This is a genomic window from Amycolatopsis sp. WAC 01376 (assembly GCF_003947415.1).
In the GTDB taxonomy this organism is placed as follows: domain Bacteria; phylum Actinomycetota; class Actinomycetes; order Mycobacteriales; family Pseudonocardiaceae; genus Amycolatopsis.
The window spans coordinates 399,870-512,195 of sequence record NZ_QHKL01000006.1 but is presented as its reverse complement, the minus strand read 5'-3'; the positions used below and the strand labels follow the sequence as shown (position 1 = coordinate 512,195).

109 protein-coding genes, 1 tRNA gene and 2 pseudogenes (2 of these 112 running past the window's edge) are annotated in these 112,326 nt (G+C 68.7%); 56 read left to right on the top strand and 56 right to left on the bottom strand.

What is annotated here, in order from left to right; translation table 11 throughout:
- The 6 genes from DMH03_RS29355 to DMH03_RS29330 all read right to left on the bottom strand — a co-directional run.
- Positions 1-1,232, bottom strand: the 5' portion of a protein-coding gene (locus DMH03_RS29355) for an alpha/beta hydrolase (RefSeq protein ID WP_233611706.1). The gene continues 217 nt to the left of window position 1, outside the view; the window shows 1,232 of its 1,449 coding nt (coding positions 1-1,232); it begins with the start codon at positions 1,230-1,232; the stop codon falls past the left edge of the window.
- A gap of 370 nt (positions 1,233-1,602) precedes the next feature.
- Positions 1,603-2,856, bottom strand: a complete 1,254-nt coding sequence (locus DMH03_RS29350; protein ID WP_125795202.1) for an HNH endonuclease signature motif containing protein — start codon at positions 2,854-2,856, stop codon at positions 1,603-1,605.
- A 194-nt stretch (positions 2,857-3,050) separates the two neighbouring features.
- On the bottom strand, positions 3,051-3,839 hold the full coding sequence (locus DMH03_RS29345; protein WP_125795201.1) for an ABC transporter permease: 789 nt from the start codon (positions 3,837-3,839) through the stop codon (positions 3,051-3,053).
- Positions 3,836-4,786: an ATP-binding cassette domain-containing protein gene (locus tag DMH03_RS29340; protein ID WP_125795200.1), complete on the bottom strand. Its 951-nt coding sequence runs from the start codon at positions 4,784-4,786 to the stop codon at positions 3,836-3,838. Before DMH03_RS29340 ends, DMH03_RS29345 begins: the two co-directional genes overlap by 4 nt.
- A 33-nt stretch (positions 4,787-4,819) precedes the next feature.
- Complete coding sequence (locus DMH03_RS29335; protein ID WP_125795199.1) at positions 4,820-5,665, bottom strand: DUF4097 family beta strand repeat-containing protein; 846 nt, start codon at positions 5,663-5,665, stop codon at positions 4,820-4,822.
- A gap of 51 nt (positions 5,666-5,716) precedes the next feature.
- On the bottom strand, positions 5,717-6,244 hold the full coding sequence (locus DMH03_RS29330; RefSeq protein ID WP_233611705.1) for a toxin-antitoxin system HicB family antitoxin: 528 nt from the start codon (positions 6,242-6,244) through the stop codon (positions 5,717-5,719).
- A 453-nt stretch (positions 6,245-6,697) separates the two neighbouring features.
- Between DMH03_RS29330 and DMH03_RS29325 the strand changes: the two genes are divergently transcribed.
- A complete protein-coding gene (locus DMH03_RS29325; protein WP_125795466.1) occupies positions 6,698-7,267 on the top strand; it encodes a LuxR C-terminal-related transcriptional regulator in 570 nt (189 codons plus the stop codon).
- Positions 7,268-7,276: 9 nt separating this feature from the next.
- On the opposite strand, the gene DMH03_RS29320 is transcribed toward DMH03_RS29325, so the two are convergent.
- Positions 7,277-7,921 carry a response regulator transcription factor gene (locus tag DMH03_RS29320; protein WP_125795198.1) on the bottom strand — a complete coding sequence of 215 codons (645 nt, stop codon included), beginning with the start codon at positions 7,919-7,921 and terminating at the stop codon, positions 7,277-7,279.
- A 93-nt stretch (positions 7,922-8,014) separates the two neighbouring features.
- Here DMH03_RS29320 and DMH03_RS29315 point away from each other — a divergent pair, with 93 nt between their 5' ends.
- From DMH03_RS29315 to DMH03_RS29305, 3 genes are all read left to right on the top strand, one after another.
- Positions 8,015-10,252: an NB-ARC domain-containing protein gene (locus DMH03_RS29315; protein ID WP_199749060.1), complete on the top strand. Its 2,238-nt coding sequence runs from the start codon at positions 8,015-8,017 to the stop codon at positions 10,250-10,252.
- A 53-nt stretch (positions 10,253-10,305) separates the two neighbouring features.
- A complete protein-coding gene (locus tag DMH03_RS29310; protein ID WP_125795197.1) occupies positions 10,306-10,953 on the top strand; it encodes a TetR/AcrR family transcriptional regulator in 648 nt (215 codons plus the stop codon).
- A 122-nt stretch (positions 10,954-11,075) separates the two neighbouring features.
- Complete coding sequence (locus tag DMH03_RS29305; protein WP_125795196.1) at positions 11,076-11,741, top strand: response regulator transcription factor; 666 nt, start codon at positions 11,076-11,078, stop codon at positions 11,739-11,741.
- Positions 11,742-11,772: 31 nt separating this feature from the next.
- On the opposite strand, the gene DMH03_RS29300 is transcribed toward DMH03_RS29305, so the two are convergent.
- Positions 11,773-12,354, bottom strand: a complete 582-nt coding sequence (locus DMH03_RS29300; protein ID WP_125795195.1) for a TetR/AcrR family transcriptional regulator — start codon at positions 12,352-12,354, stop codon at positions 11,773-11,775.
- An 81-nt stretch (positions 12,355-12,435) separates the two neighbouring features.
- On the opposite strand from DMH03_RS29300, the gene DMH03_RS29295 reads away from it, so the two are divergent.
- Positions 12,436-13,995 (top strand): MDR family MFS transporter, encoded by a 1,560-nt coding sequence (locus tag DMH03_RS29295; protein ID WP_125795194.1) that lies wholly within the window; start codon positions 12,436-12,438, stop codon positions 13,993-13,995.
- A gap of 412 nt (positions 13,996-14,407) precedes the next feature.
- On the opposite strand, the gene DMH03_RS29290 is transcribed toward DMH03_RS29295, so the two are convergent.
- Positions 14,408-15,376, bottom strand: coding sequence for a DMT family transporter (locus DMH03_RS29290; RefSeq protein ID WP_125795193.1), 969 nt, complete (start codon positions 15,374-15,376; stop codon positions 14,408-14,410).
- A gap of 72 nt (positions 15,377-15,448) precedes the next feature.
- Here DMH03_RS29290 and DMH03_RS29285 point away from each other — a divergent pair, with 72 nt between their 5' ends.
- Entirely contained in the window at positions 15,449-16,363 is a 915-nt protein-coding gene (locus DMH03_RS29285) for a LysR family transcriptional regulator (RefSeq protein WP_125795192.1), read from the top strand.
- A 44-nt stretch (positions 16,364-16,407) separates the two neighbouring features.
- On the opposite strand, the gene DMH03_RS29280 is transcribed toward DMH03_RS29285, so the two are convergent.
- Together DMH03_RS29280 and DMH03_RS29275 are read right to left on the bottom strand one after the other, a co-directional pair.
- Complete coding sequence (locus DMH03_RS29280; protein ID WP_233611704.1) at positions 16,408-17,565, bottom strand: serine hydrolase; 1,158 nt, start codon at positions 17,563-17,565, stop codon at positions 16,408-16,410.
- Between the two features lie 92 nt (positions 17,566-17,657).
- On the bottom strand, positions 17,658-18,017 hold the full coding sequence (locus DMH03_RS29275) for a nitroreductase/quinone reductase family protein (RefSeq protein WP_125795191.1): 360 nt from the start codon (positions 18,015-18,017) through the stop codon (positions 17,658-17,660).
- 62 nt (positions 18,018-18,079) lie between these two features.
- On the opposite strand from DMH03_RS29275, the gene DMH03_RS29270 reads away from it, so the two are divergent.
- On the top strand, positions 18,080-18,721 hold the full coding sequence (locus tag DMH03_RS29270; protein WP_125795190.1) for a TetR/AcrR family transcriptional regulator: 642 nt from the start codon (positions 18,080-18,082) through the stop codon (positions 18,719-18,721).
- Position 18,722: 1 nt separating this feature from the next.
- On the opposite strand, the gene DMH03_RS29265 is transcribed toward DMH03_RS29270, so the two are convergent.
- Positions 18,723-19,358, bottom strand: coding sequence for a TetR/AcrR family transcriptional regulator (locus DMH03_RS29265; RefSeq protein ID WP_125795189.1), 636 nt, complete (start codon positions 19,356-19,358; stop codon positions 18,723-18,725).
- A 76-nt stretch (positions 19,359-19,434) separates the two neighbouring features.
- On the opposite strand from DMH03_RS29265, the gene DMH03_RS29260 reads away from it, so the two are divergent.
- Together DMH03_RS29260 and DMH03_RS29255 are read left to right on the top strand one after the other, a co-directional pair.
- A complete protein-coding gene (locus DMH03_RS29260) occupies positions 19,435-20,391 on the top strand; it encodes a zinc-dependent alcohol dehydrogenase family protein (protein WP_125795188.1) in 957 nt (318 codons plus the stop codon).
- 81 nt (positions 20,392-20,472) lie between these two features.
- Positions 20,473-21,534, top strand: a complete 1,062-nt coding sequence (locus tag DMH03_RS29255) for a hypothetical protein (RefSeq protein WP_233611703.1) — start codon at positions 20,473-20,475, stop codon at positions 21,532-21,534.
- A 12-nt stretch (positions 21,535-21,546) separates the two neighbouring features.
- Here DMH03_RS29255 and DMH03_RS29250 read toward each other — a convergent pair whose 3' ends face one another.
- The gene (locus DMH03_RS29250; protein ID WP_125795187.1) at positions 21,547-22,140 is read right to left on the bottom strand and encodes a TetR/AcrR family transcriptional regulator; all 594 of its coding nucleotides are present in this window, start codon (positions 22,138-22,140) and stop codon (positions 21,547-21,549) included.
- A gap of 79 nt (positions 22,141-22,219) precedes the next feature.
- Between DMH03_RS29250 and DMH03_RS29245 the strand changes: the two genes are divergently transcribed.
- A complete protein-coding gene (locus DMH03_RS29245; protein ID WP_125795186.1) occupies positions 22,220-23,044 on the top strand; it encodes an arylamine N-acetyltransferase in 825 nt (274 codons plus the stop codon).
- A gap of 67 nt (positions 23,045-23,111) precedes the next feature.
- Here the strand turns inward: DMH03_RS29245 and DMH03_RS29240 are convergent, their stop codons facing one another.
- Genes DMH03_RS29240 through DMH03_RS29220 form a run of 5 tightly spaced genes read right to left on the bottom strand, consistent with a single transcriptional unit; the run spans position 23,112 to position 28,794 of the window.
- Positions 23,112-23,516 carry a hypothetical protein gene (locus DMH03_RS29240; RefSeq protein ID WP_125795185.1) on the bottom strand — a complete coding sequence of 135 codons (405 nt, stop codon included), beginning with the start codon at positions 23,514-23,516 and terminating at the stop codon, positions 23,112-23,114.
- A gap of 20 nt (positions 23,517-23,536) precedes the next feature.
- Positions 23,537-26,572 carry a WXG100 family type VII secretion target gene (locus DMH03_RS29235; protein ID WP_125795184.1) on the bottom strand — a complete coding sequence of 1,012 codons (3,036 nt, stop codon included), beginning with the start codon at positions 26,570-26,572 and terminating at the stop codon, positions 23,537-23,539.
- The gene (locus DMH03_RS29230; protein WP_034311561.1) at positions 26,572-26,883 is read right to left on the bottom strand and encodes a hypothetical protein; all 312 of its coding nucleotides are present in this window, start codon (positions 26,881-26,883) and stop codon (positions 26,572-26,574) included. The genes DMH03_RS29235 and DMH03_RS29230 overlap by 1 nt, the downstream gene beginning before the upstream one ends.
- Before the next feature lie 5 nt (positions 26,884-26,888).
- Positions 26,889-27,152 carry an acyl carrier protein gene (locus DMH03_RS29225; RefSeq protein ID WP_199746585.1) on the bottom strand — a complete coding sequence of 88 codons (264 nt, stop codon included), beginning with the start codon at positions 27,150-27,152 and terminating at the stop codon, positions 26,889-26,891.
- Positions 27,145-28,794 carry a fatty acyl-AMP ligase gene (locus tag DMH03_RS29220; protein WP_199749059.1) on the bottom strand — a complete coding sequence of 550 codons (1,650 nt, stop codon included), beginning with the start codon at positions 28,792-28,794 and terminating at the stop codon, positions 27,145-27,147. Before DMH03_RS29220 ends, DMH03_RS29225 begins: the two co-directional genes overlap by 8 nt.
- Positions 28,795-29,003: 209 nt before the next feature.
- On the opposite strand from DMH03_RS29220, the gene DMH03_RS29215 reads away from it, so the two are divergent.
- A complete protein-coding gene (locus DMH03_RS29215; protein ID WP_125795182.1) occupies positions 29,004-30,128 on the top strand; it encodes a S1 family peptidase in 1,125 nt (374 codons plus the stop codon).
- 57 nt (positions 30,129-30,185) lie between these two features.
- Here DMH03_RS29215 and DMH03_RS29210 read toward each other — a convergent pair whose 3' ends face one another.
- The gene (locus DMH03_RS29210) at positions 30,186-30,974 is read right to left on the bottom strand and encodes a helix-turn-helix transcriptional regulator (protein ID WP_125795181.1); all 789 of its coding nucleotides are present in this window, start codon (positions 30,972-30,974) and stop codon (positions 30,186-30,188) included.
- A 117-nt stretch (positions 30,975-31,091) separates the two neighbouring features.
- On the opposite strand from DMH03_RS29210, the gene DMH03_RS29205 reads away from it, so the two are divergent.
- From DMH03_RS29205 to DMH03_RS29185, 5 genes are all read left to right on the top strand, one after another.
- Positions 31,092-32,144 carry an aldo/keto reductase gene (locus DMH03_RS29205; RefSeq protein ID WP_125795180.1) on the top strand — a complete coding sequence of 351 codons (1,053 nt, stop codon included), beginning with the start codon at positions 31,092-31,094 and terminating at the stop codon, positions 32,142-32,144.
- Between the two features lie 441 nt (positions 32,145-32,585).
- The gene (locus DMH03_RS29200; protein ID WP_125795179.1) at positions 32,586-33,845 is read left to right on the top strand and encodes an MFS transporter; all 1,260 of its coding nucleotides are present in this window, start codon (positions 32,586-32,588) and stop codon (positions 33,843-33,845) included.
- Positions 33,842-35,158, top strand: coding sequence for an acetyl-CoA carboxylase biotin carboxylase subunit family protein (locus tag DMH03_RS29195; protein ID WP_125795178.1), 1,317 nt, complete (start codon positions 33,842-33,844; stop codon positions 35,156-35,158). Before DMH03_RS29200 ends, DMH03_RS29195 begins: the two co-directional genes overlap by 4 nt.
- A complete protein-coding gene (locus DMH03_RS29190) occupies positions 35,155-36,414 on the top strand; it encodes an acyl-CoA dehydrogenase family protein (RefSeq protein ID WP_125795177.1) in 1,260 nt (419 codons plus the stop codon). The genes DMH03_RS29195 and DMH03_RS29190 overlap by 4 nt, the downstream gene beginning before the upstream one ends.
- Complete coding sequence (locus tag DMH03_RS29185; protein ID WP_125795176.1) at positions 36,407-37,663, top strand: ATP-grasp domain-containing protein; 1,257 nt, start codon at positions 36,407-36,409, stop codon at positions 37,661-37,663. Before DMH03_RS29190 ends, DMH03_RS29185 begins: the two co-directional genes overlap by 8 nt.
- Positions 37,664-37,735: 72 nt before the next feature.
- On the opposite strand, the gene DMH03_RS29180 is transcribed toward DMH03_RS29185, so the two are convergent.
- The 4 genes from DMH03_RS29180 to DMH03_RS29165 are packed head-to-tail and all read right to left on the bottom strand — an operon-like array spanning position 37,736 to position 42,894.
- Positions 37,736-39,040 carry an NAD(P)/FAD-dependent oxidoreductase gene (locus tag DMH03_RS29180; protein WP_125795175.1) on the bottom strand — a complete coding sequence of 435 codons (1,305 nt, stop codon included), beginning with the start codon at positions 39,038-39,040 and terminating at the stop codon, positions 37,736-37,738.
- A 16-nt stretch (positions 39,041-39,056) separates the two neighbouring features.
- A complete protein-coding gene (locus DMH03_RS29175; RefSeq protein ID WP_125795174.1) occupies positions 39,057-40,091 on the bottom strand; it encodes an FAD-binding oxidoreductase in 1,035 nt (344 codons plus the stop codon).
- Positions 40,091-41,617: a class I tRNA ligase family protein gene (locus DMH03_RS29170; protein ID WP_125795173.1), complete on the bottom strand. Its 1,527-nt coding sequence runs from the start codon at positions 41,615-41,617 to the stop codon at positions 40,091-40,093. The genes DMH03_RS29175 and DMH03_RS29170 overlap by 1 nt, the downstream gene beginning before the upstream one ends.
- On the bottom strand, positions 41,617-42,894 hold the full coding sequence (locus DMH03_RS29165; protein WP_125795172.1) for a SidA/IucD/PvdA family monooxygenase: 1,278 nt from the start codon (positions 42,892-42,894) through the stop codon (positions 41,617-41,619). Before DMH03_RS29165 ends, DMH03_RS29170 begins: the two co-directional genes overlap by 1 nt.
- Before the next feature lie 605 nt (positions 42,895-43,499).
- On the opposite strand from DMH03_RS29165, the gene DMH03_RS29160 reads away from it, so the two are divergent.
- The 6 genes from DMH03_RS29160 to ddaH all read left to right on the top strand — a co-directional run bounded on the left by DMH03_RS29160 (position 43,500) and on the right by ddaH (position 47,824).
- Positions 43,500-44,138: a response regulator transcription factor gene (locus DMH03_RS29160; protein WP_233611702.1), complete on the top strand. Its 639-nt coding sequence runs from the start codon at positions 43,500-43,502 to the stop codon at positions 44,136-44,138.
- 186 nt (positions 44,139-44,324) lie between these two features.
- Positions 44,325-44,648, top strand: a complete 324-nt coding sequence (locus DMH03_RS42665; protein WP_255431260.1) for a cupin domain-containing protein — start codon at positions 44,325-44,327, stop codon at positions 44,646-44,648.
- Positions 44,641-44,964: a hypothetical protein gene (locus DMH03_RS29150; RefSeq protein WP_125795170.1), complete on the top strand. Its 324-nt coding sequence runs from the start codon at positions 44,641-44,643 to the stop codon at positions 44,962-44,964. The genes DMH03_RS42665 and DMH03_RS29150 overlap by 8 nt, the downstream gene beginning before the upstream one ends.
- Positions 44,964-46,343, top strand: a complete 1,380-nt coding sequence (locus tag DMH03_RS29145) for an FAD-binding oxidoreductase (RefSeq protein WP_125795169.1) — start codon at positions 44,964-44,966, stop codon at positions 46,341-46,343. Before DMH03_RS29150 ends, DMH03_RS29145 begins: the two co-directional genes overlap by 1 nt.
- Positions 46,340-47,002, top strand: coding sequence for a DUF6875 domain-containing protein (locus DMH03_RS29140; RefSeq protein ID WP_125795168.1), 663 nt, complete (start codon positions 46,340-46,342; stop codon positions 47,000-47,002). The genes DMH03_RS29145 and DMH03_RS29140 overlap by 4 nt, the downstream gene beginning before the upstream one ends.
- Positions 47,003-47,023: 21 nt before the next feature.
- Positions 47,024-47,824, top strand: coding sequence for a dimethylargininase (ddaH, locus tag DMH03_RS29135; RefSeq protein WP_125795167.1), 801 nt, complete (start codon positions 47,024-47,026; stop codon positions 47,822-47,824).
- Positions 47,825-47,839: 15 nt separating this feature from the next.
- Here the strand turns inward: ddaH and DMH03_RS29130 are convergent, their stop codons facing one another.
- From DMH03_RS29130 to DMH03_RS29120, 3 genes are read right to left on the bottom strand one after another with little or no spacing between them, the layout of a single operon-like run.
- Positions 47,840-48,715, bottom strand: coding sequence for an alpha/beta fold hydrolase (locus DMH03_RS29130; protein ID WP_125795166.1), 876 nt, complete (start codon positions 48,713-48,715; stop codon positions 47,840-47,842).
- Between the two features lie 10 nt (positions 48,716-48,725).
- Positions 48,726-49,352 (bottom strand): response regulator transcription factor, encoded by a 627-nt coding sequence (locus tag DMH03_RS29125; RefSeq protein WP_125795165.1) that lies wholly within the window; start codon positions 49,350-49,352, stop codon positions 48,726-48,728.
- Positions 49,349-50,536, bottom strand: a complete 1,188-nt coding sequence (locus tag DMH03_RS29120) for a sensor histidine kinase (protein WP_125795164.1) — start codon at positions 50,534-50,536, stop codon at positions 49,349-49,351. Before DMH03_RS29120 ends, DMH03_RS29125 begins: the two co-directional genes overlap by 4 nt.
- A gap of 185 nt (positions 50,537-50,721) precedes the next feature.
- Between DMH03_RS29120 and DMH03_RS29115 the strand changes: the two genes are divergently transcribed.
- The 4 genes from DMH03_RS29115 (at position 50,722) to sigJ (ending at position 54,053) form a co-directional block, all read left to right on the top strand.
- Positions 50,722-51,267, top strand: a complete 546-nt coding sequence (locus tag DMH03_RS29115; RefSeq protein ID WP_125795163.1) for a heme-binding protein — start codon at positions 50,722-50,724, stop codon at positions 51,265-51,267.
- A gap of 137 nt (positions 51,268-51,404) precedes the next feature.
- Positions 51,405-51,980 carry an ankyrin repeat domain-containing protein gene (locus DMH03_RS29110; RefSeq protein WP_125795162.1) on the top strand — a complete coding sequence of 192 codons (576 nt, stop codon included), beginning with the start codon at positions 51,405-51,407 and terminating at the stop codon, positions 51,978-51,980.
- Between the two features lie 243 nt (positions 51,981-52,223).
- A complete protein-coding gene (locus DMH03_RS29105) occupies positions 52,224-53,042 on the top strand; it encodes a hypothetical protein (RefSeq protein ID WP_233611700.1) in 819 nt (272 codons plus the stop codon).
- Positions 53,043-53,126: 84 nt separating this feature from the next.
- Positions 53,127-54,053, top strand: coding sequence for an RNA polymerase sigma factor SigJ (gene sigJ / locus DMH03_RS29100; protein ID WP_125795161.1), 927 nt, complete (start codon positions 53,127-53,129; stop codon positions 54,051-54,053).
- A gap of 3 nt (positions 54,054-54,056) precedes the next feature.
- Here sigJ and DMH03_RS29095 read toward each other — a convergent pair whose 3' ends face one another.
- From DMH03_RS29095 to DMH03_RS29070, 6 genes are all read right to left on the bottom strand, one after another.
- The gene (locus tag DMH03_RS29095; RefSeq protein WP_125795160.1) at positions 54,057-54,491 is read right to left on the bottom strand and encodes an ester cyclase; all 435 of its coding nucleotides are present in this window, start codon (positions 54,489-54,491) and stop codon (positions 54,057-54,059) included.
- 14 nt (positions 54,492-54,505) lie between these two features.
- Complete coding sequence (locus DMH03_RS29090; protein WP_125795159.1) at positions 54,506-54,976, bottom strand: carboxymuconolactone decarboxylase family protein; 471 nt, start codon at positions 54,974-54,976, stop codon at positions 54,506-54,508.
- Positions 54,977-55,265: 289 nt separating this feature from the next.
- On the bottom strand, positions 55,266-56,585 hold the full coding sequence (locus DMH03_RS29085; protein ID WP_199749057.1) for an MFS transporter: 1,320 nt from the start codon (positions 56,583-56,585) through the stop codon (positions 55,266-55,268).
- A gap of 5 nt (positions 56,586-56,590) precedes the next feature.
- Positions 56,591-57,739 carry a galactonate dehydratase gene (dgoD, locus tag DMH03_RS29080; protein WP_125795158.1) on the bottom strand — a complete coding sequence of 383 codons (1,149 nt, stop codon included), beginning with the start codon at positions 57,737-57,739 and terminating at the stop codon, positions 56,591-56,593.
- A gap of 11 nt (positions 57,740-57,750) precedes the next feature.
- Positions 57,751-58,347, bottom strand: a complete 597-nt coding sequence (locus tag DMH03_RS29075; protein WP_125795157.1) for a 2-dehydro-3-deoxy-6-phosphogalactonate aldolase — start codon at positions 58,345-58,347, stop codon at positions 57,751-57,753.
- Entirely contained in the window at positions 58,344-59,324 is a 981-nt protein-coding gene (locus tag DMH03_RS29070; protein ID WP_125795156.1) for a 2-dehydro-3-deoxygalactonokinase, read from the bottom strand. Before DMH03_RS29070 ends, DMH03_RS29075 begins: the two co-directional genes overlap by 4 nt.
- 55 nt (positions 59,325-59,379) lie before the next feature.
- On the opposite strand from DMH03_RS29070, the gene DMH03_RS29065 reads away from it, so the two are divergent.
- Positions 59,380-60,141, top strand: coding sequence for an IclR family transcriptional regulator (locus DMH03_RS29065; RefSeq protein WP_125795155.1), 762 nt, complete (start codon positions 59,380-59,382; stop codon positions 60,139-60,141).
- Positions 60,142-60,151: 10 nt separating this feature from the next.
- On the opposite strand, the gene DMH03_RS29060 is transcribed toward DMH03_RS29065, so the two are convergent.
- Positions 60,152-61,315 carry a TetR/AcrR family transcriptional regulator gene (locus DMH03_RS29060; RefSeq protein ID WP_125795154.1) on the bottom strand — a complete coding sequence of 388 codons (1,164 nt, stop codon included), beginning with the start codon at positions 61,313-61,315 and terminating at the stop codon, positions 60,152-60,154.
- Between the two features lie 196 nt (positions 61,316-61,511).
- On the opposite strand from DMH03_RS29060, the gene DMH03_RS29055 reads away from it, so the two are divergent.
- The 3 genes from DMH03_RS29055 to DMH03_RS29045 all read left to right on the top strand — a co-directional run bounded on the left by DMH03_RS29055 (position 61,512) and on the right by DMH03_RS29045 (position 65,435).
- Positions 61,512-63,068, top strand: a complete 1,557-nt coding sequence (locus DMH03_RS29055; protein WP_125795153.1) for a long-chain-fatty-acid--CoA ligase — start codon at positions 61,512-61,514, stop codon at positions 63,066-63,068.
- 134 nt (positions 63,069-63,202) lie between these two features.
- Positions 63,203-64,393: an oxygenase MpaB family protein gene (locus tag DMH03_RS29050; protein ID WP_125795152.1), complete on the top strand. Its 1,191-nt coding sequence runs from the start codon at positions 63,203-63,205 to the stop codon at positions 64,391-64,393.
- 184 nt (positions 64,394-64,577) lie between these two features.
- The gene (locus tag DMH03_RS29045) at positions 64,578-65,435 is read left to right on the top strand and encodes a dienelactone hydrolase family protein (RefSeq protein ID WP_125795151.1); all 858 of its coding nucleotides are present in this window, start codon (positions 64,578-64,580) and stop codon (positions 65,433-65,435) included.
- On the opposite strand, the gene DMH03_RS42985 is transcribed toward DMH03_RS29045, so the two are convergent.
- Positions 65,436-67,721 carry a LuxR C-terminal-related transcriptional regulator gene (locus DMH03_RS42985; protein WP_125795150.1) on the bottom strand — a complete coding sequence of 762 codons (2,286 nt, stop codon included), beginning with the start codon at positions 67,719-67,721 and terminating at the stop codon, positions 65,436-65,438.
- 152 nt (positions 67,722-67,873) lie between these two features.
- On the opposite strand from DMH03_RS42985, the gene DMH03_RS29035 reads away from it, so the two are divergent.
- On the top strand, positions 67,874-68,407 hold the full coding sequence (locus DMH03_RS29035) for a hypothetical protein (protein WP_125795149.1): 534 nt from the start codon (positions 67,874-67,876) through the stop codon (positions 68,405-68,407).
- Between the two features lie 4 nt (positions 68,408-68,411).
- Here DMH03_RS29035 and DMH03_RS29030 read toward each other — a convergent pair whose 3' ends face one another.
- The gene (locus DMH03_RS29030) at positions 68,412-68,882 is read right to left on the bottom strand and encodes a cupin domain-containing protein (RefSeq protein WP_233611699.1); all 471 of its coding nucleotides are present in this window, start codon (positions 68,880-68,882) and stop codon (positions 68,412-68,414) included.
- 78 nt (positions 68,883-68,960) lie between these two features.
- Here DMH03_RS29030 and DMH03_RS29025 point away from each other — a divergent pair, with 78 nt between their 5' ends.
- Positions 68,961-69,410 carry a MarR family winged helix-turn-helix transcriptional regulator gene (locus DMH03_RS29025; protein ID WP_125795147.1) on the top strand — a complete coding sequence of 150 codons (450 nt, stop codon included), beginning with the start codon at positions 68,961-68,963 and terminating at the stop codon, positions 69,408-69,410.
- 83 nt (positions 69,411-69,493) lie between these two features.
- Positions 69,494-70,138 (top strand): carbonic anhydrase, encoded by a 645-nt coding sequence (locus DMH03_RS29020; RefSeq protein ID WP_125795146.1) that lies wholly within the window; start codon positions 69,494-69,496, stop codon positions 70,136-70,138.
- Here DMH03_RS29020 and DMH03_RS29015 read toward each other — a convergent pair.
- Complete coding sequence (locus DMH03_RS29015; protein WP_125795145.1) at positions 70,089-70,448, bottom strand: DUF6223 family protein; 360 nt, start codon at positions 70,446-70,448, stop codon at positions 70,089-70,091. The two genes, DMH03_RS29020 and DMH03_RS29015, sit on opposite strands and share 50 nt — an antisense overlap.
- A gap of 193 nt (positions 70,449-70,641) precedes the next feature.
- Between DMH03_RS29015 and DMH03_RS29010 the strand changes: the two genes are divergently transcribed.
- From DMH03_RS29010 to DMH03_RS28990, 5 genes are all read left to right on the top strand, one after another.
- Complete coding sequence (locus DMH03_RS29010; protein WP_125795144.1) at positions 70,642-71,754, top strand: sensor histidine kinase; 1,113 nt, start codon at positions 70,642-70,644, stop codon at positions 71,752-71,754.
- The gene (locus DMH03_RS29005) at positions 71,751-72,407 is read left to right on the top strand and encodes a response regulator transcription factor (RefSeq protein WP_125795143.1); all 657 of its coding nucleotides are present in this window, start codon (positions 71,751-71,753) and stop codon (positions 72,405-72,407) included. The genes DMH03_RS29010 and DMH03_RS29005 overlap by 4 nt, the downstream gene beginning before the upstream one ends.
- A 52-nt stretch (positions 72,408-72,459) precedes the next feature.
- A complete protein-coding gene (locus tag DMH03_RS29000) occupies positions 72,460-74,760 on the top strand; it encodes a phosphoketolase family protein (protein ID WP_125795142.1) in 2,301 nt (766 codons plus the stop codon).
- On the top strand, positions 74,757-75,851 hold the full coding sequence (locus tag DMH03_RS28995) for an acetate/propionate family kinase (RefSeq protein WP_370310911.1): 1,095 nt from the start codon (positions 74,757-74,759) through the stop codon (positions 75,849-75,851). The genes DMH03_RS29000 and DMH03_RS28995 overlap by 4 nt, the downstream gene beginning before the upstream one ends.
- 115 nt (positions 75,852-75,966) lie before the next feature.
- A complete protein-coding gene (locus tag DMH03_RS28990) occupies positions 75,967-76,224 on the top strand; it encodes a Prokaryotic metallothionein (RefSeq protein ID WP_125795141.1) in 258 nt (85 codons plus the stop codon).
- 452 nt (positions 76,225-76,676) lie between these two features.
- Here the strand turns inward: DMH03_RS28990 and DMH03_RS28985 are convergent, their stop codons facing one another.
- The 10 genes from DMH03_RS28985 to DMH03_RS28940 all read right to left on the bottom strand — a co-directional run bounded on the left by DMH03_RS28985 (position 76,677) and on the right by DMH03_RS28940 (position 87,984).
- Positions 76,677-77,756: a Vms1/Ankzf1 family peptidyl-tRNA hydrolase gene (locus tag DMH03_RS28985; RefSeq protein WP_125795140.1), complete on the bottom strand. Its 1,080-nt coding sequence runs from the start codon at positions 77,754-77,756 to the stop codon at positions 76,677-76,679.
- A gap of 87 nt (positions 77,757-77,843) precedes the next feature.
- A complete protein-coding gene (locus tag DMH03_RS28980; RefSeq protein WP_125795139.1) occupies positions 77,844-79,304 on the bottom strand; it encodes a class I adenylate-forming enzyme family protein in 1,461 nt (486 codons plus the stop codon).
- A complete protein-coding gene (locus DMH03_RS28975; protein WP_125795138.1) occupies positions 79,301-80,674 on the bottom strand; it encodes a CoA transferase in 1,374 nt (457 codons plus the stop codon). The genes DMH03_RS28980 and DMH03_RS28975 overlap by 4 nt, the downstream gene beginning before the upstream one ends.
- Positions 80,671-81,471, bottom strand: a complete 801-nt coding sequence (locus tag DMH03_RS28970; protein WP_125795137.1) for a class I SAM-dependent methyltransferase — start codon at positions 81,469-81,471, stop codon at positions 80,671-80,673. The genes DMH03_RS28975 and DMH03_RS28970 overlap by 4 nt, the downstream gene beginning before the upstream one ends.
- Positions 81,462-82,955 carry a class I adenylate-forming enzyme family protein gene (locus DMH03_RS28965; RefSeq protein ID WP_233611698.1) on the bottom strand — a complete coding sequence of 498 codons (1,494 nt, stop codon included), beginning with the start codon at positions 82,953-82,955 and terminating at the stop codon, positions 81,462-81,464. The genes DMH03_RS28970 and DMH03_RS28965 overlap by 10 nt, the downstream gene beginning before the upstream one ends.
- A complete protein-coding gene (locus tag DMH03_RS28960) occupies positions 82,952-84,244 on the bottom strand; it encodes an NAD(P)/FAD-dependent oxidoreductase (RefSeq protein ID WP_125795136.1) in 1,293 nt (430 codons plus the stop codon). Before DMH03_RS28960 ends, DMH03_RS28965 begins: the two co-directional genes overlap by 4 nt.
- Positions 84,241-85,164: a UbiA family prenyltransferase gene (locus DMH03_RS28955; RefSeq protein WP_125795135.1), complete on the bottom strand. Its 924-nt coding sequence runs from the start codon at positions 85,162-85,164 to the stop codon at positions 84,241-84,243. The genes DMH03_RS28960 and DMH03_RS28955 overlap by 4 nt, the downstream gene beginning before the upstream one ends.
- Positions 85,161-85,802: a class I SAM-dependent methyltransferase gene (locus DMH03_RS28950; RefSeq protein ID WP_125795134.1), complete on the bottom strand. Its 642-nt coding sequence runs from the start codon at positions 85,800-85,802 to the stop codon at positions 85,161-85,163. The genes DMH03_RS28955 and DMH03_RS28950 overlap by 4 nt, the downstream gene beginning before the upstream one ends.
- A complete protein-coding gene (locus DMH03_RS28945) occupies positions 85,802-86,923 on the bottom strand; it encodes a DegT/DnrJ/EryC1/StrS aminotransferase family protein (RefSeq protein ID WP_125795133.1) in 1,122 nt (373 codons plus the stop codon). The genes DMH03_RS28950 and DMH03_RS28945 overlap by 1 nt, the downstream gene beginning before the upstream one ends.
- Positions 86,920-87,984: a DegT/DnrJ/EryC1/StrS aminotransferase family protein gene (locus DMH03_RS28940; RefSeq protein WP_233611697.1), complete on the bottom strand. Its 1,065-nt coding sequence runs from the start codon at positions 87,982-87,984 to the stop codon at positions 86,920-86,922. The genes DMH03_RS28945 and DMH03_RS28940 overlap by 4 nt, the downstream gene beginning before the upstream one ends.
- Positions 87,985-88,233: 249 nt before the next feature.
- Here DMH03_RS28940 and DMH03_RS28935 point away from each other — a divergent pair, with 249 nt between their 5' ends.
- From DMH03_RS28935 to DMH03_RS28910, 6 genes are read left to right on the top strand one after another with little or no spacing between them, the layout of a single operon-like run.
- The gene (locus DMH03_RS28935; RefSeq protein WP_125795131.1) at positions 88,234-89,262 is read left to right on the top strand and encodes a Gfo/Idh/MocA family oxidoreductase; all 1,029 of its coding nucleotides are present in this window, start codon (positions 88,234-88,236) and stop codon (positions 89,260-89,262) included.
- Positions 89,252-90,070 (top strand): sugar phosphate isomerase/epimerase, encoded by an 819-nt coding sequence (locus DMH03_RS28930; RefSeq protein WP_125795130.1) that lies wholly within the window; start codon positions 89,252-89,254, stop codon positions 90,068-90,070. The genes DMH03_RS28935 and DMH03_RS28930 overlap by 11 nt, the downstream gene beginning before the upstream one ends.
- Complete coding sequence (locus tag DMH03_RS28925; RefSeq protein WP_125795129.1) at positions 90,067-91,287, top strand: M20/M25/M40 family metallo-hydrolase; 1,221 nt, start codon at positions 90,067-90,069, stop codon at positions 91,285-91,287. Before DMH03_RS28930 ends, DMH03_RS28925 begins: the two co-directional genes overlap by 4 nt.
- Positions 91,284-92,333, top strand: a complete 1,050-nt coding sequence (locus DMH03_RS28920; protein ID WP_125795128.1) for an Ldh family oxidoreductase — start codon at positions 91,284-91,286, stop codon at positions 92,331-92,333. Before DMH03_RS28925 ends, DMH03_RS28920 begins: the two co-directional genes overlap by 4 nt.
- On the top strand, positions 92,330-93,274 hold the full coding sequence (locus tag DMH03_RS28915; RefSeq protein WP_125795127.1) for a Gfo/Idh/MocA family protein: 945 nt from the start codon (positions 92,330-92,332) through the stop codon (positions 93,272-93,274). Before DMH03_RS28920 ends, DMH03_RS28915 begins: the two co-directional genes overlap by 4 nt.
- Positions 93,207-93,608, top strand: a complete 402-nt coding sequence (locus DMH03_RS28910; RefSeq protein WP_125795126.1) for a hypothetical protein — start codon at positions 93,207-93,209, stop codon at positions 93,606-93,608. Before DMH03_RS28915 ends, DMH03_RS28910 begins: the two co-directional genes overlap by 68 nt.
- Positions 93,609-93,657: 49 nt before the next feature.
- On the opposite strand, the gene DMH03_RS28905 is transcribed toward DMH03_RS28910, so the two are convergent.
- The 4 genes from DMH03_RS28905 to DMH03_RS28890 all read right to left on the bottom strand — a co-directional run bounded on the left by DMH03_RS28905 (position 93,658) and on the right by DMH03_RS28890 (position 96,747).
- Entirely contained in the window at positions 93,658-94,194 is a 537-nt protein-coding gene (locus tag DMH03_RS28905) for an EF-hand domain-containing protein (protein WP_125795125.1), read from the bottom strand.
- Positions 94,195-94,271: 77 nt separating this feature from the next.
- Entirely contained in the window at positions 94,272-95,519 is a 1,248-nt protein-coding gene (locus tag DMH03_RS28900; RefSeq protein ID WP_125795124.1) for a nucleotide sugar dehydrogenase, read from the bottom strand.
- A gap of 34 nt (positions 95,520-95,553) precedes the next feature.
- Positions 95,554-95,838: a hypothetical protein gene (locus DMH03_RS28895; protein WP_370310905.1), complete on the bottom strand. Its 285-nt coding sequence runs from the start codon at positions 95,836-95,838 to the stop codon at positions 95,554-95,556.
- A 237-nt stretch (positions 95,839-96,075) separates the two neighbouring features.
- Positions 96,076-96,747: a TetR/AcrR family transcriptional regulator gene (locus DMH03_RS28890; protein WP_125795122.1), complete on the bottom strand. Its 672-nt coding sequence runs from the start codon at positions 96,745-96,747 to the stop codon at positions 96,076-96,078.
- A gap of 85 nt (positions 96,748-96,832) precedes the next feature.
- Between DMH03_RS28890 and DMH03_RS28885 the strand changes: the two genes are divergently transcribed.
- On the top strand, positions 96,833-97,795 hold the full coding sequence (locus DMH03_RS28885; protein WP_125795121.1) for an SDR family oxidoreductase: 963 nt from the start codon (positions 96,833-96,835) through the stop codon (positions 97,793-97,795).
- Between the two features lie 371 nt (positions 97,796-98,166).
- Positions 98,167-98,709 (top strand): hypothetical protein, encoded by a 543-nt coding sequence (locus DMH03_RS28880; RefSeq protein WP_233611696.1) that lies wholly within the window; start codon positions 98,167-98,169, stop codon positions 98,707-98,709.
- 2 nt (positions 98,710-98,711) lie between these two features.
- Here the strand turns inward: DMH03_RS28880 and DMH03_RS28875 are convergent, their stop codons facing one another.
- On the bottom strand, positions 98,712-99,323 hold the full coding sequence (locus tag DMH03_RS28875) for an ANTAR domain-containing response regulator (RefSeq protein WP_005157321.1): 612 nt from the start codon (positions 99,321-99,323) through the stop codon (positions 98,712-98,714).
- A gap of 173 nt (positions 99,324-99,496) precedes the next feature.
- Here DMH03_RS28875 and DMH03_RS28870 point away from each other — a divergent pair.
- The 3 genes from DMH03_RS28870 to DMH03_RS28860 all read left to right on the top strand — a co-directional run bounded on the left by DMH03_RS28870 (position 99,497) and on the right by DMH03_RS28860 (position 101,276).
- Positions 99,497-99,573, top strand: a tRNA-Leu gene (locus tag DMH03_RS28870).
- A 92-nt stretch (positions 99,574-99,665) separates the two neighbouring features.
- Positions 99,666-100,400, top strand: a complete 735-nt coding sequence (locus DMH03_RS28865; protein ID WP_125795119.1) for a DUF2637 domain-containing protein — start codon at positions 99,666-99,668, stop codon at positions 100,398-100,400.
- 234 nt (positions 100,401-100,634) lie between these two features.
- Positions 100,635-101,276: a site-specific integrase gene (locus DMH03_RS28860; protein ID WP_199749056.1), complete on the top strand. Its 642-nt coding sequence runs from the start codon at positions 100,635-100,637 to the stop codon at positions 101,274-101,276.
- 376 nt (positions 101,277-101,652) lie between these two features.
- Here the strand turns inward: DMH03_RS28860 and DMH03_RS28855 are convergent, their stop codons facing one another.
- On the bottom strand, positions 101,653-102,726 hold the full coding sequence (locus DMH03_RS28855) for a DUF3644 domain-containing protein (RefSeq protein ID WP_125795118.1): 1,074 nt from the start codon (positions 102,724-102,726) through the stop codon (positions 101,653-101,655).
- Positions 102,727-103,172: 446 nt separating this feature from the next.
- Between DMH03_RS28855 and DMH03_RS28850 the strand changes: the two genes are divergently transcribed.
- Positions 103,173-103,436: a DUF2610 domain-containing protein gene (locus tag DMH03_RS28850; RefSeq protein WP_255431259.1), complete on the top strand. Its 264-nt coding sequence runs from the start codon at positions 103,173-103,175 to the stop codon at positions 103,434-103,436.
- Between the two features lie 890 nt (positions 103,437-104,326).
- Here DMH03_RS28850 and DMH03_RS28845 read toward each other — a convergent pair.
- Entirely contained in the window at positions 104,327-104,599 is a 273-nt protein-coding gene (locus DMH03_RS28845; protein ID WP_125795116.1) for a GlsB/YeaQ/YmgE family stress response membrane protein, read from the bottom strand.
- 117 nt (positions 104,600-104,716) lie between these two features.
- Positions 104,717-105,136, bottom strand: coding sequence for an SRPBCC family protein (locus DMH03_RS28840; protein WP_125795115.1), 420 nt, complete (start codon positions 105,134-105,136; stop codon positions 104,717-104,719).
- A gap of 303 nt (positions 105,137-105,439) precedes the next feature.
- On the opposite strand from DMH03_RS28840, the pseudogene DMH03_RS43065 reads away from it, so the two are divergent.
- Positions 105,440-105,619, top strand: a pseudogene (locus tag DMH03_RS43065) (IS630 family transposase); the annotation flags it as partial.
- Positions 105,620-105,730: 111 nt separating this feature from the next.
- Here the strand turns inward: DMH03_RS43065 and DMH03_RS42645 are convergent.
- Positions 105,731-106,270 (bottom strand): hypothetical protein, encoded by a 540-nt coding sequence (locus DMH03_RS42645; RefSeq protein ID WP_125795114.1) that lies wholly within the window; start codon positions 106,268-106,270, stop codon positions 105,731-105,733.
- 21 nt (positions 106,271-106,291) lie between these two features.
- Here DMH03_RS42645 and DMH03_RS42920 point away from each other — a divergent pair, with 21 nt between their 5' ends.
- Positions 106,292-106,417: a hypothetical protein gene (locus DMH03_RS42920; protein WP_255431258.1), complete on the top strand. Its 126-nt coding sequence runs from the start codon at positions 106,292-106,294 to the stop codon at positions 106,415-106,417.
- A gap of 700 nt (positions 106,418-107,117) precedes the next feature.
- Here the strand turns inward: DMH03_RS42920 and DMH03_RS28825 are convergent.
- Positions 107,118-107,585: a hypothetical protein gene (locus tag DMH03_RS28825; protein WP_125795113.1), complete on the bottom strand. Its 468-nt coding sequence runs from the start codon at positions 107,583-107,585 to the stop codon at positions 107,118-107,120.
- A gap of 329 nt (positions 107,586-107,914) precedes the next feature.
- On the opposite strand from DMH03_RS28825, the gene DMH03_RS28820 reads away from it, so the two are divergent.
- The 4 genes and pseudogenes from DMH03_RS28820 to DMH03_RS42425 all read left to right on the top strand — a co-directional run.
- Positions 107,915-108,799, top strand: coding sequence for a universal stress protein (locus tag DMH03_RS28820; protein ID WP_125795112.1), 885 nt, complete (start codon positions 107,915-107,917; stop codon positions 108,797-108,799).
- An 11-nt stretch (positions 108,800-108,810) separates the two neighbouring features.
- On the top strand, positions 108,811-111,483 hold the full coding sequence (locus tag DMH03_RS28815) for a cation-transporting P-type ATPase (RefSeq protein WP_233611695.1): 2,673 nt from the start codon (positions 108,811-108,813) through the stop codon (positions 111,481-111,483).
- An 88-nt stretch (positions 111,484-111,571) separates the two neighbouring features.
- Positions 111,572-111,730, top strand: a pseudogene (locus DMH03_RS42430) (ornithine carbamoyltransferase subunit F); the annotation flags it as partial.
- A gap of 390 nt (positions 111,731-112,120) precedes the next feature.
- On the top strand, positions 112,121-112,326 hold the beginning of the coding sequence (locus DMH03_RS42425; RefSeq protein ID WP_125795111.1) for a DUF6069 family protein. Its footprint extends 274 nt past the window's final position; only the first 206 of its 480 coding nucleotides appear in the window; its start codon is at positions 112,121-112,123; its stop codon lies beyond the right edge, outside the window.

The following is a 112,326-nucleotide window of genomic DNA, read 5'->3' as shown; positions in this document are numbered from 1 at the left end:
TTGTGGATCCGGGTGGCGGGTTCGGCGGGGGCCACGGGCCAGAACGCGCAGGGCGCGATGTTGCGCGCCAGCGGGCCGAACAGCGGCTCGGCGGACCGATGCGCCTGGATGTCCCGGTAGTACGTCGCCGGCTCGCGGGAAGCCGCGCGATCCGCGCAGACGACCGGCGTCCCGGCCCGGTCGGCGGCGGCGCCGGATCCGGTCGTCAGGCCGTCGAGGAGCGCGTTCAACGCCGCCGAAGGCGTGACGGGAAGACCCGCCGCCGCATCGCGGAGTGTCCGCACGGTGGTGGCGAACTCGGCCTGCGACGCGGGCCGGTCGTCATAAAGGTTCGCGAAGAACAGATACGGCACCATATGACCGTCCACTGTGTACTTCCCGACCTTGAACGGCCGCCGCTCGGCCGCTCGGGCGATGTCCCGCACGGTCTGCTCGCCCAGTCCTCGTCCCGCGGCGGACTTCGCCCAGTTCCTCAACGCCGCGTCGAGCGCCGGAGCGGTCGGGCGGAGCAGCCCCGGCCCGAAAACGTCGGGATCGACCGCCGAATCGAGCACGAACCGATCGGCCCGCGCGCCGAACATCTGGAGGTACACCGCGCCGAGGTAGGTCCCATAGGAGGCACCGATGTAGGAGATCTTCCGCTCGCCGAGCGCGGCACGCACGACGTCCATGTCCCGGGCGGTGTTACGGGTGGAGGCGGCCCGCAGAAACTCGTGATCATTGCCAGAACAGCCGCGCGCCAACTCTTTCGCGAAAGCAACACTCTCACCGAACGACCTGACGTCCGGCCCGGCCGAACGCGTGAACGTATCGGTGTTCCAAGCGCACCGCAGCGGCGAACTACGCCCGACGAACCGGGGATCCATGCCGACGAGGTCGTACTCCGCCGCGATCTCCGGCATCGACGACCCGGCCAGCACCAACTCCATCGCCGGACCACCCGGCCCGCCCGGATTGAGCAGCACCGCGCCGCGGCGGCGCGCGGGATCGGTGGCCTTGACCCGTGCCAGCGCGACGGTGATCTCGCGGCCCCGCGGCCGCCGGTAGTCGACCGGCACGGCGACGTCGCCGCATTGCGCACCGGCCTTGTCCAGTTCGGCGCCGAGGGTGTCGCCGGGACCGGTCGTGCAGTCGTGCCAGGTGATCGAGGGCGTCAGTGCGGCGGCGGGTGTTGCCGATGTCAGGGCGGCGGTGAGGACGAGGGCCGCCACGATGGCTGTTTTCTTGGGCAACCCGGGCTCCTTGCTGTCGATTTCGTGGCTTCAGGGTAGGAGCGGGAGCTGTGTGCGGGCGTCCGTCTGGAGTCGGATGCGTCTAGCCTGCTGGGGGGTTCTTTGGGGAGGGACTGTGTGGATTTTGGTGCGTTGGATGCCCAGAAATCCACACGGTCGTGCTGTGATCGGTCCGGTCGGGGCTTTCTGCCGGCTCCGGAACGGGAAGTCTCGGTGGCACCGGCACGCGTGAAGGGGGCCTTCACGCACTCCCGGGTACATGAAGGACCCCTTCCTATACCTAGGCGCAAGGAAGGGGTCCTTCATGTACTTCAAGTCCGCTGGGCATGCCGAGGGGCCCGTCGCCGGTGCGGCTGGCGGGCTCCTCGGGTCACACGTGGTGCAGGGTGTTGCGCCGGGGTTTTCGGAGCGGATCTCGGTATTGAGGCGGGATGAACTCCGGTAACCCATCGGCGGCCATCCGGACTTCCCAATCACCGTGGTGGATCAGCCGGTGATGGAAACCGCACAGCAGCACCAGGTTTCGGAGGTCGGTGGGGCCTCCGTCTGCCCAGTGGTGAATGTGGTGTGCGTGGCAGTTCTTGGGCCGCCGATGGCAGCCGGGGAAGGCGCAGCCGCCGTCGCGGATGTTGAGGGCGCGTCTCTGGCCGGGGGTGACGAACCGCCTCAACCGTCCCACGTCGAGGGGTTCTCCGGCGGCGCTCATGACGACCGGGAGCATCAGGCAGTCGCAGGCCGCGAGCCGGGCCTCGCGGGCGGTCATGGTCCCGACGAAGTCCAAGCAGGCGGTCCCGAGGCCGGATTTGAGTTCGTCGAGTCCGATGGTGACATGCAGCAGAGTGCGGTAGCCGTTGGTGCCGGGTTGGTCGGGGCAGGCGAGCGCCAGGTCCAGGATGTCGACCCAGGCGTCACCCATGCGTTCGCACTTCATCCGGAGATCGGCTTGGCCGAACTCGTCCACCGGCCGCGGCGCCGCGTGCGCCTCCAAAGCCGCCGCGGTGCGGGCACCGGTTTCGTCGTCGAGGAGCCCGGTGAGTTTCCAGTAGCCGTCTTTGCGGCGCTCCAGGGTGATCTCGCGGCGCGGTTCCTTGGGTTCGGGTTCCTTGGGTTCGTTGCCGTCGGGGTCCAGCCAGCCCAGCAGTTTCGCTTCGGCGTCCACCAACTGTCGTGGCCCGGCGTTCGGGGCCAGGTTGGCGAGGATCTTCTCCGCACTGGCCCGATCCTCAGTCGAGGTGTCGGGCGGGAGGTTCTTCAAGATGTCCAGGATCTGGTCGATCCGCTCATTCCCGACCTGTCCCTCCGCGGCGACCGCAGCAGTGGCGGGCGCAACGGCCGGAACCTCCGTGCCGTCCAGGGCACGCGTGGGGTTCAGGGCGATGGCCCGGTTCACCACCGCACCCGCCTCACCGACCGACAATCCCGCTATATCAGCGAACCAGTTCGCCGTACGGCCATACCCGTACAAGTCTTTGACACCCCGAGACTCGATCTCCGCCAAGAACCGCCCCAGTCCGGCGGTGGCCATCCTGATCACCTGCAAAGACTGCTGCACGCCCTGGGCAAGCTCCAGCTTGCCAGCACGCCACAGCTCCTGCGGCAACTCGGGAAGGAAAGTCTCGGACACCCCTCAAGAATACCGTAAAACAATCGAACAAGCGTTTGTAATTTTAAGCGACAAGGAAATCGAACGAACAACACTGAAGGGTGACGGCGACGAGAAACGCGCAGCCCATTAATGACCAACCGCTAAAAACCAAAGACCAACGCCCCGGACCGGAACACCAAGGTTCCGGCCCGGGGCGACCCCCAGTCGACCTCTCAGCGGTCGCGTTCCTTCGCGAACAAGGACTTCGACCACACATACCCGACGACCGAAAGCAGCACGCACCACCCGACCGCGAGCCAGCCGCTGCTGCCGATCGGGGTACCGAGCAGCAGACCGCGGATGGTCTCGATGACCGGTGTGAACGGCTGGTAGTCGGCGAACCAGCGCAACCAGGCGGGCATGGAGTCGGTGGGCACGAAACCGCTGCCGAGGAAGGGAAGCAGCATGAAGATCATGGGCGTGTTGCTGGCCGTCTCCACGCTCTTGGCCGCCAGGCCGAGCGCCACCGACAGCCAGGTGAGCGCGACGGTGAGCAGCAACAGCAGGCCGACGGTGGCGAACCATTCGCCGACGCCGGCGGTCGGCGAGAAGCCGATGAGCAGGGTGACGCCGAAGACCACGGCGAGCGCGAACGCCGTCTGGATGAGTGCGCCGACGACGTGTCCGGTCAGTACCGAAGCCTTGCTGATCGCCATCGTGCGGAACCGGGCGATGATGCCTTCGGTCATGTCCGTCGCCACCGAGATGGCGGTGCCGAGGGCGGCACTGCACACGGTGATGAGCAGGATGGCGGGCGTGACGTAGCCGACGTATTCGGCCCTGCCACCTCCTCCGCCGAGGCCGTTCCCGAGTGTGCCGCCGAAGACGTAGACGAACAGCAGCAGGAACACGATCGGCTGGCCGATCAGCATGATGGTGAGCGACGGATAGCGTTGCATATGCCGGATGTTGCGGCGCAGCATGGTCGCCGAGTCGCGCATCGAGAGGGACAGGGCGGTCATCGGGCCATCTCCTTGGTCGCTTCGGTCCGGTGACCGGTGAGGCTGAGGAACACGTCGTCGAGGTCGGGGGTGTGCACGGTGAGGCTGTCGACGGAGACCGCTTCGGCGTCGAGCCGGTCCAGCACGGCGCGAAGGGCGGTGACGGTGCCGTCGGTCGGCACGCGGAGCACCAGGGCTTCTTCGTCCGAAGTGGACACTTGAAGTACGCGGGTCGCGTCGCGCAGCGAGACGGCGTCGGGGAACTTCAGCTGCATGTGCCCGCCGGGCACGCGGCGCTTCAGTTCGTCGGGGGTGCCCAGTGCGACGATCCGGCCGCCGTCGAGCACGGCGACGCGGTCGGCGAGCTGGTCTGCCTCCTCGAGGTATTGCGTGGTGAGGAAGATCGTCACGCCGCTGTCGACGAGATCCCGGATGATCTGCCACATGGTGCGGCGGCTGCGCGGGTCGAGGCCGGTGGTCGGCTCGTCGAGGAAGATGACCTTGGGGTCACCGATCAACGTCATCGCCAGATCGAGTTTCCGGCGCATGCCACCCGAGAAGGTGGACGGCGTCTTCTTCGCGGCGTCGGTCAGCTCGAACCGTTCCAGGAGTTCGGCGGCCCGTTTGCGTCCCTCGCGGCGGGGCAGATGGTGCAAGTCCGCCATGAGGAACAGGTTTTCCTCGCCGGTGAGCAGTTTGTCGACCGCGGAGAACTGGCCGGTGAGGCCGATGACGGAACGGACTCCGTCCGGATCGGTGGCCAGATCGGCTCCGGCGATGGTCGCGGCGCCGCCGTCCGGACCGACCAAAGTGGACAGGATGTTGACGGTGGTGGTCTTGCCGGCGCCGTTGGGGCCGAGCAAGGCGAAGACGGTGCCGGTCGGGACGTGCAGATCGATGCCGTCCAGGACGACCTTGTCGCCGTAGGACTTGCGCAGTCCGGTCGCGGAAATGGCCGGGTGTCTCATGTGGATTCCCCTGAAGTGTAAGGACCCGTCGGGTCAGGAACGGTGGACGATGATGTCGCCGACGGCGGTGCCGGCGTGGATTTCGACCTTGTCGGTCGCGTCGCCGGGTGCGGTGGCGGCGGTCATGTCGTTGAGGACCCGGCCGAAGTTGGTGTTCACGTCGAGCCAGGCCGCACTGCCCTCGCGGATGCCGATCTCGATGTCCCCCAACGACGTCCCGAGCGTGAGCGTCCCCCTGGCGGCGTCGAGCACGCGGACCGAACCGTTGGCGGTCTTGGCTTCGACGCCGCTTTCGGCACTTTCCACGGTGATGTCGCCGTTGGCCGAACGGAGGCGGATCGAGTCACCGGCGGCGCCGATCGTGGTCGACCCGTTCGAGTTCTTGACCACCGCGGTGCCCTTGATCCCGCCGACGTGCACGCGACCGGAGCTCGTGCTGATGTCGGCGTTGCCGTCGACGTGCTCGACGACGATGTTCCCGGACGCGGAGTGCAGTTTCAGCTCACCCGCGTGGTCGAGCTGGATGTGCCCGGTCCCGGATTTGTAGCGGCAGGCACCGAGCCGCCCGGTCGCGGTCAGGTCGCCGAGGCCGGTGCTCCCCTGCACCCGGGAACCGGCGGGCAGTTCGATGGTGACGTCGATCGACCTCGTCCGGTTGCTGAAGTCGAGCAGGCGCATCTTCGGCGCGCGGACCGTCAGGGTGCCGCCGGAGAATTCGACGACGGTCCGCTTCGCGGCGTCGACGTCGGAGGCGTTGTTCTCGTCGAGCGGGGCGACTTCGACGACCGTTTCGGTGCGGTCGCCGGCGACGATGCGGACGTTGCCGACGACCGGCTCGAGGTCCGCGAGAATGGGTTCCGGAGTGGCGAAAGAAGGCATGGTTGTCCCCTCAGAGGTGGTGTGATCGGTGTTTGTGCTGGTGAGCGGGGTCTAGCTGACCCAGCCCGTGTAACGCTGTGTGCTCCGGTGGCCGCCGCTCACCTGAGCGGGCGGGGTGGCCCGTTCCGACGGCTGGAGCGCGGCGGACGCCGCCCGCACGAGCCACGCGTTGACCGAACGGCCTTGTGCGGCGGCAGCTTCCTCGACGCGTGCCTTGAGGTGCTCCGGAAGCCGGAAGTTGATCCGGGCGGTGGCCCCTTCCTCGTCCGGCAGCGGCGGCTGCGGGGGCGCCGGGGGTTCCGGCGTCGCGGCCGCGACCAGCCCGTCCTGCTCGGCCGCGGGAAGCGTGACGGCGAAGCTGGCTTCCCCGGCGCGCAGCCGGACTTCGACCGAACCGGGTGCGAGGTCACGGGTGATCTCGTCCGACGCCGCGGACAACGCGTCCAGCAGCGCCAGGCGAATGGCCGACGCGAGCGGCGCGGTCAGGCGTTCGGCGAGCGCGCTCGCCTCCGCTCCCCCCGCCTCGGCGGCGACGGCGAGCTCCCGGCGAACGGTGTCCACAAAGGGCGTCAAATCCATGACGCCATCATGGCACCACGATGGCGCCATTGCAAGTGTCAGATGGTGCCATCTTGCGCCAAAGTGGCGTTTGCGCAGGTCGGAGGCAGGATTCTTGGCCATCGGCCATGGTCACGGCGAGGGGATGCCCATTCGGCCACTCTCGGCTGGCGCGGGAAGCAGGACGCGGCCGAGCGCATTGCCGGGGCAGGCACGGCGGGCGAGAATCGCCGCGAGCCGCGCGGGAATAAGGGGGCGACCCACCATCAGGTGTGGGGGTCACCGAGGCGAGCCGCCACCCGATTTCCACCGTATAAGAGGTGTGCTCGCTCATGCGGGCAACGCTTTCTGTCCCGGCGGCCCTTGACAAAGCGAAGATCCACAGTGGACAGCGGGCCGTCCGCGGCGGAAGAGGGACACATGCGAGCAGTTCGGGTGAGTGTCTGCGCCCTGGACCCCATCACGAAGGCCGGGATGGTCGAGCTCCTCGGCACCCGCGCGTCCGTGGCGGTGGTCGAAGGCCGGGCACGGGGCGAAACCGATGTCGTCGTCGCGGCTTTCGACCGGCTTTCGGCCGACGCGGTCGCCGCGTTGCGCGAGGTCGCCGCCGAACTCGGCAAGCCGATCGTGCTGGTGACCGACCTGATCGAGGAGGGCGGGCTCGCGGCCGCGGTGGCGTGCCGGGTGGTCGCCATCCTGCCGAGGTCGGCGATGACCGATTCACGGGTGGCCGACAGCGTCCGTGTCGCCGCGTCGGGCACCGTGAGCCCGCCGTCGGCTCTGCTCGGCAGGCTGACCGAACACGCCGAGCGGCTCAACCGGGAGCAGCTCGCGCCGAGCGCGCCCGCCGGATCGGTGCTCTCGTCGCGGGAGATCGAAGTCCTCCGGCTGATGGCCGACGGATTCGACACCCAGGAGATCGCCACCGAACTGTCCTATTCGGAACGAACGGTGAAGAACGTCATCTACGCGGTCACCGACCGGCTGCGCCTGCGGAACCGGTCGCACGCGGTGGCGTACGCGATCCGCGAAGGGGTGATCTGAAGCCGTTCGTCAGATGAGGCCTTCGCGGAGCGCGTACGCCACGACGTGGGTGCGGTTGCGCAAACCGAACCGGCTGAGCAGGCCGTGCAGGATGTTCTTCACCGTGCGGTCGGAGTAGGCCACCCGCCGGGCGATCTCACCGGTGTCGAATCCGTCCGCGAGCAACCGGAGCACTTCGGTCTCGCGCGGCGAAAGGCCACTGAGGGTGAGCTCACGCGGCTGGAGAACTTCCTTGTGCAGCCGCGAAATCCCCCGCAGCAGGCTGCCGAGCTGATCGGCGGGCAGATCGCCCCGGCCGGCGTGGGCGTCGGCGACCGCGCGCAGCAGCCGTCCCGGCGTCGCCTCGGAGCGCGCGACGACGACGGCGAGCCCGCGTTCCACCGCGGCCCACAGTTCGGCCTGGTTGGGCTGATCGGCCACCAGCACCAGCCGGGTGGATCCGGCGGGGATCCGGCGCGGCTCGTCCCCCGCGACCGCGACGAGGACGTCGGCCTGCGCCGGGTCGTCCCGCAACGTGATGCCGGGGCCGTCGCCGAGCGCGCTGCGCAGGCCCGCCCGGACGAGCGGGTCGTCGGCGTGCACGGCGACCAGGATCTCCCGGCGCCCTTCGGTCCTGGCGACCGGGCGGACGGGCGTCGTCATGATCGTCGACATGGGTTCCAGGTAACCGGCCGCGGCGAAGCCGGGACAAGCGGAAGCAGGGGGCAGCTTTTCGACAGCGGAAGCCTGCCGGTTGAATGGACCGCGGTGGAACCCGTGGAGGCGAGCGAGACGCGGTCGGTGTTCGGCAAGCTGCTGCTCGAACACCGGCGGGCCGCGGGCTGGACACAGGGACGGCTGGCCGAGGCCTCCGGGATCAGCGTCCGCGCCCTGCGCGAGCTGGAACGCGGCCGCGCGCGAGCCGCCCAGCAGCGCTCCGCCGAGGTACTGGCCGACGCGCTCGGCCTCACCGGCGGTGACCGGGAGTTCTTCCTGACCGTCGCCAAACAGGGACGCCGCCGCAATCCGGCGCTGGCCGCCCAGGTCGCGGCGACCTGCGCGCTGCCCACGCCGCCGCCGGATCTGTCCGGCCGCGAAAGCGAACTGGCGCAGCTGTCCGCGAAGGCCGCCGAGGGTGGCGTGGTCGCGATCGTCGGACAGGCCGGGGTCGGGAAGACCGCGCTCGCGGTGACCGCGGCGGATCTCTGGCGCGCGGGGTACCCGGACGGGGTCTTCGCGATGGACCTGCGCGGGATGGACGAGGAGCCGCTGAGCGCCCGTGCCGCGCTCGACCTGGTGCTGCTCGCGCTGGACGTCGCACCGGGACAGGTACCCGCCTCCGAGGACGACCGGTCGGCGTTGCTGCGGATGCTGCTCGAAGGCCGGAAAGTCCTGCTGCTGCTCGATAACGCCGCCGACGAGGCGCAGCTCAGGCCGCTGCTGGTCGCCGGGCCTGGCTCCCTCACCCTGATCACCTGCCGGCGCACGCTCGCCGGGCTCGAAGGCGCCCGGTGGCTGGGGCTCGAACCGCTTTCGGACGGCGGCGCGACCGGTCTCCTCGCCAGGATCATCGGTGCCGACCGGGTCCGTGCGGAGCAGGCGGCGGCGCGGGAACTCGTCGAACTGTGCGGCTTCCTTCCGCTCGCCGTCCGGATCGCGGGCAACCGGCTCGCGACCCGGCCGCAGTGGTCACTGGCCCACCTGGCCGACCGGTTGCGTGACGAAGGCACCCGGCTGCGCGCGCTCGCGGCGGGCGATCTGCAACTGCGCTCGGCGTTCGACCTGTCCTATCGCGCGGTCTCGGCCGGGGCGCGGCGGCTGTTCCGGCGGCTGGCGACCGTGCCGGGCGCCGACTTCGGCCTCGAACTCGCGGGCGTCGTGTCGGGCGCGGCCCCGGCCGACGTCCGCGATCAGCTCGACGAACTCGTCGACGCCAGCCTCCTGCAGGCCACGGCGGATCCGGAACGGCACCAGTTCCACGACCTGATCCGCCTGTTCGCCGAGGAACGGTTCGAGGCGGAGGAAGAGCCTGCCGCGCGGGACATCGTGCTCGCCCATCTGCTCGACAAGGCCGCCGAAGCGGCCAGGCTGTTCTACCCGCGGGCTCCGGAAACCGGCCGGTTCGGTTCGCGGGACGAAAGCGCGCGCTGGCTGGACATCGAAGCCGGGAACTGGATCGCCGCGCAGCGGGTGGCGGCGCGGAAGGGCTGGCACCGGGAGGTCGGCGACCTCGCCATCGCGCTGCACTGGTACTCCGACGGGCGGAGCTCCCAGCGTCCGTGGTGGGAGATCTTCTCCCTCGGCGCGGCCTCGGCGAGCGCGCTCGGCAACGCCGGGGACGAGGCGAAACTGCTCAACTTCGTCGGCTGGGCCTGCAGTGTCTGCCTCGACGACGCCGAAGGTGCCGTCGAGGCGCACCGGCGCGCGCTGGACATCGCCGTCCGGATCGGCGACCGCACCGAGCAGACCTGGGCGTCGATCTACCTCGGCCAGGTGCTGCGATACGTCGGGGAGGACGCCGAAGCGTTCGAATTCGCGAAACGCGGCTACGAGCTGGCGGACGAATTACCGTTCTGGGACGGGCAAAGCTCGGCACGGAACGTCTACGGATACGCGTTGCTCGCGGCGGGGAAGCACGCCGAAGCGCTCGCCGTCCACCGTGGCGTTCTCGCCGACGCCGAACGGCTGGCGGCCGACACCTATCCCGGCCTCCGCCGGATGTTGAAGGCCCTGTCCCTGCGCGCCATCGGTGACGTACTCGGGGATCTCGCCGAATGGCGGGAAGCGGCGGGCTACTACCGCACCAGCCGATGGCTCTCGTGGGAAGGCGGTTTCGACGCGATGGAGGCGATCTGCGCGTTCCGCGAAGGGCGGGCCTGGCGGGAAGCGGGTGCTTTCGAGGAGGCAAGGGAATGCCTGACCCTGGCCGTCGAGCTGTCTCCCGAGCCGTCGTTCACCACCCGGCGGGAGCAGGCTTTGGCCGAGCTGGCGCTGCTGCCCGAGTGACCATTCGCGGAGAAGCGCCGACTAAGCTGCGGGCCGACGGAGCGGGAGGGCCGATGACGGACGCGGACGGGCAGAGCCCGCGGGAACGCTACCGCGACCAGGTGCGCGCGGAGATCAAGCAGCACGCGTGGGAGCAGATCGCCGCCGCCGGGGTGCCCGCGCTGTCGCTCAACGCGATCGCCAAACAGGTGGGGATGAGCGGTCCCGCCCTGTACCGGTACTTCGCCGGCCGCGACGACCTCATCACCGCGCTCATCCGCGACGCCTACCGAAGCCTGGCCGACACCGTCCGGGCGGCGTTCGACGCCGGTGCCGACCTGGCCGGGCTCGCCGTCACCATCCGGGACTGGGCCCGGAGCGACCCTCAGCGCTACTTCCTCATCTACGGCACGCCCGTGCCCGGCTACCACGCGCCCGACGACACCACCGCCATTTCGAACGAAGTCATGACCGTGCTGCTCGAAGCGTCCCGCGCGATCACCGTCGACAAACCGGAAACCCCGTTCGACGAGCATCTGGACGGCCACCGCGACTGGGCGGGCGACGATCCGGCCCCGTCCGCGACCCTGCATCGCGCGCTCGCCTTCTGGACCCGCCTGCACGGCGTGCTCTCGCTCGAACTCGCCGGCCATTTCACCGGGATGAAATTCGATCCCGGCCTGTTGATCGCGGACGAACTGGACGCCCTCACGACCCGGTGACCGGCCTTCGCCCGAGTCCGATCGCGTGCGCACTGAACCTTTCCCGCCTTCCGGGCGTCTTGCCCTGTGACGTTGCCGCGTCCGTCGGCGGTTGACATGCAACGTGGGGAGGGACTTCGATCATGATTCACGGGGAGAAGCTCAGCAGGAGGACCGATCGCGTCAAAGTCGCCGTGCATGCGCCGGATCTACTCGCCGGACTGGGCACGACGAGCATCCTCGGCGCCGACGAACGGCTGGACGTGCTTGCCGAAACCGACCTCGGACCGGCCGAAGTGATCGTGACCGTCGGGGATTCGATCGGCGACGGGGTCTTCACTTTCCTGCGCCAGGTTCGCGCCGCGTCGTCACTCCCGGCGCCACCGAGATGCGTGATCGTCACCGACCATTTCCCGGTCCAGGTCCTGATGACGGCGATCGAATGCGGCATGGCCGCTCTGCTGCCGCGGCGTGATCTCGACGGCGAGCATCTGGTGCGGACGATCCTCGCGGTCAGCCAAGGCGCCGGCGCCCTGCCGCCGCGTTTGCAGGGCAGCCTGCTCTCCCAGCTCGATCGGATACAGGAGGACCTGCTGATCCCCAACGGTCTCGCGTTGTCCGGCTTGTCCGACCGCGAACGTGAAGTGCTCCGCCTGCTGGCGGATGGCCATGGCACGGAAGAGATCGCGATCAAACTCGCTTATTCGGAGAGCACCGTGAAGAACGTGCTCCACCGGGTGATGTCGCGCTACGGCCTGCACAACCGCACGCACGCCGTCGCCTTCGCCTTGCGCACCGGCTCTATTTGAAAGGTCCGTCCAGAGTGGACGGACCCCTCGCTCAGCGGAGCTGAACGCGGCCCAGCAACCGATCCACGACCTCGGGCAGCGGCTGCTCCTCGGAACCTTCCAGCCACAGCACGTTCCCGGTTCGCAAGGTGGCGAGGAAGGTCGCCGCGGTGAGCCTGGCCAGCTCCTGATCGAGGCCGTGCCCCCTGGCGAGCAGCACCGCGATCAGGTCGCGTTCGAGGGCGAGCTGGTCACCGGCCTGCCGCGCGAGCAGCGACGGATGCCGTCGCAGCAGCCGGAGCTGCGCCACCCACTCACGGTCGGGGACGGGGTGCGCCCGGTACAGCTCCCGGCACGCCGCGCGCAGGGCTTGCCACGGCTTCTCGCCGGACGGCCTGCCTTCGACGAGCGACACCAGCAGCCCGGTGCGCTCGCGGTCGGCGTGCAGGATCGCGTCCTCTTTGTTCGCGAAGTAGTTCGAGAAGGTCCGCCGGGACACGCCCACCGCGTCGGCGATGTCCTCGACGGTCACACCGTCCAGACCGTGCTCCATCGCCAGCCGGAGCGCGGCCTCGTGCAGTGCTTGCCGCGTCGCCGCCTTCTTGCGGGTGCGGAGCGTGTCGAGGGTGTCCACCAGGACAGCGTAGCGAGGGGAATAAAGTTCTCACTGTGCAAGTTTGCACAATGAGCAACAATTGCCGCTCGAAAGGACGCCATGAAGACCGAGGGAACGACGGCGATGGGACACCGGCAGGTGCTCGAGTCGCTGTCCGGACTGCTGCTCGCGCTGCTCGTGGCGATGATCAGCTCGACGGTCGTGTCGACCGCCCTGCCGTTGATCATCGGCTCGCTGAACGGCACGCAGACGCAGTACACGTGGGTGGTCACGGCCACCCTGCTGGCTGCGACGGCCACCACCCCGATCTGGGGCAAGCTCGCCGACCTGTTCAACAAGAAGACGCTGGTGCAGGTCGCGATCGTGATCTTCGTGATCGGGTCGATGATCAGCGGATTCAGCCAGAACACGGGTCAGCTCATCGCCGCCCGCGCGTTCCAGGGCATCGGCGTCGGCGGCCTGCAGGCCCTGGTCCAGGTCGTGATCGCGGCGATCATCCCGCCGCGTGAACGCGGCCGCTACAACGGTTACCTCGGCGCCGTCATGGCGGTCGCCACCGTCGGCGGCCCGCTGCTCGGCGGGCTGATCGTGGACGTGCCGTGGCTGGGCTGGCGGTGGTGCTTCTTCGTCGGCGTGCCGATCGCGGTGGCGGCGTTCATCGTGCTGCAGCGGACCCTGAAGCTGGAGACCGTCCGCCGGGAGAACGTCCAGGTGGACTACCTCGGCGCGGGTCTCATCGCCGCGGGCGTGAGCGTGCTGCTGATCTGGGTCTCGTTCGTGGGGAACACCTTCGACTGGCTCTCGTGGCAGACGGCCCTCATGGTGGCGGGCGGCGTCGTGCTCCTGGTACTCGCCGTGCTGGTGGAACGGAAGGTCCGCGAACCCGTCGTCCCGCTGCACATCATCACCCAGCGCACCCCCGCGCTGGCGATCATCGCGAGCCTCGCCGTCGGGATGGCGATGTTCGGCGGTGCGGTGTTCCTCGGCCAGTACTTCCAGGTCGGCCGCGGCTACTCCCCCACCGAAGCCGGTCTGCTGACCATCCCGCTGATGGCGGGCGTACTCGTCTCCTCGACCGTCTCCGGGCGCCTGATCAGCCGCACCGGACGGATGAAGCCGTACATCGTGGCGGGCACGATCACCCTGGTGGTCGGCTTCCTCGGCCTGGGCACGGTCGACCACGCCTCGCCGCTGTGGCTGGTCGGCATCGCGATGGCGGTGGTCGGCGTCGGTGTCGGCATGACCATGCAGAACCTCGTGCTCGCCGTGCAGAACACCGTGCCGCTGCGGGATTTGGGCGCGGCCAGTGCCTCGGTCACGTTCTTCCGGTCGCTCGGCGGCACCATCGGCGTCTCGGTGCTGGGCGCGGTGCTCGCGAACCGGGTCACCGCCGACCTGTCGGCCGCCTTGCACGTCCCGGAAGGCCAGGCGTCGACGGGAAGCGTCAGCGCGCTGAACCTCAAGGCGCTGCCGCCGGAGGTCCAGACGATCGTGCACACCGTGTACGGCGACGCGACCGCGCACATCTTCCTGATCTCCGCGGCGGTGGGCGTCGTGGGCGTGATCGCGGCGCTGCTGCTCAAGCCGCTCACCCTGCGCACCACCCTCGACGTGGAGCCGAAGACGGAAGCCCCGGCGTCCGACCGGGTCAGCAAGTAGTGTCCTGCACCGGAAGTTCGCGCCGTAAATCCGTATCGATATCCGGCCGTTTCACGCCTGGCCCCGGGGGACAAAAAGGTGAAGATGAGGCTCTTGACTGTCCACAAGGGACACCAGTCAAACAACAGTGTCCGTTATGAGTACTTTGCGCGGGGGTCGTGAGTGGTAAGTGTCGTTAGAACGACACTTACCACTCACGCCCCCCACCGAAAACCGCACATTACCCACAAGCCGGACATATCGCCGCCCGAAAGTGTCCCTCATGGACACTCAAGACGGGACCGGCTCCCGTGACCGGTCCGGAACCTCGCCATGAAGGCATCCTGACCACCTTGAAGTCAGCGAATGCTCACAGCTCAGCCGACAGCATCTTCACCACACGAACTTCCGACTCGGGACAGGTAGGCGCGCGTCACAGAAGGCGGGACACCGGTTCGCGGGCTCGGTCGCGACCAAGCTCATCAGGATCGGGCACTGGCCGGCGCTGGTGGTTCCCTGACGACCGGCCGCCCAGTAGCGACACGACACCCACCGCGACGACGACGAGCGCACAGCCCGCCAGTTGCAACGGCGTCGGCCACTGGCCGAGGAGGGCGGCCCCGAACAGGATCGCGGCGGCGGGTTGCAGCATCAGCACGGCGGACCCGCCGCTCGCGGGCAGGGCGGACAGCGCCTTCCCGATCAGGAGCCAGCCGAGCACCTGACCGGTCACGGCCAGCACGAACAACCACAGCAACGCCGAAGCCGGCGGCGTGACGTCGAGATTTCCCGCGAACAGGCCCGAAAGCCCACCCACGCTCGCGGAAGCCGCGGTCGCGGTGGCGAGCATCGTCGTACGGCCGCCGCTTTCGGTTCCGGCGCGGCGCAACAGGATCAGGTAACCGGCGTAGGCCACACCCGCCAGCACGGCCATGACCGTGCCGTACCAGGGATCGCTGCCCGCGGCGCCGCCGTCGGCCAGTCCCCCGACCAGCGCCGTCCCCGCCAGCATCACCGGGATCGACAGCCAGAACGACCGCGACGGACGCTCGCCGAACCACAGCAGCCCGGCCAGCGGGACCAAGACCACCTGGACGTTGACCAGGGCCGTGGCGACCCCCGCGCCGACGGCGAGGATCGCCTCGCTCCACAGCACCATGTCGATCCCGAGCAGGACACCGGCCAGTACGTGGCGCCGCCGCGCGGCAGGCGAGGGACGGTGTCCTCGCTCCCGGGATCGAGCCAGCAGCACGAGGATCGGCAACGCGAACAGGCAGCGGAAGAACGTCGCCGTCGTCGAACTGACGCCGGACAGCGCGACGAGCGGGGCGGACAGGGCGATCGCGAGGGCTCCGAGTACTCCTTGCCCGCGCGGATCGGCGAGAATTCCGGTGTGTCGCATGACTTCGATTCGATCGCACGACAGCGGACAGGACCAGCGAGATCCTCTTACCGCCGGGGTTAAGCTCGGCTAATGAGTGGTGATCTGTCCAATGTGGAACGGCTGCGGATGCTGCACGCGGTGTGGCGGCGGGGATCGCTCGCCGCCGCGGCCGAACTGCTGCACGTGACGCCGTCGGCGATCTCCCAGCAGCTGATGAAACTGGAACGGGAGGCGGGCACCGCGCTCCTCGTCCGGCACGGCCGCGGCGTCCGGCTCACCCCGGCGGGACTGCTGCTCGCGCAGCGCTCGGACCGGGTCCTCGCCGAACTCCGCGCCGCCCGCGCCGATCTGGACTCCCTCACCGGGGCGACGACCGGCGTCGTCGAGATCGGCGCCATCCCGTCCGGGGTGCACACGTTCATCGCACCCGCCCTCACCGGCCTCGCCGTGCGCCACCCCGGCATCGAGGCACGGCTGCACGAGGTCGAACCGGAAGTGGCGCTTCCCGCCCTCGCCGACGGAGTCTTCGACGTCGTGGTCGTCGAGAGCTGGGAGAACCTGCCGCTCACCCGGCCACCGAACACCCGCTGGACCGTCCTGCGCGACGACTCGGCGATGATCGTGCTCCCCGCCGGACACCACCTCGCGGACGCGGACTCGGTGCGCGCCGAAGACCTCGCGGACGAGATCTGGGTCGCCTGGGCCCGCCCCACCCTGGCGAACGCCTGGATCCGCCACACCCTGCGCGAACGCGGCATCGAACCGGTGGTGCGGCATACGGTCAGCGGATTCGGCACCCAGTTCGCCGTCGTCGCCGGGCTCGGCGCCGTCACGCTGGTGCCGAGTATGGCCACCACGATCGCGCCGCCGACCGTGGTGTGCGCGCCGCTCGAACCCGTCCTGCACCGGCAGCTCTACGCCGTGCAACCGCAGGGGGAAACCCGGCCCGCGGTCGCCGAATGCGTCAGGGCCATGGTGGAGGCAGCCCGTACTTGGGGCTCGTGAGTGGTAAGGACGGCTAGAACCGTCCCTACCTGTCACGAGCCGGATCAGCCGCGGCCGCAGAGCGCGTGGTCGATCACCGGGTCCAGGGGATTGCCCGCCGGCGGTTCGGCGCCGGGGTGGTACGGCGTGAGCGTGTTCAGCGAGACCATCACGCTGCGCTTGCCGTCCTCGGTCACGCCGTTGCCGGTCAGGAAGCCGGGCAGCGCGCCGCCGTGGCCCCAGTAGTCGCCACAGGAGGCGGTCGCCTTCACCAGGCCGAGCCCGTACGCGCCGAGCCCCGGAGCGGGCACGGTCTTCTTCATCTCGGCCAGCATCGCCGGCGGGAGTACCTTGCCGCCCAGCAACGCCCGCAAGAACTTGTTGCCGTCCTCGGTGGTGCTGTTGATCGACCCGTCCGCTCCCCCGCCCATCGACGGATTCATCAGCGTCACGTCCACCCGTCGCCCGAGCAGCGGCGGATTCGAGCCCTCGACGACGAAGCGGTCGTACCCTCGCGCGTGCGGGCCAGGGATGAACGGCGACGTGTACGGCAGCGAGGTCTCACGCAGGCCCAGCGGGCGGACGATCCGGTCGGCGATCTCCTGCTGCCAGTCCCGGCCGGTCACCTTCTCGGTCACCATCCCGGCGAGTACGTAGTTGGTGTTGGAGTAACCCCAGCTCTTCCCGGGCTCGAACGCCGGCGGCTTGCCGACCGCCAGTTTCACCGCCTCGGCCGCGCTGAGCCGGTCGAACCGGTGGCGCAGAAAGCCTTTCTCGGTGAAGAGATCGAGTTCGGCCATGTAGTCGTGCAGGCCGCTGGTGTGCTGCAGCAGCTGCCGGACGGTGATGGCCCCGCCGTCGTTGCCGTTCCCGCTCACCACGCCGGGCAGCCACTTCTCCACGGTGTCTTCCAGGGAAAGCCTGCCCTCGCCGACGAGCTGGAGCATCGTCGCGGACAAGAAGGTCTTGCTGAAGCTGGCGATCCGGAAGTGCCCGTTCCACGGCACCGGCGTCTTGGTCCGCAGATCACCGTGGCCGCTGCGCACCTTGACGCTGCCCTTCGCCGTGCTCAGCTCGACCAAGACACCCGGCGAACCGTTCTCCACGAGCGTGTCGGCGTCGCGCTGCAGCGTGCCTTTCGAGTGCGGCGTCGCGGACGCGACGGCCGGGGAAACGAGCGTAGCCGCGCAGAGTGCGGCAATGACCACTGAAATCCGTTTCATACCGGTAAAACTACGAAGGATCACCGCTGCGGGCATCAGCTTCCAGGACGATGCCGCCTACCTCCACGGTACTAACCACGGGCAGGGTCGTCTCAGGGTTTCAGGTCCATCCGCAGGAATTCGGTGACCCGGAGCAGTTTCGGCGGACGGCTCACACCGCCGGGGAACTCGTCCTCGCCGACGAGCCGCGGGCCGACGAGTTCCACTTCCCGCCCGTCGATCCGGAGCCGCGCCTCGCGCGCCGCCATGATGTTCCGCACCCAATCCGCGTCCGGGCCGTACACCGGGACGAACAGGTAACCGCCGTCGACGGGATGCGCGTCGAGCGGCGTGCGGTGGGTCTTCCCCGAGGCGCGGCCGACGTGGATCAGCACCGGGTACTTCCCGCCGGCGATCGCGCGGGGGTTGAACACCCGTTTGTTGACGTGGCCCCACCATCTCGGCATCGGCATCGGGCTCTCCCCTCGATGGCCTTACACCCGTAAGGCTGGCTTACACCTGTAAGGTTGTCAAGGTGCCGCCTCGCCGATCACTCACCAAAGAACGCGTACTGCGAGCCGCGATCGAGGTCGCCGATCGCGGCGGCGTCGAGGCGATGACGATGCGGCGGGTCGCGCAGCACCTGGGCGTGGAGGCCATGTCGCTGTACCACCACGTGCCGAACAAGGACGCCATCCTCGACGGCGTCGTCGACGCGGTGTTCGCGGCGATCGAGCTGCCCGGCCCCGAAGACGGCGATTGGCGCGACGCGATCCGCGCCCGCGCTTCGTCCGCACGCGCGGTCCTGTCGCGGCACAGCTGGGCACTCGGCTTGATGGACTCCCGTCGCAATCCCGGGCCGGCGACGCTGCGCCACCACGACGCGGTCCTGGGTGTCCTCAGACGAGCGGGATTCACGCTCCCGATGGCAGTGCACGCCGTCTCGCTCATCGACAGCTACATCAGCGGATACGTGGTGCAGGAGTCGAGTCTCCCGGCGAGCGACGACCTCGCGAAGGTGGCGGACGACATCCTGGAGAACCTGCCAAGGGACGAGTTCCCTTATCTGGCCGAGGTGATCTCCGGCCACGCGATGCGGCCCGGCTACGACCACACGAGCGAATTCGCCTTCGGGCTGGAGCTCATCCTGGACGGACTCGAAGCACGCCGGAAGTGATTCAAAGGGTCTTTCCCGGCATCACGAGGGCCAGCCGCGCGACCGGCGGCAGCGGCACCTGTTCCGGTACGGCCCGGAAAGACTGGATCACCAGCGCGGCGAACCGCCGGGACGCGGCGACCTGCGCGGCGGGCGAAGCCGCCTGGATCCCGTTGTTGGCCATGAGCATGAGGATCAGATCGTCGAGCACGAAGTCGGAGCGGAGCTTCCCGGTGTCCTTGGCCCGGCCTGCCAACTCGGCGATCGCCTTGAGCGCGTAGTCGCGGTCCGCGGTGAAATCCACCGCCTTGGGAAAGGCCGACACGAAGGCCGCGGTGAAACCCCTGTCACGCGAGTGCAGCTCGCAGATCTTCTCGATCACGGAACACAAGCCGTGCCAAGGATCCGGATCGGCGAGCCCCTCGTCGACGACGACGTGGCACATCCTCATCTGGTCGGCGAAAGCCTCCGTCGCCAGGATCTCCTTGGTCGGGAAGTGACGGTACAGCGTGGCGGGACCGACTTCGGCGCGGCGCGCGACCTCCCGCATCGGCACGTTCAATCCTTCGGCGGCGAACAACACGCGAGCCGCTTCGAGGATGCGTTCGCGGTTGTCCAAGGCATCCGAGCGCGGGATCCGAGACAAACGACTGGTCACCACTCTCACTTTAGCCAAAACGGACGGGGGCGTCCGTTAGCGTCGGCCGCCGGTGATCAACGACCAGGAGACGAAGATGCGCGCAGTCGAGATCCGGAAGTTCGGCGCCCCCGAGGGCCTTGCCGTGATCGAGCTACCCTCCCCCGTTCCCGCCGCGGGAGAAGTGCTGATCACGGTGGAAGCGATCGGCGTCGGCGGCGTCGACACCGTGATCCGGAGCGGGGCCCTCGCCGGTTTCGGCTTCCGGGAAGGACATGTTCCCGGCAACGAGGTGGCGGGCACCGTCACCGCGGTCGGCGCCGGTGTCGATCCGGCCTGGACCGGGCGGCGCGTCTGGGCGTTCACCGGTGAAGGCGGCGGCTACGTCGAGCGAACGGCCCTCCCGGTCGAGAAGGTCTTGCCCCTCCCCGGCGACCTGTCCGCCACGGACGCGGTGGCGCTCGGGACCTCCGGCATGGTGTCCCATTTCGGTCTCGCCCACGCCCATTTCGCCGCGGGCGAGTCCGTGCTGGTGCGCGGGGCGGCGGGCAGCATCGGGATCATGACGGTGCAACTCGCGGCGGCCGGTGGCGCGAGCGCGGTCGCGGTCACGACGTCCTCTGCCGAACGCGGCGACCGCCTGCGCGACCTGGGCGCGACCCACGTGCTCGACCGTTCCGGTGACGGGGACGGCCCCGCGGGCTACGACGTCATCATCGACATCGTGTCCGGTGTGGACATGCCTTCCTTCTTCGACAGGTTGAATCCGAACGGCCGATTGGTGCTCGTCGGCGTGGTGGCGGGCATGCCACCGGCGGACTTCGGCACGAAGCTGATGTCGACGTTCCGGAAGTCCCTCTCCTTCGCGGCCTTCAGCGCGGATTCGATCCCGGAGGCGGATCGGCGCGCGGTGGAGGCGGAGCAGTTCGCCGCGGCGGCCCGTGGTGAGCTGCGCCCGGTGGTGCACGAGGTGCTTCCGCTGGAGAAAGCCGTGCTGGCACATCAGAAGATGGACGACGGCGAGGTGTTCGGCAGGATCGTGCTGACACCGTAGTCCTGTCCTTTGTGGAGCGCGCGTCACCCGGTCAGTGCACTTTTCCCCATTGCGTGCGCGCTCGCACTAGGCTGCCCACTCGTGCCCGATCCGATGACCGAGGGAGCCTGCTTCACGGCTGTCGGCCTGCGGCCGCTCTCCGACGGCGAGGGCACCGGCGCGTACTGCGTGAACGACGCCGGGACGATCGTGGGCGAGTCGGGGTCGCGGCCGGTGCGCTGGGATCGCGACGGGAGTCCGACCCTCTTGCCGATCCTCGACGGCTGTTCCGGCGGCCGGGCGGTCAGCGTCAACGCCGCGGGCGTCATCGCGGGCTCGCTCTACATCGGCGAACACCTCCGGCCGGTGTGCTGGCTGCCCGACGGCCGGGTACACGCGCTCGAACTCGCCGCCGGAATGGTCTCCGGTACGGCATGCCGGGTGAACGAACGCGGATCGATACTGGGGAACGCGATGTGGCCGGGCTACCGCTGGCGAGCGCTGCGCTGGGAGCCCGGCGGCGAAGCCGTCGAACTCGGCACCCTCCCGGGCGGAGGCGAGACACAGGGCCACGATCTGAACGGGTCGGACGAGGTCGTCGGATCGGCCAAGAACGGCACAGGACTCCGGACAGCGGTGCGCTGGACGTCCTCGGGGAAGATCAGCAAACTTCCCCCGCCCCGCCGTGCGACGGCCTGCGGTATCACCGACGCCGGCGCCATCCTCGGCGACGGGGTCGTGTGGAACCGGGACGGAGGCACCGTCTTGCTGACCGGGGAACCGGAGTTCCGCGCGGGACAGGTCGTCCGGATCACCGGACACGGTGTCGCGATCGGCTGGGGCGTGACCCCGGACCGGCACGGCACCTGCGCGCGCTGGGATCGCGACGGACGGCCCACCGTGCTCCGGCCCCTGCCGCCGGACCTCGCCAGCACGTGTTTCGACATCGACGACGCCGGGACGGTCGTCGGCGAATCCGGGAGCGAGGGAACGGTGCGCCCGGTCCGCTGGGACGCCGACGCGACACCGTTCCCGCTCCCGTCGCCTCGCGGCATCACGGCGATCGTGGCCCAGCACATCAACGCGAACGGCACCGTCATCATCGGCTACGGCTTCGCCGCGGACACCTCCACGTATCGCGGGATCGCCTGGCACCGCACGTGATTCGACGGTGCGTCAAGCGGTCGCGAGGTCGATCGCGCGCCGCATCGCCTCGTCGAGCGGTGTCCCGAGGCGAAGGGCCGTTCGCCCGGCGGCGAAAACCGCGCCGGTGACCGCGCCGACGACCGCCGCGGCGTCGATCTCGTCGAGTTCGCCCTCGCAGGCTTGACACAGCGCGGCCGAAAGCCGCTGCTGAGCGTCGAACGCGCGCCGCAGCATCGTCGCGCGCAACGACGGCACCGATGTGATCAGGTCCAGCCGGATCCGCTCCGGCTCGGCCGCCGGATCGCGCGGCCCGGCCCCCGCCTCGGCGAGCATCCCGAGCATCGCGCGGCGCAGAAGCCGGGGCGCCGCCTCGCCCGCCTCGCGCGCCGCGAGGACGTCCAGCCCCGCGCCGAGGATGTGCTCGCCGTCGTCGGTAAGGACCAGGTCTTCCTTCGTCGCGAAGTGATTGAAGAACGTCGCGGTCGACACCTCGGCGGCCGCGGCGATCTCGGCGGTGGTCGTCCGGTCGTATCCCTGCTGCTCGAAGAGCCGGTACGCCGTCTCGATCAACGCCTTCCGGGTGCGCCACTTCTTCCGTTCCCGCAAGCCCACCGGTTCGCTCATGACGGCAGCTTACTGGATCCGAACCAAACTTAGAGCTACTCTAATTTTAGAGTGACTCTTACTGCTGGAGGAGAGACCCATGACCATCGACGCGTTCCTGGACCGGTTGGAGTACCGCGACCCCGTCCGGCCGGATCTCGCCACGCTGCGGAAGCTGCACCGGGCGTGGCGGCTGCGGGTCCCGTACGAGAACTTCGACGTCCAGCTGGGCAGGCCGATCTCGCTCACCCCAAACGCGCTGATCGACAAGTTCGCGCGCCGCGGCCGCGGCGGGCTCTGCTACGAAATGAACGGCGCGCTCGCTCTTCTGCTGCGGGCCGCCGGGTTCACCGTGACCATCGTGGAAGGCGCAGTCCTGCGCGCGACCCGTGGCGAGGGGCAATGGGGCAACCACATCGCCCTGCTGGTCGACGTCGACGGCGAATCCTGGCTCGCCGACACCGGGATCGGGGACGCGTTCCTCGAGCCGCTGCCGTTACGGGAAGGCACGCACTGGCAAGGAGAACTGGAGTTCCGGATGGAACGCCTCGACGCCGGAACCTGGCGGATGCACCACCATCCGGGCGGCACGATCGACTCGTCCGACTTCCGCACCGCACCCCGCGACATCACCGAGTTCACCGAACGGGCCCGAAACACCTCGCCGGACTCCGCGCTCGCCAAGGTGCTCGTGGCGCAACATCATCGCGACGGCCGCGAGCTGGCCCTTCGCGCCCGCACGGTCAAGCGCGGTGACGCCGACCGCCGCACCCTGTCCACTCTCGACGAATTCGCCGAGACACTGCGGGAATTCCGTATCCCGCTGGAGGACTTCAGCGCTGACGAGCTGGCGGCACTGTGGGCCAAGACCGAAGGGCAGCACGAGGTCTGGCTGGCCATCCAGGCGAACGCCGCGCGAGCCTGACCCGGCTCGTCAGTGGTGATTCGGGAACCGGCCGGGTCCCGAATCACCACCCTCACCACTCACGACCTCAGTCGCGCCAACGGTTGTTGAGGAAGGCGTCGTCCTCGTCGTCCGCCGGTGCCGGGCGTGCGCGGGGAGCGCGCCGGGGGGTGTCCCGCCCGGCGGGGGCGGCGGGTGGCGCCTCCGAAGCGAACGGGGCCGCCATGTCCACCGGGTCGTCTCCGAACGCCGACGCGGCGCCCGGCTCCGCGTGCGACCGGTCGGTGCTCCAGCCGGACTTCGTCTTGCGCTGCCCCAATTCCCGCCGGTGCTCGACGTAGCGCTGGGCGGTTTGGACCTGTTTGGTCATGAACTCCTGCGCGCCGGCCTTGATCTCGCCTGCGCGCTGGTCCCGCAGCGCCCGGCGCTCCGCCTGCTCGCGGACGAGACCATCCAGGGTCGCCTTCATACCGGTGGTGTCATCGGCGCTCATCTGTTCTCCCCTGCCCCGGCTCACCGCTTACGGGTGACCGACTGATCCTCATCGTCCAGCAGTGAGCCGGTGATCCGGCCGGTGGGTTCGTTGATCTGGTCGAACACCTCGCCCTCGATCCGGTACGCGCGGTTGCTCCGTTCCTGGTCGCCGCCGCCCGCACCGCCCGCTCCACCGGCGCCCATGCCGCCCATCGGCGGCATCGCGCCACCGCCGAACGACTGACCGGCGGATCCGCCCATCGGGGCCGACGGCGCACCCGAAGCCACGGGTTGCGGCTGATGGGCCGGCGCACCACCGCCGGTGTGCACGCCCTCGGACAACGACTGGCCCGTCGCGGGGCTCGCGGTTTCGAAAGGCATTGAAGGCACTGCAGGCGACGAGGCGCCTCCGCCGAAACCACCGCCCCCTCCACCGCCGGAACCACTGCCACTGCTGACGTCACCGGCGGCGATGCCGTCAGGCACCGTCCCGCCGCCACCCTCGTGCGCGGTGAAGGCCGGACGGGGCTCGGGCTGCGTCGTGCCGGTGACGGGAGTGAGCGGCTGCGCGGCCTTGTCCGCGAGGGATTTCTCCTCGCCGAGCGTGTACGTGGTCGGCTTGCCGGTGCCGTCGTCGACGGTGACGACCGTCGGCCCGGACGGTCCGTCGGGACGTTCTGCGGTGATCTTCACATCGCCGTCCTGGATGTGGATCTTGCCGTCCGGACCCGGGCGGTGGACGTCGTCCTTGTCCGGCTTGCCGTCGTCCTGCCCGGGAGTGGAGCCCAGTTTGGACTCGTCGCCGTCGCCGGTCCAGTCGAGCTTGAAGTCCTTGGCGGGCCCGGAACCGTCGCCGACCTTGATCTCCATCTCGCCGTCTTTGTCCGGCTCGGTCATCTCGAAGGTCGTGTCGCCCTGCTTGACCTTGAGAGTCTCGCGTTCGCCGTCTTCGGCCTTGTCGCCGTCCTCGCCGGGTTTGTCGCCGGTGAGCTTGTCGCCGTCTTTACCGGGCAGCTCGTCGTCGAGCTTGTCCAAGGCGTCGGAGGCCTTCTTCTTCGCCTCTTCCGCGGCCTTCTCGTCGGCAGCCTGGGAATCGGTGTCCTTCGAGTCGCCATCGCCAAGGCCGCCAGGGGCGTCGCCCATCTTGTTCAGCGCGTCGGACGCCTGCTTCTTCGCGTCCTCAGTGGCCTTCTCGGCCGCGGCCTTGGCCTCGGCGGCGGCGTCCGTGTTGCCCCCGCCGCCACCCGGGCCACCGCCGGAGCCGCCACCGGGCCCGGAGCCGCCGGAACCGCCGAGGTCGGCACCGGTGGGACCGTCACCCAGCTTGCCCAGCGCTTCGGAAGCCTGCTTCTTCGCGTTTTCGGCAGCCGCGGCGGCCTGCTTTTTCGCCTCTTCGGCCGCGGCCTTCTGCTCGTCGCCGTTCGACGGCGGCGGAGCCGAGCCCGAGGGCGACGTCTGGTCCTTGTTCGCCTCCGGCCCACCGCCGAGACCGCCACCGGGGCCACCGCCGGAGCCGCCCGGCGACCCGCCCGTGCCGCCCTCCGGAATGTTCACCTCGGGGACCGGCGGAGGCTTGACCTGACCGCCCTGACCGGAACCGCCCGGCCCCGACTCACTCGGGCCCGAGCCGCCACCCGGACCGCTGCCCGAGCCGCCTTCCGTGCCACCGCCAGGGCCGCCACCCGGTCCACCGCCGGAGCCGCCGGTGAAGTCCGGGCCGTTGCCCGAACCGCCACCGGGCCCACCGCCGGGACCGCCACCGGTACCCGGGCCGCCGCCGGTACCGCCGCCAGGGCCACCTCCCGGACCGCCCTGTCCACCGGTGAAGTCCGGGGCGCCGCCACCGGGTCCGCCGCCCGTGCCGCCAGGTCCGCCACCCGTGCCACCGGCACCGCCCGCACCGCCCGTGTCACCGGCGCCTTCGAACTCGTTCTTGACCTTGCCCATGACCTTGTCGAGCTCGTCGTAGGCCTGGTTGACGAAATCCTTGGTTTCCTTGCAGGACTTGGCGAATCCCTCGTAGATGATGGTCCACATCTCGGGGATGAACTGCCGCTGGATCCACTGCTTGGCGAGGTTCTGGCCCGCCTTCTTGAACTCGTCGTCGTCGCAGCAGCCGTCGTTGTTCAACTGCTGGACCAGGTTGGAGCCGAAGTTGACGTCCATCCAGCCCGCGATCGCGCCGAGGTCCTCCTTGCCGCTCTTCTCACCGGCGGCGATGGCGATGACCTTCTGCGCCATCGCGAAGTCCGCTTTGCCGACGATCTCCTTGTACAGGTCGATGACCGTGTCGGCCTTGCCCTTGCACAGTTTGAACACCGCGGCGGTGGTGTGCAGTGTCGCTTCGCTCGCGTTGGTCAGTGTCTGGGAGAGTTTCTTGGCCTTGGGGAGGATCTTCTCGTTGTAGTTCTCCGACGAGGCGTCCGCGGCGTTTCCGGTCCAGGTCCCGTAAAGGGTGTTCAGCTGGGAACCGGTGTCGTCGATGGCCTTGTCGATGGTCTTCGAACCGGTCTTGAAGTGGGCGGCGTCGTCGACGAAGTTCTTGAAGCTGATGCCGCGCTGCTCGTCGAACGGCTTCTTGATGTCCTTCTCGAAGTCGAGCGCGCGAGTGGTGCCACGGCAGTCTTCCGGGAGCTTCGCCAGCAGCGAGCCGAAGGTCTCGAAGACCTTGAGCGCGGGCGCGGCGGCGTCGAAGATCTCGTCCGACGTCTTGGTCCCGGCGCCCTCCGCGGTGGGTTCCTTGGTGTCGTCGAGCTTTTTGTTGCCGTCGTCGACGGCCTTCTTCTCCGCGTTCCGGTTGAAGCTGGCCTGGTCGCCCGCGCCTTTCGCGTCCTTGAAGACCTTGTCGACGTCGTCGTCATACGGCAGGAGCGGGTGAGCGTTGTAGGACGCCGCGTACTTCTCGGCTTCCTTGCGCTTCTGCTTGATCTCCTCCGGCTCCTGGTCCGCCGTCCACGGCGGGGGCGCCGGATGCGTCCGCATCCACGAGCCGATGAGCTGGGTCTTCTTCTCGGCGGGAACGGCCGGGTCGTCGAGGACGGCTTTGACGTCGGTCCAGGTGGTTTCGGTGGCCACTAGCGCATCCCCGTCTCGGTGATCTTGTTCTTCTGCTCGTCCTCATTGGTGCCGTAGGCCGTGCCGGCGGTGCCGAGGTTCGTGCCGAACGAGCCGAGCGTGGTGCTGTACCCCTGGACCGACGCCCACAACGCCGCCACCCCATCGGTGTACTTCTTCGCGTGGTCGCCGTGAGCCTGGCCGAAGCCCGCCGCGTTCACCGGCGTACTCGACAGATCCGGATTGTCCTCGAGCAACTGCTCGGTCAGCTTTCCGATGTTCTTCGACGCCGATGAAAGCGCATCGGTCGCCGCGGTGAAGCCCCCGCTCATTCTTTTCAGCGCCTTTCGTCGGATCCGCCGGCATTGCCGCCGAGTGCCTCTGCGAGGACTTCGGCCACCGACCCGATGTCGGTGAACCGGTCCAGCTGGTCCAGATCAATTCTCACGTCGTGGTAGATCTCCAGCGCCGACAGGAGTCTTATCCGTCCCTTGGAGTCGATACCCAGCTCTTCGAGTGGTGCGTCGAACTCGATTTCGGCGGGATCAAGCCGAAAAGTCTCGCTGACGACCTTCACGACCTCCGCGCGGTGATCACCCACGGCGCCGACTATAACGCGCCCTCGCCGCCGCACGCGCGACCTTGCCACTGGAAGTGCGCGGAAGGTCACCGGAGGGAACCAGACGTACGGATCGCAACGTCAGATCATGTTCCCGTGACACCGCGCGCAATACCACTCTGGTGACTTCTTTGACATCGGCTTCGGCGTTCTTTGCCCATTCGGCTACCAACATCGCCCCTTCGCCCATTTCGTCCGAGATTCCGAAGGCGGCGACGCGATCGCGGCGGATCGCCGGATGCGCTTCCCCCGCCACCGCTTCGATGTCCTGCGGATGGAAATTGCGGCCGTCGATGACGATGAGGTCCTTGAGCCTGCCGGTGATGTAGAGGTCTCCGCGGTGGAACACGCCGAGGTCACCCGTGCGCAGCCAGCCGCCGAGGCCGTCGAGTTCGCCCGCGAACGCGGCCGCGTCGCCGCGGCCCCAGTATCCCGCGGCGACGTTCGGCCCGTGGATCCAGATCTCCCCGGCGAGGCCGTCGGGCCGCGCCACCCCGTCGCGGACGATCCGGACCCTCTGTCCGAGGGGACGGCCGACCGAGACGAGTTCCTGGCCGTCGGGCACCTCGATCGCCCGGCCCTGCGCGAGGGCCTCCCTGTCGAACACCGCGCCCCGTGGACCCTCGGCGCCTGCACTCGCGACGTACACAGTGGCCTCGGCCAGGCCATAAGACGGACGATGCGCTTCCGGCCGGAATCCGCGTGGGCCGAAGGCTTCCAGGAAACGCGCGACCGTACGCGGCCGGACCGGCTCGGCACCGTTGAGCGCGACCCGGACGTCGGAGAGGTCGAGCTCGTCCCCTGCCTCGCCGGCGGCTTCGACGGCCAGGTCGAAGGCGAAGTTCGGCGCGGCGGTGAACACGGCCGGGTGATCGGCGAGCTGACGGAGCCATCTCACGGGCCGGTGCACGAACTCGGCGGGCGCCATGAACACCGATCGCGCTCCCGCGTGGACCGGCAGGCAGAGCAGCTGGATCAGGCCCATGTCGTGGAAGAACGGGATCCAGCCGGCGCAGGTCGTGTTCTCGTCGACGGCGTAGGCGCGGCTCGCCTGCCAGCACGCCGCGGCGACCGCCCGGTGCGGGATGACGGCACCGGCGGGCTCGCGGGTCGACCCGGACGTGTACTGCAGGTAGGCGGGGCTTTCGGGAGTGACAGGTAGCGGATCGATGCCCGGTCCGGAGACCTCGTCGACCACGATCAGCTGGTCAGGTGTTCCGACCTCGCGCACCTTCACGGCGGCGGCAGCGGAGGTCAGCCACACCCTCGCGTCGCAGTCCGCCAGCACACCGGTGAGCCTGCCTCGCCGAGCAGGGCTGCCCGGAGCCATCAGCGGTACGGCCACCAGGCCGGCGGCGAGCGCCCCGAAGAACGCCAAGGGGTAATTCAGGTCCTGGCCGGTGAGCACGGCGGCGCGATCACCCGGCCGTGTGACCCGCCGCAGTGCCCCGGCGATCACTCGCACCCGGGAGACGAACTCCGTCCAGGTGACCGTGTGGTCCAGACCGGCGCCGTGGTCCTGATGCGTGAACAGCGGGCGCGGGTCGGCTTCGCGAGCGAAAAGCCGCTCGACGATCGAGGTGCGCAGCACCTGTTCCGGCACATCCTCCGGCGACGCGGTCATATCCGGCAACGTACTGGAACCACCGGGAGGGCGCTCGGATGGCCCACGTGACCCGACTGTCCTAAGTAGACGATCCTCGGCGCGATCCGCCGGCATTCGCTCTTGTGAATTCCGGACAGAAGACCGGACATTTCTCGCCCTTTGGCCGGCCTCGGCCGCACACTCGGCGGGCAGTGTGTTTCTTTCCCCCGGCCTTGGAGGACTAGACCATGCGTCGAAGAATCGCCCTGGCAGTCGGCGGCGCCGCCGTCCTGACCGCGAGTCTCATTTCCGCCGCCCTCGCCCCGATCGCGCAGGCTTCCCCCGGACTGATCGCCGCCATGCAGCGGGACCTGGGGCTCACCGCCGCGCAGGCCTCGACCCGGCTCACCCAGGAAATGACCGCCTCACGGGTGCTGCCCGGCGCCCAGCAGGCCGCCGGTGCCGCGTTCGGCGGCGCCTGGTTCGACCCTGCGCGTGGCAAACTCGTCGTCGGGGTGACCGATCCCGCGGCGGCCGCCGCCGTCCGGCAAGCCGGTGCCGAACCTGCCGCGGTCGCGATCAGCGCGGCCCGGCTCGACGCGGCGAAGGCCGAGATCGACTCCTCGACCAAGACCCGGCCCGCCCCCGCCGCCGTCAGCGGCTGGCGTGCCGACCCGCGCAGCGGCAGTGTCGTGGTCGCCGTCCGCCCGGGCGCGCACGGCTCCGACGTCGACGATTTCCTCGCCAGGGCAAGGAAATCCGGTTCGGTCACGGTGGTCACCGCAGCCAAGGCCGAACCGTTCGCGGCGGGCACCGTCGGCGGCGACCCGTACTACATCAACGGGAACACCCGCTGTTCGATCGGCTTCTCCGTCCACGGCGGATTCGTCAGCGCCGGCCACTGCGGCGGCAACGGCAGCCCGGTCGTCGGCTGGGACGGCTCGGCCATGGGCAGCTTCGCCGGTTCTTCCTTCCCCGGCAACGACTACGCGTTCATCCGGATCGGCAACGGCTGGTGGACCGCACCGGTCGTACTCGGCTGGGGCACGGTGAGCGACGCGCTCGTCCGCGGATCGTGGGTCGCGCCGGTGGGCACCTCGGTGTGCCGGTCCGGTTCGACCACGCACTGGCACTGCGGCACCGTGCTGGGGCACAACGAAACGGTGAACTACTCGCAAGGCGCGGTGCACCAGATGACCCGCACCAACGTCTGCGCGGAACCCGGCGACTCCGGTGGCTCCTTCATCACCGGCGACCAGGCGCAGGGTGTCACCTCCGGCGGCTGGGGCAACTGCGGTTCCGGCGGCGAAACCTGGTTCCAGCCGGTGAACGAGATCCTGCAGACCTACGGCCTGTCGCTCGTCACCGCTTGAAGCGCGTGAAGGCCCCCTTCCCTCGGCTGAGCCGAGGGAAGGGGGCCTTCACGCGCTTCAGGAGCCCACGCGGTAGATCACCAGCCGCTGGTCCGAATCCTGCAGTGGCGTGAGCACTTCGTAGTGCAGTTCGAGCATGCCGGCCTCGGGATGCCGCATCACCTTGCGCCCGCGGCCGTTGACCTTCACGTCACGTTCGGCCCACAACCGCGCGATTTCCTCGTCGGCGGTGAATTCGGCGATGAGCTCGGTCAAGGCCTGATCGTCCGGATGCGCTGCCCACGCGGCGCGCAGATGGGCGATCCCCTCCCGGACGACACGTTCACGGTCCGCGTAGTACTCGCGGATCTCGGGATGTTTGAGGCACAGCCACATCGAATTGCGCTGCGAGGGCGGCAAGGTGTCGAAATCCACCAGCAGCCGCGCCATTTCGTCGTTCCAGGCCAGGATGTCGTAGCGGTGGTTCATCAGCATGGCCGGCAGCGGTGACAGGTCGGCGACCAGCCGGGCCAGCGGCGGCGCCGCGGTGGTCGCGAGTTTGTCTGCGTTGCGGGGACGCTGCCGCGCCAGGTCGAAGAGGTAGGCACGTTCATCGGGGGCAAGGCGCAGCGCCCCGGCCAAGGCCTCCACCACGTCCGCCGAGGGCCGCAGCCCACGGGCCTGTTCCAGCCGCACGATGTAGTCGACGCTGACCCCGGCCAGTTCGGCGACCTCCTCCCGGCGCAGCCCCGGGGTCCGCCGGGACCGGCGCGACGGCAGGCCGAAAGCGTCCGGGTCCAGGCGTTCACGCCGGGTCCGCAGGAACGCGGCCAGCTCCTGTGTCGTGTCCACGGTGGAGGTCGTCATGCCGGGTCCAACAGCGAGGGTGGGACCACTGTTCCCAGGAAGTCCTCTCCCTTAACCCCTGCTCGCGGCGGTCGCAGACTCGTCTTCGACCACGGATCACGAGTACAGGAGGACACGATGTCACTCACCCTCGACACCTACCGGCTGCTGGGCCGGTCCGGGCTGCGGGTCTCCCCGCTGGCGCTGGGCGCGGCGACCTTCGGCACCGAATGGGGCTGGGGCGCCGGGCGGGACGAGGCACGCAAGCTGTTCGATCACTACGTCGAACGCGGCGGCAACTTCATCGACACCGCCAACACCTACACCGACGGCAGCTCCGAGCGGCTGCTGGGCGAATTCGCCCGCGACAACCGCGAAAGCCTCGTGCTGGCGACGAAGTACACGACACTGCGCCGCCCCGGCGACCCGAATTCCGGCGGCGGCCAGCGCAAGAGCCTGTTCGCGTCGGTGGAAGCGAGCCTGCGGCAGCTGAACACGGACTACATCGACCTGCTTTACCTGCACCTGTGGGATTTCACGACACCGGTCGAGGAGATACTGCGCGGGATGGACGACCTGGTCCGCCAGGGCAAGGTCCTGTACGTGGCGATCTCCAACGCCCCGGCCTGGGAAGTGTCGCGAATGCAGGCGATCTCCGACCTGCGCGGCTGGTCGCCGCTGGTCGCGCTGCAGATCGAGTACAACCTGATCGAGCGCACCGGGGAACGCGACCTGATCCCCATGGCACGCGAGATGGGGCTGGGAGTGGTCCCCTGGTCGCCGCTGGCGGGCGGGGTGCTCACCGGGAAATACGACCGCGACGACTTGGCTCCTTCCGAGGACGGCACCCGCAAGAACTTCAACCTCGCCCTGGGCACGCTCACCGAACGCAACCTCGCGATCGTGGACGTCGTGAAGGAGGTCGCCGCGGAACTCGGCCGCACCCCCGCCCAGATCGGGCTGGCGTGGACCCTGCGGAACCCGAGCGTGACGGCACCGATCATCGGCGCCCGCACCCCCGCCCAGCTGAAGGACAACCTCGGCGCGCTGGACGTCGAGTTCACGGCCTCGCAACTGGCCCGCCTCGACGAGGCGAGCGCGATCGAACTCGGCTTCCCGCACGACATGCTCGCCCGTGACACGACCCTCGCGCTGACGCGCGGCGACATGACGATCGAACCGCGCCGCTGACGGAGGGGTCTCGGTGCCGCATGGCGGGTGGTGAGGAGGCTCGCGTAAGTACATGAAGGACCCCTTCCTGTACCTAGGCGCAAGGAAGGGGTCCTTCATGTACTGGGCAAGGTGTGAAGGTCGAGTTCCTCGGCTGAGCCGAGCGAAGGGGACCTTCACGCGCCATCGCTGTAGCTGGTAACCCTCTTGACCCAAAACGCTCGCGACCGGGAAGCGCGCCAGATTCCCGAACCGACGGGAACAGTTCCCCTACCTGCCGGGAAAGATCCGAAATTAGCCTTCGGTCACCGGTCGGCCACGTCGGCACCACCTCCCCATGGACTGGACCCGCGCCGGTAAATCTCGTGAACCACCGCGGGTATCCGAATCTGGAGGATGTGTGACTGAGCGAGAAGTCGACGTATCGGCGATCGGCGGCCGGGCGAAGCCGGGCGGGTCCGCATGACCGGCGCCACGAGGACCGGCGTCTTCGCGGTACTGCGGTCGACCCCGGCCCCCGTCAGGTATCTGCTCGGCGGCGTGCTGGTCAACCAGCTGGGCGCGTTCGTCCAGACGTTCCTGATCCTGTACCTGACGTTCCGGGGCACCTCGGTCGGTTTCGCCGGGGTCTGCCTCGCCGCGTACAGCGTGGGGGCGATCTTCGGTGCCATGCTCGGCGGCGAGCTGACCCACCGGTTCGGTGGCCGCGCGACGATCGTGACGGCGATGACGTGCGCGGCGCCGCTCGTCGCGTCGATCCCGCTGGTCCGGGGTACGCCTTGGGCACTGGTCACGGCGGTCGCGCTGTCCGGGCTGGCGATCCAGGCGTACCGGCCGGCGGCCGCGGTGCTGCTCGCGGAGTACATGCCGGAAGAGCACAAGGTCATGGGCTTTTCGATGATGCGCATCGCGCTGAACATCGGCGCGGCCGTGGCGCCGCTGATCGGCGCCGTGGTCATCCAGGTGAACTGGGATCTGCTGTTCTGGCTGGACGGGATGACGGCGGCGCTGTGGGCGTTGCTGGCGTTCGTGTTGCTGCCGAAGGGAAGCAGCACCCCCCACGAGTCCAAAGCCGACGCTCCTCCCGCGCTGAGCGCCCGCGCGGTGTACGGGACGATGATCCGGGACACCCGGTTCCTGTGTTATCTGGTGGCCGGGCTGTTCGGCATGATGATCTACGCCGGCTGGGTCGCGGTGCTGCCGTTGAACATCGTCGACGCCGGTTATCCGGTGGGGCTGTACAGCACGGTGCTGGTGATCTCCTCGGTCGTGCTGATCACCTGTGAACTGAAGATCACCACCTACATCGTCCGGATCCCGAAGAATCTCGCCGGTCTGTTCGGCAACCTGGTGAGCGCGCTGGGATTCGCGCTCTACGGGCTGATCGCGCAGCATCAGTTCTTCGTGATCGCCGGCGCCTTGCTGGCGGTGTCCGGGCTGATGATCCACGGACCGAGCACGGCCTCCCATCCGGCGACTTTCCCGGTGGAGCTGAGAAGCCGCTACATCGCGACGAAGGAGACGTTGTCCGGGGTGGCCGCGACGATCGGGCCGGTGCTGGGGCTGTTCCTCTGGAGCGAATTCGGCGGCCCGGGGTTCTGGGGCTTCTGCGCGGTGCTGTCCGTCATCGCCGGATCGATGCACATCTACGGCCTCAAACAACCACCCGTGGTGGAAAAGGTGGCCAAACCCGAGCCGGAAGTCGTGGGAGAGCGACCATGAACGAAGCCAACGGTGTCCTGCTGATCATCGGCAGCGGCCTGAAGTTGTACCGCGAGTACCTGGTCTCGTCCATCCATCGGTGCGCCCGCGAGGCCGGACTCGGCCTGGTGCTGCTGAACAATCTCAAACCCACCTGGCAGCACGCGTATTTCGACGAGATCGTCCACACGGACGTGTTCGACGCGGACGAGATGCTCGCCGCTGCCCGTGAGGTCGCCGGACGGCACCGGATCGCCGGTCTGATGTGCTGGGACGAGCCGGTCGTGCTCGCCGCGGGTGAGCTCGCCGCCGAACTCGGGGTCCCCGGGTTGAGCGTCGACGGCGTCCGCGGCTGCCGCGACAAGAACCGCACCCGCACCGTGCTGACCGCGGAAGGATTGCCGCAGCCGGGATACGCCTTGACCACCGGTCTCGACGAGGACCTCGCCGAGGCCGCCCGGATCGGCTATCCGGTGGTGCTCAAGCCGAGGGCGATGGGCGCGAGCATCGGCGTGGTGTACGCCGCCGACGAGTCCGAAGTGGACGCCGCGTTCGGCGTAGCCATGGGCGCCGCCACCGTCGACCAGAGCCGCTACGGCGGCGGCGCGATCGTGGAGGGTTACGTCTCCGGGCCCGAGATCAGCATCGACGCCGCCGTGTACAAGGGCGAGTACCTGCCGATGTTCGTGGCCCGTAAGGAAACCGGCGACCAGCCGTACTTCGAGGAGGTCGGGCACGTCGTCGACGCCGGCGATCCGCTGCTGCACGACACCGAACTGAGGGACGTCCTGGCGCGGGCGCATCGCGCGCTCGGCGTGGAGGACGGCATCACCCATTCCGAGGTCCGGCTGACCGACCGCGGCCCGCTGATCATCGAGATCAACGGGCGCCTCGGCGGTGACCTGATCCCGTTCCTCGGCCGGACCGCCACCGGTCTCGACCCCGGCGAGATCCTGTTCGCCGTGGCGACCGGGCGGCGGCCGGTCATCGCCCCGACCCGGCACGCGGTCGCCGGGATCCGGTTCGGCTACCCCGATCACGACTGCCTGGTCCACGAAGTCACGGTCCCCGCCGAGGCGCCGGGCCTGGTCGTCGCGTCACCGATGGTCGATCCCGGGGCCACCCTGCGGCTGCCGCCCGGCGGCTACATCGCCCGGCATTCGTTCGTGGTGTGCGAAGCCGATGACCGCGAGACCTGCGCCCGGCGACTGGACGCGGCGGCCGCACTGGTGCGGGTCGACGCCGATCCGGTGGACCCACCAGAACCCGGTACCGCCTTCGAGATGCCCGCCGGGCTGCTCGACGTCGACGAACACGAGGGAGTTTCCGCATGACCATGACCGAACCCGTCCGCACCGACAGGCCGCTGACCGGCGCGCAGATCCTCGCGAACGCGAAGGCGCTCGCACCGATCCTGCGCGAGCGGGCGGCGGAGATCGAAAAGAACCGGAGCCTGCCCGCGGACGTGGTCGAGTTGCTGCGCGACGCCGGTGTCTTCCGGATCGGTTTCAGCCGGGACTGGGGCGGCCCCGAGATGACCTCGATGGAGCAGACCGAGGTGATCGAAGCGCTTTCGTACGGCGACGCGTCCGTCGGCTGGTGTGCCAAACTCGGCTCGGACATCGGGTTGCACGCCAACTTCCTCGACCAGGACGAAGCCCGCCGGATGTTCACCAGCATCGACATGCACTCCGCCGGTGTGCTTCCCGTGACGGGGCACGCGGAACGTGTTCCCGGCGGCTACCGGCTCACCGGCCGCTGGAGTTTCGGCAGCGGCTCGACCCACGCCGACTGGGTGGCGTCCGGGGCCATGGTGTTCGAGAACGGTGAGCCCTACGCCAGCCCGGACGGCAGCAACCCGCACGAGTCGCGGCTGTTCATGGTGCCCGGCCACGAGATCGAATCCGTCGACAACTGGTACACCCTCGGCCTGTGCGGCTCCGGCAGCAGCGACTACACGATCACGGACGTCTTCGTCCCGGAGAACCACACCCTGACGTTCGACAACCCGCAGGTGCCCAACGGGCCGCTGGTGCAGCCGGACGTGATCCAGCGCAGCATGTGCGGCGTCCCGCTCGGCGTGGCGAGGGCCGCGCTGGACTACGTCCGCGGCCTCACCATGGAACGGGTCGACATGCTGAAGGGCTCGCCGTGGCGGATGAGCGGCGTGGCCTGGAAGGACAATGAGCGCATCCAGATCACCCTTGCCGAATGCGAGGCCGACTACAGCACGACGCGGGCCGGTGTTTACCAGGCGCTGCAGCGCCAATGGGAGGTCACCGCCGACGGCACCGGCACGCTGGACGATCTCACGCCCGACGAGCGCGTCGCTCCGGCGCTGACCGGCTGGCAGGCCTTCCAGATGTCGAAGCGGGTCGTGCAGCGGCTCTGCGATCTGCTCGGCACCGCGGCCATCCGGTCGGGCGACCCGATGAACCGGTGGCTGCGCGACTCGATGACCATGGCCATGCACCCCACCGCGCGGGACCGCGTCACCCAGACGGTCGGCGCGCATCTGGTCGGCGCCAAGCCGTCCATGCGGTTCATGCTCGGCATCGTCGACAAGCCCAAGACCGAGTCCGATGCGTGAGCAGCGGCCCATCCTGATCGTCGGGTTCGTGACGCCGGTGCTGATGGCACTGACCGGCACCGAACCCGGCGGTTCGGTCGTCCTCGTCGAGGAGCCGGACGTCATCCGCAAACGGGATCTGCGCACGAGGCTGGCCGGCTCTCCCCTGGTCGGTGAACTGATCGCCTGGGAGCACGCCCGGCCCGGCTCGGCCGACGAGTTCTACGTCGCCCATCCGGACCTGGACCCGGCCGCGGTGATCCCGCTGATCGAGTACGCCACCCCGTTCGCCGCCCGGCTCGCCGAACGCTACGGCCTGCCGGGCGCGACCCTGGGGGCCGCGCAGATCCTGCGGGACAAGGCGATGCTGCGGAAGGTCAGCGCGGCCGCCGGGCTGGCCAATCCGGAAAGCGCCACCGTGACCTCTCCGGAGGACGTGCTGGCGTTCCTGCGCGCCCACCCCGGCCCGGTGGTGCTCAAACCGGCGAACCGGCAGGCCGCGGTCGGCACGCAGATCATCCGTGACCCCGGCGAGGTCGGCCAGGCATGGGCGAGCTGCGTCGAACAGGACGAGGGCATCTTCGTCCCCGACCGGCCGATGGAACTGTCCATGCTGGTCGAGCGGTACGTGCCAGGACCCGAGTACAGCGTCGAGATGCTCGTCCGCGACGGGCGGCAGCTGTTCGCCAACGTCACCGGCAAACAGCTTTACCCCGGCCCGCGGCCGGTGGAGCTGGCCCATATCGTGCCGGCCGACATTCCCGCCGACCTCACCGAGGAGCTCGCGGCACTGACCTGTCAGGTCGTCGAGGCGGTCGGATTCGCCGACGGCATCCTGCACTGCGAGTGGATCGTCTCCGACGGACGGCCGTACCTGGTGGAATGCGCCGGCCGGATCGCCGGTGACGGGATCATGGAGGTCATCGACCGCGCCTACTCGATGGAGCTGTTGCGTTCCTACGTGGCGATGATGCGCGGTGAGATGCTGCCCGAGTTGCCTCGCCGCGCCAAGGGCGGCGCCGCCGTCCGGTTCGTCCCGATGGAGCCGGGCGTGATCGACGCCGTCCTCGGGCTCGAGCAGGCCCGGCAGGTGGAAGGCGTGTTCCTGGTGGACATCCAGGTCAAACCGGGCCACCGGTTCACCGGGCTGCGCAGCTCGTGGGACCGGACGGGTTTGGTGATGGCCGTCGCGGACAGCCCCGCCGAAGCGTTGCAGCGCGCGGAAAAAGCCGCGGGCCTGATCCGTATCGAGGTCACCCCGGAGGACTGAACGCGCGTGAAGGCCCCCTTCCCTCGGCTGAGCCGAGGGAAGGGGGCCTTCACGCGCTTCCACTGTGGACGATCAGCGCCGAAGCCGCCGAATCACCTCGGCGGCACCGGCCGCGACGACCGCGGCACCCGAGTACTTCAGGATCCGGTGCTGGCGGGTCGCCCGCTGAAGAGCCTTGGCGTACGGAACGGTGGTGTTGGTGATCATCGCGTGCAGCGGCATCCAGCGGTGCCGGAGAACTTTCTCCAGCACGGTGTCGCAGGCGCGTTCCAGGCGGACCGCCGGCGAGCGCACGGTGTCGCGGAGTTCGGCGAAGTTGCGGTGGGACATGTCCGCCAGCGCGTCGGTGTTCGGCTTGCGGCGGGTGTAGTACCTCGTCAGCGCCGCCGTCGTGTCGCCCGGGTGGCTGGCGAGACTGTCCGTCAGCTCCAGCGCGTCCTCGAAGGCCGAGTTCATGCCCTGGGCTAGGAACGGATAGACGGCGTGGCAAGCGTCCCCGATCAGCACCACCTTCCCCTCGTGGATCCACGGGGCCGTGCTGACGGTGACGAGATTGAAGGTGGGCCGCCGCAGGAACTCCTCGCCGAGGTCGGGGACCAGCGACAGGACGTCGGGGAAATGGCGGCGGAACAAGGATTCCACGTCCTCCGCGGTCCTCAGCGAGTCGAAACCGTGTGGGCCGTGGAACGGCAGGACACAGGAACAGGTGAAGGAACCGTCGCGGTTGGGGTGGGCGAACATCATGATGTCGCCGCGGGGCCACAGGTGGAAGACGTCGTCGGCCATGCGATGGCCGCCGTCCGCGGCCGCCGGGATGTGGAGTTCCCGCCAGCCCCATTCGAGGTAGCGCTGCGAGAACTCCGCGCGCTGTTCGTGGTGCATGGACCGGCGGACGGCCGAGAACGCGCCGTCCGCGCCCACCACGACATCCGGCTTCACCACGAGCGCCCGCCCGTCGGGGTCCACAAAGGACACCGAGGGCAGGTCACGGTCCATGCCGGTGCACCGCGTGTCGAAGACGAACCGCACCCCGGGCACCCGGCAGGCCGCGTCCACCAGGACCGCGCTCAGGTCCTGGCGCTGGATGGCGAGGATGCCACCTTCACCGTAGGACGAGAACCGCAGTCCGCCGTCGGGGTTGTGCAGCATCCGCCCGCGCATCGGCACCACGAGCCGTCTCACCTCGTCCGACAACCCCAGGCGATCCAGCGCCGCCAGGCCACGCCGGGAAAGCCCGAGGTTCATGGACGTGGCGGCACTGGCGGTCTCGCGGGGATCCGGCCTGCGGTCGTACACCGTGACCGTATGCCCTTGCCTGCCCAGCGAAAGCGCCAGGAACGCGCCCGCCATCCCGGCGCCCACAATCGTGAACTCCACTATGCACTCCCCTTGTTCAAGCCTTGACCTCCATGACAGCGCCGAGGATCTCCTCGGCGACGAGCGGCGCGGTGGCGAATCCGGTGCCACCGCAGGCGGGGCGGGACCACACCGACGGACGGATCCGGACGAGCATCGGGCCGCCGCCGACGGGATCGGCCGCGTAGTGGCAGTCCCGTACGGCGACGACGGCGTAGTCCGCGGCGCCGGTGAGGATCGGCTCGGCGAGCAGCCGATCCGCCCACGGTCCGCGATCCCGCTCCGTGGTGGCCGCGACCTCCCGGCACACCGCGTCCGAACTGATCTTGAGCAGAGTGCCCCCGCCGGGTGGCAGGAGCCAGGCCGTACGGGCCGCACCGATCCGGCCGACGCCGGGGGCCGACGTCCACCAGCCCGCCAACTGCGGCGGCGGCCGCAGGTAGACCATGGTCTGCCGGTACAGCGTGACCGGCCGCTCGACCAGTTCGGTGTTCCCCGGTCCCGCCGCGACCAGCACGAGATCCGCGTCCACCACGGTCCCGTCGGCCGCGGACACCCGATGGTCTCCGACATCGACGACGGCGCATCGCGGCCGCAAGGTCACCGCGGGATGCGCGGCGAGCCATTCGGCCGCCGCGCGCAGGAACCGTTCCGCCAGCAGCACTCCGGCACCCACGTCGAGCACCCCGGCGGTCCCGGCCGGGAACACCACGGGCGCCAAAGCGTCCGGAGACACGGCGACCGCGGGAAGCCCGGCGCGACCCGCCGTGTCGAACACCGGCGCGAGCTCGTCCGGGGTGCCCGCGGTGACCACGCCGACCGGCCGGAAGATCTCCGTCCGCAGCAACGATTCCAGCTCCAGCCAACGACGGCGGGCCTCGGCCATCCGCAGGGTGCCGTGGACGTCGTCCGGACGCAGCACCCGCAGGGCGCGGTGCTGGTCGGACGACGCCGACGCGGGGTTCGGGACGGGACCGCGGTCGAACACGGTGACGCGGTGGCCCGCCCGCGCGCAGCCGATCGCGGTCACCAATCCGGTCACGCCCGCGCCGACGACGGCGACCGAGGCCATCAGACGCCCAGCCGCGGCAACTTCTCGGCGACGACCGTGTCCGCGTCCACCTGCCCTGGCAACGTCGTGTCGGGCAGCGCGGCCGCGGCGAGGTCGATCAGGATCGGAGCGGCACAGCGCAGGAACACGTTCACCTGATGGCAGAGGTCGCCCGCCGTCTCGGCGGTCGTCACGGCGGCCAGCCGGTCCAGCCGCCCCAGCTGCTCGGCGAGCGTCGACGCGACGGCGGTCAGGCTGAACCGCTCGAGCCCGTAGCCGTCGGCGAACCGCTCGGTCATCCGCTTCGCCGTCCGCCGCGCGTCGCCGGAGACCGGCAGCGGGCCGCGGCCCACCCACTCGTCGACCACCGCCGCGATCCGGTTCCACGGTCCGGTCAACCGGGTCTCGCTGACCCGGAGCAGCGCCTCGTGGGTGAAGTCGGTGCGCTGGTATTCGGGGCTGGTGGCGCAAAGATGGAAGCGGATGAGGTCGCGCGGCACCTCGGCGGCCAGTTCGCGGCCGGACACCACATGCCCGCGGCTCGTGGAGAACTTCTCGTTGGCCAGCTCGTAGAACTCGTTGGTGACGTACTGCGCCGGCAGCACATGGCCGCCGAGTGCGGTGAGCATCGCCGTGCCCACGACCGCGAACGGGTACGTCGCGTCCAGGCCGAGGAAGTACACCACGGTCGAACCGGAGTCCTCCCGCCACAGCTCGTCGTCCGCGGTCAGCACCGCGCCGCGTTTCTCGGCGGCAAGCGCGGTGGTGAACATGCTCCACGGCATGCCCTCCATATGCGGATAGATGACCTGCCCCGGCACTTCGGGGAACGGCGCCGGGATACCCCACGACGTCGGCTGGGTGATCGGGAAGTCCGGCAGCGGACCCGCCATCGCGGACTCGATGAGCCGGGCCATGCCGGGCCGCATCGGGATCCGGGCGAAGTACGCCTCCAGGTCCGCGCGGTACCGCTCCACCGGGAAGACGAGGATGTCCGCGTCCCGGTACTCCAACTTCTCGTCCGGGCGCAGCGTCGAACGCGGCTCGATCAGGTCGCCAGGGGCGACCGGCAGCCCGCAGCTCTCGCAGATCCCGGCGTACCCGTCGGCGAGGCAGAACGGGCAGCCGCCGCTGACGTAGGCGTCCATCAGGTACTCGCCGGTGCTCGGCAGGAACGGGAAACGCACCGTCCGCAGCTCGAGCCTGCCCATCCCGTGCAGGCGATCGTAGAAGTCCATGACCAGCTTGGTGAACCTGTCACCGATACAGCCGAACCCGTCGACCTCGATGCCCATCGCGGTCAACGTCTGCCGCACCTGCTCCGCGGAGCGTTCCCGCAGGTCTTCCGGTGCCACGCCGAGCCGCGCGGCCGCGGTGACGATGTAGTTCTGGGTGAAGTGCATGCCGGTGCCGTAGAGGGCTTCCGTACCGGTCGCGCGGGCGTACCGGGCGCAGACGTCGGCGGCCAGGAACGGACCGGCGAGATGGCCGAGGTGCAGGTCGCCGTTCGCCGTCGGGGCCGGCGAGATCACCACCAGCCGGTTCATCAGGCGGTCCTCGACTCGGCGCCGCGGCGGGCGAGCAGATCGCCGACGATGTCACGGGAACGGTGGGCCAGCACGCTGATCAACGAGTCGGCGATACCGTGCGTCGCCTCGTTGACACCCTGCAAATACACCGCGCCCCAGGCGGAATCGCCGAGATCGACCCGATAGCAACGGCTGACCGAGATCTCCGAAAGGCCGACGCTGTCGGCAAGATCGCGCACCATCGCGGGCATCCGCTGGTCGTAGCCGGTGCCGAGGAGCACCAGATCGCACTGCAACGCCTCGACCTTGCCGCTGGTCCGGTCACGCAGATCGAGGACGATCTCGTCGTCTTCGATCCTGGCGCCGACCACCTCGGTCAGGGTGCGCACGTGCGAACGCTGCACGCCGAGACCGCGCTGCTGGTACAGCGTGGTGTACATGTGGTCGAGGAACGGCGGGGCCGCCCCGGCGTAGTTGGTCAGGCGCATCTCGTCCAGCATCTGCTCCCGGATGTCGGCCGGGCTGTCGTAGAAGCGGTCGACGAACGACGGGAAGAACAACTCGTTGACGAATTTGCTGGTCTGGTAGTTCTGCGGGCCGATCGAACGCACGATCATGGTGCGGGTGCTGTTGGGCAGATTGTCGTGCAGCGCCATGAACATCTCGGCCGCGCTCTGTGCCCCGCCCACCACGACGGCGCGCAGCGGGGCGTCCGGCGGCAGCTTCGCGATCCGGCGCCGGTACTGGGCACTGTGGATGATCCGGTCGGCCGGAAGGTCGGCGAAGACGTCCGGCACGTTCGCGTCCCGGCCGCCGCCCACGACGAGGTCGCGGCAGTGGATCGTGTCGCCTCCGGCGAGCGTCGCGGTCCAGCCGGTGATCGATCCGTCGGTGCCGCGCACGGGTTCGATGCGCTGAACCTTGGCGTCGTACCGGATGCGGACCTTGTCCAGCGACTTCGCGACCCACTGCAGGTAGTCGGAGAACTCCCAGCGGAACGGGTGGAAGGTGCCCAGGTTGACGAACTCGTCGAGCCGGTTCTCCTGGTACAGGAAGTTGAGGAACGAGAACTTGCTGCGCGGGTTGCGCAGGGTCACCAGGTCCTTGAGGAAGGAGACCTGGCTGCGCGCCCACGGCATCAGCAGATCACGTTGCCATTTGATGTCCGGACTCTGCTCCAGCAGCAGCGTCTGCTCGGCGAGCTCCGGATTCCCGGACTCCTCGATGGCCACCGCGAGCGCCAGGTTCGCCGGTCCGGCACCGATCGCCAGCAAACCCACCTGTATTTCAGTCACAGATACACCCCGTTCGTCCAGAATAGGTTGCCGACACTAAGGATCGGCATTTCCCCGGCGACAGGGTCGCCTTTCCCGTCGAACCGGGAATCTCGGCAAGGTCATCCGCTTCTGCACAAAAAACCGCCCGGCGATAGGGAGAAATTCCCCTTTTTCAGGAGACCACCTGGTCGGCCTCCCCGCTGCCCCAAGAGGCTCCGCCGTCTGCCCCATAAGGTAGCGTCACGTTGCCGCATTCGGCCGAATGCCGAAAGCGCGGCACTTTTCCCCTCTTGACCGGCCAGGTCCGCACCGGCGAAAAAATTGATTGCGATCAATTGTCCATAACGGTCACATGGATCCGTTCGATACCTAGTGCATAGACTCTTCTCGCGGCCGGCGAACCCCATCCCCGGCACGGTCGAGCAGGCACCTTCATCGCACTTCACCGAACGGAGCCGATCAGGCAGGCTCAGTAGCGGCAGGCATAGGGGAAAATGATGAACAATCACGTCAGTGTCGGTAACACCGCCCGTTTGTGGCCGGCGGAACTCCATGACCAGCGGCGCACCGCGCGTCTGCTGCCCGAACAAAACAGGGGTGAAGAAACTACCGACACCGAATGGGTGACGGTTTTCCTCGCCGACAGTCAACCGGCCGTTCGCTACCGGGTCCGCTCCGCACTCGAACTCGTCGACGGCATCGTCGTCATCGGTGAAGCGGCCACGGCGAACGCCACGATCGCGGAAACCTTCCGCCATCGGCCGGACGTACTGGTCGTCGACCCTCAGCTCGGCGAGGCCGCGGCCATCGACGTGGTGAGCCGGGTGTCCCGCGTCGCACCGGACACCCGGATCCTGGTGCTGAGCACGGCCGACGACGACACCGCCATCAGATCGGCGCTCCAGGCGGGCGCGCGCGGATATCTGATCAAGGGCACCGATCTGGATCAGGTCGTCCGCGGCGTGCAGGTCGTGGCCGCCGTCGAGGCGATCGTCGGCAAGGCGATCGCCTGCCGGTTCAGCGCCCTGATGCGGTCGGCGGGCGGCCCGGAACCGTACCCCTTTCCCCAGCTGACGACCAGAGAACGGGAAGTGCTCGACCGCGTCGCCGCGGGAAAGTCGAACGGCGCCATCGCCCGCGAACTGGCGCTCGCACAGAAGACCATCAGCAATCGTGTTTCCGCGGTCTTCGGCAAACTCGGCGTGGCCGACCGGGCACAGGCGATCGTCCTGGCGCGTGACGCGGGTCTCGGCCGCGGCTGATTCACCGGTAATCGGGAATAGTTCCCCTATCTCCGGGAAGACGGCCGAACATAGCCTCGATCAGCACCGACCGCCGGAGAAGGAAAAGCATGCTGATCGGAGTGGGATGTGACTGACCAAGACCTCGCCGTCGTGGACATCCGCAGGCTGGAACACGAGAACCTGACGCGGGCCTACGGTTTGGAGATGAAGCTGCTTTATCCATGGAACGGTTTGACAGCACCGTTTCGAGGGGCTTGGTGCGTCCTTCGCCCCGGAGACGTATCGGTGTCCCACACTCACCACGAGCACGAGATCTTCATCGGAATGGGCGGAAAGGCCGCGGTGATCGCCGGCGAAAAGCGGCACGAGTTCGTGGCAGGCGACCTCGTATTCCTGAAACCGGGGATCGAACACAACCTCGTCAACGATCACGACGAGGACTTCTCCTACTACGCGATCTGGTGGGACCGGGCGATGTCGGACGAGTTCGTCTCCCACGAGATCTCCCGGGCCGAGTCCCATGATTGATTACGACGGGCGGAAATTCCGCAAAGCGGGCGGCGACGCCGAGGCGATCGCCGTGTACCGGCAAGAAGGCGACGTCGTCTGGTCCGAGTTCGCCGGGGGCGAGGTGCGGCGAGGGTCGATCACCGGCGCCCAGCGGGAGAACGGCGCCCTGCACCTGGGATACACCCTGGTGCTCGCCACCGGTGAGGTGATCTGCGGGCACACGGTGAACACGCCGGAGATGACCGAAGACGGCCACCTCCGCCTGCGTGAGGCGTGGGAGCGCTACGGCCCGCACGCCGCCACCGGCGTTTCCTACCTCGACGAGGTGAGCTAGTGTCCCGCAGCCCATCCGACGCGGACTGGCGACGTCTCGACCACGCCGTGGCAGGCCGCGTGCGGCGGCCCGGCGAGGCCGGATTCCGCGACGCCAGCGTGCCGTTCAACAAACGGTTCGCGGAAATCACCCCACGCGGTGTCGTCTCCGTGGCGAACACCGCGGACGTACGAACCGCCATCGAGTGGGCGCGCGACACCGGCGTCGACGTCGTCGCCCGTTGTGGCGGGCACAGTTACGCGGGCCATTCGGTCAACACCGGCCTGGTCATCGACCTCGGCCCGATGAACACAGTGTCCGCCGACGGATCGACAGGGCTCGTGACGGTCGCGGGCGGCGCGCGGATGGCGGACGTCTACGCCGCCATCCAACCGCACGAAATGGCATTCGCGCTGGGCAACGGAGCCTCGGTCGGCATCGCCGGCCTCACCCTCGGCGGCGGCTGCGGGGCGACCTCCCGCGCACTCGGGCTGACCGCGGACGCGCTCGTGGCGACCACAGTGGTGACCGCGGACGGGCGGGTTCTGCGGTGCGACGTGGACAACAACGCCGACCTGTTCTGGGCCTGCCGCGGTGGTGGCGGCGGGAACTTCGGGATCAACGTGTCCTTCACCTTCCAGGCGAGACCGGTGGCGGACTGCGCCAGCTACCTGCTGCTGTGGGACCGCGCCGACGCGCCGAAGGTCTTTTCGGTGCTGCAGGAGGTCGCGCGGCGGGCGCCGGACGAATTCGCGGTCAGGATCGGCGTCAGCAAGTCGGGTGAGTCGGACGCCATCGTGTCCGCCATCGGGCAGCACCTCGGCACGGCCGAGGAGTTGCGGGAGATCCTCGACCCCGTGCTGTCCGTCGCCCGGCCGATCCGCATGGATCTCGCGGACCGGACCTTCTGGGAGGCCAAGGACGATCTGCTGCACGAGACCGCGGAGGGCGCGTTCTCGGTACGGACCAACATCGTCACCGAGCCGCTGCCCGACGAAGCGATCGCCACGATGCTGTCGTTCGTCGACCGTCTGCCCCCGAGCGGCAATCCCGACGGTGGTGGCGCGGCCCTGTTCTCCTGGGGTGGCGCGATCAACCGGGTGGGCGCGACGGAGACCGCGTTCGCCCACCGGAACGCGCTCTTCCTGTTGTCCATGGACACTTCGTGGGCCGAGAACGACGAGCCCGCCGTAGTCGACGCCAACCTCCGCTGGCTGGCGGAACTGGCCGACGCGTTGTCGCCGTATGTGTCCGACGGCGCCTTCCAGAACTTCATCGACCCGGATCTCGAAGACTGGCGCACCGCCTATTACGGCGTCAACTACCCACGACTGAAGGCGATCAAGGATCGGGTCGATCCCGACGGCGTCTTCACCTTCTCGCAAAGCATCGGATCATGATCGGCGACGACAGGGTTCTCATCTGGACGGCGGCCGAGGTCGAAAACGGCGCCATGCCGGCGGAGCATCGGCCCTACGCCCAGGAGATCCTGGCTTGGGCGGGCCGCTACCTGGTGTCGCCGCATCCGGAACTGGGCCGGAACGGACCGGTGTGCCCGTACACGCAACCGTCGATCCACAAAGGACTCTTCCATCTGGCGGCGTTGACCACCACGAACGGCGAGACCGACGTCCGCGACGCGATCGAGAGCCTGCGTTCTTGGTATGAAAGGCTTTCCGCCAGGACCTCACCCGCGGACCGGGAACTGCTGACGATTCTCCTCGTGTTGCCGCAACTGGACTATCAGGACGCGACGGGGCTGGACGATCTGCAGCGTGAGGCGAAGGACAAGTTCGTCAACGACGGCCTGATGATCGGGCAGTTCCATCCGGTCTGCGAACAACCCGGCCTGTGGAACGAGAAGTTCAAGGCGCTGCGCGCGCCGGTGCCCTTGCTGGCCATCCGCAAACTGGTCGTCTTCGACCTGCCGTTCCTGATGGACGACGCGGTGCACGCCGAGAGCTACCTCCGGCGGTTCGCCCCGGACATCCCGCCCCGCATTCGCGACCAGCTGGTCAGCAGGCTGGTGGGCACCAAGAAATCCTTGCAGACAGCCTGATCACCTCCGGGGAGAACACTCATGCGGCACTACCTCATGGTCCGGCCGGCGTACTTCGACGTCGAGTACTCGATCAATCCGTGGATGGATCCCGGCAAACCCACCGACACCCGGCTCGCGATCACCCAGTGGGAATGGCTGCGCGACCTTTACGTCGAACTGGGCCACCGGGTGGACCTGCTCGATCCGGTGCCGGGCTTGCCGGACATGGTGTACGCGGCCAACGGTGCCACCGTGGTGAACGGCAAGGTGCTGGTCGCGCACTTCCACCACCGGCACCGTCGCCGGGAATCCACGGCTTACCTGAACTGGTTCACCGAGCACGGTTACCGCGACGTGCGGCAGGCCCGGTGGCACAACGAGGGCGAAGGCGACTTCCTGGTCGCGGGCTCCCGTATCCTGGCGGGTTCGGGTTTCCGCACCGACCGCCGCGCACACGACGAGAGTGCCGAATTCTTCGGAGTGCCGGTGGTGGGACTGACCTTGACCGACCCGCGTTACTACCATCTGGACACCGCCCTGACCGTCCTGGACGACGACCTGATCATGTACTTCCCGCAGGCCTTCACCGAAGAAAGCAGGCAGCGGCTCGAAGAGCTGTACCCGGACGCCATCACCGCTTCGGCCGCCGACGCCGCGGCGTTCGGCCTGAACGCGGTCTCCGACGGGCGGCACGTCATCCTGCCGCAGGCCGCGACGGGACTGAACGCACAGCTGCGCGAGCGCGGTTTCGAACCGATCGGCGCCGATCTTTCGGAGCTGCTCAAGGGCGGCGGGAGCGTCAAATGCTGCACGCTGGAACTCCGCCCCGCCGTCCCATGAGGAACTCCGGCCGGATCAGGCCCGGTCCGCGTGCCTGGCGAACCAGGTTTCCAGCAATTCGGTGACCCGCTCGGGTTCTTCGTGGTGCGGCCAGTGCCTCGCGTCGAGCCAGTGCACTTCGGATTCCTCGCACAAGGCGGCACTGGGTTCGACGAGACGTGTGCTGAAGGCACCGTCCCGTCGTCCCCAGATGATCTGGGTCGGCACGTGGACCGGCCGGTCGAGTTCGGCGCGCGCGGCGCGATCGAACGGCGAGATCGTCCGGAACAGCGCGCGGTACCAGAACAAGGGCCGTTGGATCGCCCCTGACCGGCGCCAGGCGGCGCGGTGCCGGTCGACGTCGGCGTCGCTCAGCCGGGCGCCGTGTTTCAGCATCGCCGCGAGAACCGCGCCGTCACGGGCACCGAGGATCGTCTCGGCGAGGCCGGGGATCTGGAACGCCACCATGTACCAGCTCCGCAGCAGCTGAGCGGGTTTGCGGATCAGTGCCTCGGCGAAGACATGCGGATGCGGGCAGTTGACGATGGTCAGCGACCGGACCAGGTCGGGCCGCTCGATCGCCACCACCCAGGCCACCGCCCCGCCCCAGTCGTGCCCGACCAGGTGCACCGGCTCCGTCCCCTGCCGTTCGATGAGCAGCACGATGTCCTTGACCAGCTCGGGCATCCGGTAGTCGGCCACCAGGCCGGGTTTGGACGACAGGCCGTAGCCTCGCTGATCGGGCGCGAGTACCCGGTAACCCCGCTCGGCGAGCGCGGTCATCTGCGGCTCGAACGTGAACCAGAGGTCGGGCCAGCCATGGAGGAACAGCGCCGCCTGACCGGTTTCGGGACCGCCGGCCTGGAGGTGGAGCGTGACGTCGTCGACGTCCACGAACTGCGGCTGGAACATGGGTGCTCCTTCAGTTGCGGATGATCCTCCGTTCCGTGGCGACGGCCACCGCACCGGCACGGCTGTCGACGCCGAGTTTGTCGTAGATGTGGACCAGATGTGTCTTCACGGTTGCTTCGGAGATGAACAGGCGCGCGGCGATCTGCCGGTTGATCAGCCCTTCCGCCACCAACTGCACGATCTCTGTCTCACGCGGGCTCAGCGCGGGTGCCGGGGCCCGCATATGCCCGAAGAGCCGGGCAGCCACCTGGGGTGCCATGGCGGTTTCGCCGCGCGAGGCGGCGTGGATGCCGCGGAAGAGGTCCTCGGGCGGCCCCGCCTTGAGCAGGTAGCCGGTGGCGCCGGCGGCCACCGCCCTGGTGATGTCCAGTTCGGCGTCGTAGGTGGTGAGCACCAGCACCTTCGGGGGATCCGGCAGGGCGGTCAGGCGCTCGGTGGCGTTCACCCCGTCCGGGCCGTCGCCGAGCTGCAGGTCCATCAGCACGACGTCCGGCTTCTCGGCGGTGGCGAACAGCACGGCTTCGTCGGCGCCCGCGCATTCGCCGATCACGTCGAAACCGGGCTCCCCGGCGAGCAGGGCCGCGATCCCGGCCCGCACCACCGGATGGTCGTCGACGATCAGCACCCGGATCGTCATGGGACCTCCCCGGTAGGCACGCCGGACACGGTGGGCACGGCGGCGAGGAGCGCGGTGCCCTCGCCCGGTTCGCTCTCGATGACCATCTCACCACCGAGTTCGGCGAGCCGCTCGCTGATCATCCGCAGCCCGTTCCCCCGGTCCCCGCTCGCGCGTGCGGCAGCCGGATCGAAGCCGACACCGTCGTCTCGGATGTCGAGGACGACCTTGTCGGCCAGGTAGGTCAGCGTGACGGCGGCTTCTCTCGCGCCCGCGTGTTCGGTCACGTTCGCGAGTGCTCCCTGCGCGATCCTGAGCAGACCGGCCTCCACCTGTGGTGCCAGCGGATACGGGTCTCCGCTGATCTCGAAGCGCACCGCGTGCATGGCGGCGAACCCGATCTGCTCGGCGAGGTCTTTCAAGGTCTCGCCGAGATCGGTGGCGTCGAGCCGCGGCGACCCCAGGCCTCTGACGAACCGGCGTGCCTCGTCGAGGGTGTCGCCCGCCGCGTCGACGGCGCGGGACACGTAGCCCTTCGCCAGTTCCGGGTCCGTGTCCCACGACCGCTGCGCCGCCTGGAGCAGCATCCGCATACTGGAGAGGCTCTGCGCGAGGGCGTCGTGGATCTCTCGTGCGAGCCGCTCCCGTTCGTGCATCATCCCGGCCAGGCGCTGGCTCTGCGCCAGATCGACCCTGGCGCCCAAGAGTTGTTTGACGGCCTCCCCCAGCCGGAACCGGTCGCGGTGGAGTTGCAGGAAGGTCATCGTGGCCATCAGCGCGACCGCGATGGGCGCGAGCACGATGCTCGGGTCGAATTCGGTCGCGATCCTCAGCTGGGCGAGGATGGTCGCGACGGTCAGCAGGACGACCACCACGACCACGACCCGCGCGCGCAGCACCTGCAGGCAGACGAAGAACAACGGCACCGCGCACCAGGCGAAACTCGGCGCCACCACCACCAGCGCGAGCCAGATCGCGATCACCGTGGCCAGCCACACCGGACGCCACCGCTCGAGCACGGCCCAGCTCAGCACCCCGGCCGCGTAGACCAGCGCGAGCGCGCCGGTGAGCGCGAGGATCAGCGGGGTGGCGCCGCTTAACCCGTGCGCCGCGACGAACCTGGCCACCGACGCGGCCAGCAGCAGGAAGAACCCGGTGTGCATGGCGGCGTTCAGCCGCGTGGCCGCCCCGAAATGCGCTTTCAACTCGGTCCTCCCTTCGTCGCCGATGATCGTATGCGGGAAGGCGGGGTGTCCCGCATCAATCGTTCGGTTGATACGGCTACCCATCACACGACGTCCGATCGGCATCCACTCTCCCGATTCGCCCGGCCCGCCCGCCCGGGAAAGTCGAAGGGGAACGAACACCCCCTCACGGCAAAGGAAATCCGATGAACGCCAAGCTCCCCCGCACTCGCCTCGTCCTGGGTATGACGGCCGGTCTCGCCACCGTCGCGCTCGCCACCGGCCTGGGTGCGGCGCAGGCACAGGACCGCAAACCGCAGCCGCCCGCGGCGCAGGCCGTCGTGCAGACCGGCGTACTCGGCATCGACGCCGCCACCCGTGCCGCGCAGGCCGCGCTGGACGCCGGGGAGAAGGAGGGCCAGCGGGTCACGGTCGCCGTGCTGGACCGCTCGGGTGACGTCCGCGTCCTGCTCAAGGGCGATGGAGCCGGACCGCAGACGGAGGAGTCCGCCAAGCGCAAGGCCTTCACCGCGGTCTCCTTCGGACAGCCCACCTCGGCGCTGGCCAAGAACGCGCAGGGTGACGGTCCGACCATCCGCGACATCCCCGGCACGCTCTTCCTCGCCGGCGGTGTGCCGGTCGCCGCGAACGGCGCGCCGATCGCCGGGATCGGGGTCGGCGGCGCGCCCAGCGGCGACCTCGACGAGCGGTTCGCCACGGCCGGCCTGCGCGCCATCGGGGAGCTTCGCTGAGGGGCGGTGAGCGGGCGGCCGTGGCGCTGCTCGCCGCCCTCGTGCTCGGTGCCTGCTCCCCCCAGGCACCGAGCACTCCACCCCCGCCCGCTTCATCCACGCCTTCTCCAGCTCAGCCGCCGCGCCAAGGAGTCCCCGTGAGCCAGCTCTTCGAAGCCGACGCGAACCTCGTCAGGCAGGCGGTCGACGCGGGCGCCGACCTGGAGACACGGGACGATCGCGGCCGGACCCCGCTGCTCGTCGCCGTCACCGAGAACCGGGTCGAGGTCGCCGAAGTCCTCGTCAAAGCGGGCGCCGACCCGGACGCACTCGACGAGCGGCATGACACACCGTGGCTGGTCACCGGCGTCACCGGAAGCGTCCCGATGGCGAAGGTGCTGCTCGAGGCCAAACCGGATCTGACCATCACCAACCGGTTCGGCGGCGTCTCGCTGATCCCCGCCTCCGAACGCGGGCACGCCGAGTACGTGCGCTTGGTCGCGGGCAGCGGGATCGACGTCGACCACGTGAACGACCTCGGCTGGACCGCGTTGCTGGAAGCGGTCGTCCTCGGCGACGGCGGGCCGCGCCACCAGGAAGTGGTCCGAGCACTCGTCGCCGCGGGAGCGGACGTGAACCTCGCCGACAAGCAGGGCGTCAGTCCCCTCGCCCACGCCAGGACCAAGGGCCAGACGACCGTCGCCCAGATCCTCCGAGAGGCGGGAGCCCACTGACCGCGGTCCGGTGGTTCCCGATCCGCCGCGCACGACGCTGGAGCGACCGGCCGCCCCGAAGCACCCGACGGCTGTGCCCCGCCCTGCCGGGCCGATCAGGCCGTCAGGAGTCCTGTCGTGAGGGGGTGTGTGGAAATAGGGACACTCAACGTCCCCATTTCCACACCCCGCGTCACCACGCCAAGGCCCGAATTTTCTGTTATGCCAATTGACACAAGTGACCGAGCCTGGCACGGTTCGGCCGTGGAGCAGGCACGAGGACGGGGCAGGCCGCGCAAGGATCCTGCGGCGCTGGCCCGATGGACGCCTCCCGAGGGATGGTCGCGGCTGGTCGCCTGGATCTCCCCGGAAGAGAAGAAGGCGCTGAAGCATGTGGCGGTCGAAGCCGACGTTCCCGTGGCGGAGCTGATACGGGCGCTCGCCGGCGGCCTGGCCGTCGGCGCCATCACTCCGGAGGAACTCATCGGGCAAGTCGTGAAAGGGAAGACCGTCATGGAGAAGATCCCCACGCTTTTCGAGCGCGACGAGCGCTTCCACGTCGTCGACAGGCCTCGCGCCGAGTGCGCGTGGGTCTTCGAAGGCGCCGGGGTCGGCACCGAGAAGCTCGACGGCACCAACATCCGGCTGACCGTGCGCGCGGGTCAGGTGGTCCGGGTCGAGAAACGCCGCAATCCGAGCAAGGCGCAGAAACAGCAGGGCATCGTGGACGGCTGGTACGTCGACACCGACAGCGAGTCCGCCGACGACAAGTGGATCCTCGCGGCGGCCGGGAACACCGACGTCTCCGCTTGGCCGGACGGGGAACATCCGAGCGAGGCGCTCGGTCCCCGCATCCAAGGCAACCCACTGGGGCTGGAAGAACACCGGTGCGTCCCCTTCGACTTCCAGGCACCCGCCCTGCCCGAGGTACCGCGCAGCTACCACGAACTCCGGGATTTCCTCGCCACACTGGACAGCCGGTTCTCTCCGGGGCACACGGCCGAAGGCGTCGTCTTCCACCATCCGGACGGGCGCCGGGCCAAGATCAAGCGCAAGGACTTCCCCCGCACGGCGACCGCGTAGCGCCGGAGAACGCCGCCACCTCACATCCGGCGGCGGTGTCTCGTCGTACCCGGGACAACGCACGCGAACAGGGGGGCGAATCCCGTGAACCAGCCATCCGAACAAGAACAAGAGCACGATCCGGGCCTGAAGGCGATCGTGAGTGAGCGGCGTCAGCTGATCGGGCTCGCGTATCGCCTGGTCGGTTCCCTGTCCGAGGCCGAGGACGTGGTGCAGGAGACCTACACCCGCTGGTACGCCTTGTCCCCCGCCCGGCGGGACGCGATCGAGTCCCCCGGTGCCTGGCTGACGACGGTCGCCAGCCGCATCTGCCTGGATCTCCTCGGTTCGGCACGCGCGCGACGGGAACGCTACGTCGGCGAATGGCTTCCCGAACCGTTGCCGGGGCGGGTCGAATGGACGACCGGACGACCTCCGGCCACCGACCCCGCCGACCGGATCACCCTCGACGAGTCGATCAACATGGCGTTCCTCGTCGTACTCGAATCGCTGACCCCGGCCGAGCGGGTCGCGTTCGTGCTGCACGACGTGTTCCGCTATGCCTTCGCCGAGGTCGCGGAGATCGTCGGCCGCACCCCGGCCGCGTGCCGTCAGCTCGCCTCCTCGGCGCGCCGCCGCATCCGGGCGTCCCGGGTTTCCGCGGCCCCGATCGCCCGGCAGGCCGATCTCATCAAGGATTTCAAGAAGGCTTGGGAGGCCAAGGACATCGAGGCGCTCATCGGTCTCCTCGATCCCGACGTCAAGGCGGTCGGCGACGGCGGCGGACTCGTCAGCGCCGCGCTCCACCCCTTCGAGGGCCGCGAGGAGGTCGCGTCCTATCTCATGTCGGTGGCGGAGAAGACATCCGGCCTCGAACTTCTGGAGCAGACCGTCAACGGCCGGCCCGGCCTGGTGCTCCGGCAGGCCGAGCTGACCGTCGCCGTATTCGCGTTCCACGTCGCCGAAGACCGGATCCGGCACATCTGGGGAGTACGGAATCCCGAGAAACTCCGGCCTTGGACAGACGCGTGACCGCTACGCCGGGAGGGCGCCGAGTTGCCGCAGCTGGCTGAGGACGTCGACGACGCCCCAGATCTCGGTGATCCGCCCCCCGGCGAACCGGAGAATGAAGATCTCGCCGTAGGAAACCTGCTTTCCGGTGGCGGGCAGGCCCCGGAACTCACCTTGATGGGTGCCGGTGACGGTGTTCCGGCAGACGATCTTGTCCCCGTCGGCGAGCACGTCCTCGGCCGTGACTCGCAGATCGGGGAAGGCGCGAAGCAGCACCGTCCACACTTGTTTCAGTGCCTGCGCCCCTGTCGTGTCCATCGGCACCGGCGCGTGGAACACCACGTCCGGAGCGACGACGTCGTCGATCGTCTTCTCGATGAGCTGGACGCTGCCGGTGTTGGTCGCGTCGTGGAAGCGGGCGAACACCGCCCGATTGCGCTCTGTTTCGGTGATGATCATGGTCTCTCCCCCAGTCAGGCGAACTGGCCGACCCGGTAGTCCCCGGCGGGGTTCTGGACGATGGCGTTCAACCGGTTGAAGGCGTTGATCAACGAGATCACGCCCACCAGCGCGGCGAGCTGGTCCTCGTCGAAATGCTTGGCGGCGTTCGCCCACGCCTCATCGGTGACGACGCCGCCGTCGGCCATCCGGCAGGCCTGCTCGGCGAGCTCCAGCGCGGCCCGCTCGGGCTCGGTGAAGACGGTCGCCTCCCGCCACGCCGCGACCAGATTGATCCGCACGTCCGTCTCGCCCGCGGCGGCGGCTTCCTTGGTGTGGATGTCCAGGCACACCGCGCATCCGTTGATCTGACTCGCGCGCATCCGTACCAGCTCTTGGATCGTGAGCGGCAGCGGCGAGTCGACCAGCGCCCTGTTCGCCGAAACGAGGGCCTTGAGGAACTTGCCACCGACCGGGTTGCCGAAATAGTCGAGCCTGGCGTTCATCGCGATCTCCTTTGTCGTAAGGGGTGTTCTGCCCATCCGACGAAGCAGCCCAGCGAGATGTGAGGCCGTCACAGCGCCTAGGTTCCGAAACGCCGTGTGGAGGGCGGCCCTGGAAATGGTCTAGCCCTCCACGCGGTGGTACAGCCGGTCATCGCAGCACCGCCGGGTCACCTCCGGCGACTTCACTCGTCGCGCTCCGGGGGAAGCGCAGGGTGGCCATGGCCAGGAAGCCACCCGCGATCGCGATGCCCGCGGCCCCTTTCGAGACCTAGTTACCCCTAGGGCGTATCTATGCAGTGCTGGTCACACCCCGTTCCGCGACACGTTCGACCTTGCCGACCAGGAAGACGTACGACAGGATCCCGGCGACCGTGATCACGGTCATGTAGGCGAAGCCGGGCGCGAAGCTGTCATCGGTGACGATCAGGCCGATGACGATCGGGGTGGCGATCGACGACAGGTTGCCGATGAAGTTGAACATCCCGCCGGTCAGCCCGAGCAGCCGTCGCGGCGCCAGCGCGGAGACGAGCGACCAGGTGATCGACGCGAGACCGTTTCCGAAGAACGCGACCGAGAGGATCACGATGACCAGCGTGGTCGAGTCGGTGAAACCGGCCCCGACCATCACGGTGCTCAGCAGCAGCCCGGCGATGATCGGGCCTTTGCGCGCCACTCCGAGCGACGCGCCGCGCCGGACCAGGAAGTCCGACAGCACACCGGAAGCCAGCACACCGATCAGTGCCGCGATGAACGGCAACGACGCGAGGAAGCCGGACTTGATGTAGTCCATTTCCCGGTATTCGACGAGATAGGTCGGGAACCAGGTGAGGAAGAACCAGAGCGTCGAGGTCAGGCAGAACTGTCCGAAGTAGATTCCCCACAGTTTCCGGCTGCCCAGCACGGTCGCCAGATCCGCGCGCGTGATCCGCGCCCGCTCCGGCCGCTCGCTCGGCAGGTCCACCAGGCCGCCGCCGGAGCGGATCAGCTCCACCTCGGCCTCGTTGGCCCGCGAGTCGCGCGGCTCGCGGTACTTGGCGTACCAGAGCACCGCCCAGAGGATGCCGACCAGCCCGGTGGCGATGAACACCCAGTGCCACGACAGCGCGGTCTGCAACCAGGACAGCACCGGCGTCAGCAGGGCGAGGCCGATGAACTGGCCCGAGGTGTAGAAACCGATCGCCGTGGCACGTTCGCGTTCCGGGAACCAGACGGTCGCGATCTTGCTGTTGATCGGATAGGCGGGTGCCTCGAAGACACCGACCATCAGCCGCAACGCGATCAGCGCGACGAACCCGCCGAACACCCCCATGAACAAGGTCGCGAGCGACCACAGGATCAGGCAGGCCGGATAGAGCAGCCGCGGCGGGATCTTGTCGACGAGCCAGCCGCCGGGAAGCTGCAACGCGGCGTACGTCCAGCCGAAGGCCGACAGGAGCAGACCCTGTTCCGCTTTGGACAGCTCGAGTTCGCCGGCGATCGCGGGCATCGCGATCGACAGGTTCGAGCGGTCCAGATAGTTGATGACGACGGTGATGAACAGCATCACCGCGATGAGCATCCGGTACCGGGACGGGCGGGTGGTGAGTCCTGTGTGGACGGAAGTGGTCATCGCGCTCACCATTCCGCGAACGAGCCGTCGGTGTGCCGCCACACCGGATTCCGCCAGCGATGTCCCTCGGCCGCCCGTTCGGCGACGTACTCCTCGTTGATCTCGATGCCGAGCCCCGGGCGGGCGGGGATGGCGACCTGCCCGTCGTCGTAGGCGAACACCGACGGATCGGCCAGGTAGTCGAGGAGGTCGTTGCTCGTGTTGTAGTGGATGCCGAGGCTCTGTTCCTGGATCGTGGCGTTGTAGCAGCCCGCGTCGATCTGCAGGCAGGCCGCCAGCGCGATCGGGCCGAGCGGGCAGTGCAGGGCCAGCCCGACGTCGTAGGCCTCGGCCATGTGCGCGATCTTGCGTGCTTCGGTGATGCCGCCGCAGTGCGACGGATCCGGCTGGATGATGTCGACGGCGCCCGAGGCCAGGACCGCCTTGAAATCCCACCTCGAATACAGCCGTTCGCCGAGCGCGATGGGGATCGGCGAGTTGCGCAGGACGTCGGCGAAGCCGTCGACGTGTTCGGACAGCACCGGTTCCTCGACGAACATCAGCCGGTACGGCTCCAGTTCGCGCAGCAGGACCTTGGCCATCGGCTTGTGCACGCGGCCGTGGAAGTCCACCCCGATGCCGATGTTCGGGCCCACCGCCCGGCGGACGGCGTCGACGTTGGCCACACAGCGATCGACCTTGTCCCAGGTGTCCAGATAGGACAGTTCCTCGGTCCCGTTCATCTTCACCGCGCTGAACCCGCGGTCCACCACCTCGCGTGCGGCGCGGGCGGTCTCGGCGGGACGGTCGCCGCCGATCCACGAGTACACCTTGATCCGGTCGCGCACGCGGCCGCCGAGCAGTTCGTGGACCGGCACGCCGAGCGCCTTGCCCTTGATGTCCCACAAGGCCTGGTCGATCCCGGCCAGTGCGCTCATGTGGACGCCGCCGCCGCGATAGAACCCGCCGCGGTAGAGGACCGTCCACAGATCCTCGATCCGCGAGGGATCCTTGCCGATCAGGTAGTCGGAAAGCTCCTCCACGGTGGCGGCCACGGAGGCGGCCCGGCCCTCCAGGACCGGTTCGCCCCAGCCTGTGACGCCCTCGTCGGTCTCGATCTTCAGGAACGACCAGCGGGGCGGCACCTGATATGTCGTCATTGACACGATCTTCATCGGTTTCTTCCTTAGTCCTGGTGCCAGATCTCGGAGAGTTCACGAGCACGGACGGCGACCGCGTCCGCGCTGTCACCCGGGCGGTAGAGGCAGGAACCCAGCCCCGCTCCGGCCGCACCGGCGGCGGCCCAGGCCGCCAAGTTCGTCGCGTCGACGCCGCCGACCGGCAGCAGTTCGACCTCGCGCGGCAGCACCGCGCGCCACGCCTTCATCCCCCCGATCCCGACCGCGTCGGCGGGGAACAGCTTGAGGTGCCGGGCACCCGCGGCCAGCGCGGCGAACGCTTCGGTGGGCGTCGCCACGCCGGGATACGGCGTCATGCCCGCGGCCACGGCGGCGGAGATCACCGCGGGATCACCGTTGGGCGCCACGATCATCCGCGCGCCGGCCTCCCGGGCCCGCCCGACGTCTTCGGTGGTGAGCACGGTGCCCGCGCCGATCGCGCACCGCTCCCCGAACGCGTCGGCGAGCAGGCGGACGCTCTCGAACGGTTCCGGCGAATTCAGTGGCACTTCGATGGCGGGGAATCCCGCGTCGACGAGCGCCCTGCCGACGCCGACGACCTCGGCAGGGGTCACTCCGCGCAGGATCGCGATCAAACCGGTCACGGCTTCACTGTCCTTTCGAGACGATCTTCGAGCAGTCCGGCGGCCGTCGCGATCCGCCACAGCCCCCTGGCGGTGATCTCCTCGGACAGCACGGTCGCCTCCACTCCCCTTTCGGCGAGTGCGGCGGCGTAGCGACGGCAGAGTTCGCTCGCTCCGCACAGCACCACGCGGGTATCCGAGTCACGCAGCAGATGGGAGACCTCGTCGGCGATCAACACGCCCGAGAGGTAGTCCGGCAACGACGCCGGTTCGAGTACGCCGTCGAGCACGAGCGGACGCGCACCGAAGGCCTCGGTGGCGAGCCCCCGCGAACGCAGTCCCGCGACCAAACCCCGCGAGAACGCCTCGTCGTCGGGGACCGGACCGGCGGCCGTGCGGGCCAGGATGCCGTGCGTGGTCAGCAATCCGTACAGTTCGCCGGTCATCGCGGTGGCGAAGTCCGTCACGAGCCCGTTCTCGACACGGACCCATTTGCTGTGCGTACCGGGCAGCACCACGGTGAGCGGCCCGGTGGGTTCGCCGAGCGCCTCCAGCACGCCGACCAGTTGCGTTTCCTCACCGCGGATCACGTCGCCGGGGTGCTCACCGGAGGGGATCCGCAGTCCCGGCACGAGGTGGAGCACGCCGTCGCGATGGGACACCGGGACGAGCGACGGGGAGTCCGGTTTCGCCGGGACGGTGCGATAGCCGGAGTCGGCCCAGCCCTGCGCGCTGCCCACCATGCCGCCGGCGATGGACGGCAGCCCGGGGAACGCCCTGAGCCAGTCTCCGCAGGTCTCCCGGAAGGCGGACTCGTAGGCGGCGGCTCTGGCTCGCGGGTCCCGCGAGTCCACGTCCTCGGTCGTGGTGAGCAGTCCGCGCCCGGTGTCGCGGGCGGCCAGGATCTCGCCGGTCCTGCCGAGCAGCCAGGCACGCTGACCGGAGGTTCCCCAGTCGAGCGCGATCAAGGCGGGTCCGATGTCCGTCACGAGCGACATCGTGCGGCGGCGTTCCCGATAATGCGATCGCCGTCCCTATATGTAGGATTCGAGCATGTCCGAACCAGCGCCGCCCGGCACCCAGACCCTCGCCCGCGGTCTCGCGGTGATCCGCGCCGTCGCGGGCGGCGCGACCGATCTCCGCACCCTGGTCGAGCGCACCGGGCTGGGCCGCAGCACGACGCATCGGCTGGTCCAGCTGCTGGTGAGCGAGGGCTACCTGCGCAGCGGGCGGGACGGATACACCCTCGGCCCCACCCTGATCGAACTGGGTTTCCAGGCCCTGCACGGAAGTCCGCTGCCGGTGGTCGCCCGGCCGGTGCTGGAGGAGCTGGCCGCCCAGTTGCGCGACACGGTGCACCTCGCCGTCCGAGACGGGGATTCGGTGCTGTACCTGGACAAGCTGCCGGGTTCACGGGGCGCGGAGATGCGTTCCCGGATCGGGCACCGGATGCCCTTGACCCGCACCGGTGTCGGCATGGCACTCCTGCTGGACTCCTCGCCGGAATGGCGGGAGCTGTACCTGGCCGAAACCCCGGCGGAACCGGGCCGGGTGCACCCCGAGGACCTCGACGCGTTCCTGGCGCGGATGCGCGAGTACGCGGAGTCCGGGGTGGCGATGGACCTCGAAGACAACGAGCCGGGGATCCGCTGCGTCGCGGCGCCGATCCGGGACGCCACCGGCGAGATCGCCGGGGCCATCAGCGTTTCGGCGACCAGGCCGTACATGCCCGCCGCCCGGATGCGCGGCCTGAACCGCGTCGTCGGCCGTGCGGCACAACAGGTTTCCGCCGGCCTCGGCCACCGAGAACAGTGACAGCCCGGCGTCAGACCCCCAACGCGCCCACGAGCAGCGCGCTGACGGCGTCACGGTTGGCGGGGACGTCCTCCCACCGCACCCTCCGGCCTGCTTCGACCACCACGCCGAAACCGGCGTGCACGAGCACCCTCGCCTGACGCTGATCGAGTTCCGGCCGCGCCGACCGCAGTTGCTGCTCCCAGACGGCGATGTGCTCGCGCTGCGCGCTGACCAACGGCCGCTGGAGAGCCGCGGGCAGGCCCGCCAGTTCGGCGTTGGCGACACTGGTGAGCGCGGTGTGTTCGAAGCTGTAGGCCACATAGGTCCGCGCCAGCGCGAGCAGGGCGTCGTGCGGACCGTCGACCCCGTGAAGGTTCTGTTCCACCGCTTGGGCCAGTATCCCCGCGGCCTGGAGACAGGCGGCGGCGAGAATGTCGGCCTTGCCGGGGAAATACCGGTAGAGCGCGGACGGGACCAGCCCCACGGCTTCGGCGATCCGCCCGTTCGTGACGTTGGCGAAACCGTCCCGCTCGAACAGCGGGATGGCGGCCGCGAGAATCTCCGAACGCCGCGTGCGCGGCACGGGCCGGGACGGCAGCTCGACGGCGCCCGCACCCGCGACGCTCGTCGTCGGGTCGGTCGCGACCACCCGCAGGGCGGACTCCACCAGCACCTCTTCGACGCGGCGCTGGGCGATCGAGGTCCGGTGCATCGTGATGGACCCGATCACCCCGAGCGCGGCCACCGCCCGCAGCCCCGGGTCGGGGAGCGGGTACTCCCGCCGCACCGCCTCGGTCACCCGGTCGACGACTCTCGCGAACTTCTCCCCCAGCGCGTGCCTGTCGTCGCTGTCGAGATACCGGGATTCCCAGCGGTACAGGCCACTCGACGCGCGGTGGGTCACCGTGCCCTGGGTGACGGCGGCGAGCACGTCCGCCAGCGGCGCGCCGGACGGCACCTCGTCGAGGGTGGCGGCGAGCCGGTCCGCCATCACGTTCGCGCAAGCGGCGAACAGCGCGTACTTGTTCGGGAAGTGCCGGTAGAGGGCCGCCGCGGTGATGCCCACGTCGGCGGCGATCTCCTCCATCGAAGCCGCGTGATACCCGTGTTCGCTGAAGATCCGCCCGGCCGCGTCGACGATCAGTTGCTTGCGGTTGCGAGGCCGGACGGCCGCGGTCGAGTCGGCGCTCATCGCCGGATCCGGACGGCTGCGGGCGGGAACAGGGCCATGCGGGGAAGTCAACCACGAACCGGATCACCACCGCCCGAACCGTCCGGCGCCGACCGGCCAACGATGTGATTCTCGATTAACTTATCGCTTCTCAACCGGCGGCTCGGCATGCATACTGGCCTCGCGACCAGTACCGTTCCGACACCTGAGGATGGCCATGTCGACCGCTTCGGCTCCCGCCTCGTCCTTCCGGCACCACTGGATGGCGCACGCGGCCACGCACGCGATGACCCGACCGGACAAGCCCGCCCTGCGTTACCTCGGGGAGACGACCACCTGGGCACAGCTGTCGCAGCGGTCGTTGCGCTTGGCGGCCGCCCTCGCCGGACAGGGTGTCGCCGAAGGCCATCGCGTGGCCACGCTGACCCTGAACCACCCGTGGTTCGTGGAAACCGTGTTCGCGGCGAACAGCCTGGGCGCCATGGCCGTCCCGCTCAGTTTCCGGCTCGCACCCGCGGAACTCGACTACATCCTCGCCGACTGCACGCCGTCCGCCATCGTCGTCGACGAGCGGCTGCTCCCCCTGCTCGAGGCCGCGCCGAGCGCCGCGGCGATCGGGACGGTGCTCGTCGTCGGCGAGCCGGACGAGGGCCGCACTGCGTACGAGGAATTCCTGAACGCGCGGGAGCCGATGGACCTGCCCGACGTCAGCGAGGAGTCGACGGCGCTGATCATGTACACCTCGGGCACCACCGGCAGGCCGAAAGGCGTATTGCTCTCCCATCGGAACATGCAGTTGCAGGCGCTCACCTGCATCCGGGCGATGAAGATCTTCGACGATTCCGACGTCGGTTTCCTGACCGCGCCCTTCTTCCACATCGCAGGCCTCGGTTCGATCGTGGCGAACTTCCTGGTCGGCAGCGTGGTCGTGATCCACCCGCTGGGCGCCTTCGACCCTCGCGCGGTGCTCGACGCCTACGAACGCGAGGGCGCCACCGTCGTGTTCAACGTTCCCCAGCAGTGGGACCAGATCTGCGCCGAGCCGGATATCGCCGCGCGGGACCTGAAGCTGCGGATCATCAGCTGGGGCGCCGCGCCCGCGAGCCGGGCGACCCTGCTGGCCATGGCCGGGAAGTTCCCCGGCGCGCTCAACGTCGCCGTGTTCGGCCAGACCGAAACCTCCCCGATCACCTGCGTGCTCAGCGGCGAGGATTCGGTGCGCAAGCTCGGTTCCGTCGGCAAGCCGATCCCGACCCTCCAATACCGCGTCGTGGACGACGACATGAACGACGTCGCACCGGGAGAAGTGGGCGAGATCGTTTACCGCGGCCCCACGGTGACCAAGGGCTACTGGAACAAACCGCAGGAGACCGCGGAGGCCTTCGCGGGCGGCTGGTTCCACTCCGGCGACCTGGTGACGCAGGACGGCGACGGCTTCGTCTGGGTGGTCGACCGCAAGAAGGACATGATCATCAGCGGTGGCGAGAACATCTACTGCGCCGAACTGGAGAACGCGATCTCCGCGCATCCGTCGGTACTGGAGGTCGCCGTGATCGGCAGGGCCGACGAACGCTGGGGCCAGGTGCCGGTCGCGTTCGTCACCACCCCGCCGGAGGCCGCACTGTCACTGGAGGAACTGACCGCGTTCCTCGACGGCAGGCTCGCGTCGTTCAAGCTGCCCAAGGATCTCGTGCTGGTCCCCGAACTTCCTCGCAACGCGGGCGGGAAAGTGCCCAAGGGCGCGCTTCGCGATCTGGACCAGAAACGAGTCTGACCTCGGTCGAAGGGGACCGATTCAGGTCGGGGCTTCCCTTGCCGACCACCGGACCGCTTCGTTATGTTAATCAGGAATCACTCATCGGACGCACCGGAAGCGTCCCGAACCTACCAAGGAAGTTAGGTAAGTAAATGAGCGATCTCAGCAGGAGGAATGTTCTGTCCCTCGGCGTCGCGTTGGGCCTTGTCGGCGCGGCGAGCGTCGCGCCCGCCTGGGGCGAGACCCGGACCGGGTCGGCCGCCGATCCTTGGTGGGTCTGGGACGACGAAATCGACCGCATCATGGCGGCGGTCCTCGAAGCAGGCCAGGTTCCGGCGGTCAACACCGCGATCGGCCCGTGGGTGGACAACAACGATCCGCTGCCCGGCGGCCTTCCCGCCGATCTGGCGGGTTACCTCCAGCGCGTCAACAAGTTGCCGTCCTGGGCCGATCCCGCGAAGCTGCGCCGCGCGGCCGATTTCAACCGGCGCAAGGACACCTATCTGTTCATGCTGTACGGGCTCGGCAGCGGCATCATGAGCACGGTCATCCCGCGCGAGGCCAAATCCGTCTACTGGTCCGCGGGCGGGGCCGACATGCAGGATCGCGCCGCCAAGACCTTCACTTTCGGCTACGACCTGAGCGACCTCAACGCTTTCGAGCCCGACGGCCAGTTCGTGGTCACCGCCAACAAGACGCGGCTGGTGCACGCCGCGGTACGTCACCTGTTGCCGCAGTCGGCGCACTGGAAGGCCGTCGCGGACGAACGGATCCCGATCAGCAACGGCGACATCCTGGTCACCTTCCACAGTCTCGGCACCTTCGTGCACCGGAAGCTGCGCGAATGGAAGGTCCCGATGTCGGCCGCGGACGAGGCCGCCTTCCTCCACATGTGGCAGGTCGCGATCCATCTGCTCGGCGTGCGGGAGGAGTTCATCCCGCAGACGTGGGCCGCCGCGCACGCGCAGTCGGCGCAGGTGCTCACCCCGATCCTTTCCCCGTCGCACGAGGGCAAGGAACTCGCCGAAGACCTGCTCGGCTTGACCGCACAGGTCGATTTGGGTGTCACGCGCGGATTCCTCAACGAGTTCGTGCGGTACGTGCTGAGCGACGCGATCGGCGACTGGCTCGGACTGCGCCGCGACTACGCTTCCGCCGCCCTCATCCGCACCGCGTGGCCCGCCTACATCGCGTTCCGGGAAGGGCTGATCCCCGTCATCCCCGCGGGCTTCTACATGCTCGACCAAATGGTGCGCGCGCTGGCGATGTTGTTCCTCAACAAGGGGACCTCACCGACGACGACCCGCATCACGATCCCCAGCGGGAACCGGCCCGGAGCCTGAACCCGATCTCACCGGCATGACACTCGCACGTCACGGAATTCCCCTTCGTGTGACAATTTCGAGAAAGCGACCCGAGGAGGCCGTCACCTCTCAGTAGTTTCCACGACGCGCGCCCGGCCGCGGTCCCGCTATATCTGGGAAACCGTTCCAACCTCGGAACGGTTCTCCCGAGAGGACAAACGCGATGAAGCGTGGACCACAGTGGACCGCCGCGGTCGTCGGCGCGGTGACCGCACTCCTGGTGGCGGTACCGGCCGCCGCCGAGGAAAGTCCATACGCCCGCGGCCCTGAGCCGACCACGGCCACGATCGAAGCGGACCGCGGATCATTCGAGATCGCCACCGAGAAGGTCCCGGCCGGACAGGGTTTCGGCGCCGGGACGATCCACTATCCGACCGACACCGGCCAGGGCACGTTCGGCGCGATCGCGATCGCGCCCGGCTTCCTGGAATCCGAGGCGGCGATCGCGTGGTACGGCCCGCGCCTGGCCTCCCAGGGTTTCGTCGTCATCACGTTCTCGACGAAGAGCACCTGGGACACTCCGGACAACCGGTCCGAGCAACTGCTCGCGGCACTGCGCTACGTCACCGAAACGAGTCAGGCCAAAAGTCGCGTCGACCGGAACAGGCTCGCCGTCATGGGACACTCGATGGGCGGCGGCGGTGCCTTGATCGCGTCACAGAAGGCGCCGGCGTTGAAGGCGGCGATCCCGTTGACGGGCTGGAATCCGAACACGACGTTCTCCGATCTGAAAGTCCCCACCTTCGTCTTCAGTGCGCAGAACGACTTCATCGCGCCGGACGGCACCTATTCCCGCCCCTTCTACCAAAGCCTTCCCGAGTCGCTGGACAAGGCGTACGTGCTTTTGGCCGGGGCAGGCCATCTGGTGCCGACGAAACCGAACGTGACCATCGCGAAGTACAGCATCTCGTGGATGAAACGCTTCGTGGACGACGACACCAGGTACGACCGGTTCCTATGCCCGCTTCCGGCGAACGATCCGAAGATCGCCGTGTACCGGGGAACTTGCCCGATCGGCTGATCACCGCGTCCTCCGGGCGGCGTCTCGCTGCTCGACCCAGACGGCCAGTTGCGTCCGGTTGGCGAAGTCGAGCTTGTGCGCGATGTGCTGCAGATGTGTCTCCACCGTGCGCCGCGCGATGACCAGTCGCGCGGCGATCTCCCGGTTCGACAGCCCCGCCGCGACGAGCCGCGCGATCTCCGACTCGCGCGGCGTCAGCGGCGGGAGACCGGCGGACGGGACTTCCGGGCGTGCCCGCGGGCCTGCCAGGGCATCGTGCGGATTCCGCCGGCGTCCTTCGGCGAACGCGGCGTCGAACTTCTCGGCTCCCAAGGCTTTCCGGGTGGCCTCGGAGAACGCCGTGTGGGTCGCGGTGACGGCCACATCGGGTACGGCGTTGCAGCGGTCCCAGAGCGTGGCGGCGGTGCCGAACAGCTCCGCCGCCCGGACCCATTCCCCGCGCCGCGCGGAAACCCAGGCCAGACCGTCCACCCGGTACGCCGCGGACAGCACGTCGGACGTGCGGAGGTCGATCTCCAGCGCGGAACGGATGAAGCGTTCGCCGTCGTCGAGATCTCCGCCGAAGCAGACCTCGGCGACCCCCAGCCCGAACAGGGCCATGGAGCGATACCGGAACTCCCCCGCTTCCTCGCACCGCAGGCGCATCGAACCCAGCAGCGCCCGCGCTCCAGGAAGATCGCCCAGGTAAGCCAGTGCCACCCCTTGAAGGAACATCGGGTGCATCTGGCGCCGTACATCGCCTCGCTCACCGAAGACCCGCACGGCCTCCGCCGCTTCGGTCATCGAGTTCGGCTCGATGGACAGCATCCGCACGAAGGCCCGCGCGTGGGCGATGTACGGCAAGGCTTCGTCGTCCTCGATCGCCTCGGCGGCGGTCAGCCGCTGCCGGGCACGCGGCAGATCCGCGTGCAGCGCCGCGCAAAGGGCCGCGATCGCCAGGCCCCGGGCCCGGCCCCGGGTATCCGGTGAGGCCGCTTCGAGGGCGCGATCGATCCAGTCACGCAGCTCCCATGCCGCACCACGGGCGACCCAGTACTCGATCACGCCGGTGGCCATTTCCAACGCCACCGGGCTTTCCCCAGGGGTGCGGAGCGACCATGAAAGCGCCTCGCGGATGTCGGCGTGCGCCGCGATCAGGCGCTCGTACGCCTCGTCCTGCCCCGGGCCGAACCAGGTCTCGGCGGCCTGTTCGATCAGCCGGGCGTAGTGATCACGATGCTTCCTCGCGATGGCGAACTCGTCACCGGAATCGGCGAGCCGCCCGCCGCCGTATTCGCGGATGAGCCGGAGCATCCGGTAGTGCACCCTGTCCGTGCCGTCGACGCGGGCCAGCACCGATTTGTCGACCAGGCCGTCCACCGCGTCCAGCACGGCCATGGCGGCCGGCCCGCCGTCTCCGGTACAGACGTCCTCGGCCGCAGACAGGTCGAACTGCCCCGCGAACACCGAACAGCGCGCCCAGACGGTCCGCTCGGTCGCGGTACACAGGGAGTGGCTCCAGTCGAGGGTGGCGCGCAGCGTCCGATGCCGCTCGACGGGCGTCCGGAGCCCGGTGGCCAGTACACCCGGGTCGTCCTCGACCCGGTCCGCGATCTGCGACGGCGACAGGACGCGGATCCGGGCGGCCGCGAGTTCGATCGCCAGCGGCAGGCCGTCGAGCCGCCGGCACAGGAGGACGACATCCGCGACGTTGCTTTCGGTGACCTCGAACGAGGGCACGACGACGGCGGCGCGCTCGGCGAACAGCCGCACCGCGCCGAACGTGAGCGCCTCTTGGGATGTCGTGTTCTCTGCGTGGGGTACGGCCAGGGGCGGGATCGTCAGGACATGCTCGCCTGGGACCCCCAGCGAGCACCGGCTGGTGGCCAAGACCACGAGGTCCGGGCAGTCACGCAGTAACGCCGTCACCAGGTCCGCGCTCCCGGCGAGGAGATGTTCGCAGTTGTCCAGCACCAGCAACGACCGCCGGGGACGCAGGTACGACACCACCGCCTCCAGGTCGGTCCGCCCCGCCGTGTCGTGCAGACCGAGGCCGTCGGCGACCGTGCGCGCGACGAGCCGTTCGTCCCGCAGCTCCCCCAATCCGGCGACCGCCACGCCACCGGGGAAGGCCCGGGTGAGCGAACTGGCCACCTGCGCGGCCAACCGTGTCTTGCCCACGCCGCCTGCCCCGGTCAAGGTGACCAAGCGTCCCGCGCCGAGCAGCCGTCGTACCTCGTTCTCGTCGTCCGCGCGGCCGACATAACTCGTCAGTGGCCGCCGGTGGACCTCACTTCCGCTCGCCATGGACCTCCTCACCCGCGAAACCGCCGGGCTCATATCGAAGCACGTCCGCCGCACGGAACGAGCGGTCACTGTGGGCTGTTCACACCACAGCCCGGGCTCTCCCGCATAGTGTCCGCGCACGCGGCGACGACTTGAGACAGGTGGGGCACGCCATGACCGGACGGCTGGACGTCGCCAAGGAGCAGGTCGAAGACGTACTCGGCCCGAAGGTCGCGAAACGACTCGGCGCGTTCGACGACGGGACCCTCTATGTCTCGGCAAGCGAGTGGGCGGAACTGGCGGCCTGGTTCGTGGACTTCGCCGTCTATCTGCTGAGCGCGGCGTTCGGTTTCGTCGTGTTCGCGGTGGCGACCCGCGACAGCGCGTTGCCCGACGAGGCGCCGCTCCTGACACTGCTCGGGCTGCTGATCGCCGTTCCGGTGCTCTATGGCCTGTTCTTCGGCGGTGGCCGCCTTCTCGGCGCCGTCCTCACCGGGACCCGGCTCGTCCGGATCAAGGACGGCGGCCGGATCGGCGCGGCGGCCTGCTGGGCCATGCTCGTGCGCACGGTGCTGGTCCCCCTCATGCTCGTCGCGATGGTGATGACCGGATTGGGCGCCGGCTCGGTCAGGAGGATCAGCATCGACGACGAAGCCACCCGGCGGCTCCACGCGGCCGGGTTCCCGCGCCTGGTCCGGCCGAACTGACCGGCTAACGGTCGCGCTCGTCCCATTCCGGCACGTCGACGAAGTGGACGTCATACCGTTCGTGAATGCGCTCGACCTCCTCCGGAGCGACGTTTCCGCGCAGGATCTCGGGCAGGACACGGAAATAGCCGAACCGTTCGACGCCGGGCGCCAGCGTGATGAGGACGTCCGCGGCGACGTCCGGCGGCGCGGCGAACGCGTGCCGGACACCCGGCGGGACGACCACGTAGCCACCCCGCTCGACCGTGAGCGTCTCGGCGCCCACCAGCATCCGCAACGCTCCGTCCAGCACGTAGAAGGCTTCGGCGGATTTCTGGTGATAGTGCGGTTTCGTGCCGGGTTCCCCGGCGCGCAGGGACAACCGGTTCGCGCCGAGGAACCCGCCCGTGTGCTCGCCGTCGGCCAGTAACCACAACGCGGGCTTCTCGATGACTTCCGCGTCTTTCTCCTGCATCACCCAGGCTTCGTTCGCCATCGTGCTCCCCATCTAGTTGAAGTCTTCAACCAAAGCTAGACCGAAGTGGTTGAAGGCGTCAACTGTTACGGTGTGGCCGTGACCAACTGGCTCGACACGGAACAGCAGCGTGACTGGCGGGCGTTCATCGAAGGATCGGTGCGCTTCATCGACCTGCTCGACCGGCGGCTGCGCGAGGAGCACGGGCTTTCCCTGGCGGAGTTCGAACTCCTGGTGCGACTGTCCGAAGCCACCGGCAGGTCGATGCGCATGGCGGACCTCGCGAAATCGGCGTACTACTCGCGCAGCCGGCTCTCGCATCGCATCAGCGGGCTGGAGACCCGCGGCCTCGTCCAGCGGGAATCGACCGCCGACGACGGCCGCGGCGTGCGCGCCCGGCTCACCGACGAAGGGCACGAGACCCTGCGCCGCGCGGCACCGGACAACCTCCGCACCGTCCGCGAACACTTCGTGGACGTGATCGCGCCCGAAGACCTCCAGGCCGTCGGCCGCGCCATGCGCGCCGTCGCCGGACGACTCGATCAGTGACGTGAGGCGGCGGTGGCCGCGGACCGCTATGAACCGGACCACACGCTCTGCCACCCGTGGCGACAGCCGGTAATCTCCGTTTCATGAGCGACGCGCCGCCGAGCCCTTCCGAGGCCTTCGACCTTCTGCTCGCCGGTAACCGGCGTTTCATCGCCGGCACCCCGGAGCACCCGAACCAGGACGTCACCCGCCGCGCCGAAACAGCCCCGGGACAGCGTCCGTTCGCTGTCCTCTTCGGCTGTTCCGACTCGCGGCTCGCCGCCGAGATCATCTTCGACCGGGGGCTCGGCGATCTGTTCGTCGTGCGCACCGCCGGTCACGTCGCCGGTTCGGAGGTGCTGGGCAGCATCGAATACGCCGTCAGCATCCTCGACTGTCCCCTGGTCGTCGTGCTCGGCCATGACTCCTGTGGCGCCGTCGCCGCGACCCGCGCGGCGCTGACCGAAGGACTCGGCACCAACGGCTTCGTCCGCGATGTCATCGAACGGGTCACCCCGAGCATCCTCGCCGCCCGCGCCGCCGGGCTCACCGGCGACGACGAGATCATCGACGAGCACATCCGGCACACCGTCGACCTCCTGGTCGACCGTTCGCGGCTGCTCGCCGACAAGATCGAAGCCGGAGAAACCGCTGTCGCCGGATTGTCCTACCACCTGGCCGACGGCAGCGCGCGCGTCGTCACCACCCGTGGTTTGAGCGAGCGACCGGCGGACGCCCAGCCTGCTTGAGGGTGAGGACGCCGAGGGCCGCGGCGACCAGTCCGATCGCCAGGGCGATGAAGCCGCCGACGATTCCGTAGCCGGTGCCGGGACCGCCCTTGGCGGCGACCACCACGAAACCGCCGCCTGCCATGCCGAGCAGACCAGCCGTCAGGGCCACGACGGCTCCGCGCCGGGTGCCGCCGGAACGGAAACGAGCGAGCCCGCCGGCGATCACCCCGATCAGGCCGGCGAGCACGGCCGCCAGCGACCAGAGACGGCCGGCGGTCAGGTAAGCGCCGGTGGCTTCGTTCGCGGCCAGTAGTTGGTGGACCGACATGGGGCACTCCTTCTCTCGATGACTGGATGCCCCTTGATGGTGTCCGCCCGCCCGCCTCGGGTCGTCCCGTGGACGCAGACAATCCGGACTGCCGCCGACGCCGTAGAAGCTCCGGAACTACTGCGTGCGCGGTAGCCGTCGGATCGTCCCCGCGGAGGAGTCGCGCGGCCGGACGGCTGGCTAGTGTGCACGCATGAGCAGGGGCCGGATCGGGATCTGGGACTGGGCGATCGCCGCCGGGGTGACGGCGGTTCTCCTGGTCACGGAACTGTCCGGCTCCTCCTCGAGTTTCGACCCGCTGGGCTACGTACTGCTGGCAGCCGGTGGCCTGGCGCTCGCCGCGCACCGCAGGGCTCCGCTCACGGTGCTGGCCGTGACCGGCGTGTGCGCGCTCGGATACCAAGCCGTCGGTTTCACCGTGCCGGTCGTCGCCTATCTGGTCGCCGTCTACGCCGCCGTCCGGGCCGGTCACTGGATCGTCGCCGTGGCCGGATCGCTGCTCATGGTCGGCGCGCTGCCGCTGGCGATCCTGGTGTCCGGCAACGCCACCGCCATGAGTGACGCACTCACCCAAAGCCGGGACGCTCTCCAACTGGCCTGGCTGATCGCCGCCGGCGCGGCGGGCGAGGCGCTGCGACAGGCCGAACGCCGGGCCGACGAGGCCGAGCGCACCCGCGAGGAGGCCGCGCGGCGCCGGGCCGACGAGGAGCGGCTGCACATCGCGCGGGAACTGCACGATTCCCTCACCCACCAGATCTCCGTCATCAAGGTGCAGGCCGAAGTCGCCGTCCACCTGGCGGCCAAACGAGGCGAGCCGGTGCCGGAATCGTTGCTGGCGATCCGGGAGGCGGGCCGGGAAGCGACCCGGGAGCTGCGGGCGACCCTGGAAGCCCTGCGTGACGACGAGACGAATCCGCCGCACGGACTCGACCGGATCGCCGACCTGGTGGAACGGGCGCAGGCGACCGGTCTGGACGCGACGCTCACCGTCGAGGGGCAACGGCACGACCTGCCCGCGGCGGCGGACCGCACCGCGTACCGGATCGTCCAGGAGTCCCTGACGAATATCGCCCGGCACGCCGGGGCCACGACCGCGTCGATCCGGATCGACCACCGTCCGGGTGCCGTCGCCATCCAGGTCGACGACGACGGCAAGGCCACCCCGGACACCGAGCCGATCCCCGGTGTCGGGCTGCTGGGGATGCGTGAACGGGTCACCGCTCTCGGCGGCAGGCTCCACGCCGGACCGCGAACCGCGGGCGGCTTCTCCGTCCAAGCCGAACTTCCCGTGGAGCGAACGTCGTGATCCGTGTTCTGTTGGTCGACGACCAGCCGCTTCTGCGCAGCGGGTTCCGCGCGCTGCTCGACGTCGAGGACGACATCGAGGTGGTGGCCGAAGCCGCCGACGGCCGCGAAGGCGTGGCACTCGCCAAGGAACACCTGCCCGACATCGCGCTCATCGACATCCAGATGCCCGTCGTCGACGGCATCGAAGCGACCCGGCGCATCGCCGCCGATCCGGCCCTGTCCGGCGTGCACGTCGTCATCCTGACCAACTACGGCCTGGACGAGTACGTCTTCAACGCCCTTCGCGCGGGGGCGGCGGGATTCCTCGTCAAGGACATCGAGCCCGAGGACTTCCTTCACGCGGTACGCGTCGCCGCGCGCGGCGACGCCCTGCTCGCGCCGTCGATCACCCGCAAGCTGATCGACCGGTACGTCACCCAGCCGCCTCGCACCGGCACCGGAAAGGGGCTGAAGGAACTGACGAACCGGGAACGCGAAGCCGTCGCCCTGGTCGCGCAAGGCCTGTCCAACGACGAGATCGCCGACCGGATGGTGATCAGCCCGTTGACCGCGAAAACCCACGTCAACCGCGCCATGACCAAACTCCACGCCCGCGACCGCGCGCAACTCGTGGTGCTCGCCTACGAATCCGGCCTGGTCGTCCCGGGTTAGCCGCTCCAGCACCGGGTACCCCTTCCGAAAACCCACTCGGAAAGGAGGACCGGTGCCTGGCGGAACCGAAACCGGGACGCTACGGCGGTACCGGCGGGCGTGCGACTACCTCGCCGCGGCGATGATCCATCTCAAGGACAACACCCTGCTCCGCGAGCCCCTCCGGCCCGAACACCTGAAGCCGCGGCCACTCGGGCACTGGGGCACCTGCCCCGGCCTGACCCTCGTCTACGCGGGCCTGAATCGCCTCGTTTCCGAGACCGGGCAACGGACACTGCTCATCACCGGACCCGGCCACGGCGCGCCCGCCATCCACGCCAACCTCTGGCTGGAGGGCACTCACGCGGAGTACGACCCGCGGCTGTCTCTCGACGAGCGTGGGCTCACCGAACTCGTCGAACGGTTCTCCTGGCCCGGTGGTTTCCCCAGTCACCTGTCCCCCGAAGTCCCTGGCGTCATCCATGAGGGTGGGGAGCTCGGGTATGCGCTCGCGACCGCTTTCGGTGCCGCCTTCGACGATCCAGGGCTGCTGGTCGCCTGCGTGATCGGCGACGGGGAGGCCGAGACCGGGCCGACCGCCGCCGCCTGGCACAGCCCCAAATTCACCGGCAAGGGTGACGGCAGCGTGCTGCCCATCCTGCACCTCAACGGCTACAAGATCGCGTCGCCGACAATCTACGAAGCGATGTCCGAGGACGAACTCGCCGCCTATTTCACCGGCTGCGGCTGGAGCCCGATCCTGGTGGACGTCCGCGACAGCGAAGACCCGGACACACCGCTGGCCGAGGCGCTTGCGCGAGCACACGAGCGCGACGCGGGCCCGCCACCGATGATCGTCCTGCGGAGCTCCAAGGGAGCGGGCCTGCCGGCGACCACGCCGGACGGAACGCCACTCGAAGGCACCTTCCACGCCCACCAGGTCCCCCTGTCCGGCGCCGCGGACGATCCGCGCGAACTCGCCGCACTGGAACGCTGGCTACGGTCCTACCGGCCGGAGGAACTCTTCGACGAGAACGGTGTCCCGGCCGAGGACATCCTGACGGTGCCGCCCGACCCCGGGTTGCGGCTCGGCCGGGTCCCGCAGGCCAACGGAGGACGGCTTCGCCGCGATCGCCCGCTGCCGGACGTCGCGAAGTACGCCGCCGCGGTCGACGAGCCCGGCGCCGCCGACGCGAGCGCCCCCGAAGTGCTCGCCGAGTGGCTGGCGGAACTCGTCCGGCGCGCGCCCGCCACGTTCCGCGTCGTCTGCCCGGACGAGCTGGAGTCCAACAAGCTGGGCGCGCTTCTCGAAGCGACACCACGCCAGTTCGACCGTGACGTTCCCGGGTACACCGAGCATCTCGGCCCGCGCGGCCGCGTGCACGAGGTGCTGTCGGAACATCTGTGCCAAGGCTGGTTGCAGGGCTACCTGCTCACCGGACGGCACGGCCTGTTCCCCTGCTACGAAGCCTTCGTGTCCATTGTGGACAGCATGGTCAACCAGTACGCCAAATTCCTCAAGATGGCGGACGAGGTGCCGTGGCGCGCACCGGTGGCGAGCCTGAACTACCTGCTCACCAGCGACGGCTGGCGCCAGGAGCACAACGGGTACAGCCATCAGGGCCCCGGCTTCATCAACCAGATGCTGACCAAGAAGGCCAGCACCTCGCGGATCTATCTCCCACCGGACGCGAACACGCTGCTGGAGACGATGCACCGCTGCCTCGGCTCGACCGGCCTGATCAACGTCGTCGTCGCGGGGAAACAGAGCGGTCCGCAGTGGCTCTCTCCCGAGGAGGCCCGCGCGCACTGCCGTGCCGGCGCCTCGGTCTGGCCGTGGGCGAGTACCACCGAAGACACCGCCGATGTCGTCCTCGCCTGCGCCGGGACGACCCCGACCGTCGAAACCCTGGCCGCGGCCCAGCTGCTGCGCGAAGCCGCGCCGGACCTGCGGGTGCGGGTGGTGAACGTGGTCGACCTGCTCTCGCTCTGCCCGCCGGACCGGCATCCCCACGGGATATCCGAGGAGGCGTTCACCGACTGTTTCGGCGACGGGACCCCGGTGGTGTTCGCCTTCCACGGTTACCCGTCCGCGGTGCACGAGGTCCTGCACGGACGTCCTGGCACCGACCGCTTCCATGTGCACGGCTACCTGGAGGAAGGCACCACGACCACCCCGTTCGATCTGCTCGCGAGCAACCGGATGACCCGCCACGACCTCGCCGCCGACGCCGTCCGTCGGGCACCTGGCTGGGGTTCGGCGGGCGGTGACCTCGCGCGCGACCTGATCCGGCGGCGGGACGCCGTCCTGCGTCAGTCCTATCAGGACGGTCAGGATCCGGCGGAGATCACCGGATGGCGGTGGCGGACATGAGGATCCTCACCGTCAACCCCGGCTCGGGCAGCCTGCGGTTGCATGTGGTCGACGGCGAGGACGTCGTCGACTCGGCGGAGATCGGCAAGCGGCCCGCCGACGCCACCGAAGACGTTCAGTCCTTTGTGGACGGATTGAAGGTCGACATGGTCGCCTACCGGCTCGTGCACGGCGGGTCCGCGCTCGTCTCGCCGTCCGTGGTGGACGCGGGCGTGCGCGAGGCGATCGCGGCGGCGAAATCGCTGGCGCCGGAACACGTCCCGAACACCGAAGCCCTCCTGGAGCAGCTGACCGGCCTGCTGCCGGACGTTCCGCACGTCGTCTGCCCGGACACCGCCTTCCACCACGGCCTGCCGGAGGTCGCGCGAACCTATCCGCTGCCCGCGCGCTGGCGTGAACGCTGGGATCTGCGCCGCTACGGCTTCCACGGACATTCGTTCGCGTGGGCGGTCCGGCGTGCCGCCGAGCTGCTTTCCCGCCCGGCGGCCGGGCTGAACCTGCTCGTGGCGCATCTGTCCGGTGGCAGCTCGGTCTGCGCGGTCTCCGGCGGGCGCAGTGTCGACACGTCGATGGGCTTCACCCCGCTCGAAGGCACGATGATGGCCAAACGGTCCGGCAGTGTCGACCCCGGCATGCTGCTGTGGCTCCTGCGGGAAGGGCACGTCGCGCTGGACGAACTCGAAGACGGTCTCTACCACCATTCGGGGCTGCTCGGGTTGTCCGGCACTTCGGACGACACCCGTGAGCTGGTCAAGGACAGCCGGGCCGGTGACGTCAGGGCCCAGTTCGCCATGGCCGTGTTCGAACACCGCGCTCGCCGCGAAATCGCCGCCGTCGCGGCGAGCCTCGACCACGTCGACGCGCTGGTGCTCACCGGCGACATCGGCTGGGACCAGCCGGAGGTCGCCGAGGCCATCGCGCGCGGACTCGGCGTACTCGGATTTCAGGGCGGTCTGTCCTCCGAACGGGCGAAGGACGCGGTCATCAGCGACCGGGAAGCGCGGATACCGGTCCTGACCGTGCGGTCGCGCGAAGAACTCTCCCTGGCCTCGGCGGCGGCCGACGCTGTGCGGTCAGGGCCGGCTTCCTGAGCCGCCCCGGGCGGCCCGGACCGCTTTTCCGGTGCCGCGGGCGAAGCCGTGGTTGCCGACGAAGCGAGCCGGGTAACCGGTGACAGAACCACGAGCACTACCCGGAGGAAGACCGATGGCCACCTGCGAAGTCTGTGGAAACGACTACGAGAAGACCTTCGAGATCCGCACCGTCGAGGGAGCGATGCACACCTTCGACTCCTTCGAATGCGCGATCCACCAGCTCGCCCCGATCTGTGACCACTGCGGATGCCGCGTGGTCGGGCACGGGATCCAGGTGGAGGACCGGTTCTTCTGCTGCGCCCACTGCGCACGGGAAAGCTCCGTCGCCGGCGGCGACAAGGCCCGCGACGCCGTGGCGGCATCCCACTGAGCGTCCACAAGGGACACTTTCTGGCAGCTAGGTGGCATGTTAGCGGGCGCGGTCGGTGGTGGGTGAAGGCTCCCTTCACCGTGTCTGATGCGGCGATGGGAGCCTTCGGCCCTGGTCACGCTGTCGAACCGCGCCCCTCACTGTGTGGATTTCGGGACGTCAGATGTCCCAAAATCCACACAGTCCAGCGTGACAGGTCCTGTGAACACCTGTTCCGGAAGGGGTGTGTGGAAATAGGGACATTCAACGTCTCTGTTTCCACACACCCCGAACTGACGCCACCTCTGCCTCATCCCTCACTAGAGCGAATCGGCGTTTGCTTACTCACTGGGACCTCGCCGCGGCACGGTCGAGCGTGGAGGATTTGGGACGTTGAGCGGGGAAGATTCCGGACGTTCAGTGTCCGGAATTTTCCCCGCTCACCACCATCGCCTGCCAGCCAAGGCGTGGGATCAGATCGAGAACCGGAGGATCGCCCCGACGCCCTCCGCCAGACCCTCGCCGCTGACGGGGACGATGTCCGCGCCTTCGGACAGCACGGCCGCGGGCAGCGCTTCGTCCGCGCGGCATTCCGTCAGGGCTTCCGCGCCGGTCCCTGAAAGTTCGAGCTCTTCCCTGGTGGTCGCGATCTGTGTCGGGTCGTCCGTGACCCAGACCAGGCGATCCGCCAGCGAGTCGGCGTCGATCAGCAGGGTCTCGACGGCGCTCGAACGCAGGGCCGCGGCCGTTCGCGCGAGTCCGTCCGTCGCCAGTCCGCCCTCACGGCCCTGTTCGACGCGGAAGCGTTCGATCACGTCCTGGCGACGGCGTTCCGCGTGCTCGACGAGGACGCGGCGGACCTCGGCTTCGAGCGCTTCCGGGGCACTGCCGTCCGCTCGGCCGCCTTCTTCGAGCTCGACGACCTTTTCCTTGCCCCGCGGGGCGAGTTCTTCACGCACCAGCGTCCGCGCCTGCACCTCACCCGCGAGAATCAGCATCTCGGCACCGATGGAGTCCGCGAGTTCGACAGCTTCGCGCGCCACGTCCGCGGCGTTGCGTTCGGCGACGGCCTCCACCCGGTGCTGGATGTTCCAGTAGGCAGAGCCGCCCCCGCGCACCTTGTGCACCGGATGCTCCTCACCCTGGACGGTCCGCCGTTCGGCGCCGTCCTCGCCCGCCGCGAACAGATCGGCCCCGGTCTTGTCCACGACCACCACCACATGCGGTACGACGACCGGGGTGAGCCGCAGGAGCGGGAGCAGGTACGGCTGCTGCGCGACGCGGACGATCTCCCGGGGCGGCGGCTCCACGAGCTCCTCGTCGAGTACGACCTCGTCACCGCCCGCGACCAGGGCACGTCCGGCCCTGCCCTCCGACGGCGGTGCGGCGGCCACCGCGGCGTCGAGTGCGCTGAGGGTCCGCTCTTGCGCGCCCTCGTCGGCGAGTTGCTTGCGGATCGAGCGCCAGCGCAGGTCCAGCTGGGCGGCGGCGTCTTCGGTGTTGTGCGAGTTGTCGAAGTAGACCGACGCGAAGGGGCCTTCACGTGCGGTCACTTCCCGGAGCGTTGAGCTGTGCACGGCATCTCCTGTCTCGTCGGTTCCGTTGCCGATCTTTCGAGTACCCGGGAGCGGGCAGGCGAATCATGACGGGCAGCGGCGGGCCGCGAGACCGGCGAGCGTGCGATGGCAGACCTTGCCGGTCCGGCCGAGCGGGAGTTCGGGAAGGGTGAGCAGGAGTTCCGGCAGTTTTCGGACGGCGAGGCCTCCGGCGGTGAGGAACGCCGTGAGCTCGGTCAACGTCGGCGAGTGTCCGTCACGGACGGTCACGCAGGCGCAGAGCCGTTCCCCCAGGCCGGTGTCCGGGACCGGGACGCAGGCGACCTCGCTGATCGCGGGATGGTCCCCGATCGCGAACTCGACCTCGGCCGGGCTGATCGTGTACCCGCCGCGGATCACCACGCGTTTGCGCCTGCCGGTGACGTGGAGCCTGCCCTGGTCGTCGAACCGGCCGTTGTCGCCCGTCCGCACCCAACCCCCGTCGAGCCGGTTCGCGGCGTCCAGTTCCGGCGCGGCGACGTAGCACAACGGTGTCATGGGACCTCGTGCGCAGATTTCGCCGTCGACGAGGCGGATCTCGCAGACGGCGGGATCCGGGACGCCGACACCGTTCTCCGGCTCCGTCGTATGACAGTTGACGCCGTCGGACGAGCCGTAGATGTCGATCATCCGGACGCCGAACCGCCGACGGCACTCGTCGCGTGTCGAAGGCGGCAGCGTGTCGCCACTCGACACGATGGACACGAGTCCGGAGGTGTCCACCGTCGCGGGGTGCTCGACCATGCGCCGCCACATCGCGGGTACGGCGAACACCTGCGTCGGACGGTGCTCGGTGATCAGCCGGAGTGCCGCGCCCGCCCCGAACCGGCGTGTCAAGATCAGCGTGCCGCCGGCGAGACACAGCGTCACCGGCACTCCGAACGAGCCGAATCCCGAGGTCAGCGAGACGAGGACCAGGTCGCGAGGCGCCGTGGTGCCGCCATGGACGGCACGGAGATAGTTGGCCCGGCCGCCGGCGAAAGCGTTGTGCGAGTAGGCGACCATCTTCGGCTCGGCCTCCGAGCCGGACGACACCAGGATCCTGGCCGGAGCGTCCGGGTGCGGACGGAGGTGTGCGGCGCGGCGCGGATCCGACGATCCCTCCACTCGTCCGTTCCCGATGACGAACCGGACACCCGCGCGGTCGAGGAGGCTGTCCGAGCCGGACGGCAGTGGCAAGACCACGGCGCCGAGGGCGAAGACGGCCAGTTCGGCGATCACCGCGTCACGTCCGTCGGGTTCCCGCACCGCGACGATATCCGTCGAACCGCATCCGGCGACCGAAAGCCGGGCCGCCAGTTTCCGCACCGCGGCGTCCAGCGTCGTGTAGTCGAGCGCGCCCTCGTCGTCGATCACCGCCGTGCGAAGCGGATGCTCGCGGACCCGGTCACGGAACAACGAGTACAGCTCGCGATCCGGGCAGTGTCCACATCGGACCCATCCGCGGCGTAACCCGGCGGGCACGAGGTCACGCAGGATCACCCCGGTCGCCGACACCCAGGTCATGACCTGAATTCCCACGGCGATCCGACGAGTACGCAGCCGGTGTGGATCAGCGCGCGGGAAAAGCGGGGATCCGCGCCGAGGGCGGCGAGGTCGTCGCACACCGGAACGGTCAACGGGCGGTCGCAGGACCGCCGCGCGCCCGCGTTGAGCCTGCCCGCCGCGGACAGGAGCGACGAGTCGACGCGGGTGGCGCCACGGGCCAGGCCCGTCACGATCCCGTGTGCGCAGACGATCCCGCCGAACACGTCGACGATCGTCATCAGCGACGACGGGACCCCCGCGTGGGCCTGCACGACGAAATCCGTGCCCACCGGGGGTTCCGGTCCCAGTCCGGTGCCCCAGCCCGACGCGTGCGCGTACAGGATCCCCGGCCGGGCGCGCGCCAGATCGAGGGCACGCAGCGACCATCGCCCGGCCTTGCCCGGCGCCCAGTTGTGCAGGAACACGTCGGCGCCGACGGCGAGTTCGAGCAGGTGGTTCCTGCCTTCCGGGGTGCTCAGGTCGATCTCGACGACTTCCTTGCCGTCGTTGAGCGCGCGGAACCTGGCCGACGTCCGCCCGGCGATCGGCGGGACCCAGCGCAGCGGGTCGCCGCCCGGTGGTTCGATCCTCAGCACCGTCGCGCCGAGCAGCCGGAGCAGGTGACCCGCCAACGGACCCTGGACCCGGCGGCAGGATTCGAGCACGACCAAGCCGGACAAGGGAAGTGGCTCCACCGGCCGGACCGGCCGGTACCCGCGGCCATCGCCGCTCACGACGAACGCGGGCGAGATTTCGATCGGTCGGTCCGCCACTCGCACCAGCGTCATACCGGACCGGACGGCGGCGTCCTCGATCTCGGCGATCGGCCGGGCGGCAAGGGTTTCCGGCAGCCGCGGCGGCAAGGGGCAGGTCGCGGTGGCGAAGCGTTGCATGAACGGCAGCCAGCTACGGGAAGTTGTTCGCTCGTCGACGCCGAGACCCGCCCAGAACCGTTGCCACACCGCCGGATCGAGGGTCTCGATCTCGAAGAAGACCCCGTCGGCCGAGCGGAAAGGCGGTCCGCCGGGAACCAGCGGCTCCTCGTGATCGTCGTCGGTCGTCGCCGCCGCGAGATACTGCGAGATCGCCAGCAAAGCCGCCTGCGCCAGTGAAGTGGACACGCCGCGCAGCGGGATGCCCCGGCTGTTGGCGAGCTTCAGCGCGACGGTGCCCAGGTCGGCGAGTTCGGCCGCGAGGATGGACGCGTAGTCGAGTCCCAGCCGGGTCGGCCCGCCGGACCTCCGGCCGTGTACGTGCATGATCCCGCAGGCGGCCTGCACGTCGAGCTCACCGGCCAGCGGCAGGTCGACGGGGCCCGCCACGGTCACCGTGTCGAGTGCGGTGCTCATCCGGCGCGCCTGCCGTGCACGGAGTACACGACGCACGAAGACGCGCGGAATCCCGGATCCGCCATGACCGCACGCACCTCGGCGAGCTCGTCGTCGGTCAGGCCGGCCGCGATCAGCTTGTCCCGCAGGTGATGGGTGTGATGGATCAGCAGGTTCAGCCCGGGTGAGCCGGCCCGCCACGGGAAGAGCACAGGCACCGGATCGACGTCGACCAGGCCGGCGGCGGCCATCGACGCGGCGGCGCGGCGGCCCCACGTGCCGTCCCCGCCCGCCATGGTGAACGTCTTTTCCTTGGCCGCCAAGAACTTCTCGTAGAGCTCCGCCGATCGCGCGTCGGGCGCGAGCAGCACCGGACCGTAGGAGATGTCGAACTCGTCGATCTGCATCCAGCCGCCCGGTTTGAGGGCACGCGCCAGCTTGCGAAGCACGGCCTCCCGCTCGGGCAGATGCTGCAGTACCAGCCTGGCGTGGATGAGGTCGAAATCGGCGCGGGGCAACGGATCTCGGACGATGTCGTGCCGGAGCACGGTCAACCCCGGCCCGGAGGCGAGGTGGCCGGTCTTGATGTCGGTCGCCAGCACCGACCCGGTCGGCGCCACCCTGGCGGCGAGCCACTGTGCGACGCCGCTGCCGCCCGCGCCGACCTCGAGACAAGCCCAGCCATCACAGACGCCGGTCTCCCCCAGTCGCGCCAACGTGATCGGGTCATACGCCTCGGAAAGACAGCGATGCTGTTCGATGGCGTGTCCACTGTCGTTGTCGAACACGTAAGTCAGCGTCACGTCTGTCACGTCCACCTTCCCGATCCATGAGTTTCGGCCGTCCCGGTCAGCCGCGCCAGCAGTTCCAGTCGCCGCACCTTCCCGGTGCCCGTTCTCGGGACCTCGTCCCACGGGAGAACCACCGGCTCCCCCAGCGGCGGCAGGTCGAGTACCGCGGCCCGCCAGCGCGCCGGATCGAGGCCGGTGTCGGTCACGACGACCGGGATCGGCGCCTGTCCCGCCGCGGAAAGCAGCACGCATTCGGCGATGGCCGGGAGGCGGTCTTCGATCTTGTCCTCCACCGCGAGGCAGCTCATCCCGGGAACGCTGTCGACTTCGCGATCCAGCAGGGTCACGGCGCCGGTCCGGCTCACCACGCCGAGGTCTCCGGTGTTCCACCACGGGCCGTGGGCCTTGGCCTCCCACCGATCCTGTTCACCCACGTACGCCACGCATCGGGCGCGGGTGCGGGCCAGCACCAGCCCGGCGGTGCCCCGCGGCACCGGTTCGGCGGTCTCCGGGTCGACGACCCGCAACCGGGCGAGGCCCGGCAACGGCCTGCCGAGGTCACGGGTCGTATGCGCGGAACGTCTGGTGAAGAACCGGAACGAGAGCGGTCCCGTCTCCGATTGACCCCAGCCCTGCATCCACAGTGGACGCTTCCGGCGGGTCGCGTGGAGCATCGTCCTGATCACCGGAGGATGCACGGCGTCGTAGGTGCTGACGAACCTCCGCACCCGGCGGAACGGGTTCTCCGGTGTGTCCGCGAGCGGCCGCCAGCGCACGTACGCCGACGGGAGTGCCTCGATGACGGTAGGTCGATGACGGCCGAACACCTTTGCCGCCGAAGAGGAATCGCTCAGGATCACGATCTCCTTCGGCGCGAGGCACAGGGCCGACGCCGTCCAGCAGAAGGTGCGGCCGTGCGCGTACGCGCTGGCGTTGCCCAGCACGTCGTCACGCCGGAGCCCGAGGACGGGCCAGCGGACCGACTCCGGCCGCGCCAGCCGGTCGATGATCGTCCGCGTCGTGTGGACGACCAGTTTCGGTGTTCCGGTCGTTCCGGAGGTGTGGCAGATGAGCAGCGGTTCGTCGTCGTGCCTCCGGTGCGGCGCGGGCGCCGACGCGGCGGCGAACTCCTCGATTCGCAGGACCCGGTCCGCGCCAGGGGCCGGCCGATCGGTGACGAGCACCGCGGGGCCGAGGCGTTTCAGCAGGAGTTCCACCGTGTCGTCCGGCAGCAGGCCGGACAGCTTCGCCGGGACCGCCCCGATCCGCACCGCGGCGCAGGCGAGCAGGTCGTAGTCCCAGTGGTTGCGCTTGACGATGGCCACCCGATCCCCCGGCCCCACACCGGCTTCGGACAACCATCCCGCGGCGTCCCGCACCAGCCCGGCGAGTTCGGCGACCGTGTACTCGGTGCCGCGCGTCGGCGCGATGTCGAACGGCCGGTCCAGGTGGACCCTCGTCCCGGCGTGCGCGCACTGGTCGAAGAGCGTTCCCATGTCGTGCGGTTTCATCGGGCCCTTTCCTCCGCCGGACGAGTGGCGAGCCGTCGTGCGGCCCGGATACCGGAGCGGACGGCCGCCTCGCTGCACGGGCTCAGGAACACCCAGTCACCCGCGTAGTCGACGACGCCACGGCCGAGACCCGCCTCGAACGAGGCCCGCAGGGCGAGTGCCCGAGGCGTCGCTTCGGGCGCCGCGTGCCGCACCCGCCGGACGATCGAGCGGCGGGTCGCCGAATTCAGGCCGGGGACGAGAGGCTCGGCGGCGCCTGCCAACCGGCTCGCCACGTCCTCGTCGGAGGCGTCGAGCAGATCCGGCACCACGGCCGGATGGGCCATGAGCGTGACCAGTCCGCGGCCTTCCGGCGCGCGGCCGGGGTGTTTCAGATGGTCGAAGATCACCGTGGACACCGTGCCGTTCTCCGCGGTCGGCACGATCAAGGCGTAGTCGGGACCACCGAGCGGACGATCGAGCAGCAGATGCGCCTTGACGACCGGGGTGAACGAGCACGCGTCGAGGAAGTCCGAGCCGTGCCGCGGGTACAGCCGCGCGGCCACCGGGGCGGGCACGGCCAGCACGACCGCGCGCGCCGTGATCTCGCGCGTGCCGCTGAGGATCCGCGCCGAGGAACCGTCATCGACGACCTGATCGACCCGGAACCCCGTGCTGACGTCCGTTTTCGCGGCGAGAGCGCGGGCGAAGGTGTCCATGCCGTCGCGGTACGCCCGCCAGGTCCGCCGCCGTCCCACCGCGGTCAGCAGGGCGAGCAGGGGCGCGGCCGCCGAACGCGCCGGATCCCAGCCGAAGAAGCCGGAAACCACCGGCTGTAGCAGGTAGTCCAGGAGATCCGGATGATGCGGTGCGGCGAACTCCGCGACGGTGCCCCCGCCCAGCCGGGACGCCTCCGGGCGTTCGGTGTCGAAGCTCCCCCGGATCACGCGCGCCGCGTCCAGCCGCGCCCGGAGGGACAGCCCCGCTCCGGTGAGCAATCCTCGCGGCTGCGCGACGCCGGACCGCGCCCGGCCCCGCCACATCGCGATGCCACGGCCGATCCGCGGCGCCGCGGCGGCGTCGACGCCCAGTTCCGCCAGCAGCCGCCAGGTCGCCTCGTAACCCCGCTCGGCCATCTGCTCGGCACAGGTGTCGATCAGGTAGCCGTCCTCGCGCAGCGTCGTCATCCGGCCGCCGACCACGTCGGCCGCTTCGAAGACCCGCGCTTCCCGCCCCGACCGGCCGAGCCGGTACGCGGCGGTGAGCCCGGCGACGCCCGCGCCGACCACCGCCACGTCGACGTCGGTCACGTGATCACCACCAGGTTCACCACGACCAGTATCAGCACGGTGAGCCGGTGGATCCGGATGCCGAGCATCCGCGCCCGCAGGATGTCGTCCTGCGCGAACCCGAGCCACAACTGCCGGATCCGCGCCACGATCGTGGGCGACAGCGCGAGCGGGAACCACCAGGGACCGCCGAGCGCGGGTACGGCGAGGATCAGCGCGAACTCGGCCGCCGAAACGGCGATCACGAAGAACATGTTGCCCCGCGGGGAGGTCAGGGCCGCGACCGTCGGCCTGCCGACCCGCCGGTCGCCGTCGACGTCGTTGGTGTTGGAGTAGACGCCGAACAGCAGCGGCCCCAGCCCGAACAGCAGCGCCTGGGCGAGCGCGAATCCGGTGAACTCACCGGAGGCGAGACCGTACGGCGCCAGCACCAGCGCCCAGCCGAGCGCCGCGATGAAGAACTCCTGGAAGCCGTGATAGCTGAGCTTCACGCCCCACGAGTACTGCAAGGAAAAGAAGTAGGTGACCACAATGAGCACGACAGTCCACACAGGACGGTGCGGGGCGATCGCGATGGCCGCGAGCCACAGTGCCGCACCGATGACACCGGTCGCCCACGCGAACCGCAGCACTTGGTCCTCGTTCAGCGTTCCCGCCACCAGTGGCTTGCGGTACCGCTTGCGCCGGAGGTCGTCGGGCGAGTAGTTCGTGATGTCGCTGCCGTCGCGGTAACCGGTGAGGTCGTCCAGCGCGACCATCGCCGCGATCACGAACACCTCGCCGAGCAGGAACACCCCGACCGACGCCAGGACACTCGCGTCGAACCTCGACGCCGGCGCGAGCAGCGTCCACACCAGGATCACGCCGAGGTAGTAGTCGACGATGTCGAGCTTCGCGAGCCGGAAGTACGCTTTGCCGCGAGTGACGGCAAGGGTGGTCATCGCGGGTCGTCCAGCGCGATCAGCGCGGCGAACGACCGGTCGCCGCCGTAGTGCAGCTCACGCCGTTCGAGCAGGTGGGCGCCGGGAAGAAGGGCCAAGTACTCCTCCACGGTCCGCAACCTCGAGAACCTGCCGACCGGGATGTCGGCCTCCTCGTACTCCACCAGGACGAGATGCCGGGCCGCCGCGGCGATCGCCCGGCACGCTTCGGCGATCTCGTCGTCGTCCAGGACGTGCATCAGCACCCACACGCAGACGGCGGCGTCGAATCGCCTGTCCTGCCAGGGAAGCCGCTGGACGGTCGTGTGCACGAAGTCCACAGTAGACAGATGGGCGCAGCTCTCCTTGGCCAGCGCGAGCATCCGCGGGGTCATGTCGATCGCCGTCACCGTGCGGGCCTGCGCCGCGATCGCCGGGGTGAGCCTGCCCATCCCGCACCCGATCTCCAGCGCGGCCCCCACCCCGCCGAGTGAACGCAGCAGGCCCGTGACGAGCCCGATGGTGCGCGCGGTCGTTTCGGCCGCGAGTTCGGCGGGCTGGGAGGCACGCATGACCCGGGCCAGTCCGGGGCGCTCCGCGCGTCTGCGCCACTCGTCGGCGACCTCACTCGGCGCGGGCGTCCGGGTTACCTGCTGCATCAAGACTCCTTCGCGAATCGGCACACCGCGTCCGCGATGCGTTCCACCTGCTCGTCGGTCAGCTGCGGGTAGATCGGGATGGCCAGCGTGCGCCGCGCGGCCGACTCCGCCGCGGGCCAGGCGTCGCCCGGCCGGGTGTAACCGGCGAAAGCGGGCTGCCGCGGCAACGGCGCCCGGTAATACACGTGCGAACCGATCCCCTGCGCCGCCAAGTGATCCCGGAGTTCGTCCCGGCGCTCACTCAAGAGCGAATAGACGTAGTAACACCGTCCGTCACGGGCCGGCGGCGGCGCGAGGACGCCGCAACCGGCCAGTTCGGCGAAGCGTCCGGTGTAGTACTCGCCGATCCGCGCCCGGCATTCGAGCCGCTGGGACAGGGTCGGGAACCGGTACAGCTGGAACGCCGCCATGATCTCGTCGAACCGGCTGTTGTACCCGACACGGTGATACAGGAACCTGGTCTTGCCGTCCTGGCCGTGGTTGCGCAGCATCCGCACCACCGAGCCGAGCTCGCGGTCGCCGGTGACGACCATTCCGCCCTCGCCCGGCATGCCGAACGTCTTGACCTGCACGAACGAGTACACCCCCGCGTCGCCCCACCGCCCTGCCGGGGTGCCCGCGAGCGTCCCGCCCTGTGCGACGGCGGAGTCCTCCAGCAGCCGCACGCCCGCGTCGGCGGCGATCCGGCGCAACGCGGGCATGTCCGCCATGACCGAGAACATGTGCGCCGGCATGATCACCTTGGTGCGCGGGGTGATCCGGCGGGCGACCTCGGCGGGGTCGACGACCATGGTCCACGGGTCGATGTCGGCGAACACCGGCGTCGCGCCGAGCAGCGCGGGCGCGGCCGCGAGCGGTGCGCAACCGAAGGCGGGCACGATCACCTCGTCCCCGGCGCCGACGTCCATCGCGCGCAGCACCAGCATCAGCGCGGAGGTTCCACTTCCGCAAGCAATCGCGTCCGCGGCACCGACCGAATCACGGATGACCTGCTCGAATCGGGCAGTATGCACTCCGAGAATGAATTTCTGTTCCGGCGCGAGACCGACCATCCTGACGATGTCCAGAAGTTCTTCGCGGTCGTCGTCGAAGAGATCCGTCGGGAAGAACGGCAGCGTCATCCGCGCCGCCCCGGAAAGAAATCGCGGATCGAGTCGCAGACCCGGTCGCAATCGGCGGCCGGCATATCCGGATACAGCGGTAACGCGAGAGTGTGACGGCAGGCATTCTCGGCGTTCGGGAAATCACCCTTTCGATAGCCGAGTCCGGCGAAGCAGGGTTGCAGATGAAGCGGCGTCGGGTAGTACACCTCGGTCTGCACGCCTTTCGCCGCCAGATGCGCCGCCAGGTCGTCCCGCGAGTCCACCTCGACCACGTACACGTAGAACACGCTGTCCGGCCGCGTCACCGGCAGCCTGCGCACCCCGGCCACGTCCGAGAGTGCCTCGGTGTACCGGGAAGCCAATTCCGCGCGCCGGGTGATGTCGTCGTCGAGCCCGGTGAGCTTCGCGAGGAGGACGGCCGCCTGGATGTCGTCCATCTTGCTGTTCAAGCCGGGCAGCCCGGTCTCCGTCGAGATCGCGGGGAAGTCGGCGATCGTGCCGCCGAACCGGCCGTGGTGGCGGAGCGCGTCGACGGTCCCCGCGATCCGCGGGTCGTCGGTGAGGACCGCACCCGCGTCACCGAGCGCGCCCAGCGTCTTCGTCGGGAAGAAGGACAGCACACCACCGGCGCCGAACAGTCCCGCGTGGGCGCCGCGGTGCCGCATGCCGATGGCCTCCGCGCTGTCCTCGACCACCGTGAGCCCGAGGCGGCGCGCGACGCCGAGGACCCCGTCGATGTCCGCGAGCTGCGAGAACAGATGCGTCGGCATGACGAACCGGGTCCGCTCCCCCGCGGCGTCGGCCACCGCGGCGGGGTCGATCCCGTACCCGTCCGGCTCGATGTCGGCGAAGACCGGGGTGCCGCCCGCGAGCACGACCGAAGTCGCCGTCGCGCCGAAGGAGAAGGCCGGGACGACCACTTCCTCACCGGACCGGAGACCCGCCGCCCGTAGCAAGAGGACGAGCGCGTCCGTTCCGCTGTTGACCCCGATGACGAACTTCGCGCCCGTGTACGCCGCCAGCGCGGCTTCGAGCTCGGCCACCTTGCGACCGTGTGAATACTTGCCATTCTCGATCACGTCGAGAATATGTCGCCTGGTACTGGTCCAGGTTCGCTCGAATGTGGCCGATTGGTTGTGGAAAGACACCGACAGCGTACCCACCTCCGGTGGCGTAGGAACCGTTCCCGAGCGTAGATGAGGCAATCCGGCCACCCGGCAGATTCGCACTTCCTGGTCAACCCGGGACCGAAGCATTGACACTTGATCTTCGTGATGTCAGTTTTGAAATGGATTTCGAATTGCGAAACTCGAGGAGCAGACTCACCAGTGCGTTCATTCGTTGTGGGACTCGGCCGCGCCGGCGCGGGTCTGCATCTTCCGGTCTTGGCCAAACTCCGCGAACGAACCCCTCAGCTCTTCGACGACGGCCCCGTCACGGCGTGCGAGCCGCGACAGAGCGTCGCCTCCCGGCCGGGTCTCGTGGTCGCGTCGACCATCGAAGCCGCGGCCACCGGACTCGACCCGGACGGCACCGTCGCCCACGTCTGCACACCGCCGACCGAACGGCTCACGGTGCTCACCGAGCTCGCCACGTTGGGCTTCCGCAAGGTGATCGTGGAGAAACCGCTCGCCGCCGACATCGACGACCTCGCCCGCATCATCCGGCTGCGCCGCAAGTACAAGCTGCATGTCGAGGTCGTCGAGCCCTGGCTCGCCAGCACCCTCACGGCACGGTTGGTCGAGCTGATCCGCGACGGCCGGTTGGGCGCCGCGAAGTCGATCGACATCGTCCAGAACAAGCCGAGATTCCGCCGTTCACTCGTCCGGCCGGGGCATCCGACCGCCTTCGACGTCGAACTGCCGCACGGAGTCGCGCTCGCGCTGCGGCTCGCGGGTGCCGCCCGGGTCACGCACGCGTCCGGATCCGATCTCGAAGTCGAGGGCAACATCGGCCCCCGGATGGGCGGCGCCACGATCGGGCTCCGGCACAATTCGGGTATCCACACGGAGATCCGTTCGGACCTCACGTCCCCGGTGCGGGAGCGGCGGGTCACCCTCGAATTCGAGCAGGGCACCGCTGTCGGGCATTTCGCGGTGAGCGGCGACGACCACCACTCCCAGCTGACGCTGTCTTCGAACGGCCGGTCCGAGCACGTCGTGCTGCGGGACGACGCGATGACCGAGTGGATGTTCGAGGCCTACCGGAAGTTCCGGCTGGACGGGGAACAGACCCAGGGGTTCACCTTCGCCACCGAGGTGGTGCGGTTGCTTTCGGTCGCCAAGAACATCTGCGCGGAACCGGTCTCCCGGCCGAGGCGTCCCGAACCCGACGCGGTGGCCACCCATGCCGGATGACCCGGTACTCGCCGGCATCACGGACGAGGCGGCGGCGGACGTCGGCGGCCAGCTCTCGGTGCTCGACGCACTGGGGTGGAAGGCGATCGAACTGCGCAGCGTCGACAACGACGCCATCGCCGACCTCTCCGACGACCGGTTCGACGCGGTCGCGACCACCTTGTCGGACCAGGGGGTGCGCGTGGTCTGCCTGGCGTCCCGGATCGGTGGCTGGGCCCGGCCGATCGGCACCGATTTCCGGCACGACCTCGCCGAACTCGACGTACTCGCCGGGCGAGCCAAGGCGGTCGGCACCCGCTACCTCCGGATCATGTCCTATCCCAACGACGGGCTGAGCGATCACCGGTGGCGCGCTCAGGTCATCGCGCGGATCACCGTCCTCGCCGAACGCGCCGAAAAGCACGGGGTGACGCTGCTTCACGAGAACTGCTCGGGCTGGGCGGGGACCAGGTCCGAGCGCATGCTCGAACTGCTGGACGAGGTCGCCAGCCCGGCGCTGAAGTTGTTGTTCGACACCGGAAACGGCGTCGCCCACGGGTACGACGGGTTCGACCTGCTCGCCGACATCGCCGTCCACGTCGAACACGTGCACATCAAGGACGCGGACGAGCGCGGCTTCACCCTTCCCGGTCAGGGCGCCGCGCGGGTCGCCGACTGCGTGAAACTCCTCCGGGCCAACGGCTACCAGGGCGCGTGGTCGTTGGAGCCGCATCTCGCGATCAAACCGCACGAACAAGGTGTGCTGGCACCCGGCGCGATGTCCGCGTTCGTCGCCGCGGGCCGCGCGATGGCCGGGCTGGTCCAGTGATCCCCGCGGACCGGGACCTGCTGTTGCGGCTACTCGACCTGCCGACGGCCGGTCCGCTCGAGACCACCGGCGAAGTCCGGCTGTGGGACGCGATGCGCGCCTACGCCGACGCCGCGTCCGAAATCGGTTTCGACGTCTTGAGTTTCGCCGCCCCGGACCCGTCGGTGCTGGACCGCCCCGGTGTCCCCGTCGCGGTCCGCGACGCCGGGCCGGAGTTCCTCGCTTGCCAGCCGAGCCTCGCGCTGCGGATCGGCCCGGCCGCTCCCGCCGTGCTGTTCAACGTGCACCTCGACACGGTGGCGCCGTTCGAACCGGCGGGTTTCGACGGCTCCAGGTTCACCGGCCGCGGCGCGATCGACGCGAAAGGACCCGCGGTGGCGCTGCTGGCCGGTGTCCGGGCCGCCATCGCGGCGGATCCGGCGGTCGGCCGGGATGCCGGTGTCCTCATCCAGGCCGTGTCCGGCGAGGAGGGCGGCGCGATGGGTACCTTCGGCACGCGGCCGCTCGTCGAAGCGGGATTTCACGGCGCTCTCAACATCTTCTGCGAGCCGACCGGGCTGCGATACCTGCCACGATGTTCGGCGTCGATGACCGCGTGCGTGCGGGTGGACGGTGAAGACGCCATCGACGACGAGCCGCACCGTGGGCACAACGCGACGGTTCTGCTGGGCTTCCTCGCCCAGCACCTCGCGGACGACCTGGCGAAGCACGGTCAGGTCTGTGTGGCCGGACTGCACACCGGACGACTGCACAACAGGGTGTACGGCAGCGGAGAGCTTCTGCTCAACATTCCTTACGACTGCGAAGAAGTAGCGGCGAAGATGACTTCGGCTCTGGAGGACGGGCTGCGCACCGGCATCGCCGGGTTCGTTTCCCGGTTCCGGGAGTCGCCGTCCTTCGCCCGCACCGCGACGGACGCGGCGGCGATCACCGGCCTGCGGTGGCTGAAACGCGACCTTCCCGCTTTGCCGGTGCAGGACATTCCGCTGCTGGACGCGTTCGTTCCGCGCTGGCCGGACGACGAGCCCGGATTCACCTGCGACGCCCTGTGGCTCGCCGATGTCCCCGGCGCCAGGACGGCCGTTCTCGGTCCCGGTTCGCTGGGCGCCAACAACGCGCATTCGCGCGGGGAATACGCCGATATCGAAGAACTCGACCGGTTCAGTGAGCTCGTGCGCGAGATCGTCGTGCGGTTCAGCCGGAACGGAGGAGCTTGACCGTGCTGGTGCCCTATCCGGCCTTGCTTTCCCAGGTCACCGCGGTTTTCGTGGACCGCGGGATGCCCGAGGACCGGGCGGCGATCGCCGCCACCGCGTTGTGCCACGGTGACCTGACCGGGGTGACCTCGCACGGTCTGGTCAATCTGACCCGGCTGTACCTGCCCCTGCTCGACCAAGGACGCGCCGAACCGAAGGCGGACATGGTCGTCGAGACCGATCTCGGCGCGTGTGTCCTCGCCGACGCCCGCCGCACACTCGGGTTGTGGTCGGCGTCGCAGGCGATGGAACTGGCGTGCGCCAGGGCTTCACGGCACGGCATCGGCATGGTGTCGCTGCGCGGGGCCACGCATATCGGCTGCGCCGGTCACCACGCCGCGCGCGCCGTCGCGCACGGCATGATCGGCCTCATCGCGTCGAACTGCGGCGGGCAGCGCATCGCCCCGCCACCGGGTGGCGCGGCCGCGATGCTCGGCACGAACCCGCTCGCGCTGGCCTGTCCCGCCGGCGGCGCGCATCCGTTCGTCCTCGACATGAGCACCACCGTCGTCCCGACCGGCCGGATCCGGGCCGCGGCGCGTGAAGGCCGGGAGATCCCGCCTGGGTGGCTCGCCGACGACGACGGTTCACCGGTGACCGATCCCGCCGCGTTCGACCGCGGTGAAGCTCACCTGCAGTGGCTGGGCGGCGCTCCCGAAACAGGTGCTTACAAGGGATTCGGGCTCGGGCTGCTCGTCGAGGTGCTCGGCGCGCTGGTGCCCGGCGCCACACTCGGCGCCACCTCCGCCGACGCTGACCGAGACGACGACATCGGAGTCCTGGCGCTGGCGATCGCCCCAGAAGTGTTGCGCTCCGGATTCTCCTCCGACGCGTCCGCGCTCTTCACCGCCGTGCGTGGCTGGCCGGCCCGTGATCCCGCCGTCCCGGTCGCCTATCCCGGCTGGCACGAGGGCGAGCGCGCGGCCCGGTTCCGCGAGGACGGGGTGCCGGTGCCGGACGCGGTCTACGAGGAACTCCGCGCGGCACTGGAGAGGACGCCCGGATGATCCGGGCCGGAGTCGTCGGACTCGGTGTCATCTCGAAGTTCTACCTCGCCGCGCTGGAGCGATCGCGGGAGTTCGCGCTCGCCGCGGTCTGCGATCTCGACCCGGCCAAACTCGCGAAAAGCGCCGTGCCCGGCTATCGCGATCATCGCGAGATGCTCGCCGACGGCGGGCTCGACGCGGTGATCGTGACCGCGCCCAACGACGTCCACGCCACCGTGTGCCGGGACGTGCTGGACGCCGGCTTGCCGGTGTGCGTGGAGAAGCCGATCGCCACCAGGCTCGCCGACGGCGAGGATCTCGTGGCGAGGGCGGCGCGGCGGGACGTCGCGCTGTTCACCGCTTTCCACCGCAGGTACAACGGCAACGTGCTCGCCCTGCGCGAGCGGCTCGTCGGCGGGCCACCGATCGCTTCGCTGACGGTGCGCTATCTGGAGCGGATCGAAGAGCACGTCGGCGGTGATCGCTGGTACCTCGACGCGACGCGGTGCGGCGGTGGCTGTGTGGCGGACAACGGGCCGAATGCCCTCGACCTCGTCCAGCTGTTCCTGGGTTCGATGGTGCTGCGGGACGTCCGGATCAGCCGTGACGCGGACGGCGTCGACCGGCGGGCGACGCTCGTACTGGAGGGCGCTGTCGTGGAACTCGACTGGTCGTTTCCCGGTGAGGTCAAGGATGTCGAGGTCCGGCTGACCGACGGCACCGTCCTGCGTGCCGACCTGCTCGCCGGCTATCCGGAGTTCAAGGAATCGCTGTGGCACGAGTACGCCGGACTGCTGCGTGAGTTCGCGGAAGCCGTACGCGAGGGCGGGGCTTGGCGCGACAGCGGCCTCGACGCACTGTCCATAGTGGACGCGTGTTACCGGAGGGAGAACGATGCGGGAAGACGGACCGAAACGCGAGATCACCGGCACCGTGGTGAAGGTGCTCGTACATCACCGTGACGACCGGGGAATGAGTCTCGAACCGTTCGCCAGCCGGTGTGTCCGCGTCGGCGAGGTGCACGAGCTCGTCACGACCAGCCATGACGACACGGAGCCCGGGGCGCGCATCGACCACGTCGGCTTCCTCGGCTTCGCCGAAATAGCGCGGGCCGGCGTGATCGACCGGGGCGACGAAGTGTGGATCGGCGGCGAACTCGTCGGCACCGTCCTCGGCTTCGACGGCTGCCATTTTCCCAACCACTACAACATTCTCATCCACACCGCGCTGCCCGTCACCGGCGAGGAAATCGGCCTGAAGCCGGAACGGGAAGTCTGCTTCCGCGGCCGGTGGTGAGCGGCCTCCGCGCCGGAGAGCCACTCACCACCACGCCGTCAGGTCACCGTCATTTGCCCAGCAGTGGCACGTCGCTCTTGCCGAGATGGTAGTCACGGACCGCGTGCACGAGTTCGTCGACGGTCAGCTTCCCGTTGCCGTTGACGTCGATGGCCCGGAACGCGGGGGCCACGGCCGAGGCTTCGACACCGATCGCGTTCAGCCACTTGGCGAACTCCTGCTGGTTGACCTCGCCGTCGCCGTCGGTGTCGCACAGGCCGACGATCGCCGCGATGGTCGGGCGGACCACGCGCGCGAATCCCGCGTCGCCCTCCTGGAAGATCTGCGCTTCGATCACCTGGGTGAACTGCTGCTCGTTCAACGAGCCGTTCGGGCCGACGCCCGCCTTGCCCGCCAGGTACTCGTACATCGTCAGGAACGAGTCCTTCACCGCGCGGGCCTGTGGCGACCCGGGGTCCTCGCCGAACGCGTCGATGATCCGGGTGGCCTCGGCCTCGAAGTCGGACCTTTCGATCCTGCCGTTGCCGTTGACGTCCCACTTCTCGAAACGCTTCTTGAGCCTGTCGTTCTTGACCGCCGTGGTCATTCGTACACTCTCCTGTTCGCGGAAGCTTCGAAGAATTGCGGTACCGGCGTCCGCCCGGCACACCCCGGGCGGGACGTTCAAAGACGGACGACCTCCTTTCCGGGAACCTGTCCCGTCACGTCGAACAGCAACCTGGCCGTCGAGGCCAGGCGGCCGTGGTCATAGGCGCGGTGCGCCACCAGCAGGACGGCGACGTCCGCGGTACGGAGCACCTCGTCGAGATCGGCCACCGGTGGTCCCAGTTCGGGCACCGTGACGGCCACCGGATCGTGGTAGGACAGATCGGCCCCGAGCGCGCGCAACCGGACGGCGATCCGGATGGCGGCGGACTCACGGGTGTCCGGCACGTCGGCCTTGTATGCGACACCGAGGAGGAGCACTTTCGCGCCTCGCAACGGTTTCCCGTGTTCGGCGAGCAGCCGTGTCACCCGTTGGACCACATGCTCCGGCATCTGGTCGTCCACGAGGCGAGCCGCGTGGACGACGCCGAGCAGGGCGCCTTCCCGCTCGGCCTTGTCCAGCAGGTACTTGGGGTCGACCGGGATGCAGTGCCCGCCCACGCCCGGCCCCGGCACGAACGGCGTGAAACCGAACGGCTTGGTCGCGGCGCAGTGCAGCACGTCCCACACATCGACGCCGATCCGGTCGCAGAAGATCGCGATTTCGTTGACCAGCGCGATGTTCACGTAGCGGTAGGTGTTCTCCAGCAGCTTGGCCATCTCGGCTTCCCTGGTGCCGCGCGCCACCACCACCGTGTCGACGAACCGCTCGTAGAATTCCGCGCAGGACTTGGCGCACGCCGGGGTCTGGCCGCTGATCACCTTCGGGGTGTTACGGATGCCGAAGCGCCGGTTTCCGGGGTCGACCCGCTCGGGTGAATAGGCGAGCGAGAAGTCCTTTCCCGCGGTCAGGCCGTATTTCTCCAGGATGGGCCGGACGATCTCGTCGGTGGTGCCCGGAAAACTCGTCGATTCGATCACCACCAGCGTGCCCGGCGTCAGCTGTTCGGCGACCGTCGCCGCCGCGGCTCGCACGGCGCCGAGATCGGGCCCGCCCGTCGAATCCAGACCGGTCGGCACGCAGACCACGATCGTCTTCGCGTCGCCGAGCACCTCGGGATCGGTCGTCACGGTGAAGCCGCTCGCCCGCATCGACCGCAACCGGCTCGCGGACACGTCGGGCACATGTGAACGGCCCGCGGCCACCGCCGCCGCCACCCGCGGCGAGGTGTCGTACCCGACGACCGACAACCCCGCCGAGGCGGCGGCTTCCGCCAGCGGTAGCCCGACGTAGCCGACTCCTACAACGACAACGTCGACAGACACGGGACCCCCTCAGTCTCGATGTCACGCGAACCGATCAGCCGACCGAGAATGAGCCACTGCCCGCCGCGACGTGGGAGCCGTACCCCGGATTGACCGTCAAGCCGGGCGTCAGGCAGAACGGATCGCCGTGAACGACCACTTCCGACGAAGTCTGGTTGGTCAGAACGTGTGCGGCGATAGGGAGTTTGTTGCAGCCTTCAGGATTCCTGAAGGTGTCCAGCCGCTGGAATTCGGTGGAGAAGACCACCACACTGCCGGCCGCTGCCTCCGCGGGCGGACTCGGCAAGATCAGCAAGGCGCCCGCGGACGCCGCGCTCAACGCCGCTATGACAAGACGATTCATCGAATGCCTCCACATCCAAGATCACGACTTCTCTCCGCACGCTAACAGTCACTCCGCGTAAAACTCGCTGCTCGGCGGATCTTCACGCGCGCAGGTTGCGGCCGACCCGGACGGATCATTCGGATGGCTGCCTCAAGCGCTCTCTACGTGATCTTCGAACGCGCGCTGTTCACATGAACGAGTGGCGCGAACGCTTTCTCGGACGACGGAGGACTACTGGACCGGACTGTCCTTTATGGACCGGCCGAACAACCCGTCCACGATCAGCTCCGCGAGTTCGCGCGCGGTGCGCGCCTGGCTTTCGCGCGTGACCGGTTGGGCCCGCCCGAGCCGATGCGCGAGCGGCAGTTGCACCAGGCCGGCGACCGGGCTGATCACGGCGAAGAACAGTACGTCCACGGGCACGGTGGGCAGCCGGTCGGCGGCCATGAGCCGTTCGAGGGCCGGGACCAGCGGACCCAGCGTCGGTTCCACGTAGTGCTCGTACAGGTAGTCCAGACGCTCGGACTCGCGGGCGAATTCGTCGGCGAGCAGGCGGCCGAGCAGGGGCGCCTCGACGGCGGCCTGGTAGAAGTGGACGATCACGGCGCGCACCCGCTCGGCGTCGTCCATGTCGGCCTCGATCAGCCGCCGCCGGTCTCGCTGGTCGCGTTCGAGGGTCGAATCCACCACGGCCCGCCAGAAATCGGCCTTGGACCCATAGCGGTCGTTGATGAAGTTGTGGCTCACGCCGAGTCGTCTCGCGAGCTCCCTCGCCGAAGTCCGGTCGTAACCGAGCTCGGCGAAGGCCTCCATCCCCCGCCGAAGGATCTCCGCCTCGGCGGGCACCGGACGCGCGCCTGCCCCGGGACGCCCTGGTCCTCGCCCCGCACCCACTGCCGCCATGCGTTCATTCTCCCGCCCCGACTTGACACCTGTCAGATAGAACTTAATCTGACAGGTGTCAGCCAGCAAGCCAAGGAGAGGAACGATGGCGAAGACCACGCCGGACATCCCGGTCCCCGATCTCACGGGCAAGCTCGCGGTGGTCACCGGAGCGAGTGACGGCGTCGGCCTGGGGCTGGCGAACCGGCTCGCCGCGGCGGGCGCGGAGGTCGTCTTGCCGGTCCGAAACCCCCGCAAGGGTGAGGCCGCGATCGCGCGAATCCGCCGCGAGAACCCCGATGCCGAACTCTCGCTGCGTGACCTCGACCTGTCCTCACTGGCGTCGGTCGCCGCCTTGGCGGACCGGCTCACCGAGGAAGGGCGGCCGATCCACCTCCTGATCGCCAACGCCGGCGTGATGACGCCGCCCGACCGGCAGACCACCGAGGACGGTTTCGAACTGCAGTTCGGCACCAACCACCTCGGGCATGTCGCCCTGGTGGCACGGTTGCTTCCACTTTTGCGCGCGGGCAAGGCTCGGATCACTTCGCAGATCAGCATCGCCGCCGGACGGCATTCCCTCAACTGGGACGATCTCCAGTGGGAACGGAAGTACAACGGCGATCAGGCCTACAGCCAGTCGAAGATCGCCTTCGGCCTGTTCGGCCTCGAACTCGACAGGCGCAGCCGTGACAACGGCTGGGGTATCACGAGCAACCTCTCCCACCCCGGGGTGACACCCACGAACCTTCTCGCCGCACGCCCGGAAATCGGCCGCGGCCGCGACACCATGACGGTGCGGTTCATCCGCACACTGGCCGCGCGCGGAATCCTGTTCGGGAAGGTGGAGTCGGCGCTGTTGCCCGCTCTCTACGCCGCGACGTCGCCGAGCGCCGAAGGCGGCCGCCTCTACGGACCCAGCGGCTTCAACCACCTCTCCGGCCCGCCCGCCGAACAGAAGCTGTATTCACCCTTACGCAGCACGGATGACGCGCGCCGGATCTGGGAGATCTCCGAAGAGTTGACCAGCCTTCGCTTCCCGGCCGAGAGCGACCGCCCTCTCGCTTGATTCGCTTCACTTTGCGCATTTCCGTCCCCCTCGCCGTTTCATTGTCCGATACCGCACTTCGCGGCATTTTCCGGCGCGGAATTCGACCCCTGCGCCGTATTCCCGACCGCCTATCACGACCCGAGTCGCGATGGGCTCCATCGTCATCAACCGGACAGTCCAAGGACGACGAAGATCTGAACACGGGAAAGAAACAGCGGCGCTGACCAGCAGTAATGCGTCGCCCTGAGATGAATTGGCTCCCGGCAGACAGCTCAAGGAGATGGAATTCGTCCCTCCCCCGAGCCGGAGCGATCCCGTACGATGAGCCCATGTCGGGGGACGAACCGAAGAAAACCGACGACGAGCCCGAATACAAGAAGTGGGCCGTCATGATCGGCGCGGTCAGCGGGGTATTGGCCATTTTCGTGGCCGTCAATACGCTGACCGGGTTCAATCCGTTCAAAGACCCCGACCCGTCCCCCACCAGCGAGCCACCGGTTTCACGAACGTTCGCGGCGGCGACGAGGGCGCCGCGGACGACCCGGACCACCGAGCCGGAAAAGACACGTGAACCGGTGTCGAACACCGATGTGGCGGACGTGACCACCACCCAGGCCACCCGGACGACGCCGCCGGCCCGGCCCGAATTCCAAGTGCGCTCGTCGCAGTGGAACGGGCCGTGCAACGACAACGCCTGCTCGATGAGCGCCGTGTTCCGCAACAACGGCGGAACGGGCTCCGGAAGCGCGACCTTCTTCGTGCTGTGGCCGGACAAGTTCAGCTATCTCGCGCAGTGTTCCGTCGCCTTGCCGAGGACGGCGGGCGACGATTTCACCAGCGCCGGTTGCATCGCGAGCAGCGCACAGCTCCAGGACTATTTCCGCACGCACCGCGGCGGAACCGTGCGCCTGTACGTCAAAACCGAAAGCTGACGTCAGCCGATACTCTCGACGACGGCCTCGGCCACCGCCTTCATCGTGGTCCGGCGGTCCATCGCGGTGCGCTGTATCCACCGGAACGCGTCCGGCTCGGTGAGCCCCTGACGGCTCATCAGCAGCCCCTTGGCGCGGTCGATGACCTTGCGCGTCTCGAGCCGGTCCGTGAGGCCCGCGACCTCGGACTCGAGGGCCTGGAGCTCGGCGAACCGGCTCACGGCCAACTCGATCGCGGGCACAAGGTCGCGCTTCGCGAACGGCTTGACCAGGTACGCCATCGTGCCCGCGTCCCTCGCCCGCTCGACCAGGTCACGCTGACTGAACGCGGTCAGGATGACGACCGGCGCGATCCGGTCACCGGTGATCTTCGAAGCGGCCTCGATCCCGTCGAGCTTGGGCATCTTGACGTCGAGAATCACCAGATCGGGCTTCAACTCGGTGGCAAGGTTGATGGCCTGCTCGCCATCTCCGGCCTCGCCGACCACCTCGTAGCCCTCTTCGCGCAACATCTCGACGAGGTCCAGCCGGATGAGGGCCTCGTCTTCGGCCACGAGCACCCGCCGCTGGGGTGCAGCGACGGCACCATTGGCCTCGGCAGCCTGCTCGGTCACCGGGGTCCTCCTGAAGGTCGTCGGGCAGTTCGGCTCGCGGTCTGTCCGCGAACCTGAAGCCTACCGGGAACGATCCAGACGGCTAGATGGCGTTCACCACGTCAGACGGTCGTCACACTCCCGGGCCCGGCGAACGGCGCCCTCCCGTGATCCCGTAAAGTTCACCGCGCACCGCCCCCGTAGCCCAACTGGCAGAGGCAACGGATTCAAAACCCGTCCAGTGTGAGTTCGAATCTCACCGGGGGCACCAACAGCATCTACATGGACTCCTTCCTCTCGTGAACTGCGGATTTCCGCGACGACGGTGATCGAACGCCGCCGTCGCAACGCCCGGTAACCGCTATGACCAGCACGAGCGGAACAACATCCGGCGCATTGCGTGACCCGGCTCTGGCGGTGCAGTGCAGCTGTACAGCCCTGGTCGCCCTCGGCGCCGCTTACGCCTCCTACCGCCACGGACGAGACTTCGCGCTGCAATTCGGCGCAGACCGCACCACCGCCGCCATCTGGCCACTCATCGTCGATGGCCTCCTCATGATCGCCACCGTCGAGCTCTGGAAGCCGGTGGACCGCGACCGAGCCGGAGGTCGCTGGACGGCATGGCTTGCCTTCGTCTTCGGCATCTCGCTCTGCGCCAACGTCGGCTCCGCAGCCGACCTGAGCATGTTCGGCGTGATTGTCGCCGCCTGCCCTCCCCTCGCCTTGCTCCTCGCCGTCGAACTACTCAACCGAGCGCTCAAACGACACAGGACCGAAACTGTCGGCCCCAGGGAGGAACAGAGTGACGACAGCGTAGGCACAACCTCGACTAGCAACACCACCGTCATCCAGCTGACCTCGGAGAACGAACAGGAGCCACCTGCCGAGCAGACCGCTGAAGAACGCATGAGGGTCTATTACCTCGCCGAGCAAGCCGAAGGCCGAACGCCCACAGGTGCCGACCTAGACCGTGCCGCCGGCACCCATAACTACGGCCGCCGCATTCTACGAAAATGGCGGGCGAATGGAGGTCCCTCGCGGCTCGACCCGGACAACCGGGGCAAACCTGCCCAATACGAAACTACCCAGTTGGTGTGAAGACCGTCGCCAACGGACAATTTGTTGCTCGACCTACGGATTAAAAGTCTCCAGCTCAGCCATGTTACCTAGCGGCGTTCAGTACCAAATTCTGCCAGTTTGTGCAGGTCAACGCCAGTCTTCGCCGGGGACGAGTGCCGTCCTGTGTCGCCCTGTGTCGGGCTCTGCGTCGGCAACGGAGCCCAATCGAAGACGTTGTGGCCCGGCGTCGCAGCCGGCAGTGCCCGGTGGATAGTGGGCGGTCCGGATCGAAGCACGTGCTGGAGGTGTTGGCGCGCCGGACGTCAACCATGCGCATTCCCCGACACCGGCGAAATCGTCCCGCTCTTCCAGATCGTCCCGTCGAAGAACAACGAGGAACGGCTCCTCCTCGTCAGCCCAGAACTCGCCAGCGTGTTGGCCACCATCGTCACGCGCCTGCGCGACAGTCACAACGGAACCGTCCCGCTCACCGGACTGCGCGACGACCTCGGCACCCCACCGCACGACTTCCGCCGCATCTTCGCCACCGAAGCCGTCACCAGCGGCCTCCCCGTCCACATCGGTGCACGCCTGCTCGGACACGCCTCGCTGGACACCACCCAGGCCCACGTCGCCGTCTTCCAAGACGACCTGGTCCGCACCTACCGGGCGTTCCTCGCCCAGCGTCGCGCGATCCGGCCGGCCGAGGAATACCGCGTAGCAACCGACCAGGAATGGACAGAGTTCCAGCAGCACTTCCACGCACGCAAGCTGGAACTCGGCACCTGTGGCCGCCCCTACGGCTCCTCCTGCCAGCACGAGCACGCATGTATCCGATGCCCGGTCCTTCACGTCGACCCCGCCGACGTGCCCGGCTGGTCGAGATCGCGAATAACCTCAGAGACGGATCTGTGAAGCCGAGCTCAACGGATGGCGAGGAGAGATCGACGGCCTCACCGTCAGCCTTAAGGCAGCTCACACGAAGCTAGCTGCGCTCGACCGGCACACTGCGAACTCTGACCACGTCGGGCCCGTGAGCATCGGCATGCCTACTGTCAAAATGTCTTAGGCCACACGGGACCCAGCAGTCGTCGGGCGAACCGTCCTCGCCGCACTTCCGGCCACGGCCGACCACCACGCGGCCCAACATCGAGCCCTCGCCAGTGTTGAGATCTTCAACGCGAAGCCTTGGCCCCGCCCCTGCTCAATGGTGACGGGCTGCCCTTCGTGCCGTATTAGCTCGCGAGCGGCGCGGCGCCCAGGGCGTGTTTCGCCTATCGAGACCCTATGTTCAGGACAGCCCGGATGTCGACGTGTCGTCTTCGCGCGGCTCCGGGTCCTTACCGAACACTGATCGGAACTTTATTAGCGTATCCAGCTCCGACACACATCTCTTGATATAGGCCGGTGTGTACAAGTAGTGGCGGTGCGGAGCACTGTAGATGCAGTATCTGCGGTCGGTCTTCTCAGGCGGTTCACCGATTTCGGGGCGGACACCGTGCGCCTTGCGCATCCCGGTGAAGTGAGTCTGGTTGAACTTGAACGGCAACTGCGCCGCGATGGCTTGGGCCGCCTGCGCCGGAAGCATTTCGTCCTTCAGCGCGACGTCCCTCAGTTTCTCCGCGATCACCACCGTTCCGGTCTTCGCCTCCCCGCGGATTCGCGCCAGGTCCTCCTCCGACAGTTCCTCTTCCCGGACGAACGTCACCGCCAGGTCGGCCTCGGAAGTCGAGCCTTTCATCGGCGACAGCTGGATCCGGTAGACGAAGCGTTCATCGTCCCGCACCGATTGGTCGAGCGCTCCCTCGAAGGTCGTGATGTACGTTCTGGCCGCAGCCGTGATTCCACGCCGCAGCTTCCGCTGCTCCTCCATGCCTGCCGGAGTGAAGGACTGGACGAAAACCGGGAAGCGCAGTTCGTCAGCAAGACTATGCTCCTGACCGAATCGGGCAGCCAGTTCAGCCTCGAAGTTGATCACCAAAGCGTGCGTATGAGCGGCTGTGGCGACCAGCAGCGCGGCCTCGAACCTGTGCTCGATCTTGTTCCGCAAACCTATGAAGAACTCGACGTTCGCACGTACAGGATCGCTGTCGCCGAACTCTTCCTTCAGGCAATGCCGAAGCTCCCACGAGCGCCGCTGGCCGTCCTTGCCCTTGGCGTAGTGGCCACGAGCGTCACGGTAGTAGAAGTTGACCCCTCGGCGCGAGAAGTCGGCGTGCAACAGGTTCTGCCAGGCGAGATGCATGTGGACGACGAAGTCGAGATAGCTGCGTTTGTCTCCAGACCGGTTGTAGAAATCGATGGCGACACAGGCCTGACGACGAGACTCCATCAACGTATGCCACCACCGCGGCCTCGGCGCCATGAACGCCTCCTCGTAGTTCCACCGACTCGTAGTTCCACCGAGAAGTGTCGTCGCTCGTTCCCCTTGACCGGCACCCGTGATCGAAATGCGACCGGGGCAGGTCGTTTTGTAATATCCGCAGCGCGATCGCGTAGGCACCCAACGACCAACTCCGAGACCTCTTCGGCAGCACCCCAGGAGGTGCGACTGCTGTCTGGGCAAGGACGTCGTACGACCGCACCGCGCGAACTCCTCACATCGTTCGATCGGCTCCTGTATGTCGCGAACCACGGAAGCCGCCCGTCACGGTCCAGATCGTGCCACATCCGGCGGTCCGATTGAGGCCTTACAGCGAGAATTTCTGTGACATGAACGAAAGCCATAAGCGGACATCCAGAATCAAGGCCACATAAAGTCCATTGTGGACCTTTAGGTGATCACGCCGGCGCGACCGGATCGAGACCGGGGTGAAATATATACGTCGGCGAGCCCGTCCGCTCGAACAGCAACGTGGCCGACTGATGCGTGACCGTGGCGTTTCGAACCCACCTGAGGTCATGGATTCGTTCGAGAAGCTCCACAAGATCGCGTTGGAGAACCCGGTGGACTTCGAGGAGCTGTACGTGCAGTCGATGGAGGAAGTGGCGAACGGCCGAGCGACCGGATCGGATCTCTCGAGGATTAGGGGGCGATTCTCGAGCACACGCACTCGCGGCACCCCGGCGTTCTGAACCGCGGCCAGAAGGCGGTCCTGCGAGTGGAACAGGTCGCCCGGCACCGCGCGGTGGTTCACCTGCCGATGGAACTCCAGCCAGCCGCCCATCAGTTTCGTGGGAGCTGTCGGTTCCCCTGGCAGCACCAGCCGAGTAGTCCACAGTTCTGGTGCGATACCTGGAGCGTCACGGTCCGGACACTGCCACCGAGGTGGCGAGGCCGCCGGTTCGGCAAGGTCTGCCTGCTTGACGATGACCATGTCCGTGGACGAGTGTTCACCGCTGGCGCGGTGGTGGCTGGTGGAGCCTCCGCGCGTATCCGGGTCAGCTCGTGTTTGCTTGGTAGCAGCCGTTCTCGAAACGCCGAGGGTGGCACCTCAGTGCCGTTCTCTTCCCCTCGGTGGCACTGAGGGGTCTTCGTGTCCGGTTTCGGTGTTACGTGATTGAATGGTTCGCCCGCCGTCTACGGCCGTACGCTGGGGGAATGCGAATCCTGGGACCTCGCATTGAGGCGGAAGTCGCCCGGGCTCGCGAGTTGATCGCGGTGACCGAGGGGACCCTCGGTGATGTGCGGGCGTGGGTGGGGCGGGTCGAGGCCGCCCGAGGTGAAGCCGTCGAGCGTTCGGCTGGTACAGATGACGCCTGCCGTGCCGAGGACCCAGGCGCGCGACACCACGTGTTCGAGCAGTAAGTCGGAGCATGCACGTGTATCGGCGGTGCCGAGATCCTCGCCGCCGCCAGCGAGTCGCCAGCAATCGGAATAGCGGTGCACGGGTGACAGCGATCGCTGCTGGATCCCGAACGGCGGTCGCCGCAGTGGCCGTAACGCCCGCGAGCGTCGATCTGGGTGTCTCGACGGGCCGCGAGTCAGGTCGACTGAGTCGGCGTCGCCTTGAGTGCCTCGGACGTCAGGCGCGTGGGCGGCTTTTGCGGCCGGTCACCTTGTTGTAGATGACCAGGACGATGATCGCGCCGATAACCGACCCGATCCACCCAGCGGGTTGGAAGCCGCGGAGGCCGACGGTGAGCAGGCCGAACAGCAGACCACCTACGACCGAGCCGATGATGCCGAGCACGATCGTCCGTAGCACGCCGATGTCGTCCTTGCCCGGTACCAGGGCTCGCGCGATGAAACCGGCGATCAGACCGAACAGGATCCAGCCCAGGATGGTCCAGAACATCGCGTCACCTCGTGGTCGGTCGGACGAACAGGGCCAACACTACGGAGATCAGCACAGGCGCGCCAAACGACAGTCACGGTATCCAGCCAGCCATGCCGCCGCAGTCGGTGTAGCGCCTCAGGTTCTTGTATTGCGGATTTCGATGAACGTCTTGAATCGGTCCAGGGCGACTTGGACGTGGCGGTCGAGGAAGCCCAGTTTGTCGGCGACACTCTCGACGAGTCCCTTGGGTGCGATCGTCATCTCGACGGTGATGCGGGTGCGGTGGGCGCTGATGTGGTGCATGGTGACGGCGCCGGAATGAGGCGGTCCGGACCGGGACTGCCAGGAGATCCGGTTGTCGGCACGCTGTTCGGCGATGGTGGCGTCGAACGTGCGTTTCAGGCCGCCGATGCTGATGGTCCAGCGGGTGTGGACATCGTCGCGTCGCTCGACCCGGTCAAGCCCCGGCACAAAACGTGGCAGGTCGACGAACCGGGTCCACTGGTTGTACACCGTGGTCACGTCGGCGTCGACCTCGATGGCTTTGGTGAGCACCGTCGCGGCCCGGCGGCGGGCCGCTGCGCGAAGTGCGGCCTGCGCCCCCGCGGTGACGGCCGGTCCTCTGCGAGCCCTGCAGGCCCATGCTGACCAGCCACACCGCCGCCGACTACTACACGCTGCTTCCGTCGAACCGCTGGACGCCTGGTGTGTCACCGCTGTGCTCGGTGGGTGGTCCTGCTGAGCCGCCCCTGCGGTACTGTGCCGCTTCGCCGAGCTCGCGGTGGGAGAGCGTGACCTTGCGGTGACTGGGCTGCCCTCTCTTACGAGTGTCGCCGACCGGCTTCCCCCGGGCACGGGCTGCCCGGGGAAGCCGGCCGGTTCCGGGGCCGCAAGCGGTGGCGGGAATTTCTCGCCTTCTGCAAGCCACTGCGGGCCCGGTTCCCGGCCGAGGGGTTGTATCTGATCTGCGACAACTATGGAGCCCACCCGAAAGCCGAGGTCAAGGCCTGGGGCACTGAGCAGAACATGGAGTTGGTGTTCACGCCGTCCAACGCCTCGTGGTTGAACTGGATCGAGTGCGAGTTCACCGCGCTGCGATACTTCACCCCGACGGCAGCGATTACCCTCCCACCGCCCAAGAGACCATGGCTAGGAGAAGAAGGCCCTGGTGAACACCGCGCCGTCACCCTGCACGGCGGCCTGAACGACATGGGTCGCGCTCGCACAGGCCGCGTTCGGCGGGCAGTACGTGAACGAGTTCACGCCGAGGGCGTTGTAGACCCGTCCCGGGATACGGTCCGCGTTGTCGACCACCCCGGCCGGGTTGAAGTTGAGCCCGCCGGTCAACTGCAAGATTGTCACGATCGTCGGCTGCTGCAGGCGTGTGACCGTGACGGTCGAGGGGTCGATGCAGAGCGAGGTGTCGGTGGACTGGGTGAACAGCGAAGTGTTGGTCGGGACGTGAACGACCGTCCACGCCGGAGCGTACGCCGCACAGATCTCCTGCAATTGCGTGGCGGGAACGGCCAGCCGCCTGGCGTCCTTTGCCGGCACCAGCTTGAACTGCGCGGACGCCTCGGCCGCCGTCAGCTTCGGGGCAGCCGACTCCGCCTGGGCGGACGAGCCAAGAGCGAGCAGCCCGAACACTGCCGCGACTAGAGCGGAGAAGATCTTGAGTTTCTGAAACACAGTGAATCCTTCCGTGCACGGATGCCCGGGTCTGCCGGGATCGCCGCCATCGACGACCCGGCAAGTCTCGCCGAGTGCACTGGACGGAAACTGGACCCGCATTGGACGAGCGGCACCGTGCTCGATGTCGCGATCGACGACCCATAGCGGACAGGGATCGAGGTTCAGCACCCAACGATCGAGCCCGGCCTGGTGAACTTCCTCTGCAGCACCTCGGATGCGTTTGTGCCGCGTGGCATGGCGGCGCTGAACCTTGCGGGCCGATCGGTGGGTTCTTCTTGGCTTCCTGAGTAAGCGTTGGAATCGCCGTGTTCAGGCATGAACAGGCTGTCCCCGTTACGCAGCTTCACCCACCCGTCGCTGGACCGGCGGACTTCGCAGCCCACGGCGAGATAGAACCGCACCGACCGTGGCAATTGAACGGTAGGGATATGCAGTATCTCCAGGGAAATCGACAAGTTGGCCAGGCTGGTTTTGTCGATGATTAAGCTCCTGACACAACGGGTTCGGGTTTAACCCACCACGGTCTGGAGCGATGACGGCCCCGGCACCGGTAATGGAGACGAGTCGGTTGGCTGTCGACGCGTACCGTTGCACCGGCTGCGGAGAAACGCGATCAACGTTCGTGGCACGCACGGAGCCCGTAGTCGTTCAAGACTGTCAGGATTCCCTGAGGTGTCTGGCGTTCTCTCGGCCGTGACGGGGAAGGGTGAGCCACGCCAGATAGGGCAGGTCAACCCGATCGTGTCAGCGTCACGCCGCAGAATCGGTGAGAAACGTGCGTCAGTCCTCCCTTCGGGACATCGGGTTCATCCACCGATTCATGATCGGGTCCGGGCAGGTGATCTCAGCGCTCAAGTCCGTCGGCGGGGTCGAGGCCGAGAACGGCGAGCAGCAACGCACAATCCTCGACGTCCTTCGCCGCCGACGCCACGAGGCGCACGCCGCGGTAACGCTGGTCTCGGCTGACTTCGTGGAGATTTGCCTTGACGCTGTCGAGATTTCTCACAGGCCGCCTCACCACGACGGGATCTGCTTTCCTGTGGCTCTCATCGTCGGCATCACGCCACCCTCCTGTGTCGGTTGTTCCGTGTGGAATCGGCCGGGCTCGGGCGGCATAGGTGAGGTTGTCAAGAAGATGTGTTTCAGCACCTATGATCTTCCCAGCGTAACCCCGCAGCCCTATCCCAACATCGTGGCGAACGGGTAGATATGAAACCAAGCCGGATAGCGCCGCGGTGGTCCCCTCGGCGTTCCGAAACCACCGAAGCTGGCCGTGGTGGCGGGCTCTACGGACGGCGAATCCGGTGATCAAGTGCCGCAGTCGCGTCTGGGGGGCGGCGGTGGCCGAATGGACAGCGGATCGAGAACATGGCCAGGCGACCAGCGGGATGGGCGGATTCTCCCTTCAAGAGAGTAAGACCAAGTCTCGCGAAGACGTCGATGTGGCACGACCGGTCTCGTTCCCGATCCTGCCGGGATCGGGGTGCGGCACCTAGGGATCTTCGACGTACTCGGCCGGGGACCTTGGTCCCTACGGAACTCGGCCGATGGCACTGGGGCCGGAATCCGTGGAACGGCAGGCTGGGTGACTGATCAGCTCCGCCCAAGGGGGCGGGGACTTACTCCCGATTCGAGGACACGATGACCGCACCAGACGTGCGACCGGTAGTGGTGGGTGTGGACGGCTCTTCTTCGGCCCTCCAAGCGGCGCGCTGGGCCGCGACCGAAGCGGCGAGACGGAAGGCGCCGTTGTCGATCACGCATGCCTGCATGCTCATCCCGGTCCAGCTGCCGCCGGGGGTCGAGTTGCCGAGGCCGTACGCCGACGCGCTGACCGAACAAGGACGGGAAGTGCTCGCGGCGGCCGCGGAGGCGGCCAGGGAAGCGGCCCCCGAGGTCGACGTGACCACCGAGCTGCGCGGCGGAGCCGCGGCCGAGCACCTCATCGGGCGATCGACCTCGGCGGACTTGATCGTGCTGGGCTCTCGCGGTCTGGGCGGGTTCACCGGGCTGCTGGTCGGCTCGATCGCGGTCGCGGTGGCGACGCACGGACACTGCCCGGTCATCGTCGTCCGGGGAACGGATCGGCCACAGGACGCACCGGTCGTCGTCGGCGTGGACGGTTCGCCGACGAGCGACGCGGCTTTGGCTTTCGCCTTCGACGCCGCCGCGGCGCGCGGCACGCGACTGGTGGCCGTGCGCGCGTGGTCGGACTTCGCCGTGGACCTCGCCTGGAAGTTCGTCGCCGCCCTGGACTGGGAGACCATCCGTTCAGTGGAGACGCGGCTGGTGGACCAGCAGCTCGGCGCCTATCGAAGCAAGTATCCCGACGTGCCCGTCCAGGGTGTCGTCGTGCGCGACCGGCCGGCGCACACGCTCCTCGAACACTCGGAGAACGCCCAGCTCGTCGTTGTCGGTTCTCGAGGCCGAGGCGGTTTCCGCGGGCTGCTTCTGGGCTCCACCAGCCAGGCGCTGATCCACCACTCCGCCTCTCCGGTGGCCGTCGTCCCGCCCGCCCGGCAGTGAAAGCCGTGCCGGTGAACGGAGCTACACGAGCCGACAGCCAGCAACTGGAGGTCTCCGGTCCCTGGTGTTCGGAGGCCGGAGAGCTGGCGTCTCGCCTCGACGTCGATCCGGGGCGAGGTCTGGATTCCTCGGATGCGAGCGACCGGCTCGAGGTGGCCGGGCCCAACCGGCTCGCCGAGGCGGCGTCCAGGCCGTGGTGGCGGGTGCTGGTGGCGCAGGTGGCCAGTCCGCTGAACCTCGTGCTCGTGGTGGCGGCCGCGTTGGCGGGCGTGGTGGAGCGGTCGTTTCGGGAAGCGCTCGTCATCGGGCTGGTCCTCGGCCTGAACGGCGTCCTGGGTTTCGTGCAGGAACGGCGGGCGGATCGCGCGGTCGCCGCACTGAAGAGCCTGCTCAGCCCGTCGGCCCGGGTCCGCCGCGACGGCAGGGTGACCGAGGTGCCCGCGGCCGAGCTCGTGCCGGGTGACGTCGTCCTGGTGGAAGCCGGTGACCGGGTGCCCGCGGACGGCCGGGTGCTGTCGACGGTGAACCTGGAGGCCGATGAATCCGGTTTGACCGGCGAGTCCGCGCCGGTGTCCAAATCCGCGACGCCGCGGCAGGGCGAGGTGGCGCTGCCCGATCGGACGTCCATGGCCCATATGACGAGCATCGTCACGAGGGGCCGTGGCGAACTGCTGGTCACGAGCACCGGCATGCGCACGGAGATCGGCAAGGTCGCCGGGCTGCTGGAGCGCACCGATTCGACACGGACGCCGTTGCAGCGGCAACTGGACAAGCTCGGCGTCCGCCTGGCCTACCTCGCCGGCGTGGCGGTCCTGGTCGTGGCGGTACTGCAATTCGCCGCCGGCGGCGGCATCGGTGAGGTGATCACACTGGCCGTCGCGCTCGGTGTCGCCGCCATCCCGGAGGGGCTGCCCGCGGTCGTCACGGTGACACTGGCGCTGGGAATGCGGCGGATGGCGCGTCAGCGCGCGATCGTCAAACGGCTCCCCGCGGTGGAAACCCTGGGCGCGACGACGGTCATCTGTACCGACAAGACCGGCACGCTCACGCTGAACCAGATGACCGCGCGGTCGCTGTGGTACGCCGGTCGCCGCTACCTGGTGTCGGGTGAAGGCTACGGCTTCGAAGGCTCGATCACCGCCGAAGACGGCGGCGAAGTCCCCGATCTCGGTGAGCTGCTGACCACCGCGGCGCTGTGCAACGACGCGGTGGTCCAGGACGCCGCTCTCGTCGGCGATCCGACCGAGGGCGCGCTGGTGACGTTGGCGGGCAAAGCGGGGCTGGACGTCGCGGCGCTGCGCGGCTCCGATCCCCGAGTTTCCGAGATCCCCTTCGACTCCGCCCTGAAGTACATGGCGACGTTCCACCGTCACGGGCCCGCGATCCGTGCGCACGTGAAGGGCGCGGCGGACGTCCTACTCCGTCTGGCCACCCATGTGCGCCGCGACCACGGCGATGTCCCGCTCGACGACGACAAACGCCGCCGGGTGCTCGCCGAACTCGATCACCTCGCCGGACGAGGTCAACGCGTCCTGGCCGTCGCACACGGCGACACGGACGCCGGGACGCCCACGCTGCCGCGGCGACTGGTCCTGATCGGACTGATCGGCCTGCTCGACCCACCGCGGCCGGAAGCCCGCACCGCGGTCGCCGAGTGCCATGCCGCCGGAATCGACGTCAAGATGATCACCGGTGACCATCTGGCCACCGCGACCTCCGTCGCCCGTGCGGTCGGCATCGAGGGCGATGGCATGTCGGGGCTGGACATCGATCGGCTCGATGACCGTGCCCTCGAACAGGCCGTGACCACCACCGGCGTGTTCGCGCGGGTGGCGCCGGAACACAAGATCCGCATCGTCGACACGCTCAAGCGGCGAGGTGATGTCGTCGCCATGACCGGTGACGGCGTGAACGACGCACCGGCGCTCAAAGCCGCCCACATCGGTGTGGCCATGGGGATCACCGGCTCCGACGTGTCCAAGGAAGCCGCCGCGATGATCCTCACCGACGACAATTTCGCGACCATCGTCCGGGCCGTCCGCGCCGGCCGCACCATCTACGACAACATCGTCAAGTTCGTCCGCTTCCAGGTCGGCACCAACGTCGCCGCGATCCTCACCATGGTGCTCGGCTCCCTGCTGTTCAGCACCGGAACCAGCGTCCTGACACCGCTGATGTTGTTGTGGGTCAACGTGATCGCCGACGGCCCCCCGGCATTGGCGCTCGGCCTGGAACCACCGCGGCGATCCGTCATGGAGGAGCCGCCACGACGCCCGGGAGCGCAGATCCTCAGCGCGGGACGCCTGACGCGGATCCTGCTGTCCGGACTCGTGATGGTGGCCGGGACCCTCTACGCGTTCGCCCACGGCCTGGACCGCGGCATCGAAGTGGCGCACACCCTCGCCTTCGTCACTTTCGTGGTGTTCCAGCTGTTCAACATTCTCAACGTCCGGGACGAACGCGCCTCGGCGTTCGGCAGGCTCTTGTTCCGTAACAGGCGGCTCTGGGCCGCGCTGGGTGCGGTGCTCGCCCTGCAGATCTGCGCCGTGTACCTGCCCGCCGCGCAATCCCTGTTCGACACGACCGCCTTGACCGCCCTCGACTGGCTCGTCGCCACCGCGATCGCGTCCTCCGTCCTATGGGCCGAAGAACTGCGCAAAGCGGTGTCACGCCGACGACCGTAGGTCCCGGCGCACGGAGCCTTTCCATACTAGGGGCGTTCACCTCGCCGAATGCACGAACCGATTTGCCAGTCTCCTACCGGACCATCACCTGGGACACGAGGAATCCGCCCGTGACACCGCTCGCGTGCTGGGCCGCATGTACGACGGGATCGAATACCGCGGTCACGATCAGGCCACCGTCGAAGAGCTGACCCGGCACTCCGACGTACGTGTCTACAATGGACGCATCACCCCGATCCACCACACCACACCGACAGAGCTGCGCTCCCACGATTTCCCTGCCGGTTCGATGGGCCCGAAAGTCGACGCCGCCTGCCGTTTCATCGAGCACCGGCAACACCGGGCCCTCGACTCGCCCGCCGCGATGCTGCGGGACACCGTCATCACACCCGCAAGCAAGGCGCAAGCGGTCGGCCACCGGCGCGTTTCGGACGTGGCTTGTCCCCAGACCTGGCTCTGTGCCGTGAAAGCCTCTTCGGGGACGTCTGATGTCGCAAAAGTGGCTTTCCCGACACGGTCGTTGAGGGGCTCGGGGTGGGCTGGATCGCGGCCGCGACTCGGTACGCAGGCCGTTGGTCCCGCCATCGGGGTTCCTCTGCCCCTTCTGCACGACGGAGCCGCCGAGCAAGGTTTCACCATGGACAACGACTTCGAGGACAAGGATCGACCCGCTGTCAACGGAGCACGGCTGTGGGCGGGCGGGGCCGCGACGGCGGTGACCGCCGCCCTGACCGCGATCGTCGGGATCCTGATCGCGCGAGGCCTGGTCAAAGTCGCCGTACTGGCGCCCAGCCGCGAAGGTGCGTGGGGTGGCGCGAGCAGCCTCACCTACTCCCTCGCGTC

What these genes read in the sequence shown, in the direction of transcription:
- DMH03_RS29345 (WP_125795201.1), bottom strand. Translation starts at nt 3,839, where the DNA reads ATGACCGCCCTGTCCCTCTCGATGCGCGACTCGGCGACCATGCTGCGC.
- DMH03_RS29340 (WP_125795200.1), bottom strand. Translation starts at nt 4,786, where the DNA reads ATGAGACACCCGGCCATTTCCGCGACCGGACTGCGCAAGTCCTACGGC.
- DMH03_RS29335 (WP_125795199.1), bottom strand. Translation starts at nt 5,665, where the DNA reads ATGCCTTCTTTCGCCACTCCGGAACCCATTCTCGCGGACCTCGAGCCG.
- DMH03_RS29330 (WP_233611705.1), bottom strand. Translation starts at nt 6,244, where the DNA reads ATGGATTTGACGCCCTTTGTGGACACCGTTCGCCGGGAGCTCGCCGTC.
- DMH03_RS29325 (WP_125795466.1), top strand. Translation starts at nt 6,698, where the DNA reads ATGGTCGAGCTCCTCGGCACCCGCGCGTCCGTGGCGGTGGTCGAAGGC.
- DMH03_RS29320 (WP_125795198.1), bottom strand. Translation starts at nt 7,921, where the DNA reads ATGTCGACGATCATGACGACGCCCGTCCGCCCGGTCGCCAGGACCGAA.
- DMH03_RS29310 (WP_125795197.1), top strand. Translation starts at nt 10,306, where the DNA reads ATGACGGACGCGGACGGGCAGAGCCCGCGGGAACGCTACCGCGACCAG.
- DMH03_RS29305 (WP_125795196.1), top strand. Translation starts at nt 11,076, where the DNA reads ATGATTCACGGGGAGAAGCTCAGCAGGAGGACCGATCGCGTCAAAGTC.
- DMH03_RS29295 (WP_125795194.1), top strand. Translation starts at nt 12,436, where the DNA reads ATGAAGACCGAGGGAACGACGGCGATGGGACACCGGCAGGTGCTCGAG.
- DMH03_RS29290 (WP_125795193.1), bottom strand. Translation starts at nt 15,376, where the DNA reads ATGCGACACACCGGAATTCTCGCCGATCCGCGCGGGCAAGGAGTACTC.
- DMH03_RS29285 (WP_125795192.1), top strand. Translation starts at nt 15,449, where the DNA reads ATGAGTGGTGATCTGTCCAATGTGGAACGGCTGCGGATGCTGCACGCG.
- DMH03_RS29280 (WP_233611704.1), bottom strand. Translation starts at nt 17,565, where the DNA reads ATGAAACGGATTTCAGTGGTCATTGCCGCACTCTGCGCGGCTACGCTC.
- DMH03_RS29275 (WP_125795191.1), bottom strand. Translation starts at nt 18,017, where the DNA reads ATGCCGATGCCGAGATGGTGGGGCCACGTCAACAAACGGGTGTTCAAC.
- DMH03_RS29260 (WP_125795188.1), top strand. Translation starts at nt 19,435, where the DNA reads ATGCGCGCAGTCGAGATCCGGAAGTTCGGCGCCCCCGAGGGCCTTGCC.
- DMH03_RS29250 (WP_125795187.1), bottom strand. Translation starts at nt 22,140, where the DNA reads ATGAGCGAACCGGTGGGCTTGCGGGAACGGAAGAAGTGGCGCACCCGG.
- DMH03_RS29245 (WP_125795186.1), top strand. Translation starts at nt 22,220, where the DNA reads ATGACCATCGACGCGTTCCTGGACCGGTTGGAGTACCGCGACCCCGTC.
- DMH03_RS29240 (WP_125795185.1), bottom strand. Translation starts at nt 23,516, where the DNA reads ATGAGCGCCGATGACACCACCGGTATGAAGGCGACCCTGGATGGTCTC.
- DMH03_RS29230 (WP_034311561.1), bottom strand. Translation starts at nt 26,883, where the DNA reads ATGAGCGGGGGCTTCACCGCGGCGACCGATGCGCTTTCATCGGCGTCG.
- DMH03_RS29220 (WP_199749059.1), bottom strand. Translation starts at nt 28,794, where the DNA reads ATGACCGCGTCGCCGGAGGATGTGCCGGAACAGGTGCTGCGCACCTCG.
- DMH03_RS29215 (WP_125795182.1), top strand. Translation starts at nt 29,004, where the DNA reads ATGCGTCGAAGAATCGCCCTGGCAGTCGGCGGCGCCGCCGTCCTGACC.
- DMH03_RS29210 (WP_125795181.1), bottom strand. Translation starts at nt 30,974, where the DNA reads ATGACGACCTCCACCGTGGACACGACACAGGAGCTGGCCGCGTTCCTG.
- DMH03_RS29205 (WP_125795180.1), top strand. Translation starts at nt 31,092, where the DNA reads ATGTCACTCACCCTCGACACCTACCGGCTGCTGGGCCGGTCCGGGCTG.
- DMH03_RS29200 (WP_125795179.1), top strand. Translation starts at nt 32,586, where the DNA reads ATGACCGGCGCCACGAGGACCGGCGTCTTCGCGGTACTGCGGTCGACC.
- DMH03_RS29195 (WP_125795178.1), top strand. Translation starts at nt 33,842, where the DNA reads ATGAACGAAGCCAACGGTGTCCTGCTGATCATCGGCAGCGGCCTGAAG.
- DMH03_RS29190 (WP_125795177.1), top strand. Translation starts at nt 35,155, where the DNA reads ATGACCATGACCGAACCCGTCCGCACCGACAGGCCGCTGACCGGCGCG.
- DMH03_RS29185 (WP_125795176.1), top strand. Translation starts at nt 36,407, where the DNA reads ATGCGTGAGCAGCGGCCCATCCTGATCGTCGGGTTCGTGACGCCGGTG.
- DMH03_RS29175 (WP_125795174.1), bottom strand. Translation starts at nt 40,091, where the DNA reads ATGGCCTCGGTCGCCGTCGTCGGCGCGGGCGTGACCGGATTGGTGACC.
- DMH03_RS29170 (WP_125795173.1), bottom strand. Translation starts at nt 41,617, where the DNA reads ATGAACCGGCTGGTGGTGATCTCGCCGGCCCCGACGGCGAACGGCGAC.
- DMH03_RS42665 (WP_255431260.1), top strand. Translation starts at nt 44,325, where the DNA reads ATGAAGCTGCTTTATCCATGGAACGGTTTGACAGCACCGTTTCGAGGG.
- DMH03_RS29150 (WP_125795170.1), top strand. Translation starts at nt 44,641, where the DNA reads ATGATTGATTACGACGGGCGGAAATTCCGCAAAGCGGGCGGCGACGCC.
- DMH03_RS29140 (WP_125795168.1), top strand. Translation starts at nt 46,340, where the DNA reads ATGATCGGCGACGACAGGGTTCTCATCTGGACGGCGGCCGAGGTCGAA.
- ddaH (WP_125795167.1), top strand. Translation starts at nt 47,024, where the DNA reads ATGCGGCACTACCTCATGGTCCGGCCGGCGTACTTCGACGTCGAGTAC.
- DMH03_RS29130 (WP_125795166.1), bottom strand. Translation starts at nt 48,715, where the DNA reads ATGTTCCAGCCGCAGTTCGTGGACGTCGACGACGTCACGCTCCACCTC.
- DMH03_RS29125 (WP_125795165.1), bottom strand. Translation starts at nt 49,352, where the DNA reads ATGACGATCCGGGTGCTGATCGTCGACGACCATCCGGTGGTGCGGGCC.
- DMH03_RS29115 (WP_125795163.1), top strand. Translation starts at nt 50,722, where the DNA reads ATGAACGCCAAGCTCCCCCGCACTCGCCTCGTCCTGGGTATGACGGCC.
- DMH03_RS29095 (WP_125795160.1), bottom strand. Translation starts at nt 54,491, where the DNA reads ATGATCATCACCGAAACAGAGCGCAATCGGGCGGTGTTCGCCCGCTTC.
- DMH03_RS29090 (WP_125795159.1), bottom strand. Translation starts at nt 54,976, where the DNA reads ATGAACGCCAGGCTCGACTATTTCGGCAACCCGGTCGGTGGCAAGTTC.
- DMH03_RS29085 (WP_199749057.1), bottom strand. Translation starts at nt 56,585, where the DNA reads ATGACCACTTCCGTCCACACAGGACTCACCACCCGCCCGTCCCGGTAC.
- dgoD (WP_125795158.1), bottom strand. Translation starts at nt 57,739, where the DNA reads ATGAAGATCGTGTCAATGACGACATATCAGGTGCCGCCCCGCTGGTCG.
- DMH03_RS29070 (WP_125795156.1), bottom strand. Translation starts at nt 59,324, where the DNA reads ATGTCGCTCGTGACGGACATCGGACCCGCCTTGATCGCGCTCGACTGG.
- DMH03_RS29065 (WP_125795155.1), top strand. Translation starts at nt 59,380, where the DNA reads ATGTCCGAACCAGCGCCGCCCGGCACCCAGACCCTCGCCCGCGGTCTC.
- DMH03_RS29060 (WP_125795154.1), bottom strand. Translation starts at nt 61,315, where the DNA reads ATGAGCGCCGACTCGACCGCGGCCGTCCGGCCTCGCAACCGCAAGCAA.
- DMH03_RS29055 (WP_125795153.1), top strand. Translation starts at nt 61,512, where the DNA reads ATGTCGACCGCTTCGGCTCCCGCCTCGTCCTTCCGGCACCACTGGATG.
- DMH03_RS29050 (WP_125795152.1), top strand. Translation starts at nt 63,203, where the DNA reads ATGAGCGATCTCAGCAGGAGGAATGTTCTGTCCCTCGGCGTCGCGTTG.
- DMH03_RS29045 (WP_125795151.1), top strand. Translation starts at nt 64,578, where the DNA reads ATGAAGCGTGGACCACAGTGGACCGCCGCGGTCGTCGGCGCGGTGACC.
- DMH03_RS42985 (WP_125795150.1), bottom strand. Translation starts at nt 67,721, where the DNA reads ATGGCGAGCGGAAGTGAGGTCCACCGGCGGCCACTGACGAGTTATGTC.
- DMH03_RS29035 (WP_125795149.1), top strand. Translation starts at nt 67,874, where the DNA reads ATGACCGGACGGCTGGACGTCGCCAAGGAGCAGGTCGAAGACGTACTC.
- DMH03_RS29030 (WP_233611699.1), bottom strand. Translation starts at nt 68,882, where the DNA reads ATGGCGAACGAAGCCTGGGTGATGCAGGAGAAAGACGCGGAAGTCATC.
- DMH03_RS29020 (WP_125795146.1), top strand. Translation starts at nt 69,494, where the DNA reads ATGAGCGACGCGCCGCCGAGCCCTTCCGAGGCCTTCGACCTTCTGCTC.
- DMH03_RS29015 (WP_125795145.1), bottom strand. Translation starts at nt 70,448, where the DNA reads ATGTCGGTCCACCAACTACTGGCCGCGAACGAAGCCACCGGCGCTTAC.
- DMH03_RS29010 (WP_125795144.1), top strand. Translation starts at nt 70,642, where the DNA reads ATGAGCAGGGGCCGGATCGGGATCTGGGACTGGGCGATCGCCGCCGGG.
- DMH03_RS28995 (WP_370310911.1), top strand. Translation starts at nt 74,757, where the DNA reads ATGAGGATCCTCACCGTCAACCCCGGCTCGGGCAGCCTGCGGTTGCAT.
- DMH03_RS28990 (WP_125795141.1), top strand. Translation starts at nt 75,967, where the DNA reads ATGGCCACCTGCGAAGTCTGTGGAAACGACTACGAGAAGACCTTCGAG.
- DMH03_RS28980 (WP_125795139.1), bottom strand. Translation starts at nt 79,304, where the DNA reads ATGACCTGGGTGTCGGCGACCGGGGTGATCCTGCGTGACCTCGTGCCC.
- DMH03_RS28975 (WP_125795138.1), bottom strand. Translation starts at nt 80,674, where the DNA reads ATGAGCACCGCACTCGACACGGTGACCGTGGCGGGCCCCGTCGACCTG.
- DMH03_RS28965 (WP_233611698.1), bottom strand. Translation starts at nt 82,955, where the DNA reads ATGAAACCGCACGACATGGGAACGCTCTTCGACCAGTGCGCGCACGCC.
- DMH03_RS28955 (WP_125795135.1), bottom strand. Translation starts at nt 85,164, where the DNA reads ATGACCACCCTTGCCGTCACTCGCGGCAAAGCGTACTTCCGGCTCGCG.
- DMH03_RS28950 (WP_125795134.1), bottom strand. Translation starts at nt 85,802, where the DNA reads ATGCAGCAGGTAACCCGGACGCCCGCGCCGAGTGAGGTCGCCGACGAG.
- DMH03_RS28945 (WP_125795133.1), bottom strand. Translation starts at nt 86,923, where the DNA reads ATGACGCTGCCGTTCTTCCCGACGGATCTCTTCGACGACGACCGCGAA.
- DMH03_RS28930 (WP_125795130.1), top strand. Translation starts at nt 89,252, where the DNA reads ATGCCGGATGACCCGGTACTCGCCGGCATCACGGACGAGGCGGCGGCG.
- DMH03_RS28915 (WP_125795127.1), top strand. Translation starts at nt 92,330, where the DNA reads ATGATCCGGGCCGGAGTCGTCGGACTCGGTGTCATCTCGAAGTTCTAC.
- DMH03_RS28910 (WP_125795126.1), top strand. Translation starts at nt 93,207, where the DNA reads ATGCGGGAAGACGGACCGAAACGCGAGATCACCGGCACCGTGGTGAAG.
- DMH03_RS28905 (WP_125795125.1), bottom strand. Translation starts at nt 94,194, where the DNA reads ATGACCACGGCGGTCAAGAACGACAGGCTCAAGAAGCGTTTCGAGAAG.
- DMH03_RS28890 (WP_125795122.1), bottom strand. Translation starts at nt 96,747, where the DNA reads ATGGCGGCAGTGGGTGCGGGGCGAGGACCAGGGCGTCCCGGGGCAGGC.
- DMH03_RS28885 (WP_125795121.1), top strand. Translation starts at nt 96,833, where the DNA reads ATGGCGAAGACCACGCCGGACATCCCGGTCCCCGATCTCACGGGCAAG.
- DMH03_RS28880 (WP_233611696.1), top strand. Translation starts at nt 98,167, where the DNA reads ATGATCGGCGCGGTCAGCGGGGTATTGGCCATTTTCGTGGCCGTCAAT.
- DMH03_RS28865 (WP_125795119.1), top strand. Translation starts at nt 99,666, where the DNA reads ATGACCAGCACGAGCGGAACAACATCCGGCGCATTGCGTGACCCGGCT.
- DMH03_RS28855 (WP_125795118.1), bottom strand. Translation starts at nt 102,726, where the DNA reads ATGGCGCCGAGGCCGCGGTGGTGGCATACGTTGATGGAGTCTCGTCGT.
- DMH03_RS28845 (WP_125795116.1), bottom strand. Translation starts at nt 104,599, where the DNA reads ATGTTCTGGACCATCCTGGGCTGGATCCTGTTCGGTCTGATCGCCGGT.
- DMH03_RS42920 (WP_255431258.1), top strand. Translation starts at nt 106,292, where the DNA reads ATGCCCGGGTCTGCCGGGATCGCCGCCATCGACGACCCGGCAAGTCTC.
- DMH03_RS28820 (WP_125795112.1), top strand. Translation starts at nt 107,915, where the DNA reads ATGACCGCACCAGACGTGCGACCGGTAGTGGTGGGTGTGGACGGCTCT.